Origin of the sequence: Sphingomonas sp. R86520 (genome assembly GCF_042466285.1) — a bacterium.
Lineage (GTDB): Bacteria > Pseudomonadota > Alphaproteobacteria > Sphingomonadales > Sphingomonadaceae > Sphingomonas.
In genome coordinates, this window is the sequence record NZ_JAXHBZ010000001.1 from 1,546,156 (window position 1) to 1,642,500 (window position 96,345).

Below are 96,345 nucleotides of genomic sequence, written 5' to 3' on the forward strand. Positions count from 1 at the left end.
GCACCCCAATTTCTTTCCTCGCCCTGCCGATCTGCGCGAGACGCTGGACGGGTGGCTCTTTAACGCGAATGCCTCACGTCCTCTCGCGATCACCCGCGATCAGGTCGAGGCGCTCTGGAACCGCAGCGGGTCCGACCTCCACCGGGCATCGGCGAAGCGCTACGTCGCGCGGACGAACGCGGTCGACTTCGACGCGGTCAGGAGGGCCACCGATAGCTTCTGGTGGCTGCTCGCGAACCATGCGGTCGAACTGACCGCGTCACCGGGCGACAGCGTAGTCACCGTACTGCACGTCCTCATTGACACGGCGACCGACGCGATGGCGCTCCACTTCATCCACGCAAACTGTGATAGCAAGACCGTCACGATCGAGGAGTTCTTCGTGGACGCGCCCCCCAGCGTCTTGACCGCGGTCAATCACCACCCGGGAATTAAACGTGTAATGCCGGCTGTCTCGGTACGGTGCGCAGAGCTGCAGCAACTTGTTGAATTAACGATGAACAATCGAACTTCGTCGAGGCCTGAAGCGGACTAGCGGGTTCCTCCCGGAAGGCTTCTGCTATCGAGGAGGACCGACCCACATCCGGTCATTCAGAGTGTCCTGTCCGCCTCCCAGCATCTGCCATTCGTTAATCTCGAAAATGGCGATTCAACCCCGCCCAGACTGCGGCAGATAATCGGCGAGGGGCGGAGTACGGGTGAGCGGCAGCGTTCGTGAAGGCGGGTGGCTGCCGATCGAGATCATCCTGACCGCGGCGTATTTCACGCGCGAGAGCGTTCATCTCGCCGAACCTGCCGAATTTTACTCAAACCCGATGTACCACGGCGAAATTGTAGAGGCCATGCAGCGGCTGATAGAGCGCCAAGACGCTGGATTGACCTTAAGGCTTGCCTCTCCCAATCGAACTGAAAAGCGATACGAAATGCGGATGTGCGCTAAGCGCTCAACCTCGTGTGGCTGCCGCTGTCATGCGCCTTTGAAAAGCGGTAGAAAGTTGTGTCGCTGAGTAGGGCTTGCGGATCAGCTCCAGACCTTCGACGCCCTGCTCTGCGAGGACATGGCTATAGCCGCTTGCCAACACCACCGGGAGAGCCGGCAGGTCACGCGCAAGCCGCTTAGCCAGCTCGATTCCACCCATTCCTGGCATGACCACGTCCGAGAACACGATGTCGTAGCCGTCTCCGTCGTCCCCCAGTTGCTCCAGCGCCTCTTCGGCACTCGTCACCCACCGGGTACGATAGCCAAGATCTTCGAGGAGTTGGGTGGCGAATTGTCCGACACTGATATTGTCCTCGACCACCAGAACGCACCGGCCTGCGCCATCAACTGGTTCCGCCTCTGTCGTAGGCCGGGGCTCGCCCGTCCAAACCGCATGGGCTTGAGGCAGGTAGAGCGTAAACGTCGCCCCCTCGCCGGGAACGCTATGGACATCCACGTCGCCGCCCGACTGCTTGGCGAAGCCGAACACCTGGCTCAGGCCGAGCCCCGTGCCCTTACCCACCTCCTTGGTCGTGAAGAAGGGTTCGAAGATTCGCTCCAAAACGTCTGCTGGAATGCCGATGCCGGTGTCGGATAGCGACACCGCAACGAATTCACCGGCGCCGGGGCCATGCCCCCGGATCGCCGGCATCCTGGAGCCGCAACGCAGCCTTATCGTCAGCGTTCCTTTGCCATCCATCGCGTCACGGGCGTTGACCGCCAAGTTGACTAGTGCCGTCTCGAACTGACTGACATCGGCCCGGATCCGGCATTCTTCTTCAGGCATCTCATACTGGATAGCGACCTGCGCGCCGGTGATGCTGTCGAGCATGTCGCTGATCGCGTCGAGGCGCTGTTCCACCTCGATCACTTCCGGCTCCAGCGTTTGCCGGCGTGCAAAGGCCAGAAGCTGACCGGTAAGCTTAGACGCCCGATCGGCGGTGTCGCCGATCGCATCGAGATAGCGCTGCCGCTTGTCGGGCGCGATATTGTCGCGCCGAAGCAGGTCGACGGAGCCGCGGATCACGGTCAGGAGATTGTTAAAGTCGTGCGCCACACCGCCGGTCAGCTGGCCTATGGCTTCAAGCTTCTGGCTCTGACGCAGCGCGTCTTCCACCGCATATTGCTCCGTCATGTCACGGCCGACAATGTGAAACAGGTCAGATCCAATTTCGGGAACGGCCGTCCACATGATCGTTCGCTTGCTGCCGTCCTTGGCGAGAACGCGATCAACGAAGTCCGTAACCAGACCGCCTGCTGCCAGTCGTGCAACGACGTTGGCCGTCTCCGCGTGATCGGCTGAATCAACGATAGTGATGAAAGGCCGCGTCAGCAGTTCTTCCTCGCTCCATCCGAGTAGCCGCGTCCAGGCAGGGTTGACGTGGGTGAGATATCCGTCGAGCCGCGCCGTCGCCATCAGGTCATTCGTAAGTTGCCACACCCGATCACGCTCGGCGGTGCGCGCTTGGACGCGCTGTTCCAACGTTTCATTCAGGGCGCCCAGTTCAGCTTGGCTACGTTTGAGTGCAGCATCGGCCTGAACGCGGGCGGTCGTCTCGTTCGTAAAGATAAACAGACCGGCAATCTCTCCCTCCGCGTCGAGAATGCGGGAATAGGAGAAAGTGAACCATGTGTCCGCCTGACCGCGATCCGTGCTCAGCTTCCACGGGAGATCCGTAAAGCGCTGACTTCGACCGGCGAATGCTTCTTGGATGATCGGCTCGGCCTGCTCCCAGGCGTCGGCCCACACCTCGCGGAACGGTGCCCCCATGGCCCAAACCAGCCGAGGCCCGAGCAAGGGAAAATAGGTCTCGTTGAAGAAGAAGGTCAGCTCGTCGCGGCCCCACGCGAGGATCATCGACTCGGGCGAGTTCAGGACTGTGCTGAGCGTCGCCTTAAGCGCTTCCGACCAACCCGCAGGCTCCCCTAAAGGATGATCCGACCAATCCCGCTTAAGGATCAACCGCGTCGCCTGCCCGCCGCCCGCAAGAAAGCGAAGGTGGCGCGGCAGGGCGGACTGTTCGGTAAAAGGATCATCGGTCATATCGCGGGCGCTACTACCCTCCCGAGCGACGCTTTCCAAATCACCAAATTCCTTGGCAAAACCGATTGTTAAAGACACCTAGCCTCTTCCGCGCAACCTTCGCGTTCACGCCAGCGCCGCCCATCGGGCGAGCGAATTAGATGGCGTACGAGACGCAGCTTCTGGCGTTAGTTCAGATCGTCGCCGGGGCGACTAAACGTCCACCCGGCCATAGCGGTGCACCGCTGCCTGCCGCTCACTTTGTAAGCTCTGGTAAATCAAGGATGCCGTACTTTTAGAAGGTCGTCCTTTTCCACTATGCGGACTTCGCTCGTTACGTAGGTAAAGATGAGACGGACGACGTCCGCGGAATCAACGCTGCTTCAGACCCACAGCGCCGGATCTGAGGTACGCGCTTTGGGCTCGATCGGCGGGATGACTCGGTTTGGATGGACGTCAGTACCTGCGTCGCGAAACGGCGCCATCGGAGAAACCGTTGGAACGCTCTTCGTTCAATCTCAAGCATTTACCCGGTGGAACGCTGGTAGCGAACCGGGGTTTAGTCGGGCGTGGGTGCGACACTTGGGCCCATGAACTCGATACCAATCTCGCAAGGAGCCATACCTTGAGCATTCACGCCGTCCGCGTTCACCGTTTTACCGATCCCGAGACGCTGGTCGTCGACCGGATCGACGCCCCCGCGCCTGCCGACATGACTGCGGTCGTCCGCGTGCAGGTCGCCAGCGTCAATCCGGTCGACTGGAAGACCGCCGAAGGCCAATACCCGCCGGTAGGTGAAGACAAACTGCCGATCGTGCTCGGTCGCGATCTGGCGGGTGTGATCGCGTCCATCGGATCTGGTCTGGACGGATGGGCAGCCGGCGACCGGGTCTGCGCCTTCATCGGTCAGGATCGCGGCGCGCAGACCGAGCAGGTGCTGGTCGCCGCCGAGGAACTGGTGCGCATTCCCGATGGCATCTCGACCGACGTCGCAGGCGCGCTGCCGCTAGCCGCGATGACCGCGTGGCAGGGGCTGTTCGACCATGGCGGGTTGCAGGAAGGGCAGCGCGTGCTGATCCACGGTGCGGCGGGCGGAGTCGGGCATCTCGCCGTGCAATTCGCACGCTGGAAGAACTGCACAATCTTCGCAACCGCATCTGCGGACGATCTGGCGTTCGTCCGTGGCCTCGGCGCCGATACCGTCATCGATTACGAGAACGAACGCTTCGACGATATCGCCACCGACCTCGATCTGGTTTTCGATACGCAGGGCGGCGAGACGCAGGCGCGATCATTCGCGACATTGAAGCGCGGCGGCATGCTGGTATCGACACTGGAACCGGACGAAGCGCGCGCCGCCGAGTTGGGCATCCGCACCGTCCCGCGCTGGCATGCCGAGGCCGACGCGGCGGCGCTTGGTCGCGTGCTCGACCTAATCGTCTCGGGGGACGTGAGGGTCGAGATCGCGCGATGCTTCACGCTCGACCAGATTGCCGACGCGCACCGCTTCGCTCGCAACGACCACCCACGTGGGAAAGTGATCCTCACCGTCTAGGCAGCATGACGTTCCTCTCGCCACCTTTTGCTGGCGAGAGGGACGCTCGAGATGACATATTTTTCAGCAAAGGCGCCTGACTATTCTTAGGGTATGGGCTTGAAACACCGTCACTAATCGTCGAACGGTCATGTCTCAGAGGACGTCATGCAGCTGTTTCGACCGGGGCTAGATACGATCGCACGACAGACTTTGTCCGGTCTTGTTTTCGTATCCGCGCTGCTGCCGTTCCATGGCGCAAGGGTCGCACGGTCGAGCACGACGGTGGGCGACGGCCGCATCGGCGAACAGGATGTCCCCCACGAGTACCGCATGACCACAGGCCGCGCTGCCGGCAATGGGCTCACGGTCTGGATCTTGGGTAGCGGACGTAATTCGACGGATTGCTGCCAAGGGCTGGCTATGGGCTCCCCTGCCCCATGAACAACCTGACCCGCTGAGATGGAGCTACGCCCCGCCATCGGCCTGTTCGGCATCGTCCTTGCCGCGATCGCAGCGCAGCTCAACGATGCGGTGTTGAACGCCGCGCTGTCCGATGTCGCGGGCAATATCGGCCTGTCGAGCGACACCGCAACTTGGCTGCAGACGCTGTTCATCACCGGACAGGTGATCGGCATGTGCACGTCGCCGTCACTCGGCATCGGTTTCGGCTTCCGCCGGTTCGCGCTGTTCGCGATCTTCCTGAACTGTTTCCCCCCGCTGTTGATGACGCTTGGTGGTCATCACGGTGCGTCGGTGCTGATCCTGCGATTCATCGAAGGGCTCGGCTCCGGCTTTACCATTCCGCTGATCCTGACCATCGCGCTACGCTCGGTCCCGCCCGCGATCCGGCTCTACGCGCTGTCGGTCTATGCGATGACCGCCACCCTGACGCCGTTTCTCGCGACCAGCTTCGCCGGGCTCTGGATCGACGTGGTGCAGGACTGGCGTTTCGTATTCCTCCAGCCGTTTCCCTGGTGCGCGATGGCCGCAGCCTGCGTCTGGTGGGGCCTGCCGGCCGACAAGCCCGACTGGAAGCGGCTGAAACAGTTCGACTGGCTTGGCCTGACGTTCGTCGCGACCGGCTGGGGCAGCCTGACAATCGTGTTCGAACAGGGCGACCGGCTCGACTGGTACAATTCCGCGTTGATCGTCATCCTGACCGCCCTCGCGCTGGTCTCGCTGCCCGCATTGGTCATTTCGGAACGGTTCGCGCGCGTGCCGCTGATGAAGTTCAGCCTGCTCGCCGAGCGCAACCTGCTCTATCCGGTGATGACGCTGCTGCTGTTCCTGGTGCTGTCGCTCACCGCGAGCCAGGTGCCGCTCAACTTCCTGATGCAGGTGCAGGGCTACAAGCCATTGCAGGCGCATCTCGTGACGCTCGCGGTGGCCGTGCCACAGATCGTACTGCTGCCGCTGACCGCGTGGATCCTCGACCATCGGCATGTCGATGCGCGCTGGATCAACGCGCTTGGCTATGGGCTCATCCTGATCGCGTGTTACGGCGGGGCGCACGTGACGCCGAGCTGGAACCGGGACCAATTCTTCGGGTGGCAGCTGATCCAGTCGGTTGGCTTCGCGTTCGTGGTCATGCCGCTGCTGCTGATCGCGACCAATTCGATCAAGCCCGACGAAGGGCCGTACGGCTCGGCACTGGTCAACACGCCGCGCGCGGTGGCGGAGGGCGTCGGGGTGTGGGCGCTCGAGCTGATCACGCGGCTGCGCGGCGGGCTTCACCGCGAGCGGATCGTCGACCTGATCGGCCAGAACCGGCTCCAGCTCGAGCAGTTCGGCATCCTGCCGCAGGGTAGCCCACGAGTGTCCGACCCCGCGCTCGCCGCAGCGAACACCGAGGTGATGCGAGCGACGGCGACGCTCACGACAATCGACAGCTACGTGATCCTGGGATCGATAGCGGTAGTGCTGATGATCGCGCTCGCGTTCATCCCGAAGCGCACTTATCCGCCGCGCATCGCGCTTGCCGGGCAATAAAGGGAGAACGACCGGTGACGGCCGAAACGGACGACGACAAACCTCAGGACGAGGCGGGAACCGGCGATGGCCAGTCCGGCGGCCAGTCCGGCGGCCGGTCCGGTGGAGGGGCCGCCGGAGGGTCCGATGATGGCCAGTCCGACAAGCAGGACAGGGACGGCGACAACAAGAAGGACGGCGACGACGACGATAGAGACGAGGACAAGCCCAAGTCGAAATGGCCATGGATCGTCGCCGGGCTCGTCGTCACCGTGTTCGTTGTGGTCATCCTGATCATCATACTCGTGCCGCACGAGAACGTGACGACCGAGGATGCCTATGTCACCGTCCACTATACGATGGTCGCGCCGCGTGTGTCGGGCCAAATCGCCGAACTGCCGGTACAGGACAACCAGCCGGTCCGCGCCGGTCAGCTGCTCGCGGCGCTCGATCCGCGCGACTATCGCACCCAGCTGCAACAGGCGGAGGCCAACCGCCAGGCGAGCCGCGCACGCGTGCTTCAGGCGGATGCGCAGATCGCCCGCCAACCCTCGATGATCCGTCAGGCCGAGGCGCAGGTGATGACCGCGCAGGCCCGCCTCGCGCTCGCCGTTGCCGACCAGCGCCGCTACGCCGCACTCGCGCAGACGGGCGCCGGCACCTTTCAACAGCATCAACAGGCCGACGCGCAGCTGCGCGAGGCGCAGGCAACGCTCGCTCAGGGCCAGGCCGAAGTGTCGAGCCAGCGCCACCAGCTCGACAGCCTGATCGCCGACCGGGCGGCGGCGGTCGCGCAGGTCAGTCGCGACGATGCCGCGATCGCGCAGGCGAAGCTCAACCTCGGCTACACGCGGATCTATGCGCCGATCTCGGGCACGGTCGCGCAGAAGACGGTGCAGATCGGCAACCAGGTGGCGACGGGTGCGCCCATTCTGATGCTCGTCCCGCTCGCAACCGCATTCGTGACCGCCAATTACCGCGAACTGGAGCTGCGCCACATGCGGCCGGGTCAGGCGGCGACCGTCCATATCGACGCATACGACATCGATCTCGCGGGCTATGTCGAAAGCCTGCCGCCGGCGTCGGGGGCGACCTTCTCGCCGATCCCGCCGAACAACGCGACGGGCAACTTCACCAAGATCGTCCAGCGCCTGCCGGTGAAGATCGCGGTGCGCCCGAACCAGCCCCTCGCCCGCCTGCTGCGCGCCGGCCTGTCGGTGGTGGTGACGGTCGACACCAATCTTGACGACGTGGTCGGACAAGCCCGCTGCGACCGTGTGCGCGACGCGAACTGCGACCGCCGGATCGACCAGCCGTGAAGCGCGCCGCGGTCCTCTCTTTGCTGCTCGCCGGTTGCACGGTCGGCCCGAACTTCGAGCGTCCCCGTGCCGACGTCGCGCCGGCGTTCGGGCCGACCCGGACCGACGTCGCGAGCCGGACCACCACGGGCACCGTCGATACGCGCTGGTGGGAGAGCTTCGGCGATCCCGAACTGACCAGTCTGATCGGTCGTCTCGCCAGCCGGAACCTTGACCTTCAACAGGCGGCCGAGCGGATCGAACAGGCCCGCGCGGTGCGCAGCATCGTATCGGCGCAAGGGCTGCCCTCGGTCCAGGGCGATGCGAATGCGGTCCGCCAGCGCCAGAGCATGAACGGCATCAGCTCGCTGACCGAGCCGGCGCCGGGTGCCAAGCCCGAATTCAACCTGTTTTCGACGATGCTCAGCGCCGCCTGGGAGCTGGACCTGTTCGGTCGCGTCCGACGCATGGCCGAGGCCGCCGACGCGTCGGCCGACGCGCAGGTCGAGGCGCGCAATGGCTTGGCTCTATCCGCCACGGCCGATCTCGCGCAGAGTTATTTCCAGCTGCGGCTCGTTCAGGCACAGTTCGCAGTTCTCCGCCGTAATCTGGCGATCGCCGAACGCCGCCGCGCATTGGTCCGCAATCGCTTCGCCAACGGCATCGCGACGACCCTGGAGGTGGCGCAGTCGGATGCGCTGGCGCTGGCGATCGCGCAGGACCTGCCGACCCTGACCACGCAACAGACCCGGCTGATCAACGCGATCGGGCTGCTGCTCGCCGAGCCACCGCGCGCGCTGGCCTCCGAATTGGTCAAGGACGCGGTGCAGCCGCCGGTGCCGCCGACCGTGCCCGTCGGCCTGCCCGCCGACCTCGCCCGGCGCCGACCCGATGTCCGCGAGGCAGAGGCGCGGCTCCACGCCGCTACCGCGCAGACAGGGGTAGCGGTCGCCGATTTCTATCCGCGCGTTACCCTCAGCGGTGATTTCGGTTTCGAGAGCCTGCAACTCGGCAGCCTGTTCGACTGGAGTTCGCGCCAGTTCATGGCCGGCCCCGGGATCAGCCTGCCGTTCTTCCAGGGCGGCCGCCTGTCGGGCACGCTGAAACTGCGCGAGTCACAGCAGCGCGAGGCCGCGCTGCAGTTCCGCAAGGTCGTGCTTCAGGCGTGGCACGACGTCGACAATGCGCTGGTCGCCTACACCGAAAGCCAGAAACGCCGGGTCGACGCCGCCGCCACCCGTGCGGCCAATACGCGCGCCCTCGCGGCCGCCGACGAACAATATCGGCAGGGCGTCACAACGCTTCTCGACGTGATTGTCGCACAGGAGAGCGTGTTACGTGCCGAAAGTACAGTTGCTCAAGCACAAGCCGATCTCGAACAGCGCCTGGTCGATCTCTACCGTGCGCTTGGCGGCGGTTGGGAGGCCATGACGACAAATCCTGTGGGAGAACCGGGCAAGGCTGCGACGCGATGACGCTTGGCTTCCCTAACGCAAACAGGGCTATCGGTCTTTCGTATCAGGCAGGCTTGCCATGCGGTTCGGGCGGCCCGTCGTCCAACGAACGGATCTGAGCCTCTCGCGCCGGATCGCCGTCGCCCGCGCCCTGCGGCACCGGAACGTCGATCGGGCTGTTCGGCGTTGCACCGCCGCTGGTCCGTCCGGAGCCGCCCAGCGGGTCCGCGGCGTCCGCACCGCCAAGACCGCCGCCGCCCGGCGTCCGGTCCATCTGCGCATCGTCCAGCACGGTCGAAGCCGTGTCTGCGTCATTCGACGCAGGTTTGATGTCGTCGGGTACAAGGTTCGGCTGTTCGGTCGCCATGTCGATCTCCTTATGCTCGTCCTAGAACCCTTCACGCGGAGATAGTCTCCCCCAAAAAGGTCCGGCTCCGTGACCGACATGAGGCGATGGCTATTGATACGGAAAGGTCGGATTTTGGTGTCGAGTCAGTAGGTTGCTCTAAGGATCGGTGGTAAAACGGGCTCCGTTCCGAATGTCGGCGACTCCAACCGGCCACGCCGCATGTCGGTGTCGCCCACGCGGCGAAGTCCTATGTCGCCAAGCTGAAGGAACCGCTCACCACGTTCTGCTCGTTGCGACCGGTCGAATTTCACGCCTGCTGGTCGGTCGCAAGAGCGCGCTGCAACAACTGGATCTGCCCGGTTAGCGCGCTTATCTCGGGCATGTTGAACCCTGTGCGGGCGAACACCTCTTCTGCACGCACTCGCTTTTCACCTGCAGCGCACGGCCTTCGGCGGTCGGCCGGACACGCACATAGCGTTCATCGTCAGGGTCCCGCTCACGAACGACCAGACCCGTCGCTGCCAGAGGCACTTTAAAGCGAGTAGTTGCTTGTCCAAAGAAAGGTACGGGATGCTGAAGTCAATCTTCCATCGACCCACCCTAGCCTCTGCGCTTCCGATCACCAAAGACGCGTCATCCGGAGCTCAGCCCCGCGGCTCGAACTCGCTTCGCCGAGCAGGCACAGTTGCGATCGCAATATCGATTATCGCGTGAAACCCTCCGCCATCCCGTCCGTTAAACCCCGCAAGTCGATGAAACTGGACCGAAATATTTCCCAATCAGCGAGCGTACGACGGCAGGTCGTCGGCATCCGAGATCAAATTCAAAGGAGCAGGCAATGAAGCTGGACGGTAAGAAGATCGCGATCCTGATTGCTCCCCGTGGTACGGAAGAGCCGGAATTCTCGCAGCCCAAGGCGGCAGTCGAACAAGCAGGTGGCACAGTTACCGTCATCAGCCTGGAAGCCGGCGAAGCGCAGTCGGTCAACAACGATCTTGATCCCGGCAAGACCTTCAAGGTCGACAAGGCGATCGACGCGGTGTCGGCGTCGGAGTTTGACGGCCTCATCATTCCGGGAGGCAGCGTCGGCGCGGACAAACTGCGTGGGTCGAAGGCGGTCGTTGCCTTCGTCCGCGACTTCTTCGCAGCGGGCAAGCCGGTCGCGGCGATCTGTCACGCACCTTGGACGCTCGTCGAGGCGGATGTCGTGAAGGGCCGCACGCTCACCTCCTTTCCGACCCTGCAGACCGATATCCGCAACGCCGGTGGGACCTGGGTCGACCAAGAGGTCGTCGTCGATCAGGGCCTCGTCACCAGCCGTGATCCCGGTGATCTGCCCGCTTTCTGTGCGAAGCTGATCGAGGAATTCTGCGAAGGCAAGCACGCCGAGCAGGCCGCAAGCGTTTGAAACCGTCCGCGTGATCGTGAGTGCGACCGGTAGGTCGCCATCAGCTCGAAAACTTGTCCACTGCGCAGTTTGTACGCTCGGATCGGAGCCCTTCATGTTGAAATCACCCATTCGCTTCACCCCCGACGTCGAGACGATTGGTCCGGACGAACAGGACACGATCGACGGTCTCAATGAGACGTTTCGCTACATCGTCGAGAAGACACATGAAGACCTCGGCCACGCCCAGCGCGGCGTCCATGCCAAGAGCCATGCGCTGCTCGAAGGCGAGATGGTGGTTCATAACGACCTCGCCGACGAACAGGCGCAGGGCATTTTCGAGCGCGGGCGGCGCTATCCGGCTGTGATCCGGATGTCGGCGATCCCCGGCGATCCGATCCGCGACAGCGTTTCGTTGCCGCGCGGTTTCTCGATCAAAGTGATCGGCGTCGATGGCGAGCGGCTGCCGGGCGCCGAGGACGAAGTGACGCAGGATTTCCTCATGGCCTCCGGAGTCGCCTTCTCGAACCCGACGCCTGAGGGGTTCCTGCGTAACACCAAGCTGCTCGCGGCGACGACCAACCGCGCCGAATGGGCGAAAGAGGCATTATCCAAGGTGCTGCGCCCGATCGAGAAGGCGCTGGAAGCGATCGGCGGCGAGAGTGCACTGCTGAAGGGCTTCGGGGGTTATCCCGATACCAACCCGATTGGCGATCGCTATGGCACGCAGGCGCCGCTCCGTTTCGGCGACTACATCGCCAAGTTCGACGTCGTGCCGGAATCGCCAAACTTCCGTGCGCTGACCGACCAGAAGCTCGATGAGAGCAAGAGCCCCGACGCGATCCGTGAGGAGCTGACGGCGATCTTTGCCAACGAGGGTGGCGCCTGGACGCTGCGCGCGCAGCTTTGCCGCGACCTCGAAGAAAACCCCATAGAGGACGCCGCGACGCCGTGGCCGGAGCAGGGTAATCCGTACATCCCGGTCGCGACCATCACGGTTAAGCCGCAGAAGAGCTGGTCGCAGGAGCGCGTCACCGTGCTCAACGAACAGACCGCGTTCCGCCCCTGGCACGGCGTCGAGGCGCATCGCCCGCTCGGCTCGGTCATGCGCGCGCGTCGTGCGGTGTATCCTGTCATCCAGGATCTGCGCAGTGAGCTGAACGGTTGCCCGATGCACGAGCCTCGTTCGCTTCCCGCCCTCGATTGATTGGAAAGGCTTCACGCATGACCGCGCACCGGTATCGCCCACCCCACGACTTCGGCCTAGGCGGCGTCGCCATCGGCAACGAGTTCGAATTCGCCACCGACGAACAGGCGGAGGCGACGCTCGCTGCCGCCTGGGATGCGGGCGTGCGCTATTTCGACGTATCTCCCTGGTACGGCCTCGGCCTCGCCGAACGGCGCTTCGGCCGGTTCCTTGCACGCAAACCCCGGAGCGAGTTCGTCATCTCGTCCAAGGTAGGCAAGCTGTTGCGCGCCAGCCGCGATAATGATGCGAAGACCTATTACCCCTTCACCACCTCGCCCAACACGCCGCATTTCGACTATACCGCCGACGGCGTACTGCGTTCGATCGAGGACAGCCTTCAACGGCTCGGGCTGGACCGACTCGACATCGTGTTCGTCCACGATCTCTCGCCCGACAACCACTATCTGCCGGATGACTGGAACGCCCTGTGGCCGATAGCGGAAAAGGGCGCGTTCCCGGCCCTTACCCGCCTGCGGGACGAGGGCGTGATCGACGGCTGGGGCATGGGCGTGAACTGCCCACAGCCGATCCTGCGTTGCCTGGAGACTGCAAACAGCGACGTGCATCTGCTCGCCAGCCAATATTCGCTGATCGACCATGCCAACGCGGTCGAGCAGGTGTTTCCGAAGGCTCGCGAGAAAGGGGTCAGCTTCGTCGTCGGCTCCTCCCTCAATGCCGGGTTCCTCGGTGGCGAGCCACGCTACAATTATGGTCCAGAGAACAGCATCATCCCGCCTGACAAGCGCGATAAGCTAAAGCAACTTCGCGAGATCGCAGGCCATCACGGCGTCGATCTGGTTGCCGCTGCACTCCAGTTCAGCCTTGCGCCGGATGTGTCTGCGGCGATCGTCGTCGGCACCGCCAAGCCGCTCCATATGCTCGCCGATCATGCCGCCCTTCAGGCAAAGATACCGGGCGCATTTTGGGAGGAACTGCGATCGCAGGGCATCCTCCATCCCGACGCCGCTGCACCGCCCGGCGCCGCGTGACCTGCCAAGCGGAAAAGTGAAAATACGCATCCGAGATGTACTGAATTTCGAACGATAGAGAGAGGAAACGACGATGATCAAGTCACTGGGCTATGCAGCGAAGCACTCGTTCAGCCGGATGAAGCCCCTCGAATTCGAACGCGCCGAGGCCGGCCCCGACGAAGTCCAGATCGACGTTCTGTACTGCGGCGTCTGCCACTCCGACATCCATCAGGTGGAGAACGACTGGAGCAACACGGTCTATCCGTGCATGCCCGGCCATGAGGTCGTCGGCCGGGTCGTGGCGGTCGGCAACGGCGTGACCCGGCACGCGGTCGGCGATCTGGTCGGCGTCGGTTGCATGATCGACAGCTGCCGTGCCTGCGAGCCATGCCACGAAGGCGACGAGCATCACTGCGAAGGCCATAACAGCTGGCTCGCCACGTATAACGGGCCGATGAAGCCCGCGGCGATGACCGACGACGGCGTCAACACCTATGGCGCGGACAATACCTATGGCGGTTATTCGAACAGCCTGGTGGTGAACGAGGATTTCGTCCTCAAGATCCCGTCGAACATTCCGATCGAAGCCGCCGCACCGATCCTGTGTGCAGGAGTCACCACCTTCTCGCCGTTGCGCCACTGGGGCGTGAAGAGCGGCGACAAAGTCGGTATCGTCGGTCTGGGCGGTCTTGGCCACATGGCGGTCAAGCTCGCCGTTGCGATGGGCGCGGACGTCACCGTGTTCACGACCGACAAGGACAAGATCGAACCCGCCAAAGCGCTTGGCGCGAGCGAGGTCGTGATCGAAGGTGACAAGGATGCCTTCAGGAAACTCGAGCTCAGCTTCGACTTCATCCTCTCGACGATCCCCGAGAAGCACAAGGTCGATCCGTTCATCACGCTGCTCAAGCGCAACGCGACCTATTGCGCGTGCGGCGCGCTCGATCAGATCCCGGGCTACAATAACCAGGAACTCATCATGCACCGCCGCAGCCTCGCGGGGTCGCTGATCGGCTCGATCAAGGAGACGCAGGACGTCCTCGATTTCTGCGCCGAGCACCACGTCGCGCCCGACGTGCAGGTGATCGACATTCAGGACATCAACGACGCGTACAAGAAGGTGAAGAACGAGGATGTCCGTTTTCGCTACGTCATCGACATGGCGTCGCTGAAGCGCGAGATGGAGGACGCCTGATGCGCGCAGCCCCCTTCCCGCCTGCGGACATGCCCGCCGATCTGCGCCCACTCCATGAGGAGATGGACGGCTATATCGCCGAACATCTGAAGGGCTTCGTCTCGCACCGCGAGGACGGGGCGCTGGTCGGCCCGTTCGCGCCGATGCTGCGCTTCCCGGCCTTCGGTCGTGCTGCCTGGACCTATACCAAGGCGCTGATCGACAATGCCAAGTTGCCCAAGCCCGCGCACGAGGTGGCGATCCTTGCCACCGGCGCGGTGTTCAATTCGCGCTATGAACTTTACGCGCATGAGCGGGTCGCAGACGGCGTCGGCCTCTCGGACGAGAAGATCGCGACGATCGCTGCGGGCCAGCGTCCGGCTGACCTGACCGAAGAAGAACAGGCCGCCTACGACGTGGCGGTAGCACTCGCTGGCGGGCGGCAGTTGCCCGCCTCGACCTACGACCGCGCGGTCCGTGCGTTCGGTGAGGATCTGACCGCTGAGCTGATCTACCTCGTCGGCGGCTATGCGCTCGTCTCGATGCTGCTCAATGCCTACGACATGTCGGTCCCGGGCCGCGAAGAAGGCCTGCCGCGTGGATGATCTCGATACGCAGCCCGCGAGCAATGCCGGTGTCGAACACCGTTCGGCCGAGCCGGCCGGCAATGACGACCTGACCCCGACGACCGGTGGTGGTGCAGACCCAAAGCACCAGCATCTGTTCCACCTCGCCGGGACTGCTGCCAGCGAATATGATGGCGGTAATTTACGCGGTGCATCGGCAGACAACTGGAAGGCGCTGGCGGGGCAGCAAGGCTCGGTCTATCTCGCCCGCCTGAAGCCCGGTGGCGTGCGCGAGCCGCACTGGCACCCGAGCGGTTGGGAGATGAACTTCGTCGTGTCCGGCCGGGTCCGCTGGAGCGTGGTCGGGCCGGGCGGCACGAGCGATGCGTTCGAAGGCCAGGCAGGCGACCTGGTCTTCGCACCGCAAGGTCATTTCCATTATTTCGAGAATGCCAGCGAGCACGACGATCTGGTCGTACTGATCGTGTTCAATACCAGCGCGGGCGAACCGGACGACGATATCGGCTTGGTCGAATCGCTGTCGGCAATCCCGCCCGACGCGCTGGCGGCAGTGTTCGGCGTTCCCGCGGATGTGTTCAAGGCGATGCCTGTTAAACGGGACCGCGTCGTGATCGCGTCCAAACGGGAGAAAACCGGTGGCTGATCTTACGGGAAAGGTCGCCGTCGTGACCGGTGCGGCGCGCGGTATAGGCCGGGCAGCGGCAGTTGCGCTGGCCCGTGCCGGCGCGGATGTCGTCGGCATTGATATCGCCGGCCCGGTCAGTGCGATCCTCGACTTCGCACCGGCGACCATGGATGATCTGGCGACGACGGGCCGGGAGGTCGAGGCGACCGGGCAGTGCTGGCACGCGATCACGCTCGACCAACGCGACCTGCCGGCGCTCCGCGACGCCGCCAAGGAAATCGTCGAGACGATGGGCGGCGTCGACATCCTGTTCGCCAACGCCGGTATCCAGGCGTTTAAGCCGATCCTGGAGATGGAAGATGCCGGCTGGCACGACCAGATCGACGTCAATCTCTCCGGTACGATGAACGCGGTGCGTGCCTTCGCCCCGGCGATCAGATCGCGCGCGGCGGAGACGGGACAAGGCCGGATCATCGTCACAAGCTCGACTCAAGGTCAGCACGGCACCAAGCACGGTGCCGCCTATTCCGCGTCCAAATGGGGCATCATCGGGTTGATGAAGTCGGCTGCGCTGGAATTTGGCGACTATGGCATCACCGTCAACGCGCTGATCCCGGGGCTGATCGATACCGTGCTTACCCGGCATGAAGATCGCTACGCGCAGGCGATCGAGGACGGCGGCAAGCAGCCGACCGGTGACGAGGCAAAAGACGAGGCGATGGCCGCCAAGGCCATGCTCGCCAAGACGCCGCTCGGTGTGCCGTGGCTCGATCCAGACGACGTCGCGCCGATGGTCGTGTTCCTGGCTTCGGACGCGGCGCGGATGGCGAGCGGCGGCACCTACGCGATCACCGGCGGCGACAGCGCGCACGGTGCCGCATGACGGCTCATTCGAGGAGACACGATATGGACGAGAAACGCATGGCCGGCGCGATCGCGGGCGGATTGGTGGCCGGGCTCGGCATCACGGCGATGCTGATGGTGAGCGAGAAGAAGAGCGGGAAACCTTCCGAACTCACGCTGCTGGAACGGACGAGCGCGCACAAACTCGGCGTCCATGTGCCGCCCGACAGCCGCCTCCCCGACGCTACCGAACAGGCCGTGATCCAGGGCGGTCATCTATTATTGTCCGCAGCAGCCGGCGCGGTGTTTGCGGCAACCGTCGACGAGGAGGCAGGCGTGATACCAGCGGGCGTCGGGTTCGGTCTCGCTTTCTATGCAGCGATGCACTGGATCACCGGTCCGTTGCTCGGCGTGAAGAAGCCCGAATGGCAATCGGACAAGGCTTCGATCGGGATGCATACGTTCAACCACGTCGCGTTCGGGCTGGTGACAGCACTCGGTGCGACGGCCGCGACGCGTATGTGACTTGGCCGACGTCGCGCAAGGATCGGACCGGTTGATCCGATTTGGCCGTTCAATGGCGACCGCGACGCGATCGTTGCGACAAAACACTTGAAGGAAGTTCCATGCGCTTTGCCCTGCCCTTGATCGCCGCCACGTTGGTCGCGATGACTCCCGCCGGCCTTTCTGCCCAGACCTCTGTCGCGACCGCCGCGGATCTTAAGAAATTCAACGTCACGATCGTCCGTTTCGATCCGGCGCGCGGTCCGCAGACGGGCGTGACGTTCGTCCTTCCCGTCGACAGCCCGGATGAGGAGCATGCGATCGCATCGACGCTCGCGAACGCCGCTTCGTTCAGCCACAAGGCAGACGCAGGCCGCGCGCTCCCGGTCGCATTCATGGCCGTCCGCGTGGCCCGCCGATAAGTGCGGCGATTCCATTTCCGGGGACTGGCCAGCGTCCTGCTAGCCGCCTCCTTACCAGCCTGCGCGACGATTGATCGGGCCCCGTTTACCGCGCATGATAGTCAGGCAGCAGTTATCGCCGGTGGGCCCGAAGTTCGTTTCTGGGCAGACGCACCCGATGCCGCGCGCCGAATGGCACCTGGACCGACCTCGGATGGTCGCGTGACGATGCTCGCCTTGTCTGGCGGCGCCGACGAGGGCGCTTACGGTGCCGGCCTGCTCACCGGCTGGTCGCAATCTGGCAAGCGGCCCGATTTCACCATCGTCACTGGAGTGAGCACCGGCGCGTTGATTGCGCCGTTCGCATTTCTCGGCACGTCCGAGGACGCGACGATCTCTCACCTGTATACCAGCATCTCCGCGAAGGACGTGTATCACGCGCGGTTTCCGCTCGCCATTCCCGGCTCGACCAGTGCTGCCAGCACCAAGCCGCTTGCGCGCTTGATCGCAAATGCGGTGACCCCGGCGATAGTTGATCGGATCGCCGCAGAGCATCGGCGCGGGCGTCGCCTGTTCGTCGGCACCGCCAATCTCGATGCGCAACGCATGGTGATCTGGGACATGGGCGCGATCGCCGCGGGCATGCTGCCGAACCGTGTAGCGCTGTTCCGCCAGATCCTGCTTGCGTCGTCGTCGATCCCTGCGATCTTCCCGCCGGTGGTGATCGATGCGGTCGCCGACGGTCGGCCGGTGCGCGAGTTGCACGTTGATGGCGGAACGAGCGCGCAGTTCCTTAGCGTCCCGCGCCAGCTTGTCATCGACGATGCGCCCGCACCCGACAGCACTCGCCTGACGCTGTACCTGCTCGTCAACAACCGGCTCGGTGGCGATTTCAAGCTAGTGAAGCCCAAGACGATTCCGATCCTGCGCCGCGCGTTTGCGCTCAATCAGCAGAGCGCGCTGCTGAGCCTGGTCGGAACCAGCTATCTTTACGCACACGAGCACAGCATCGGCTGGAACCTGTCGTTCATTGGCAACGAAGTCGAGGCAAGCGATACGCTGTTCGACACCGCCTATATGCGTCGGCTCTACGCCTACGGACTTGCGCGCGGACAGGCGGGCGGCAAATGGCGTAGCCGCCCGCCCGGTGGGCCCGAACAGGCGACGGACGCTACCGATACGTCCCGATGAAGGTCAAACGGCGTCGACCCGGGTGCGCAGGATTGCATAGGGCGGCTCCTGCCGATCCAGCCCGCGATTATACTCAGCACGCCGATTGACCTGCGAGGAAGAAATATAGACCCAGCCATCGTGGATCCACAGCGTGTCTGCCCAAATCAGTCGCGGATCAGTGGCGAGGATTTCGATGCCTCCATCCGCATTGCGCCGACCGATCGCATTGAATTCCTGCATCGCTAGATACACGCGATCGCGCCCGTCCGGCCCGGTCTCGGCAAGCAGCCCGCCCGTCAGTCCCTTCTCGCCGAGATCCTTGACCGTGGCCGCGACCGCCGCGTCCTCCGCCTGCGGATCGAGCAATGCGGCCGTCTCGACCGAATGGAGATGCCGCCCCATCAGCGGCGCGTAATACACCAGTTTACCGTCGGGTCCGAGCGCAATACCATTGGCGCCGCCCTGCACTTCGCTGGTCGAACCGTCGGCACCGCGCTTTAGCAACTGGCGGCCTTCGACGATCTTGACGACGCCCTTGTTAGACGCTGTACTGGAATGGCGTGCAAGCCGACGAACCGCACGGCCGGTGGCGAGATCGACCGCGATGATCGCCCCCTTCCCGTCCTGCCCCTGGTCGGTGATGTATGCCGCCTCGCGCCGCCCGTTGCCCGCATCGACGCGCAGGTCGTTCAGCGACGAAGTTGGTTCGACCGCCGCGCCGAGCGGGATGGTGCGCATCACGGTGTTCGTGGTCAGGTCGATGCAGAGCAGTTTTGCCGCGCCCGGCACCGGTACGCCCGAAGCGGCCATCAGTCCGGCATCGAGCATCCACAGCCGATCCTGACCGTCGATGACGCCGTTGGGAATGTGGAACAGCGTGTCCTGCGGATGCGTCGGATCGGGGCGGTTGATCGCTGCGTCGGGATAGGGCGTGACACCGCCATCCGCCGCCACCTCGCCGACGCTGTAGAGGGTCTTGTCGTCGAAACGCGGCATGAACACGAAGATCCGGCCCTTGGCCGACACCGTCATACCGGTCGGCGACGTCGGGCAGCGTGCCGCGACGACCAGTTCCATGTGGCCGACCTGCGAGGTAGAAGGCACCGCATCGGTACGGCCCGAGCGTTTCGCCGCCTGCGTACCTGACGCCATCATACCCGCGATCCCTACTGCGCCAGCCAGCACGCTGCGCCGGCCGAACCCATTCTGCTCCATGATCGTCTCCTCACGCCCGCCATCCCGCGCCCCGAACCTTCAGATCGACTGCGTGGATGCTTGAGCCGTTGCATAGAAACAACCGACGCCCATCCGTGCCGCCAAACGCCAGATTGCCGCAGGTCCCGGGCGTTGCGATCACGCCGAGCCGGTCGCCTGCCACGGTCCAGACCGTCGCGCCGCCATCGGTCGCGGCATAGACGCACCCTCCGGAATCGACCTTGAGACCGTCGGCAATACCGCTTGGCACGGTCGCGAAGACACGTTCGCCGGTCAGGCTTCGGCCGTCCCGCACGTCGAATGTACGAATCTCGCGCTTGCCTTCGGGGTGATCCGGTCCGCCGCTCGCGTCGCTGACGTAGAGGATGCGCTCGTCGGGCGAGAAGGCGAGGCCGTTCGGCTGCTCGAAGGTGTCGGCAACCTTGGCGATTCCGCCGGCCGGATCGATCCGGAAAACGAACCGTCCCCTCTGCTCGGACGCGGCCTGCCGCCCTTCCTCGGGCTGTTCGATGCCGAAGGTCGGATCTGTGAACCAGATCGCGCCGTCGCGCGCGACGATCAGGTCATTAGGCGAATTAAGGCGCCTGCCCTCGAAGCGATCGGCCAGCACGGTGAGACGCCCGTCTGCCTCCTGCCGAACGACCCGACGGTCGAGATGCTCGCACGTCAGGAGCCGCCCCGACGCGTCGAACGCGTTGCCGTTCGCGAAATTTGACGGATCGCGCACCGCCGCCGCAACGCCGCCGTCGCCCAGCCGCATGATCCGGTTTTTGCGAACGTCGCTGAATACCAGCGTTCCGCCCTGCCGATCCCATACCGGCCCCTCGCACCACCGCCCGTCGTCATACACCCGCTGCACGCGCGCACCGCGCATCAGCACGGCATCCAGAGTCTCGCGCGCTTCTGACCAGGCGGGCGCGAAGGTCAGTGGCGAAATCGCTGCACCGACGAGCACCGCGCGGCGATCGATCACGACGGGGTAACCACCGCGATCACCTCCTTCATCTTGGCGATCCCGAACTTCCACGCCTGACCGACGTCGACATGCGGCATCGCCGGGATTTCGTCGGGATCCACGACCGCATGCAGGATCGCTGGTCCTGGCACGGCCAGGAACGCCTGAACGGTCGCCACCAGCGCAGCTGGATCGCGTGCGGTGAACCCTTGCGCTCCGCACGCGCGCGCGAATGCCGCGAAATCCATATTGGGGAAGTTCGCGCCAGACGCCGGCGGATTTCCCGCGCCTTCCATCTCGAGATGGACCAGACCCCAGGCGGCGTTGTCGTACACCACCACCTTGATCGGCAACTTGTGCTCGACCGCCGTCATGAACTCACTGATCAGCATCGTGAATCCGCCGTCGCCGCTCTGCAGGATGACTTGCCGGCTGCGATCGAGCGCCTGCGCGCCGTTGGCGATGCCGAGCCCGGTGCCGACAGCGCCGTTGTTGAACGACCCGGTGATCCGCTGTCGACCGGTCTGCCGCAACCAGTTCGCCGCCCACAACGTCGCCTCGCCGGTATCGGTGACAAGGATCGCGTCGTCCTCGGCATGATCGCTGATCGCGCGCGCGACCGCCTGCGGATGGATTCTGTCCTCGCTACGCTGCGGATCGGCCTTCGCATCGAGCATTTCGTCCCATTCGGCACGCGTCTTGGTCGCGGTTGCGAAGAATGCTTCGTCCTCGCGGACCACCAGCCGGTCCAGCAGCATCTGCAGCGCCGGCTTCACCGACCCTACGACGCCCAGCGCGATCGGCGCGCGTCGGCCGAGCGCAAACGCGCGCTCGTCGATCTGGACGATGTTGCCGTGCTTGGGCAGGAAATCGACATAGGGATAGTCGGTCCCCAGCATCAGCAGCAGGTCCGCCTTCTGGATCGCATCGACACCGGCCCTGCTGCCGATCAACCCTACCCCGCCGATCCAGTGCGGATCGCGGTATGGCAGCAGTTCCTGCGCGCGATACGTATGCGTTAGCGGCGCCTTCAACCGGTCTGACAGTGCCTTCAGTTCGGCTTCCGCCCCGCGGCACCCCGCGCCGCAGAACACCGCGATCGTCTTTGCCTGATCGATCAGCGCAACCACCGCAGCGATATCGTCCGGCGCGGGCGCAACCTCGGGCCGGGGCCGCAATGTCGGGATGCTCGGCACGACCTTCGATATGGTCGCCGCGAACACGTCCTGCGGGATGCTGATATGCGCTACGCCGCGGGCGCCATAGGCTTCTGCGATCGCCTGATGGAACACCGCCGGCGCCTGCACCGCCGCACCCAGCGTCTGCGTGTAGACCGCAACGTCGCGGAACAGCAGGTCGGGCGCATCCTCTTGCAGATAATCGGTCCCGCGCAACGCCGACGGCACGCCACCCGAGATAGCCAGCACCGGCGCATGATCCTTGCGCGCCTCGTACAGCCCCGCGACCAGATGATTGCCGCCCGGTCCCGTCGTGCCGCAGCACACGCCGAGCCGGCCCGTCAGCTTGGCCTGCCCCGCCGCCGCCAGCGCCGCACCTTCCTCGTGCCGCACGCCGATCCACTCGACTCGGTCCTGCCGCCGGATCGCATCGGTGAAAGGGTTGAGCGCATCACCTACCACGCCGAAGACTTGGCGGACGCCGATCTCGGCGAGCGTTTCGACGAGCAGTTCGGCGACGGTCGAGGACATGGAAAGCTCCGAAGTAGTGAGATCGGCCTACCGACGCGCGAGTCCGTTTTTGGTTGCGGCGACGATTTGGTCGAAGGCATTGAAATTGAAGCCAACCCTGACGAATTCTGCTTCGACAAGACGGTGCGGTGGCCCATCGGCCCGAGCCGCGAACTTCGCTGGTCCTGGGCTCGCCCATTCACCTCGGTGACAAGACTAGCTTTCACGCCCGGCATTTGCCCGCGACGGTCGCGGCGAGGACGAGCTGGCTAACCTCCGTGAGCGCTGGATATCGCGAAGAGGCCACCCACGCCGAGAGCATACAGGATGAGCACGGTGAGGGAGTCGATCCCCATCCGCCAGACCTGCCGTTTGGGCCGGAAAATGAGGCCTGCGGCGTAAACACTCGTCAGCAGCACGCCAAGGCCTGCAAGGTAGATGTCGCTTGCCTGAGCATCAGGTAACACCGCCTTTCCAGAGATGACGACGGCAAGAAGGAAGAGCACCGGAAGGAAGGCGTTTCCCCCAAAGATGTCGCTGACGGCGAGCTGATAGTCCTTCATGCGTACCGAGGTGATGCCGGTCGAGAGTTCGGGGAGCGACGTGGCGGCTGCAAGCACCGTGGCCCCGAACAGGACCCCACTGAGCCCGATGTGCTGGGCAATTGCATCGCCACTCCGTTCCAGCAGCACACCGGCTGCCAGGGTCGCGAGTGCAGCCGCGCCGAAGACCAGTGCCAAACGGACCGTGCTCTCCCCTCGCTGCGCAGACGCGTCATTCTTCTTCGCTTGCGAATGACCCTTGGGTTCCTCCTGCCCACCCGGAGCGGTGCCACTCGTATCGTGCCATGGCAGCCCTTTGCTGGCCTGGCTGGAAAGCCACACGCCAACCACCCATAGAACCGCGATCAACATCGCCCCGGGGGTCAGGCGTGCAGCAATCAACGTGCCGGGCAGCTGCGTAGCCATGATCGCCACGGTCAGGACCGCCACGACGAGCACTGCCTCTACAACCAGCGTGAGGCTGGCGGCGCGGTAGGTCAGGGGCACCTTCTCTTTCATGGCGATGTCCATGGCCACGAGGACGACCGTCTGGATGGCGATACCGCCCAGGATATTGCCAACAGCCACTCCCAGGTTGCCCGCCAGTGCGGCGCTGACGGTGATCGCGACCTCAGGCAGGTTGGTGGCGACCGCAAGCACGATGATACCGCCAAGCGCCTTGCCCAGGTGAAGGCGCGAGGACAGGATATCCGTCGTGTCAGCGAGCTTGACCCCGGCGATCCAGATTACTCCCGCGCAGGCGGCAAAGATCGCGAGCAAGATCGGTAGGGCGAGTCCATTGAACATGCGGAGCTTTCAGTTTGTCGCTGAGCGACCAAGAGTCGATCTTAGCGAACCAGCTGACCAGGCGTTCCACAGCAGATCACGCTACAATATCGGCAATGCCAAACCCAAGCAGCGTAGTGTGCCCTCGCGGGGGCGCCCAATTCCAATTTCGGCGAATTTGAAGAGTGGAGCAGGTATCGGTCGGATCAATGGCTTCGTCGTGACGTTGAGCGATGTATATTGAGCAGCGGTACAGATTGGACACACGCCTATGTCGATCGAGAAGATGATCCGGCTTCACCCCGATGTCGGCAACGATTTCAGCGAAGCGATCGCCACTGCGGCGCGGCATGCCATGCTGTGCTCATTGTTCTGCACTTCTTGCGCCGATGCCTGCACTGCAGAACCGATGGATATGCGCCTGTGCATACGCATGTGTCATGACTGCGCGGACATCTGTACGGCCACAGCGCATGTTGCGGTCCGTCGAACCGGGCAGAATGTTGTCGTCCTGCGCGCACAGCTCGAAACCTGCATCCAGGCCTGTGAAGCCTGTGCGGCGGAGTGCGAGAAGCATGATCATGAGCATTGTCGTCTATGTGCGACGATGTGTCGCGAATGTGCGGATGATTGCCGCACAGCACTCGTGACAGTCGGCTGACGCGGAGACGCGCATGATGAGGTTTAGGGCGCAGGGGCATTTAACAACTTCGGTAGAACGTCCAAGTGGACGTTCAGCCCGCCCTTGTCGCTATACACCCTCCGACGCTTGTTCATCCTCACAAGTAGTGAACACATGAACCGTGTGAGATGGGCACCCCCCCCGGCGGTATGAACGGGACGTGCCCCAATGCGTTGACCCAGCACGAGAGGCGGCAGTGCCCCTCGGGCTGAGAGGATACAAGATGGCCAAGCCCTTTACGATTGCAGTGCCCGACGCACGGCTCGCCGCCATCAACGCCAAAGTCGCGTCGTTCGACTGGAACACTCTCCCAGACGCCGGGGGCTGGCAATCAGGTGTTGGCATCGCCGACCTCAAGCGGCTCGTGGATTATTGGCGCACTCGGTTCGACTGGCGTGCACAGGAACGCCGTCTTAATGCCCTGCCACAGTTCATGACGGAAGTGCTCGGCCAGAAGCTGCATTTCCTACACGCGCGAGGCGATGGTTCGCGCCGACCGCTCCTCCTGCTGCACGGATGGCCCGGCTCGTTCATCGAGTTCGAAGCTTTGATCGCGCCGTTGGTCGCCGATGGTCACGACGTCGTCGTGCCCTCGCTGCCAGGCTACGCCTTCTCCGGCCGCCCCGCTGCTCCGATCGGCCCACGCCGAACCGGCGAACTAATGCATGGCCTGATGACCGAACTCTTCGATGATGCCCGGTATTTGGTGCAAGGCGGCGACTGGGGAGCAGCGATCGGGAGCTGGATGGCGCATGATCACCCCGAAGCGGTCGCGGCGCTGCACCTCAACATGGTTTTGATCCAGGCTGCAGACGCAATTCCGAAGACGCCTCACGAACTTGCCTGGGCAACGCGACGGGCAAGGCTCGCCAAGGAGGAGACTGGGTACTCGCAAGAACAGGGCACCCGTCCGCAGACACTTGGCGTCGCCATGGCAGATAGCCCGGTCGGTGTCGCTGCCTGGATCCTGGAGAAGTTCGGCGCTTGGTCCGACGTGCCCCGCGACGAGCAGGGACGCCCCGATCTGTGGCAGGTCTTCGATGAGGACCTGCTCCTCACCAACATCATGCTGTACCTCGTCGAACATTCGTTCATCACCTCGACCTGGATGTACCGAGGTCGGGTGCTGGAGGGATCCGGCGAGTTTCCGGCTGGCACCCGCATCAAGGTGCCCACCGGTGTCGCCGCCTTCCCCGATCCCATCTTCCCACCACCGCCGCGTTCGCAGGTACAGAAGACCTACAGGATCGCCCACTGGACCGAGATGAATGCGGGCGGCCATTTCCCGGCACTGGAACAACCCCAACTTCTGTTGGCTGACATGCGACGGTTGTTTGCGGATCAGGCACCAACAAGGGGTAGCCGACGAGCTTGGGCCGTTGGTGCTGCCGGCGTCGCCGCAATTAGCCTGTGGGTATTGACCCAGCACAGGCGGCATTCGGACGATTCGGCTGCCCGCGCTCGGGCTACCTATCCGCCACTGGATGTCCCCAAGCCGTTTGCTGAGGACATCTGGATCGTCGATAGCGGGCCGATCAACGCGATGGGGCTGAAGCTGCCGCTTCGGATGACGGTCTTTCGCCTAAAGAACGGCGATCTACTGCTGCACTCGCCAACCCCCTTCTCCCCCGAGGTTGCCAAGGCAGTCGACGAGCTCGGCAAGGTCCGGCATCTCGTCGCTCCCAACATCGCCCACTGGACCTTTCTTGCCCACTGGCAGCGTGCCTATCCCGATGCGACGACCTGGGCTGCGCCGGGACTGCGGGACCGAGCGCAGGTTCGCGAATCGTCAGTGCGGTTCGATGCCGAACTTGGTGAGACACCCCCTTCGGAATGGGCCGACACGCTGGACCAAGGCATCGTGTCGGGGGGCGCGGGCTTCAATGAAGTCTGGTTCTTCCATCGGCCGACCCGTACCCTGATCTTGGTCGACCTCATCGAAAATCTCGAACCGGACAAATTGCCGCCAATCTCCCGCCTGTTGATGCAGGCTTCCGCCGCCACGGATGGCACGACGGCGCGCTACCTGCGTCTTCCGGTACGAATGGGCGGCGCGGCCGCGAAAGAAGCAGTGCGAGCGGTCGTTGCGCTTGCGCCGGAGCGGGTGATCTTCACGCATGGCCGCCCATTCGAGAGCGATGGCGCGGCCCGATTGAAGCGGGGCTTTGACTGGCTGGTATAGATGGGTTCGGTATACCCTCCACCCGCTCGCTTGTGACCCACAAGCAGACACTCGCGGGCTCACCCGGTCTTCCCAACTTCGGCCGTTTGTTCATGTACGGATATCGTCGCCGGCGGGACCGCTTTTCATTCTCCTTACATGAGTGGGGACGGCTGGATCGCTGACTATCGCGCGCAATTATCGACGGCTCGTGACCACAAGACCGGTTTTTCAAAACGCGCGGTCGCGACCCTTAGCGAGACCATGTAAGCCGATAGGTAACTTCAAAGCCGTCATGATCAGACAGCCGAGGACTACCCGGCGAGCCATCGAACATCGCGCGGACGCCAACGGGCGCGATTTTCACACGGGCTCCAGATGAGAAGAATTGTAGATCCTGCGTGTCCATCCACGGGGCGTCTCCGTCCCATGACATCTTCACAGCGCAGGTCGGCCTATCACGACAATATTCGTGAACGAGCTGCATCGGGTGGTGCGCGCGAAAAGAGGAGAAGCGATCCGCGGACCTGGCCATGTTGAAATCACCGGCAAGTATCAGGGCATTGCTAGGATTGTGATGATTTTGGAGGAATTGGGCTAGTTCCTGTGTCTGCGCCAAGTGCGAAGCCAGATGGCGTTCAGGCGATACCTTCGACGCGCCACGCGCGTTCATATGCGTATTGGCGATATCAATCGGCTCAGGGGCGCCGAGTATCTTTATACGCGCCAGTACGGCTCCCTTATTCGCAAGGCAGTCGAAGCCTGCGCAGCTTCGCCGGGAGTATGCATCCGAGATGATCTCGACGACGGGTAGACGGCTGGCGATGATGAGCCCGGCAGACATCAGTTTGACGCCCAACTCGCCTTTGGCCGGGCGGGCGCGATCGGGCAGTTTGGTGCCGATCGAGTAGACACTTCTCGCCTTTCGCGATGGACCGCGGACGATGACCGGATAGCCGGTGCGCGCTACGGCCCGTTTGGCAGCTGGTGAAAACGCTTCCTGGAACAGGACGATGTCAGGTGCCTCGCCCCGTTCCCGCAAGTTCCGCAAGATCTCACCAATTTCCCGAAGGTGTTTCGCCCGGCCTTTCCGTGCAGGCCACTGCAATCCCTCGATATTGTAGATTAGGACTTTGAGGTCGGTCCCATCCGGCGACGCATGGGCCGGGCTCGACGGCACCGGACCTGCTGCGATCTGTCGCAAGGCCCGACCTGGCGCATGATCGATGAGCACTAGCAGTCCGAGCGCACATGCCATTAACCGGGATGTCATCGCAGGGTCCGCCTAGAAAAAATCGACCTGGCCGGTACCCAGGCGATACAGACCACCCCGAACTGCTACCCTGCCCTGCGCGACTATGTCTGCGATGATCTGGCTGGATCGGGCGATCTTTTCAACGGTCAGTCGCACGTTCGCCTGCGTTGTTTGCGCCAGTATGTCCGGCGTGCTTTTCGATTCATCGACTGCAGGCCGCAGGGCTTCGACGATGCTCGGAAGATGGCCCGGCAGGACATCTCCCTGGGTAATGGATTTGATCGCGGCGCTGACGGCGCCGCACGCTTCATGACCCAGCACCAGTATCAGCGGGGTCGCGAGCACGGTCACGGCATATTCCAGGCTCGCAAGGCCATCCTCGGAGAGGAAGTTGCCGGCGACCCGGACGACGAACAGATCGCCTCGCGCGCTGTCGAACGCGTATTCGGGCGCAATACGCGAGTCCGCACAGCTCAGGATTGCGGCGAACGGGTTCTGACCCGATTGAAGCGCAGCCCGCTCATGCGCAAAGGCATGGCGCTTCGTCGTACCCTCGACGTATCGCCGGTTGCCGGCGCGAAGGATCTCGAGCGCCCCTGTCGGACTGACCACGTTCTGGGGCTTGGGTACGATCGATTGGGCCATGACAGACGTAGAAGCGGCAGCGCCGAGACCGGCTAGCGACGCGGCTAGAATGGACCGCCGAGAAACGGGTGATGCACCCCCGTGCGATGTCATGATCAACTCCATTGCCCTACGACTAGATACGCCCGAACGATTTCGGGTGATAGCCTTCCGTACGGTTAAGGGGCCTGCTTAATTCGAGCGAGCCCGGACGCTATTGTCTCGTCCGTCGCACGTATCCACAGCTCAACCTGCTCGGGCGAAACCGCATATCGATCAGCCAACTGTTCAATCGTCATCTCGAGGGCGTCGTTTTCGAACCCAATCGGTGGCTGGTCGCTGCCGCCTGGGTCGGGTGGCGCGGGATGGCTATCGGGAGCAGGCACCTCATGAGGCGTCGCGAAGGTATCTCTGAACCATTTCTGCGTCGCTGGCGGCGCAGTTGCCAGACCCGGCTCCGCAAGCGCTATCAGCGTGTCGAAGGCAATACGGGCGTCCCGCAGTTCATGCAGGATCGCCAGCAGCTCCTGCGACGTGATCAGGTAGCCGTGCTCGCTGCTGGAATGTTGCGCCGCTATCAGTCGGTGAAGTGCCGCCACGATGTCGAGCACCGGATCGATATCGGGCAGTCTGTCGGCCAGTGGCGCTGCGCGAGACCCGCCCAGCGCAAGGAACGGGTCCAGGGTGCCCGGCCCGAACCGGTGCTCCATACTGGCCAGCGTCACGGCATCCAGATTGGCGTGCTCATGCTTGGCGTTTCTCACCGTGCTGGCAGAGCAACCCAGACGATCCGCGAGTTCGACATCGTTGAGGTCGTGGCGCCGCTGTACCGCCGAGACGATCGCCTTGACCGCGGCCCGGTATGACCGTGTCGAGGGAGGGTGGCGTCGGCGGTTCATGGCGTGACCTTTCGCAACAGATCGCAGTACTTTGCGTCGGGCACCCGTTGGATGACAAGACGTTGGCGTTGAGGCTCTCGATATGACTGCCAGGCCACGGCGGGTGGCGCAGTAGATGGATGATTGTGATGCGCATCGATCGCAAGATGTTGGGTGATCAGCATGGTGCACTGGAGGAAAGCGCTCGCGCGCTCGGCGTTGTCGTTGATGCTTCAGCCCCGGACCTAGAGGCGCTCGCCAAAGCCAAATGGCAGCTGGGCTATCGCCTCGCCATTCATCTGGCGCATGAGGACCAGCATGTTTACCCTGCGCTGAAAGCCCATGCCAATGGCAGGGTTGTGCATCTGGCCAGCCTTTTCGAGCGCGAGATGGGCGATCTCGATCAGCGGTTTCGGGACTATCTCGCAATATGGTCCAGCAACCGCGTCGTCGCCGAATGGCCGGCGTTCGTGAAGGAAACCCGTCTGCTGCTGGCAGCGCTCGCCCAGCGCATCAAGCTCGAAGAGCAGGAACTATATCCACTCATCGGGCAGGACACCGGCCGCTAGGCTAGCGGTGTCGCACGCGCTGCAATTCCCCGACCAGGAAGGCAACGGACCAGCCCAGCAAGAGCACGCCGTTGATGCCCTCGATCGCGCCGACCAGGCGCCACGGTGCAGCCAGTGACGCGTCCGAAAAGCCGATCGCCGCGTAGGTGATGGTGGAGAAGTACACAGAGGCGGCCAACGTCGCCGTCGCGCCGATGGCGAGATAGACGATGGCGTAGAACCAGATCTCGATGCCGGCCAGCGCCAGCAGCCCGAGAACGACGAAACTGGTATAGGCGGCCCCGGTCTTCGACAGGGGATTGAGCTCCACGTCGACGGCACCACGATCGAGCGCACGCAGCGAGCGCCCGATCGTCAGCAGGCCAAGACCGTGGAACACGGCCGTCGTCACGACGAGTGCCGTCGACAGAACGAGTTCGATCAGCATCGTCTTGGTACCAGCCAGTCTGCCGCCTAGAACCTGCGGGGCTCATGACCGATCATGTCGCAGGTGCCGCGGAAACCATAGCTCGCAGTTCCCTGGACCGTGATCCTGCCGCTCCGCCGGTCGATCACGATGCGGGGTTTGTTGAGGCCGTTCAGGCGATAGGTCGCACGGATGACGTCAGGGCTTACGGACATGTCGTACAGGTCCCACCAACCGCTGTTACCACGCGAGTTGATCGGCGGGATCAGCGACCGCGGAAGGCGGATGCGACCGCCGCCATCCCACGTCTGGACCATTAGCGAAGCATCGAACACCTCGGTTCTCGTGGTGTTGTAGGTGCCATACTCATAGCGATCACGGTCACGGTTCCATGTCCATGTCGTCCCACTTGCGATGCCCGTCTTGGACCCATCGCCGAAGCAGACGAGGCCGAGATCGACGTTCCGGCCGTCGACCACTAGCCCGCCGCCCGGATACCCCGGTTGATTGCCCCCTGGACGGTAAGGCGGCTGGCCGTAGCCAGGATCGGGTTCATAGCCCGGGCGGGGACGGCTGGCGGGCTGCCCCTGATAGTTCGGGTTCGGACGCGTGCTGGCCGACTGACGACAATCGGGTGCCGTGGTCGGCTGGATCGAATTGTAGCGACCGTTCATGGTCGCGATCGTCACGCACTGGCGGCGAGCAGCGTTCCACCAGTTCGTGTAGCTGCGATCGTCACCTTGCTGCCCCCCTGTGTTGACGTAGCCGCGCCGCTGCAACTCAGCCTCCGCCTGACCTGCGCGTGCGCCGACCATGTCTTCGAGACCCGTCGACTGAGCGTTAGCGATCGTCGGGACAGAGGTTGCCGCCAACAGTAGGGCGGTAAGTGCAGTCGAGCTCTTCATGATTGGCATGATAGTCTCCCTGTTCGTGCTCCGCCGCTTTTTCGGCAGGATGCAGGATATTTACGGCTGCGGAATGATGGCGTCCATGATCGTTGTTGGTTCACCGCCACTGGTCCCAACGGGCGATTGCGTGATCAGGATGGTCGTTCCTGGACGCAGTGCAGCGCGGACGGGCTCATAGAATGCCCGCGGCAATCGGAGGCGGTTGATGACGGCCTCGTCGAGCGCACGGCCGGCTTCCTCTTCGTGACCCGGCAAGCCGATATACACCCAGCGCGCCGCGCCATCGGGTGCCGTCGTCAGGTTGATGACGTGGCTGCCCGGGTCCTTGTCGTTTACCTCGGCGACGCTACGACCGATTTCGACACCACCGCGCATCACAACGACCTGCGCATCGGACTTGGACACGATGATTGTCATCGGTCCGGACGGCGACCGTTCTGGCCGCCACGTGAACTGCTGCCCGCTCAACAGTGTCTTCTCGATCGGCCTTCCTTTGCCGTCGAAGGGGGCCAGCAAACTCGTACCCGACGTACGGACATGATCAGCTGCATTGCCGTCGATGACGACGGTCGCGCCGAGTGACGTGATGCCGAACAGGTCGCGTGAAAAGCCGTACGGTAGGTGCACGCAGCCATGGCTTTCAGGATAGCCCGGCAGGCCGCCTGCATGGAGCGCAACGCCGTCCCACGTCAGTCGCTGCTGGAACGGCATGGGCGCATCGTTATACTTGCTCGAGCGGTGCTTCGCGTCCTTCTGCAGGATCGTGAACACGCCGGTCGGCGTCTCATGACCGGCCTTGCCGGAGGACGCCGACGTCACCCCGATGCGCACGCCGTTACGGTAGACGGTCGCCAGTTGCCGCGAGAGATCGACATAGACCAGCACCTGACCTGCTGGAGCGATCCCTGGCGCCCACACCCACTCGCCCGGCTTGAGGCGTTCGGCCATGCGGACGAACTCGGTCGGTGAGCTCGCGGTCGCACCCTGCGCTTCCGCCGGAGACGTGGCCAGGGCCGCCAGTACGGAGATACCAAGCCCGACTATGAAACGTCGCATCCAAAGCTCCCCCCGGTTCGACCGCAATCAAATAGCCTCTTGCCGAGAATGGCAAGCCACCGTTGCGGCCACTACGCGGATCGCACATGATACCGCATGGACTTCATGAAGTGGCTCAATTCGCTGGACGAACTCCTCTATGAGGTGATGAGTTGGCTGCTCTTCTTTCCGATCACGCTCTGGCGCGCGGTGTTCCGGCCGATCGGTATCATGACGGAGATCGATAGCGAGGCGGCGTTACCCGAAGACGAGCAATATGCGTCGGTCGTAAGCCCGCCCCTGTTCCTCGCTCTGGCGTTGCTGCTGTCACACACGGTATCGACTGCGCTTGGCCAAACCGACGCGATCATTGCCAGCCACCATGGTCTGGCGGACCTCGTCAACGACAATGCCAGCGCGCTGGTCCTCCGGGTTGTGGTGTTCGCGGCCTTTCCCCTTTTCTTGGCCGCTCGGCTGGTGCGCCGCAGCAAGACCAAGCTCGACCGAGGCTCGTTACGACAGCCCTTCTACGAGCAGTGCTATCCCGCAGCAGTCTTTGCACTAGGCGTCAGCGTTGGCGTCAGCGTAGGCCTCGACCATCATCAAACCGCGTCCACCGTCGGTCATACGCTTGCCGTGCTGAGCATCGTGAACTTTTGGTTCGTCGAGACACGCTGGTTCGCAAAGACGTTGGGAGTCAGCTACTTGCGGGCCGCGGGCGACGTGATCGTCGGCCTATTGGAGGGGGCACTATTCCTGTTCTGCGTCGGATATTTCTTCACGCGGTAAAGGTGAATGGTGGCTTGGTACGGCGCCGGTCACCGGGTCAGTAGGACCTTTGGATCTGCCGGCATTCCTTTCCAGACCATCGGCGTATCCAACAACTCGATTTTCCTGATGGCCTGACCTGCCGGCACATTGATCGCCCAGTTCCGGAAACTATCGCCCAAATTAGGATCGGTCGCGGTCCCCGGTTCGGCCTGATCGCTTTTGAACCATGTTCTGAACGCGCTCTTCAGCACCTGATGAGCGACCGAGCCATCAGCATAGGTTACGCGCACCGTGTAGTCGCAACCGTTAGACTGGCAGTACCATTTGTACTTGCCGGATCCGATGTTGATGTCCGCCAAGTCCTGCGAATTGGTCGGGTCGAAGGTGCGGATCAGATTGCCGGTGAAGCGCAGCGGCGCGTAGATGTACGAGGCTCCCACTGTGCCTGCCCGGCTGAAACCGACGATGATCGCATAGACCGGCACATCGCGTTGCGTGGGCAGGTTATAGTTGATCCCGTACAGTCCGCTGCTGACGGTATTGTCACCATCCGGCAACGGCACGCGGGTCTGTGTGATGCTGTTCCAGCGCGAATAGCCGTTCGGTTCGACGAAGATGCGCCCGCCACTGTAGGTAAAGGCGCCATTCGCGTCCGTCGCGGTCACGCCCTCGAGCCAGAGCTGGATGCGCGCAGCGTTATAATCCGACAGATCGGCGAACAGGTAGGAAGGGTCCTGATCACCCGACCCGCTCTGCATCGGATCCTGCTTGTAGCACCGCCCAGACCCATCGAGCTGATGGTTCGTCGCACAATTCTTGTAACTCGATGCCGTCGTCGGGATCAGAGGGCTCAGAAACTGACGTGTTCCAAAGTCGTACCCCCAGGCGGATCCCTTCAGACTGCCGGCAACATAAGGATAAGCCCCATCGGCATAGCCGTCAGCGGCATGCGGCAGCCCAAAAGCATGGCCCTGCTCGTGGAAGAAGATGCCGGTATAAGTGTAGGTCCCCGTTCCGGTCCCTCCGCCAATCGTGCCAAGTCCACCGCCCGGGGACTTGTACTTGCCCGCCGCATCGAGCGGCAGCAGCGCAGCATAATACTGGTTGTCGGTGTTATCCTCACCATTCGCCGCACGCAGCTTGCCGATGATGCCCAGAACCGCACCCAGTTCCTCGAACCCCGCCTTCTCCTGGTCTGCATTCGTCATCAGATATGCAGGGCGGCTTCCATTGGGCGCGACGATCAACCGATCCCAGCTGACATACCCCACCCCGTGTGTCGCCACGTTGAGGCTCGCCAGCGGCCACTTCGCAAGCAGTTCGCGTTTCACCGCATCGCTTGGTCGCTGCGTAACCGATAGCGGCTGTGTATTGGTTTCGTTCGCGCCGAACAGATAGAAGGGGAGCACGCGTAGTGCCATCGAGCTGTTCGCGCCGATCACCGGCACGACCGGCTGGCTCGGACTGTAGTTCGCCGCAGTGATCCGGAAGCTCGTCCCTGGAGTGATCCAGCCGGAAGGTAGGTCGGCAGTCCAGGCATCGGAGGCATAGGTCGCACCGCCGCCCTCGCTTGTCGGCAGGGATGCTGGAGCGGCCAGTGCGACGGTGCCTATCGGCGCACCACCGCGGATCGCCTCGATCGTTGGCGATGTAACGGTTCCCGTGCCGAACCGCACGATCGCCAACGCAGTTCGACCACCGATCAAATGGAGATTCGTCGTACCGTTCTTCAGCGACCACGTCGTGCCTGCTGCAGGAATGACATGCGTCTGCGCAAAGTCGAGCGAGGCCGATATGGCGGCTGTGGGAGCTGGCGTGAGTGACGGCGTAGGCGTTGGCGCCGGAGCCGGAGCCGGAGCAGGGGTCGGCGTAGGGCTTGGCGCTGGGGTGGGTGTCGGCGCTGGCGTCGGAGATGGTGCAGGTACGACTACGATTGGTGCGCTCTCGGTAGAAGAACCACTACCATCACTTCCTCCGCAGGCGGACAGAAGACATGCACTGGCCACGCTGGCCGAAAGAAACCGCTTACTTACCAATGACCTGACTCCCCCGCCGCTCTTCGGCAACGCAGGAGTTTCGTCAAATCGATGAACAGCAGATTACCGTCGCCATAGTTACGTGCGCTGTTTGCGGTGAGCCGTACCAAAGATGGCACAGACCGCATCGTTGCGCCTGTTCCCCACTCGAGGCCAAGGCAACACCTCCCTACCAAAGCCTAACATCGATTTTACGCTGCTGCAGACAACATCAATATGTCCGCGTGGCTCACCGCCCAAGGTGCCCGGCAGGGTTCACCTCGTGTCTCTGTGGCTTGGCCGTGTTAGCCTTGCGACGCTGTAACCTGACAGCCACGCATAGACCTCCTCATGAAGCTCACGAGGCCATGGGCAATCTAACGGTGTATTGTCGACTTTTCGCCCTGCTTTGATGCCCTGCTTATGGGCTAGTTCGAGAATATGCCGTGGCGGTTGCATAATCGCAAAACGCCAATGTCGGAATGCCGTTCCATCACAGCTAGTTACCCAACTTTCTATCATCCCACGGGATCGCTAGCTGGCTCGGTGAGAGTCCAAGAACGAGCAACATCGGTACATCGAACGATATGCGATTACCGCATTTCCAGACCGGATCCGTGTGCCAACCTCAAATCCATATTCCCAACCGATCTGAGATTGCCAGCAACCAATCAAATACCTAGATGCGCCTCGAGAAATGGAGCCCGTACATGTCTGACACTACCCTCGATCTGAACCCCGTTGAGCTCGCCACGGAATTGACAATCGCGTGGTTAGCCAACCCCAACACGCGGACCAATGCTGACGACGTTCCGGCCTTCCTGAACAAAATGTACGAAACTGTTTCGGTGCTGGTCGGCGGAAACGCTGCGACTGCTGAGCCCGAGGCACCTGCTCAAGAATATACTCCGGCCGTGACGGCGCGTAAGTCGCTCGCCAGCCCCGTCCACATCATTAGCATGATCGATGGCAAGCCGTACAAGACGCTGCGTCGTCACCTTGCGACTAACGGCATGACGCCAGTGGAGTATCGCGAGCGTTATGGCCTGAAGGCTGATTACCCTATGGTCGCTCCTACTTATTCAGAAGCGCGCCGCACAATGGCCAAAAGCATTGGCTTGGGTCGTAAGCCTGGCCAGACTAATGCAGTCAAGGCGGACGCCAAGCCCACTCCGCCTCCGCGCAAGCGCAAGACCGAAGATACAGCGGCGGACTAACTCAGAGGCCTGGCTTCCCGGAAAGCGGGAAGCCAGGCTACTGCCAAGCGTTACTGATTTCGGTCTGTGTCGACCCACACCCGGACGTTCCTGGCAGTTTCTCCGATCTCCAACTACGGTCGTTCGTTCATCTCGCTGCCACAGCCAAATTCCGACTTTGATGGCAAATTGAAGACGGACGACGGGAAGGGATTGTGTTCGATCCTATGCTTGAAAGCGCTCTCTGCCGCCGACTATGGTACGCACGACCTTAGCCGTCTTAATTCGTTCAACGGGCGTTCTCAGAAGGTCGGAGTCAAGTACCGTCAGGTCCGCTAGATAACCGGGCGCGATGCGGCCGAGCTTGCCGTCCTGGAACCCGGCATAGGCATTGTTGACCGTGTAAGCCGTCAGCGCTTGGTCGACGGTCGTCTTCTGATCGGGAAGCCAGCCCGCAGGGTTCTTGCCGTCGATCGTCTCGCGCGTGACGGCAGCATAGATGCCCTCGACCGCGTCGAGTGGCCCCACGGGCCAGTCCGATCCGAAGGTCACTGTCGCGCCGCTGTCGATCAGCGAACGGAACGCGTACGTGCCCCGCAGTCGCGCCTGGCCGATCCGCTCGACTGCCCAGCGTCCATCGTCGATCGCATGGAAAGGCTGGACCGAGGCGATCACCTTCTGTTTGGCAAAGCGCGGGATCGCGGCCTGCGACAGGTGCTGCGCGTGTTCGATCCGGAAGCGGCGATCGCGCGCGCCGTTCTCGCGGACCACGTCTGCATACAGGTCGAGCACGTCGTCGTTGGCGAGGTCGCCGATCGCCTGCGTGGTCACGTGCAATCCGGCTTTGTCCGCCCCGCCGACATACGCCTTCAGGTCGGCCAGGCTCGTGACGCGGACGCCGTGCTGGTCGTGCGCGTCGGTATAGGCATCGCGGAACACCGCGGTACGCGAGCCTAGCGATCCATCCGCCAGCGCCTTGACCGCACCCCAGCGGACCCAGTCGTCCCCTCGCCCCTCGGCCTTGACGATCGCCGCCATCTTCTCCCAGTCGCGGATCGGCACGAAACAGTAGAAGCGCAGATCCGTCTCGCCCTTGGTGCGAAGCTGGCGGGCGGTCTCGTACGTGGTCCAGTCGAACGGTTCGGGCGTATGGACCTGGGTGAATCCGTGGCTGAGCGCGTGGGCGATACCGCCGCGCATGATCGCCTGCCGCTCGGCCGGGGTCGGTGCCGGGAACACGCGCTCGGCGAGCGTCTTCGCGTTGTCCTTGAGGATGCCGGTCGGCTCGCCCTTCGCATCGCGGACGATCACCCCACCCGCGATGTCCGGCGTATCGCGCGTGATGCCCGCCACCTTCAGTGCCGCCGTGTTGAGCAGGTACATGTGGAGGTCGGTCCGCGGGATCGCGACCGGCGTATCCCCGGTCGCCGAGTCGATCCACGCGCGCGTCGGCAATTGACCGCCCAGCCGCTGCTCGTCCCAACTTCCGCCGAGGATCCACTTGCCCGGCCGTGCCTTCGCTGCCGCTCCGAGCCTCCCCGCGAAGTCGGCGATCGACGTGGCGGACAGCAGGTCCGGCTGCGCCAACGTCGCCGAACCGATCAGGAAATGCGTGTGGTTGTCGATGAAGCCCGGCGTCACGAACGCGCCCTTCAGGTCGACGACCTTGGTGGTGCGACCGATCGCCGCCTTCACCGCCCCCGCCCCTATCGCGACGATCCGGTCGCCGACGAGGCCGATCGCATCGGTATGCGGATGTCGCGGGTCGCCGGTCCAAGCGTTCGCGTTGATATAGGCGACCTCCAGCACGCGCTCGATCGCGAGTGCCCGCCCCACGGACGCCCATGCAAGTCCCCCTGCCAACACCATCCGCCGGTCAATCATCGTCGTGCCCCCACCCATCGGACGATCGTGTCAGACGCTGGCCCAGCGCGGACCCGCCAATTTTCGGAACCCGGCGGAGCCAACACTGGCCCTCCCGGATTTTGCGTGTTGGCGCTTGCGGCGGCGACGGCGGTCGCGACAGTGGCGGCATAAGGGGAGATCATGACGAACCACCGCCCTGCTACCGCGTCGGCCATCGCATGAGCGCGGCGTTCGCGACGTTCGAACCCGGCGACGTGCGCGATCTGATCGCGGACTATCCCCTCGCGTGGGTCACGACACCGGAACATGCTCCGCCGAGCCTGCTCCCGCTGCTAGGCGAGTATGATGCGGACGGACGGCTCACGCATCTGCTCGGCCACATGGGACGGCGCAACCCCCTCCACGCGCGGCTAGTCCAGGCGCCGAGCGCGACGATCCTCGTCAACGGACCGCAAGGCTATGTTTCACCCGCGCATGCCGACCGCCGCGACTGGGGACCGACCTGGAATTACACGCAACTCGTCATCGATGCACAAATCGTCTTCCTGCCCGACGAGACCGATCACGCGCTGGATGCCCTGACGTTCGCGATGGAGGGAGATCGCTGGACGGCGCGCGAGCTCGGATCCCGCTATGACGGAATGGCATCGGCGATCATCGCCTTCCGCGCCACGGTCACCAGTCTTACCGGCCGCTTCAAGCTCGGCCAGGACGAAGCGCCCGAGACGTTCGCGGCCATAGTGGAACGGCACCCCAACCCCGCGCTCGTCTCCTGGATGCGTCGGTTCGCGCGGGATCGCGGATAGAACGCCGCTTGCCGGCACTGCTTGGCCCCGTATGATACCCGTTTGTCGATCGGGATGGCGGGCCAATGCTGAGACCCTGGAAAATCACGCTGGGTCGGATCGATCCGGCATTGCGCACCCCGCTCTACCTCCAGATCGTCCACGCGATCATCCACGAGATCGAGCGCGGTCGGTTGCCACCCGGCGCCTTCCTGCCGAGCAGCCGCGAACTTGCGACAATACTCGGCGTCAACCGCAAGACCGTCGTCCTCGCCTATGAAGACCTGATATCGCAGGGCTGGCTGATGTCGGAGGGCACGCGCGGCACCATCGTCGCGGCGCTATCGACGACCGTGCGGAAGCCGTCGCCGCAGCCGTCCATGCCGAGCGCGACCACCGCCCCCGAATACCGGTTTCGCGCACCACCCGAACGTTCGCTCGCGCTATCGCCCGGCAAGGGCATCAAGCTCGATGAGGGTACGCCGGACGGCCGCTTGTTTCCTGCCGATATCCTCTCGCGCGCCTACCGGACCGCGGTGCAGCGCGCGAGCCGCGACAACCGCATGCAATATCGCGACCCGCGCGGATCGCCCCGGCTGCGCGAAGCCGTTGCGGCGATGCTGCGCGGCGAACGCGGGCTGGCGGTGACGGCCGACGATATCTGCATCACGCGCGGCAGCCAGAACGGCATCTACCTCGCCGCGCGCACGCTGTTGCTGCCGGGCGACACGGTGCTGGTCGAGGTCCTCACCTACGAACCCGCGGTCGCCGCGTTCACCGATCTCGGCGCGAACATCGTCTCGGTCGGGCTCGACGAGAATGGTGCGGACGTAGACGCGATCGAGCGCGCCTGCCGCAAGCACCGTGTCCGGGCGATCTTCCTCACCCCGCATCACCAGTTCCCGACCACGGTCGCGCTACGCCCCGAACGTCGCCTGCGCGTGCTCGAACTCGCCCGGCAATTCGGCTTCGCGGTGATCGAGGACGATTACGATCACGAATTCCATTTCGAATCGCAGCCGCTGCTACCGATGGCGAGCTATGCCCCCGGCCGAGTCATCTATGTCGGTTCGCTGTCGAAGCTGCTGCTCCCGGCGTTGCGGGTCGGCTATATCGCTGCCCCCAGCACCTTCATCGAGGCGGTGGCGCACGGTGTCTCGCTGACCGACGGCATGGGCAACACGCTGACCGAGGACGCGGCCGCAGACCTGATCGTCGAAGGCGAACTACGCCGCCATGCCCGCCGCGCGACGCAGATCTATGCCAAACGTCGCCTCGCGTTCGACGAGGCGCTCACCACGACGTTCGGGACCGCGATCGACTACCGCGTTCCCGATGGGGGCCTCGCCTTCTGGCTGCGGTTCGCCGACCCCGCGCTGCTCGCCCGGATCGAGGCGGGAGCGCCCGCGCACGGCTTCAGCCTCGCCGCGTCCGCGTCGTTCGCGACTACCGACGACGCGCCACGCGGCCTCCGTCTCGGCTTTGCCAGCCTGACCGAAGGCGAAGCCGTTCGCGCACTGACCTCGCTGGCCGCAGCAGGCGGCATCTGTCCCTTGGTCCCGTCGGCATCATAGGACTGGATGTTTGTACGGTTCCAGTTTGGCCTGACCCTGTCCGCTCGAAATAAGAGCCGTGACGGTCGAAAAGACTGCAGATGGCCGCAGGACGGTTCGGGCAATTTGATGCGAGCGGTGCGGGACGTGCCGGTCGCCGAGCATTGGGGGCGAGCTAATGACATATCGGTTTCTGACTACGACGGCGTTGGTGAGCGCGGCAGCGCTAGGGCTGATCGCGACACCGGCCTTCGCACAGGTCGCGGGCGTCACGGCGCCCGGTAACGCATCGCCGGACGCCCCCGTCGCGTCCGAGCCGCTCACGAACAGTTCCGACGACATCATCGTGACCGCGACCAAGCGCAAAGAGTCCCTGCGCGACGTCGCGATGCCGATCAGCGCAGTGACCGGCGACCAGCTCGCCAAGGCCAACGCCAACAGCCTGTCGGATTACATCGCGCGGCTGCCGGGCGTCGTCTTCAACGATTACCAACCCGGCATCTCGGAAGTCGTGATCCGCGGGATCGCCGCGACCACCTATCATGAGCAGGGCCAGACCACGGTCGGCTATTATCTCAACGAAATCCCGCTGGTCGAGCCCGGCTTTCCGATCGGCATCCCCGACGTCGATACCTTCGATCTCGACCGGGTCGAAGTGTTGCGCGGACCGCAGGGTACGCTGTTCGGCTCGTCGACGCTCGGCGGCCTCGTCAACTACGTCGTCAAGACCGCCGATCCGAGCAAGATCGACGCCGCCGCGCAAGGCCTGATCGGCTCGACCAAGAATGCGAGCGGCGACCTGAACTATGCCGCCAAGGCGATGTTCAACCTGCCGATCATCAAGGACAAACTGGCGGTCCGCGTGATGGCACTGCAACGCTATGATGCGGGCTATCTCGACAACACCGGCACCAGCAACCAGGGCAGCAACGATTTTCGCACCCGCGGCGCACGCGGATCGATCGTCTTCACGCCTGCCGAGGGGACCAAGATCACGTATCTGGCGACCTATCAGCAGAGTAAGCTGTCCGATCAGACCTATCTGACCTCGCTGGATTCGCTGACGCGGGTGTCGGCGCGCGAGGAGCCGCAGAAGACCAGCTTCTTCCTCAATTCGCTGCGGCTCGACCAGGATCTCGGATTTGCGAACTTTACGGTGTTCGGCTCGGTCGACAAAAAGAAGAACAAGACCGTCTTCTCCTACCCCTATGCCTATGTCACTGGGGTCACGACCGGCGACGCGGCGGCCTATTCGCTGGGCGACGCGAACGCGAACATCAAACAGGTCGAGGCACGCCTCGCATCCGCGGGCAATGGCCCGGTCCGCTGGCTCATCGGTGCAAGCTATCTGCGCGCGAAGAAGTTCAGCTATGACCAGATCTACCAGCAGGGCGCGGGCGCCTTCATCAACGCCAACCCGGCCCTGTTCGGCGGCTTTGGCGGGACGCAACTGACGCCCAACGATCGCCTCTATGGCTATGTCTCGGATACGCTCAATACCGATCTGGGCGTCTTCGGCGAGCTGGCATGGCGCCCGGTCGAGCAGTTCGAGATCTCGGTCGGCGGCCGTTACTACGACACGCGGGCCAAGGCGACCGTCACCAACCAGGCTGGCGCGCTCGGTGGCTATCCCGGCGGATATACGCCGGTCGGTTCGACCGGCAGCGTCGACCAGAAGGAGGATGGCTTCACGCCAAAGGCGACGATCTCGTTCCGCCCGGTACCCGGCTTCCTGGCTTACGCGACCTATTCGAAGGGCTTCCGCGTCGGTGGGATCAATCCGAACGCAGGGCTGCTCGCGACGATACCCACGGCATATGACAGCGACAAGGTCGACAATTACGAGGCGGGCGTGAAGTTCGGCCTGTTCGACAACCGCATCCTGCTCGACGCGACGGTCTTCACGATCGACTGGAAGAATATTCAGGCGCGGCTGTTCGGCCCCGGGCCTACCTATTATTCCTACGTCACCAATGCCGGTAGCGCGAACATCGGCGGCGTCGAGTTCTCGGGCACGGTCAAGCTGACCAGGGCGCTAACGTTCAGCTCCAACGTCACCTATCAGGACGCGCAACTCACCAGCCTGTTGCCGGACAGCTTTGCGGTCGGTGGCGGCTATGCCTCGGGAACGACGTTGCCGGGTTCGTCGAAATGGGCGGTCGCGAACAACCTCGTCCTCGACCTGCCGGACGTCAAATTGGCGCCGACGTTCGAGGTCGCGCATCGCTACGTCTCGTCCGCCCCAGTGGCGTTCGGCAACACCAACACGCGCGGGAACTTCAACCAGTTCGATGCGCGCGCCTCGGTCACGGTCATGGAGCGCGTCCGGCTGCTCGGGTTCGTCAACAACGTGCTCGACAAGCGCGGCGTTCTCAACGCGCCGTTCACCGACCAGGTCGCCCCGGCCTATTCGATCATCCGGCCGCGTACCTACGGCCTGCGCGTCGACATCGGGTTTTGACGATGCGCCGTCGCTTGAACTGGATGCTTCCGCTGCTTGCACTGTCGCTGGCCGCCACGGCACCACTTCCCCTAACGACGGCGCCCGTTGCCGCGGACAAGGGCGGGCCGATCGCGCCCGACGACATCATGCGGCTCCACGACATGCGCGATGTCGAGATGTCGCCCGACGGCAGGACGATCCTGTTCACCGTCCAGCCGCAGATGGCGACCTTTGGCCCGGAGCAGCGGACGATCTGGTCTGTGCCCAGCGACGGCAGCACGCCTGCCCGGCGGTTCATCACCAGTGCGGGCGCGGACGATACGCCGCGCTGGTCGCCGGACGGCCGGTCGATCGCGTTCCTGTCTAACCGGAAAAACCCGTTGTCGGGTGGCGCTGACACCGGGTTCGAGTTCAAACCGGATATCTCCGCGGGTCCTGGTGCACCGGTCGACGCGACCCCGCCGACCGCGCCTGCGGCATCCGGCGAACCGTCCCGCCAGCTTTGGATGATCGCGCGCGACGGCGGCGAAGCGATCCCGCTCACCGCACTGCCGGGCGACATCGCCGATTTCGTCTGGTCGCCGGACGGCACCAGGATCGCCTTCTTCAGCGCGGATCCCGATACCCCTGCGGAAAAGGCCGATCGCGCGGCCAAGCGCGACTGGGTCGAGATGGACACGACGCGCCACGTGACGCGGCTCTGGATCCTCGACCTAGCCAGTCACGCAGCGCGCCGGATCTCGCCGGCAGACGTCAGCATCAGCAACATGGCCTGGTCGCCGGACGGCAAGCGGATGGCCGTGCGGGTGACCGACACGACCGCGATCAACGAGTATTTCTACCATTCCCGCATCGCGCTCTTCGATCCGATCAGCGGCACAGTCGGCAAGACGCTGATCGAGCACGCCGCGGAAGGTCCGCTCTGGTCACCCGACGGCACCGCGGTCCTCGGCTCGGAAATCTGCACGCCGGGTTTCATCGGCGTCGGCGCGCGCGTGTACGACCTCGCGACCGGCATGCTATCGGCGCTGGCGGACGATCACCCCGGGCTGCTGACGCAGGTCCGCTGGGCGGCGGACAGCCGCTCGATCGTCGCGCTGTCGTTCGAACAAACCCGGTCTAAGCTTGTCAGGATCGCGCGGGCGAATGGAAGCGTCACGCCAATGGCGCAGTTGGACGGCGAGGCCTCCGACGTCACTGCCAGCCGCGACGGGCGCCATCTCGCGGTCTCGCTGTCGAGCCCCGACCGACCCGCCGACGTCTGGACCATTGATGGCCCCCGCGTCCGTCCGATCACGACGATCAACCCGCAGGTCGCGAACTGGAAGCTAGGCCAGGTCCGTCAGATATCCTGGACCAACACTCGCGACGGAAAGGCGATCTACGGCGTCCTCGTGACGCCGCCCGGCTACGTCCCGGGCATGCCGATCAAGACCGTCGTCCAGGCTCATGGCGGCCCCGAATGGGCGTGGTGGTCGGGCTGGCTGGGCAGCTGGCATGAATGGGCACAGATGCTGGCGACCCACGGCTATGCAGTCCTGCTGCCCAACCCGCGCGGCTCGGACGGTCAGGGTACCGCGTTCGCGCGCGCGGTCGGAAACGATTGGGGCGGCATGGATTACCAAGACGTGCTCGACGGCGTCGATATGCTCGTTGCCCGGAAGATCGCCGACCCCGCGCGTCTCGGCATCGGCGGCTGGAGCTATGGCGGGTTCCTGTCGGCATGGGCAGTCACCCACGGCGACCGCTTCAAGGCGGCGGTCGTCGGCGCCGGTCCCACGGACATGACCGCGATGGCGCGGATCACCGACACGCCAGACTTCACCACCGGCTATTTCGGCGAACCGTCCGCGCACCTTGCCGATCTCGATCGGGTGTCGTCGATCCGCTTGCTCGACAAGGTCCACACGCCCGTGCTCGTCCTTCACGGCGAACAGGACACACGCGTCCCCGTCACGCTCGGGCTCGAATTCTACCGCGGCCTGAAGCTGTTGGGGAAGCCCGCCGAGATGGTCCGCTATCCGCGCGAACCGCATTGGTTCCATGAACCCGAACATCAGGCCGACATCCAGCGCCGCGTCATGGCCTGGTTCGACGCGCACCTGTAGGACACGCTCATGGACACCCGGCTCGATCCCGATATCCGCATCTTTACGGACATCCTGCGCGGTGACTGGCGCCAGCATCCGCCGCTCGACGATCTGACGACCGTAGAGGCACGTCTGGTTGCCGAACGCATGCGCGAGCGCTGGACGGCGGGTGGTCCCACGATGAGCCAGACCCGCAATGTCGAGATCGAAACCGGCGTGGGCGCGCTTCGCCTGCGGATCCACCGTCCGGTCGGGGTTACCGCGGAGGGTGCGCCCGCCTTGATCTACATCCACGGGGGCGGTTTCGTGTTCTTCAGCCTGGATACGCACGACCGGCTGATGCGCGAATATGCGGATGCCGGTCAGTTCGTCGTGGTAGGCGTCGATTACCCCCTGTCGCCGGAAGCAAAATATCCCGTCGCGCTCGACCACATCGTCGCACTGGTCGGCTGGCTGGGCGAGCACGGCACCCAGTTCGGTATCGACGCAACGCGACTGGTGATCGGCGGTGACTCGGTAGGCGCGAACCTCGCTCTGGCAACCTGTCTGAGACTTCGGGACACTGGCAGCGCAATCACGCTGCGCGGGATACTATCGAATTACGGTGCATTTTCCGGGCATGTGTCCGATGCGGCCGAGGCGGCGTACGGCGGACCACAAGCGATCCTGACCCAGGCCGACATGATCTACTTCTTCGATCAGTATCTCGTATCGGCAGACCAATGCGATGACCCCTACGCCTGCCCGCTCTCAGCAAGGGACGTGTCGGGATTGCCACCGGTGTTGCTCCTTATCCCGGAACTCGACGTGCTGGCCGAACAAAGCTTCAAGCTCGAAGATCGACTCAAGGCTGCCGGTTGTGCCGTCATGCACGAGTTCTATCCCGGCGCGACCCACAGCTTTCTCGAAGCGATGTCTATCGCCCCTCTCGCCTTGAAGGCAATCCGCGACGGCGCGTTATGGATACGCACTCGTTTGATCTAACGGCTACCAAGAAGCGGTGACCCATAAGTCGCCATCCATCGCCCTCCCCGGCTTTCCCAACTTCAGACGCTCGTTAATCTTACCCACACCGTCGCTCGATCGGCCCACCAAAGCTGGCCTCGGAGGGCAATAAGTGGGACGAAGCCGTCATCTAGGCATGCGCCGCTGAAGGACAGCTACCGCCAGATCCGGCCGGTCGCGGGTATATCTCGAGCCTCACCGCCTACGCGCAAGTCCAGTGATTTGGCGCTCCGACGGCTATAGCGGAATTGAGGCGGGATAGCGTCGTCAGCTACGTTATGCGGGTACTGCTCGTCGCGCGACCCTATCGATCTCTCCTGCAATCTGCTGCCACACACCAACCGGGAGGTCATGTCCCATGCCATTGATCAGCAGGAGTTCGGCCTCCTGAATATAAGTGGCTGTGTCCCGCCCGCAGTCCGGCAAGAATAACGGATCGTCATTTCCATGAATGACCAGCGTGGGTGCAGTAATGGCCGACAGCCGGGCGCGCCGATCTCCGGTCACGCCAATGGCTGCGATCTGGCGGACCGTTCCGGCGGGATCATAGGCGCGGCTGAGCTCTTCCGAAACCAGCGCACGGTGGGCTTCCTCATCGAAAGGGTATCCCGTGCCCGCGATGCGTCTGGCGAAGGCTGAACTTCGAGACAGGAAGCCGGCTCGATCGGAGGAGGGGTCGGGCATCGGCTGCATCATCATCGCCATGGCATCCGGCGCAGCCTGAGGGAGCGCTGGATTGCCCGTGCTCGACATGATCGAGGTGAGCGATAGGACGCGACTACCGTGCTCGCTGGCCATGATCTGAGCGATCATGCCTCCCATAGACCGGCCAACGATGTGAGCTTGCCCGATCCCCAGCGCGTTCATCAGCCCGATCGCGTCCGCCGCCATGTCGTAGAGTGTGTACAGCACCTCCAGTCGTTCTCCCGCTTGAAGCGCTGCCGCTAGCGCGCCGAAATCCACGACCGGGTACGCGTCGAGGTGCGTCGAATAGCCAGCGTCCCGGTTGTCGAAGCGCACCACGCGATAGCCCAAGGCTACGAGGTCAGCGCAGAATGGGGTGGTCCAGCGGATCATCTGGGTGCCGAGTCCGGCGATCAGGAGGACCACCTCACCGTTTGTATTCCCGAAGCTCTCCCAAGCCAGTTCGATCCCGTTTGCTTTGGCAATGTCCATGGCGGGACGTTCTCTTTCGTTCGGTGGTTCGCCGAGAACTTTCGCGACGGGCTGCGCTTACTAGAGGGAATTGCCTGCAGATGCGAAGGTCCGGTATCAGGAACGACATCGGCCGGCCTATGTCCATTATTGGGCGTCTGCCGACCGTCCGCTACACCAATCACGGATGACCGCTCTTTCTAGCTTGAGACGTTCGCGCCGGAACCAGCGAAGGTCTTGTTCTGGTTGATACCCGCCGCTGCAGCGAGGACCCACTTTCAGACATTCAGGCGCCCTTTTTCGCTTCCCAACTTCGGACGCTCGTTCATTTTCGGAAGATGACCGCTTCGACATCCAGCTACCCGCTCGCGGATTGGGAAACTCAGTTGCGCTGCTCCTTCCCCGGTGCTCGCGACGTCGCGAAGACACCTCAGGCTTCAAGAAACGCGATCGCGCGGTCGGCGAAGAGTTCGTGATACTGGAAGATGCCGCCATGGCCGGCGTCGGGGTAAAGGACGAGTTCGGCACCCGGAATGCGGCGCGCGAGATCTCGTGAGTTCTCGCTGAGCACCATGATATCGTGGTCGCCATTGGCGATGAGTACCGGCTGGCGGATGACGCCCAGATCCTGCGGGGGCTGCGTTCCCCAAGCCGTGATCGCCTTCAGTTGGCGCAGGAAGACTTTCGGCGTGACTGCAGCATCACGGTCGGCCTTGCGGGCTTTGAGGCGTGCGAGAAATCCCTTTGCCGCATGACGGCTGGGCTTGCTCGCTGTGAAGAACAGGAACATCTTCGGATCGCGAAACGTCAGCATGCCCTTGACGATCAGCGGCCAGGATACCGAGCCGACTTTCTCGATGCCAGTACCACCCGCCGGCCCGGTACCGGTTAGGATCAGCCGGCGAACAAGCTCTGGACGCTTTAGGATCATGTCCTGCGCGACAAAACCGCCCAGCGAAAAGCCCATCAGGTCGATCGTATCGAGCCCGAGCGCGTGGATCGCCGCAAGCATGTCGTCCGCCATGGTCGAGACCGTAAGCGGCGCATCGCCGCCTGATAAGCCGACACCGCGGTAGTCGAACGTGAATACCGGTCGCCCTTCGGCCAGCCCCTCGACGATCGACGGATCGAAATTGTCGAGATTGGCGCCCCAATGGTTGAGCAGCACGAGGGGTACGCCGCGTCCCCTCCCGAGCTGTCGATAGGCGAAGCGGGTACCCGCAGCCGCCACCGTGCGGGTGGCGACGGTCGCCCACGCCCCCCGGGCCGATTGCGTCGTGGTCATCATAAAGTCCTCGGTTTCCGGATCGAAAGCATAGGCTGGATGCAGGTCAACGTCCCGTTACGGACGCAACGCCACGGCCGTCCCGTCACGGGCGGACCGTCACGACGACCTTGCCCTTGGCGCGGCCGGAATCGACATAGTCCATCGCCTCATTCAGGCCTTCGAACGGGAAAGTCCGATCGACGACGGCCTGGATCGAACCCTGGTCGATCAGCGCGCCGATCTTGCCCAGTTGCCCGCCATCGGCGTGCATGAACAGGAACGAATAGACGACGCCCTCGCGCTTCGCCTTGCGCCGGATGCCCGCACTCATCAGGCGCAGGACAAGCCGTATGACCGGGTTCAGGCCCTGCGCCTTGGCAAATGCCGGGTCGGGCGGTCCCGATATCGAGATCAGCTTGCCGCCCGGCTTCAAGACCTTAAGCGACTGTTCGAGTGTCTTCCCGTCGAGGCTGTTGAGGACGACATCGTACCCGGACAGCAGTTCGGAGAAATCCTGCGTTTTGTAGTCGATGACGACGTCTGCGCCGAGGCGCCTGACCATATCAGTATTGGCGGCGCTTGCTGTGGTCGCGACGGTTGCGCCGAGATCCTTGGCGAGCTGGATCGCAATCGTGCCAACGCCGCCCGAGCCCGCATGAATCAGGATCTTCTGGCCGCGCTTCAGATCCGCGCGCTCGACCAGTACCTGCCATGCGGTCAGACCGACGAGCGGGATGGATGCGGCTTCCGCCATCGACAGGCTGGCAGGCTTCGCAGCGAGATCGGCTTCGCTGACCACGATGCGCTCGGCAAAGGTCCCGATGCGCCCGTCGCGCGGGCGGCCATAGACCGCATCGCCGACCTTGAAGCGGCGCACGTCTGCACCGACCGCAGTGACGATGCCGGCAAGATCATGCCCCAGGACGAAGGGCGGCTTGTAGGGCAGGATCGGCTTGAAGGCGCCGTCGCGAATTTTGCCATCGAGCTGGTTGATCGCGGTCGCACGGATTTCGACCAGCACCTCGCCGGACCCGGCCACTGGATCGGGCTGTTCGGCGAGCGCCAGCCGTTGCCCCTTGCCATACCGCTCAAGCTGATATGCCTTCACGATGCGGTCTCCTGGGTGACCGTTGCGACGGGATAATCGGTATAGCCCTTGGCGCCGCCACCGTAGAGCGTCTGCGGATCGACCTGCGCGAGCGGCACACCCGCCTTCATCCGTTCGACCAGATCGGGATTGGCGATGAAGGGACGGCCGAACGCGATCAGGTCGGCCTTGCCGTCCGCCAGATGCGTCTCTGCAAGCTTTTGGTCGAAGCCATTATTGGCAATGTACGCACCGCGGAAACGGGTGCGTAGCGCGTCATAGTCGAACGGCGCTGCGTCGCGCGGCCCGCCGGTCGCGCCCTCGACGACGTGAATATAGGCGATGCCCAGTGCGTCGAGCTTGTCGACGACATGCTCGAACAGCGGCTGCGGGTCGCTGGTCGCGATACCGTTCGCCGGGGACACCGGCGACAGGCGGATACCGGTACGCTCCGGCCCGACCTCGTTGGCGACCGCTTCAGTCACCTCGATCATCAGGCGCGCGCGGTTCTCGATTGTGCCGCCATAGGCGTCGGTGCGGTGGTTCGCGCCATCCTTGGCGAACTGGTCGAGCAAATAGCCATTAGCGCCGTGCACCTCGACCCCGTCGAAGCCCGCCGCAATCGCGTTGGCCGCGCCCCGACGGAAGTCGTTGAAGATGCCCGGAAGCTCGTGGAGATCGAGCGCGCGTGGCTCCGACACGTCGACGAAGCCGTTATTGACCACGGTTTTCGTTTCGGCACGAATGGCCGACGGCGCGACTGGCGCGGCGCCGTTCTCCTGCAGGTCGACGTGACTGACGCGGCCGACATGCCAGAGCTGCAAATAGATCTTGCCGCCCTTGGCGTGGACCGCATCAGTCACCTTGCGCCAGCCCGCGACCTGCGCGTCGGTGTAGATTCCCGGCGTATCCTGATACCCCTGGCCCTGCCGCGAGACCTGCGACGCCTCGGTGATGATCAAGCCGGCGGACGCGCGCTGACCATAATACTCCGCCATCAGGTCGGTTGGTACCAGGCCGGCACCGGCGCGATTGCGCGTCAGCGGGGCCATGACAAGACGATTGGCGAGCGTCACGGGTCCCAGATCATAGGACGAGAAGAGGCTGGATGCGGACATGGCGTGGATCTTTCGTTTCGAGATTAGGATTGATTCAGGCGGCGTAACGCGGCGCGGGATGGATCTCGCCGAAGCCCGGCAGCATCGACCGCCGCGCAGTCTGGAACGTGTCCCACAGTTCGCCATCGTGCAGCGGTGGGATCGTCACGCCTTCGCGGGAGTCGTAGCCGGCAAGGGCTGCGTCCACCATTTCACCCACCTCCATCATCGGGGGCAGCGATGCCTCGTCGGCACCGGCGCGGCCCCAGAGTTCGGTGCGGGTCGCCGCTGGCAACACAGCCTGCACGTAAACGCCCTTGGGCCCCAGTTCGAGCGCCAGACCCTGCGACAGGAACAAGACGAACGCCTTGGTCGCTCCATAGACGGTCATGCCATATTCGGGCACCAGCCCCACCGCCGAACTGATATTGATGATCGCGCCGTCCCCGCGTGCGGCAAGGCGTGGTGCCACCGCACTGGCGAGCCGCGCAACAGAGGTGATGTTGAGCGCGATCAGGCGATCGACGGCTTCGGTCGGCTGATCGACGAAGCTGCCCCCGAGCCCTGCGCCTGCGTTGTTAATGAGGATGCCGATGCGGTCGTCATCGCGCAGCCGTGCCTCGACGACGGTCATCTGGTCGAGGTTCGTCAGGTCGGCCGGTAGTACGTCCACCGCTACGCCGGTCTCTCCTCTGAGCTTCGACGCCAGCGCATCGAGACGCGCAGCATCGCGGGCCACCAGAACGAGGTCATGGCCGCGGCGGGCGAAGCGGTCCGCATAGGTGGCACCGATGCCGGTGGAAGCGCCGGTAATAAGAACTGCAGGTTTGGTCATCGGATTGCCCTTTCGAAACGCATCGCTATATTGATGACGTGCATCATGAATGGCTAAATGTGATAGTCGTCATGAAACGTCAACGGGCAGACGGAGATTATTTCGATGAAGGTCAGTCGCGAGCAGATGGTCGAGAACCGTCGTCGCATTCTGCAGGAGGCAAGCCGGCTTTTCCGGGATCGCGGATTCGCGGCGGTAACGGTTGCCGATGTGATGAAGGCGTCCGGGCAGACGCACGGCGGCTTCTATGGCCACTTTGCTTCAAAGGACGACCTGATAGCCGCGACGATTGCCGATACGTTGGCTGGCGAGAGCGCCGCCATGACCGACATCGATGCGTGGACGACCGCCTATCTGTCGCCACTGCACCGTGAGAATCCGGACCAGGGATGTCCGATGGCCAGTCTCGCCGGCTTGATGCGTCACCAGACGCCTGAAGCGCGCGGAGCCATGACGCAGGGCTTGAACGCGCATATCGACCGCTTTGCGAGAGGTTTGCCGGGTGATGACGATGCCGAGCGGCGCCAGGCCGCGATCGGCCGGTGGGCGGCAATGGTCGGTGCCGTCGTGCTGTCCCGCGCCGTCGATGACACCGCATTATCAGACGAGTTGTTGCTGGAAACCCGGGCATGGATCGCGGCGACGCAACCTGCTGTCCATGCCGATCAGGACGAGGATGCCCGGATATGAACGTCTTGACCGATCATGCGGACCTCGATGGCCATGACCAGTTGGCGGCATTGATGGCGACCAACCGCAATCCGCCGATTGGCGATACGCTGGAGTTCGCGCTCGTCGAACTGGAGCGCGGCCGCGTGGTCTTCGAAGGTTCGCCATCCCGCAAGGTCTTCAATCCGATCGGATCGGTGCATGGCGGCTATGCGGCAACCCTGCTCGACAGCGCCTGCGGGTGTGCTGTCCACTCAAGTTTGCCCGCAGGGCAGGGCTATACGACGCTGGAACTCAAGGTTTCGTATCACCGGGCATTGACCGACACGAGTGGCCCCGTACGTGCCGAGGGCAAGATCATTTCTATCGGACGGCGTGTCGGCTTCTCGGAAGGTCGGCTGATCGATGCACAGGGGCGGCTTTGCGCCTCGGCGACGTCGACGTTGCTGATCTTTCCGCTTAACGCCACCGCTAGCTGACGCTGGCGGATGGAAGGGACGACCGCACTTCAAAACAGAGCGGCTCCAAAGACCCAGTTTTGGACGTTCACGGGATGAATTCCGCTCCCCAACTTCGGCCCTTCGTTCATCTAAAGACGGGCCCATGCCGCATGCATTTCCCACTGCCTGACGACACACCAGATTTGTCGAAAAGGATGGTCGACCGGGAATACAGCCGGCTTCCCAAAACTCGTCGCAAACGAGGAGACGGAAGTGATCGATGGTGATCTTGAACGGATATCGCGCACGTATGGCCGAAGCACTTATCTTGCAGACCAACGAATACTACCGGCCATAAGAGGGCGATGCCCAAGCTTATGCCATACCCCCACAATAGCCACGCAGCACCCAGGCGGACGATAGTCTCGCTTTGCCCAAAAATGGCAGGCCACCAATGCAGGACTGCCCCGTCGACCATAGTCGCCAGCGCTCCTACAGCGCTGACCCCGGCAACCAGTTGGTCGGTGTTCAGCACGGCGACTGACCGGATGATGACGATACCGGCGGCGACACAGCTCGGAACCAGTGATCGTATGCTTCTGTACTATTTCGGCACCAAGACGGCGCTGACCGCCGATACGCTGGCGGGCATATCGCAGCGATTGGTGTTCAGCCTGTCATCTATATCATCATCAAAATCGACCCCTCCGAAATGATCGGCATCGACATCGATCTTCTTGCCGGGCCCGAGGCAAAACCCTTCATAGCGCTATGGGCGGAGATTGTCGCTCGCGCCGTGCGCGGCGATGCCGTTTCTCAAGATGTAGTCGATCGCACGATGGGGGCATGGTCGGAATGGATTGTAGCTCGGACGGAATTTCCGATCGGAGTCGACCCGGCGCGCTCGGCACTGGCGATCCTTGCCGTCGATGAGAGCATGTCCCACGTTCAGCTTGCTGGGCGTGAATGTCGGCGAAGTAAGATCCGCCTTGCTGGATGTGCTGGCTCTCTCAGGAAGGTCTGCTCGCAGCGGTAACAACGACCTCTCCAGCAGTTAAGTGCGGGCGCTCCCTGCTTGTGTGGCTTCCCGAAAAGGAAGGTTGAATGGGAAAGCCGTATCGGAGGAAATTACTATCGTTGACGGCTCGCTCACGCGTTCCAACCGCGATCGAAATTGTAAGTTGCGCAAGTCATAAACCCTGCTTCGGAGGACGTGAGGTAAGCCACGAGGCTTGCAACTTCGTCAGGTGTGCCGTGCCTGGGAATAGCAAGCGGGCTTCGATTAGCGGCAGCGTTCGGTCCATCCGCTGGATTACGCTCGGTATCAATTGGCCCCGGCTGCACCAAGTTTGCCGTAATTTCTCGCTTCCCTAAATTGCGTGCGAGCATTGCGGTCATCATCACAAGCCAATGCCCCGTGTCCTCTGCTCAGGTCACGCATAACTCCATATCAGGGTGAACGGTCCGCGGGACCGCTTGCTGGCGTTAAGCGGCGCTGCGTAACTGCCCCGGTGTCATCCCATGCGCGGTACGCACCCGGCGCGCGAAATGCGAGCGTGAAGCATAGCCCGCGGCCTGGGCCGCCTGGGTCACCGAATAGCCCGGCGCGCTGAGCATTGCCCCCGCCGTGGCCATGCGCGCGGACAAGCAGATCTCGCGAAACGACGTGCCTGCCTGTTTCAGCTGACGGCGCAGCGTAGAGTCGCCAACGCCGAGGATGCGCGCGACGTCTTCCACCCGCCAGGTGTAGGATGGGTCGGCGTAGACGATGGCCTCAACCTCTTCGGTGCGATCTACAGCGACGAGCATCCGCCCGACATCCGTACCGCTGAGTAACAATAGAATTTCCACGATACGATGCCGCGCCACGGCTTGGGCGGTGGCCGCGTCTGAGTCCGCCAGCGCGCTCGCGGCATGGCCATAGGCCTCCACGAGATCGGCGGACAGCGCAACGCTAAAGCTGCCAGGGATGCTTGGCCCATCGGGCAGGCGGTTCAGAGTGGCGCGCAGCGACTGACGCAGCGGCGCATCGACCGTGATGCAGATCGATTCGTACCGCCCGCTCTGCGGATCGGGAATGTTGACCAGATCAATTTCCAGACCCGCGGGGATCGCGAAAGGCACACCGCACGGAAAACGCTGTGCGACATCTCCGCGCCATACCTCCTTAGTTCCGCTCAGCACCACGACCACCCTCGGATGCGGAAACCGCGACCGCGCGAACTGTTCGCGCGCGTTCACACAATAGCCGAATACGTTTAGCCCACTGTCGATGCCATGTGGCACGGTGCCGCTCGAACTCGACGGCGCGCTGAGGGTGGCCAACCGCTGCAGCAACTCGCCGCGCAGCGCTTCCTGGGTCCTATCGTACATCATCATGGCAGGATCATTCACCTCCGCCGCGACGCGAACAAGGGCCGGTAGAGCGTTTCGGGCCCATCGGCGAGCGGTTCCGGTCCACGCCCGGTGTCGGCGGCGTCATTCCGGACACCTATCAATCGAGGATCACGAAATGAAATTTACCTTGTGGCGGCATGTAGTCAGCTGCGTCTCGCTCTTGGCGAGCGGTCCCATTCAAGCCGCTCCGGCCGTGCCTGATGTCGCGCTTTGGCGGCTCGACTGCGGGGAACTTCAGATGAACGATGCATCGCCGCTATCCGACGCCGGCAGCTATTCGGGAAAATCGCGGCGGCTTAGCGACGGTTGCTATCTGATCCGCCACGGTAAAGAGCTGTTATTATGGGACGCGGGTTTGCCTGCGACGCTGCTCGGCACGCCGATCGATGCACAACCGATCAGCCCAACGCTCGCAGTCGATTTGCCGACCCAACTCGCGCGGATCGGCATTCGCCCGAACGACATCGGACGGCTGGCGATCAGCCATTATCATTTCGACCACGTCGGGCAGGCGGCGACTTTTCCGCACGCGATGCTGCTGATCGGCGCAAAGGATTGGGCTGCACTGCATTCCGGAACGATCCCGTTCGCCGACCCACATCTGCTCGCGCCCTGGTTTTCCGGTGGGGGCAAGGTCGATCTGATCGAAGGCGACCGGGACGTGTTTGGGGACGGCTCGGTGGTAATGCTTGCCACTCCTGGTCACACCCCCGGTGAATCCTCGCTTTTGGTGCGCCTGCCCAAGACAGGCGCAGTGATCCTCACTGGCGACGTGGTTCACCTCGCGGCGCAATGGCCGCTCTCGGCGGTACCGATCTGGAACACCGAGCGCGCCGATAGCTTGGCGTCGATGGACCGATTGCAAAAACTGGCCGCGAATTTCGGCGCGACGATCATCGTCCAACACGATCCGGCGGACATTGGGAAACTTGCGCGCTTTCCCGCGGCGTCGCGCTGACATGTCGCCCGAATAGATATGCGAACACGCAGGCCGGCGGCTTGTTAAGATTCGTCTGTTTCCGTGTGAAACACGCCAGTTTGCTTCGCCAATGATCTGTTGCGAACGGCACGATCGGCCGCTTCCGTCAGAGCCGGACGTTAATCGGAGCAGATTTGTATGACTGACTTTTGTCGACGCCCGCTGCGCCGTGCCTGACGTGAGGCACACGATAGTCGCCAATCAAGGTTGGCGACGGCGTTTTGCAACGATCAATAAGCTGGCGTCCTAAAAACACCTGTTTGTCCGACAATGGTAATTACGACCGGGTCTTCCACACGTCGGGCCGCTGAATGCCGACAATGGACAGGAAAGCTGCCCGTCTGCTTATTGGAAAGGTACATGGCGTAAGCAAATGTCGCTTGATGCTGCGGCTTTCTCAAACGGGATCGACTTTCGGGAATCGCTGGCAACGGAGCTCGTATGCTATCGAGGTGGTAAGCTGCGCCGGTCCCATGGACGCTAGGTTAGGCTACATGAGCTTGCTTCTCGAAAGCTATGGGGTGCGCGAAGCATCCCCAAGGTACAATGGCGGCAATGATTGAACATCGAATCTGAAATTCATTTTAAGTAGATCGTCTATATACCCCTTGAGGGGGCCGCAAATCAGCGATGACGCCCGAGAAGATCGACACCGCACGCAAGTTGCTCGCAGCAGGAGACAAACCGGCTAAGATCACTAGATTGCTGCAAGTAGGGTCGTCGACCTTCTACCGCCATTGTCGGCGAGCGAGCCATCCGACGACTGATTTAGCTAGAGGCCATTGATCGCGATCTTTGCCGTTTGGGATGGTGAAAAGATAAATTTCCGCGTGAGCCGGAAAATTGCCCCGGTCTGGCAATTTTCATTCGACGAACTATGCCGGCCGTGGGGCATAAGCGACGGATACGACCGTAAGTGCTCGTCCACACAGGGGAACGATAGATGAAGCACCTCGGCGTTTGGATTGCATGCCGTCTCATGATCGCGTCGATGACGGTTGCGGCAATTCCTGCCCGCGCGGAGCCGGCCCCTGCCTGCGCAGTATCGGGGCATTCCGTCGATGAAGCCGGCTTGGTTCGGATCGGCGGAATCGGGCAATGGGTTACGGCTGAGGGACGGAATTGCAGTAATCCGGTCGTCCTGATCGTCCATGGCGGTCCGGAAAATCCGAATACCCCCTTCGCACGCAATTTGTTCGGTTCGTGGACGAAGAACTTCACCGTGGTCCAGTGGGACCAGCGAGGTTCGGGCAAAACCTATGCGGCCAGTAAGCCGGGAGAAGACGAAGCCCTCACCCTGGAAGGCCTGACGCGCGATGGTATCGAGGTGGCCCGCTACGCCGCCGCCCGCTTCGGCAAGCGCCGGGTGATCATTATGGGTGGGTCATGGGGATCGGCGCTGGCGACGAGCATGGCCCTTGCCGCGCCCGACCTGTTCGACGCCTATGTCGGCACGGCTCAACTCGTCAACTATCAGGCCGACCTAAGTGCCAGCTACCGGCATGCGCTTGCGTTGGCTCGAAGGGATGCCGACACGAATATCCTCGCCGGATTGGAAAAAATAGGGCCACCGCCCTGGACCGACCCGCGTGCCTTTGGAGTATTAAGACGTATCACGCGCAAGTTTGAGGCGAAGATGACCGAGCCGGCCCCGGAGGGCTGGTTTTCCTTCGCACCCGGCTACGACACACCCGCTTATCGTCAGGCTAACGAGGCAGGCGAGGATTATTCGTTCCTGCAGTTCGTCGGCATGAAGGGCGACGGCATGGGGCCGAAGATCGATCTGCCCAAGCTCGGCACGCGCTTCGCAATGCCGGTCTATATGCTCCAGGGCGAACAGGATCTGGTTACGCCGATCGCCGTGAGCCGCGCCTATTTCGACACGATCTCGGCACCACGGAAGCAATTCATCCGACTTCCCCGTACAGGGCACGACCCCAATCCGACCATGATTACGGCACAGCTCGAAGTGCTGAACTGGATCAGAGTCAACACGCTGAAGGCCGACAGGCGGTAGCACTGTTCAGGCAACGTCGGCGTGTGCAGGCCGAGGGGTGCCATGAATGTCGCTCCTTTCCCGAAAACGAACCCGTATTGCGAATGCGTCCGCGGCAATTACATCGATGGAGACCTTGAGACCTGCTTTCTCAAAATCCGTTCCCGATTGCGCTTTCCGAAATTACGTGAAGAGGACGGAGTTATGGGAATGTTCAGCGTTCCCAAGAAGCGTGGTTTGGGGGGGGGGCGCACGGGACCCAGAACCGGACGTTCACGCCCCTTCCCTCGCTTCCCAACTTCGGACGCGGGTTCATCTTTGCGAGTCAACGATTTTCAAGCCCGGCTATCCGCTCGTGAATGTCGTCATGGAGAGAGTTAGCGGCACGGTGGCTTTCTAGCGTTGACCCGACGATCAAGCCATTCCTACACAAGTCGCGCAACCCCGGCCTGACGCCTTGCGCTTCCGGTCAAGCACCGTAAGGCGCCCGTCCGGACGCAAGTGCCTGCAACGCGGCGACATGGCCCTTGAAGGCCTTTCGCCCCGCTGCGGTGGCGACGATCCAGGTTCGTTGCCGGGTGTTCACCGTCGCCTTTCGCAACTCGATGTACCCGGCATCGCCGAGTTGGGCGAGGTGCTTGGACAGCACCGAGTCGCTGACACCAAGGACGTCGCGGGCAATTCCGAACTCCATCTCGGTCACATCGGCCAACAGCGCCATGAGTTGCAGCCGCGCCGGGGGGTGGATCAGCGGATCAAGCAGCTCAACGCCCATGCGGCGCTCCATCCAGCTCCTGCCGGTACACCCGCTCCCACACGATGCTACTGATTGTAGCGAATACCACTATGCCGCTCCCGATCGCGACCGGCGCCCACGTTAGGCCATAGCGTTTCTTCAGGACGATTGCGCCCACCAGCGCAGCCATCCCGACCAGCAGCATCGCAAACGTCACCCACCGCGTGCGCCCGGACCGATACCCGCTGACGAAGAATCCGTCCCGCCGCCGATCGCGAGCGACGACCATCGTGGTGGCTGCCATGCAAGCGGTCGCCACGATCACCGGCAATGGACCGGGCAGTGCATAGCCGGCAATCAGCCCGCCCAGCAGCAGCCCGACTGCGGCGTGACGGGCAAAGGACCATTTCGCCCGCTCGGCCAACGCCTCGCGCGCCGTCCGCATCATCTCTAGCGATCGCGCGGCCTCCACTTGGTCCATGTACCATTCTCCTGCGAGTCGTCCGGTCGTTTTCTTCATCAGCAACTTACGATTTGACAATCTGGAAAGCAACAGTCATTTTCCAATATGGAAACTGACATGGCAGGAACGAACATGGTGCTTACATCGGCTTGGATCGCGGTCACGCTCGTCGGGGGGACGTGGTGGGTGTGGCGCGATATTACGGCGTACGCACGGTTCCAGACGCAATCCGACACGATGGTGCGACAGAGTCTATATCGCCGATGGCTGATCGAGAGCTTCGTGGTTCTCGTAGGTGCAAGCTTAGTCAGCCTTTGGCTGGCGCACGCGCTATGGCCCTTTGACGGATTCCCCTCGGCGTTCGCACCGGCGAGCCGGTTGCTAGCTTCCGGTAAGAAGATCTCCAGCGATAAATGGCTGTCGATCGCGATCGGCCTTTTCTTCGGTATCGTCCTATCGGTCGCCATCCAGTGGCGGCGGCTTAAGAGAAGCCTTTCGCCGCAAGCGGGCCCGGACCAGGCACTCATTCCTCGCAACCGTCGCGAAGCCATGCTAGCGCTGTTGCTCAGCCTCAATGCCGGTTTCAGCGAGGAGCTGTTCTTCCGGCTGGCGCTTCCGCTGCTGCTCTTTCAAGTCACGGGCTCGCTCGCTGTCTCGTTTGCGTTCTCGATTTTGGCCTTCGGACTGGCGCATGCGCATTATGGCTGGAAGGGAGTGCTCGCCACCACGGCCGCAGGCGCACTGTTGACGGTTTACTACCTCCATCACGGATCGCTGCTGCGAGTCATGATCGCGCACGCGGTTATCGATATAGTTGCCTTCTTCATTCGCCCTGCGATCGCGGACTGGTTAATTTCGCGTAAGGCGCCGCGTTGGGCCGTCGCAGCCACGTGAGAAGATCGGCGTCTCCTTAACCCCGCAAGCAGGGCGAATTGTACCTCCCCTTCTTCAGGTCAGGCTGCCTGAACGAATGACAAGTTTTGGGCTTTACCCCAGCGTTCTCACGTCCGAAAGTTGGCGGAACTGCCCGGCAGCGCGGGGCTGGCAAAGACCCAGTCTCGGCCGTTCAACAGCCCTAAGCCCTCTCCCGGTTTCAGCCGTCCGTTCATCTGACCTCCCGAGACGAAAACATGGCCCGGGTACGAACGTGGCAATGTAATGTAGCCAGCCTTCAAAAAACACAGCAAATAGCGGCACAACAGCCAACATTGGCGTAAATTATCGAAATTTCAGACGAAGATCGGCTCGATCGTCACTTCAACAACATGGTCGCCAGAGCGACTCTTCCGTCTGGTTATAGAGAGGATCGCCAGCGGCGAGGGAGACATGGTGGCAGAGTCGCGGTCGGCGCCGGAGCGTTCCTGAAACTGGAGCGCGGGGTACATCGCGCGAAGCCAGCCGTGAAAGCGCCGATAAGCGGCCACTGACTCCGCCACTGAACTTCCTCGATAGATTGTCAACTCGACACGGGAGGAGCCGTTGCCTTCAACGATCACATCCCCTGACGTCACTCCAACCGGCAACTCGCGAAGCTTGCACCAGCGATCATGCTCAAGCGTTTCGCAATCTTGCGACACTAGGCCAAAGCGACCGCGAGCAGCATTGTAGATCGTCTGTAGTTGCCCTTTCAGCCGCGCCGGCTCGCTCGTCAACGCCATCGCGGACTGGTCGTTGGCGGCGGCGCGCGGCGCCCGAGTGAGCCGGACTGCATTGTAGAGGCTGTCTAGCTTGGTGGGATAGACGAGCTTCGGATAAAGGGTGTCCGTTGCCACCCATCGCAGCGTTCCGGTGAGATCGTATTGGCCCCGAGGCGCAAGGGTGACCGTATAGTTTCGAACGTCCGCGAGCGCCCAGGTACTCCTGTCGTCCGGGCTGATCCGCGGGACGGATACGCTGCGGACCTGAAGCGTCGCATGGATCGGCACGTCGGCGGTGTTGCGAAACGGTATCCTGAACGTCACGATCGCCGGGTTGCCGTCCCTGTTCCAGTTTATGGTCGGGCGATCGCTTGCCAAGTCGCTCACGCCGTCGCCGTCATGCAGTAGGAGAGAGCAGGTGCGATCCGCCCAAGTGGCGACCGGCTCGTCGGTTCGGATGTCGTGCAAGCTCGCGAGCTGATCCCGGATGACTCTACCCTCGGAGTCGGGGGAAAGCGTCGCTATCTTACCTTGGAGGGCACGGGCGAACCCGATCCGAAGTGCAGCCCGCCGCTCGGCGGGAGCCGGATGATCATTGGCGCCGGTCTGCCCGGCCTCGATTTCGGCCGACAGGTCTGCGACCCTGGCAAGAGTAGTGCCGAGCGCTCGGGTCGCCTCCGGCGTAGGTGCGGACGTCACGTCCGCGAGATCATCGTCCAGCACGGCATAGGCGCCCATGGTGTCGGCGACACATTCCTTTCTACGTCGCTCGACTGGCTGTGCGGTGGCAGGGTTCCAGCCATCGCGGAACTGCAGCTGATGCCAGACCTCATGCGCGAGGAGCCAGCCGACGATGGCCCGCGCTTGCCCCTCAGATGCCGTACGCAGTAGCCGCCGAACCGAACCCAGCGGCACGGTGATGCTGCCATCCGGCCGTGAGGCCACGTCCCCGCCACCAGCTGGAGCTCTGATGATCGGGGCTAAACCCCAGCGCGCAGCGGCGGCGCGAGCGCGTTCGCCCACCAGCGCGATCAGCTGGTCGTCGGTCTGCTGCTGAGGTTGCGACGCCGCTCCCAACAGCAGCATTGCGCCTAGCGTAACCGCCGTCCGCCTCACAGCTCCCTGGCCCGCCTCAGCGTCTCGCCCGCGAATACGGCCGAAAGTGCGAACAATACCACGGTCGCTATGAAAGCGCCCACCAGCAGCAGGTGATTGGCGACCAGCTCGGATCGTGGCCAGATGGCGTCCGTCCTGCCGGCCGCGTCCTGGATCAACGTTTTACAGTCGCTGCCGGGGACGGCCGCGGCGTAGCGCGCAGCTTCCGTGGTGAACGTTTGTCCGATCACCACCGGACCGCGTCCATCATAACCGCAGGTGCGCTCGCCCAGGAGCCAGAGATAGGCGAACAGCGTGGCCGTGCCGGCGACGAGGCAGGAGGCCGCGGCCGACCATATCGTGCGCAGCCGCGGTCGCCCCCGCCGGACCGCGACGATCGCCAGCGCCAGGAGCACCGCCACCAAAAACTGTGCGGTCCGCACGGATTGGATTGCGTCATCAGCGGGCATGAGCCGAGGAGGCGCTGCCACGAACAGGACGATCACCGCGACCAGCCACGCGCCAGCCTGCAAGAGTGCGTCTATCGAAGCCTTGACGCTCCCCGTCTCGGATACCGGCTCCGTCATGGCACTGGCAGATCAATGTCGACGCGATCGTCACCGAACAGACCGATCGGAACCACGTCGCGCGCAACACAAGCACCGGCAAGGAGTGCGAGGACTTCGTACCTCCCGGGTGGGACCAACGCGTCCGCCGGGCTGAGCCGCGGCAAACGATACATCGGCGTCGCTCCGCTCCAGCGGACGGGGTTTAAAGCAATCACATAACCGGGCACCGCGATAGTACCCCGCCGCGTCACTACACGGACCGCGATGCGCCCCTTGAAAGTGGTACCAGACCCCATGCCAGCGCCGGCTTGGCGCTTAATTGAAAGATCTTGCGCCACGTCGGCGACAATCGCCGCTCGCTCGCGAGCGGGCGCCCGCGCGGCCGTTTCTAACAGCTCTGCATCGTAGTCGAGAGCACGGCCATAGGCTGGGACATCGGCCGGCGTGATGCGGCTCGCCGCCTCTCGCAGGGCCGACGTGTCGATCTGGACGGCGTTGAGACTCTCGTCGTCTTCGGGCAAAGTCGCGATCACCTGCCCGATTGCCTCGCCCAATTTATCGAACGACGGCTCCAGCGATTGCGCCCTCGCGGGCACCGCGACGATGCAGAGCACGACGGCTGCCAGAGGCGCAACCCGCCGGCGGGTCACTGCTGCGGTGCCGCAACAGTGTTGAAGCCCATGACTTTCCAGTTTCCGTCCACCTTTTGAACGGTGACGTCCTCGTACACGAGCCCGTTGGGATGTCGCGTGCGGTACCGCACCCAGTAGAACGATCCCGTCTGTCCGGTCGGCGTTTGCGTGAAATGCTGCGCGCCGACAAACTCACGCCCCACGGCTTTTCCACCGCTCTGCAATCGCAGGCTATTCCCCTGCTGGACGAAGTAATCTCGCGCCATGAGGGCCTTGAAGACGGGAGCCAGTTCCTCGTCGTAGAGCCCGCCAAGATCACTCTCATCGAAACGGCCCACGAAGCCTAGCGCCGCGTCCTTCGCGGCGGTCTCGGCTTCGGCATCTGAAGCCGTTTGAGTGGCTCTGGCGGAAGGAGGCGCCGCCATCGGCAGCAGCAGCGCTGTAGTAAAAAGGACAATTGCATGCCCTCGAAAAAACGTTTTACGTTCCCACGTCATCATGAAAGCTCCTCAAGACTAGAGGTTCTCGGAATATGCTCGGCCAGGCCGCCCAACATGTCAACGACTGATCAATCAAAGAACTTTGCGCGTTTATGCCTCTTCAAAATCACCGGCCTCTAAATGCTAGCGACGGTGGCCCGCACGAACTTGTGCGAGGTTGTCTCAAGGTGCGATACGCGGACTCCGACACCATCCGAATCGCGCCTGACGTCGTCACTGCGTTACGTACCGCAAAGCCATCCCGTTGCTCTAAGGTCGCCGAACCTCGATATACTACTTGGTTCGAAATACCAGGAGCGGTTCGGCTGGATGCCGGCGACACAAAACAGCCGACCGGCGTTCCGAACGTCAGATCAATCCTGCCCAGTTCTTGGTCTTAATCATGCAATCGCAAACGGCATGACCTCCAAAGCCCCCCGAGACGGTAGGGACCCAAAAGTGGACGCTCAGTCCGCCCTGCCCGCTTCCCAGCTTCGGTCGTTCATTCATGTATACTGATCCGCACGCCGTAAGCGACGTGTCGGGGACGCGGAACGGCGAAAAGTGGGAAATTTCTGCCATTCACCAGTGACGTGTCGAATGGCAGGTGTTGCCAAGAGCCGACATCCGGCGTCTGCCCGACCGGCACCGCAACACGATAGAGATCGGCCGCCAACGGCCAGTCCGCTTTTGGGACGTCGGCACGCAGTAGCTGCCGTTCTTGCCAGGGGTACTAGAAAGTTGGCTCGCCCCATAAACCCAGCATGCGCATACCTAGTCGGTGCGCGCTACTAATTGGGTATGCCGTACTTGGCTTGTCGTGGAGAGTTTTTTTCCAGGCCAAGTTTCAGTATTGAGTACGACTTACTGTAGACAAGCCGATGTAGAGTAATTTTTCGAGACCTGTCGCCTAACCGAACGAGATCAGCCTCTATCCGCTCGAACCGTTCTGGCCCTTTCGAGTCCGTTCACGCTGACGGACCCCCTTGACGAAATCGGCGCCGACGCCGTCGTCGGGACCAAGATCGAGCGAACAATTGATCAGGGTACCGAAGCTCGCGTCGCTCAGCGTGAAATCGAGTGGGATCAGGATCGGAAGACCTTCGCGCCGGGTTTCGATGCCAGCGAAGATCGCCTTGGCATAATCGGCAAGGCCCCTGCGCGTTGCGCTCGTCGCCGCCTCGGTGATCTCGTCACTTGCCTCGATCTCAGCCTCCTCGGCGTCGCGCGCCAGGACGGCGATGCAGTCGGCGATCCCGGGCCAATATTTGAGGTCGTAGGTGCGCGTGGCTCTCAAGGGCTCTCGAACATAGGATTTGTAGAGATAGATGTCCTCTCCGGCGCGGTCGATCAGGTTCAGCGGGTGATGTTCTGTGTTCGACCAAAACCCGGACTCATTGTGCAGTGCCTCGCGCTCCCGGATGAGTGAGACCAATGCCCCGGCCTTCTCGGCTATCTCCGCATTGACCGCCTCCAGGCGCGCGCGCCCGGCGCGCGCCTCGGCAATCGCCTCGGGATCCCAGAATGTCGCCGAGAGGATCACGCCGAGGAACACGCGGATAGCGCGTTCGTCGGGTGCGAGCTTCTTCTGCAATTCGGAATAGACGGGCTTCATCTCCAGGCGGCGGGCGAGCAGCCGTTCGGCGACCGCGTTCTCGCTCGGCAGGATATTGTTCTCGGTATTGTATGCGATCTCGCTGCGGAGGAAGGCCTCGCAGAACTGGACGGGGTCGGGTGTCGTCATCGTGGCGCCTTCTTGGCAGTCGGGGTTGCGAAACCTGTCCTAGAGATTCTCCACCAATCTGTAGGGCTCTGACGAACGAATATCTGGCCGCCTAAAACTACCTGCCGATCCGGATCGGCAGGCGCCTATCGCTTGGATCGTTTCGCGATGCGGATGTTCTTCGAAATGCACCCGCAGGTGAGCGGGCGCGCAGACTCGATGTGGAAGTAGGCGACGTTGAAAGCCGACCGCTTGAAGTTGCCGCGCCCGAGCGAGGGGTAGTCCCGAAACCGTTCGATGTCGGTCTCCTCGAACGGGTGCAGGGAGAAGTCGAATAGGACCAGCAGGGCCGGCCCCTCATACATCAGGAGCTTGATCATCTCGGTCTGATTGACCTTGGCCGACAACGGGCCCTTGCGGTCGCCCGGCCGGCGCACGGCGAACTCAACGGCCACATCGCCAAGCTGAAAGTCGATCCGTCCCCATTCGCTCGGCGCGCTCGGCAGGCGCACCCATTCCTCTGGATAGCAATGGCCGAAGTAGCCCAGCAGAAAGGTCCGAACGAGCGGCAACAGCTCGCTCTCGCTCCACTTGTTGAGGTCGAGCGTCTTGCGGAAGTTCCGATCCAGGATCGACTCGTACAAGAGCCCGAAGGCCTTCCGGACGGCCTTGACTGTCACCGCCATGACAGCGCCTCCATCATAGCATCGGGGCTCCTTGGTGGAGCAGCTGACCCATGACGACCTCGCGCGGCTGCGCGGGCTGCGCCGCGACATCGATCAGGGCCCGCGCGATCCGCCGCGCGAGGCTGCGCGCGCGGACCCGGTCGGTCGTCCCGACCTTGGCTAGCACCCGGCGGCCGTGGACATAGGCGCTGCGCATCTCGAACAGGTCTTTGTAGTCCGCCGCAGACTGTACGTCGCCAAGCAGTGCGGCGATCCGCGCCATGATGCGCTTGGTCGCCCCCAGGTTCTTATAAGGGTCCGTCTTGGGCTTGTTGCGATGATCGGCCTCGAGTCCCAGAGCCGCCTCGATCGCGGTCATATGCGCCATCACCTCGTCCATGCCGTCCGCAAGGTAGGCGCGGACGAGGAAGTGGACGATCGGCGTTTCGAACAGCGCCGAGGCGCGGCCGCGTTCGAATTGCTGCCAGGCGGCGGCGTCGAACTTGAGAAGCTCGGGCGTCGCCTCGTCTTCGAGCGGGATCGTCGTTGGCCGCTCTAGCTCGACATCCTCGCCCCAATGGTCGGTCACGATATGCGGTTCGAGCGATAACGTGTCGGGGCTCGGCGGCGGGCTCGGCCGGATGAAGAGATCGTCGCTAACCGTGTGGATCCAGGGGACGCGGAATCCTCGCCAACTGACCTCCTGCATGGTCGACCATTGCTCCCATGGCGCCAGCAGCAGGAAAGCCAGCGCCCCTTCGACGGCGGGCGGAAGCTTTCCAAGGTGAGGATCGATCTCGCCAAAGTCCCGGTCGAGTGTCTCATAGAGCAAGGGAAAGGCGCGCCGCTCGGGCGGATGATCGAGCTGGACTAGCTCTTCGACGACGAGCCATTGGAACTGCGCGAGCCGATCCGCCTCCAGCGGCCGGGTCGGGAAGTTGCGGGCAAGGCGTGTCGCGTCGAACAGACCGGCCAGCTCCTCGGTCGAATACTGACGCACCTGCGCGCTGCCGAAGGCGAGCGCCGGCAGCTCGTCGGCGATATCGAGCGGACAAAGATGCAGCTGCCGCGCTGTCTTGCGCTGATAGGCGTCGGCGAGCGCTTCCGCGGCTTGAGCGGGGGGCAAGGCGAGATGCGACTGCGCCGTCGGCAGATCGCACGGCAGGCCAAGCGAACGCAGCGCGGCGGAGAGTGCGAACGCCGGCTTGTCCCCGCCATATTCAGCGTTGCAGATCTCGGCCAACGCGGTGAAGCGCGGCGCCGACAGGAGATTGTCGGGGCCGGGACGCGGAATGTGCCATAGGGTCTCGACCGCCTCGATCAGGGCCTGACTCGCCGACATCAATCGGGCGCCTGCGGGAGCCAACTCCGCTCCGCGCGATCGCGGATCAGCTTGGCCTCCAGGTGCGGGTCTTTGCGCTCGATGCTCTCATTGTAGATATACTCGGCGTCGCTCCAGAAAGCGGCGATCGCTTTGGCGAAGTCCCGCAGCCAATCCATTGAGACCTCCATGCGGCTGACCGATGGCGGCAACGGCGGGGAGACGCCGAAGCCCTCCGGCAAAGGCGGAATCACCGGCCAAAGCTCAGGATGGCGAAGGGCCAGTTCGTTCGCGGACTTGCCGTCGCCATGCCGGCAGGCGTTACCGAGAAGCTGAAGTGTGTCGAGCATCGGAAAGCTGGGAAAGACTTCCAGATCAATACCGCGCAGCTTGCAGAACCATTTGCACAACTCCGGCCAGTCGGCCTTTTCAAGTTTGGCGGCGACCGGCTCGCCGGGACGCAACTCGCTCGCGCAGCCGATCAGGTAGGTGCGAAGCTGGCGCTCCCAGATCGATTGAATCGACAGGCCGAACGCCAGCATCGTCTCGCGCAGCATGTTCTTCAGGTCGGCTTTGGCGAAGGGCGCCGGCCCCCAATCGCTCAGTCCAAGCTCCTCGATCTTGGCTTCAAGCGTCGCGGCGGCGGGAGCGACCACGCCCTTGAAATAGGCCTGGACGGTATAGTCGTGGCGATAGGCCTGGACGTCGGCCATGCAATTGCGCCACCGAAACGGAGTCACGACGCGATGCCCTGGGCCTGCGCCTCGGAGATGTAGCCGCGATAGGCATAGTTGATCAGGTCGCGGACGAGTTCGAGCAAGCCACCGGCCGGGAGACCGTCGAAGGGATCGCCGTGGGCGAGCAGGTTCCGACGCTCCGCCAGCGTCGGCCGGGTCTCACCGGTAAGTTGGCCGACAGCGGCGCCGTTGCACCGCACGACCATCGGGATATCGGCGTCGGTCAGGTCGTCGGCCGTGACCACATGCTGCAGCAGGGCGGCGAAGCTGCGCTTCGGCTTCGGAATGGCGCCGCCATAGCGGTCCATTAGCGCCAGCTCAAGCGCGATCAAGGCCATCAACTCGCCAGCCTTGATCAGGCCGAAGTCGAGCCAGCCAAGCAGGTACAGCGTTTGCGCGCGCGCGAACTTGGCGGTCACGTTCCGTGGGATCGCCGGATGAATAGCCAGGCCATCGACAAAGGACCGCCATGCTGTGGGATCGTCGAAGTATAAGGACCCGTCGGCTCTGCCGTCCTGCGGCCAGGCCAGCACCAGCGGTTCGCCGCGCCGCGGCAGTTGAAACTTTTCCAGCGACATTGACGAATCCCGACCCCGACCCGCCGGACGACCGGCTGGCTTTTCCCTGTTCTCGGCATCGGCTCGCCTTGATGCAAGCTGGACTTGCTCGGCGGCACCTGTTCGCGCACGGTCGTCGTCTATTATAGGAGGAGACCGCCCCATCGAGTCGATGCGCGGGGCTCGGGGGTGGAATGGCGACGACGAAGGGCAAGAAGCCGATCATCATGGTGTCCTCGACCGTCTACGGGATCGAGGAGCTGCTAGATCGCATCTACGCGGTGTTGACCCAGTTCGGCTATGAGGTGTGGAGTTCGCACGCCGGCACAATGCCGACCAACTCGGCGATCAGCGCCTTCGACAACTGCATCCAAGCGGTGAAGGACTGCGATCTCTTCCTCGGCTTGATTACGCCCTATTACGGTTCGGGCGTCGTCGGCACCGACATCTCCATCACCCAAAAGGAGCTCAACACCGCGATCGAGCTCAACAAGCCGCGCTGGCTCCTCGCGCACGACCATGTCGTGTTCGCGCGTAAACTGCTGGAGAAGCTCGGCCACGATGATGCCGAGAAGCGCGCGGCCGTGCCGTTCGAGTCTTCGGTGGTCCTTGACGACCTGCGCGTGATCGACATGTACGACACGGCCATTCGGAACGAGGTGCGGTTTCGCGATCGCACGGGCAACTGGGTCCAGAAGTTTGTGAGCGGCGAAGATGCGTTGCGCTATGCTACGGCCCAATTCTATCGGTTCCAGGAGGTCGAGCGCTTCCTTGAAGAGCAACTTGCCAATCCCCGGCAGGTCATGGAGCGCGTCGAAGAGGATAAATCATGATCTCCGAAGAGATCCGCGCACAGATCAAAGGGGGTGAGAGCAACTCGACCGCGTTCGTCCGCTCGGCCGGGCATCCCGGCGTCGTCGCCGCCACGGTCTGCGCCTTCCTAAACACACGCGGCGGGGTGGTGTTCGTTGGCGTCGATCCTTCGGGCGAGATCGTCGGCGTCGGCGCCGACCCAGAAGCCACCCGGCGCAGGCTGGAATCCCATTTGCAGGGCGCGATCACACCCAAGGCGCTGTTCACCGTCAGCGTCGACAGCGAAGATGATCGTCCGATCATTTCGATCGAGGCGCCGGAAGGCCGCGATGTGCCCTATGTCATTGACGGCCAGATCTTCACGCGCCGCGGCAAGCGGACGGCGGCGGCCGATCCGGAAACCATTCGCGACATCGTCCAGGGCCGATCGGTCGAGGCCAACCGCTGGGAACGGCGGCCGTCGGTCACGCTGTCCGAGGATGACCTCGTGCGGCACGATATTGCCGAGATGGTCTCGTCGGCGACCGAAACCGGCCGCTTCGTGTTCGAGGACGGCAATGACGTCCGGCGCGTGCTGCGAGAGCTGGGCCTCATCGCATCGAATGGCCTGACCAACGCCTGCGATATCCTCTTCGCCAAGCGGCCCGCGCAGAGGCATCCGCAGGCGCGGGTGCGCTTCATCCAGTTCGAGAGCGACAAGACCGCCGCCGCCTATCTCGACGACCGTTGGGTCGAGGGTCCGCTGCACCAGGTCTATACGCAGCTCATGGAGAAGATCGGCGCGTACGTTCGCGTCCAGTCCTTCTTCGTTCCCGGCGATCGCGGCCGCGAGGACCGTCCCAACTACTCGCTTGAAGCGCTGCGCGAAGGGCTCGTTAATGCGCTGGCTCATCGCGACTATGCCGGTTTCTCCGGTGGCGTGACCGTATCGGTGTATCCGGACCGGATTGAAATTTGGAACTCTGGCCGCCTCCCCCGCGGCATCAGGGTCATCGATCTGAAGCGCCTCCATCCTTCCATTCCGCCCAACCCCGACATCACCCATGTCCTATATCTGCGGCGGCTGATGGAGCGCGTCGGCCGCGGCACGCAGAAGATCATAGCCGCATGCGACGAACTCGGCGCGCGACCGCCGGTCTGGAAGGACGCGCCGAGCGGCGTCACCCTGACCATCTATGCGGCGGATGGCGTCGTCGACTTCGCGCTGTCGCCCCGCCAGGCCCAACTCATGGAGCAATTGCGGCCGGGTGACTCGATCCGCCTTTCAGACTATATGCAGCAAACCGGGATGTCGGAGCGGCAGGCTCGCCGGGATCTCAGCGAGCTGGAAAGCGCTGGCTTCCTGACACGGTTCGGCCAGGCGCGCGCGACGGCGTATCAGCGGACCGAACGCACCGTTTGAGTATCCGGCCAAATCCGGCCATGGAAGCGGGCGGTCCGGCGACATCATCGCCGCCCCCGGTTTTCGCGATTTCCCAGCATTTCTCAGGCTTTCGCGCGAGGCCCGGAACGCGGCAGCTTGAGTATCCGGCCAAATCCGGCCAAATCCGGCCACGCCATCATCGCGCCAGGAAGACGATGCACCTGCTAAAAACCATGTCGTACTGTCCGGCCGCTCGGGCGGCGGGAAATCCTCGCTGCTCGCCGAACTGGCAAGGCGGGACACGCGGTCGTACCGGAGCCAGGGCGCCGGATCGTCGAGGAGGAGCTTTGCGGAACGGGCAGACGTTGCCTTGGTCAATCTGGCTCGCTTTGCGGGGAGCGCGATCGTGCTGGCTTGTTCCGACCGGACCGCGGCGCCGGTGGCTGGTTGGGTATCCTTCGATCGCGGCCTGGTCGATGTGGCTGCGGCGCTCCAGCACGCCACCAGCGAAGCCGCGCTCGTCGCGCTGGGGAGCCGGACCGCTACCACCGCCGTGTCTTCCTCACCCCGCCTTGGCCGAAAAATCTACGGCGTCGATAACGAACGTCGCCACGCTTTCGCGGACGCGATTGCGGAATATGAGCGCCTTTGCCCTGCCTACACGGAGCTCGACTATGACGTGGTGACGCTGCCAAGGCCTCGGTCGCGGAGCGCGCTGATTTCGCCCTGGAGACGCTGCAGCAGACGAGCGCCCGCGTTCGCTTCGAATGTCCCCGATGGCTGTCGTTCTCACGGCCGTCTCGACCATTATGAACGAACGGCAGGTTCTCGGCACAGACGAAGGCAGTCTCTGCGTTCGATTTTGGGCGCATTGCTGCCGAACGGCTTCGCGCTGAGCGATGGCCGGTTTTGGCGGAAGCTGCCGTTCAATACTTGATCGGCGAATGACGCATTTTGGTCGCCGACGGTCGCTGGGATAAGGCGTGCAGTACGCGAGGCGCAAACTGCATTCATGATTGACCGGGTCGCAGGCTTTCGCAAAATCGAATGATGGCTTCACCGAAGACGCTGAACGCGACGAACCTCTCGGCACTGGGAGCCGCCAGACTGGCCGAGTTGCTTCTGGAACTGGCGCAGGGCGATGCCGCCATGAAGCGGCGCCTGCGGCTCGAACTGGCGAGCTAGGCGGGCGGCGACGGTGTTGCCGCGGAAATCCGCAAGCGCCTCGTGTCCATGCCCCGGTCGAAATCCTTCCTCGACTGGAACAAGGTTCGTCCGTTGGCGCAGGATCTCGATACACAGCGATCGGCGATCATTACCCATGTCGCACCAGCGCATCCGGGAGAGGCGTTCGAACTTCTCTGGCGCCTGATCGACAAGGCGGCCGCCATCTACGACCGATGCGACGACAGCAATGGAACGGTCGGTAGCGTCTTCAGCCAGGCCCTGGAGGATATCAGCGACATCGCCCCACAGGCCCGGCTCGACCCGGTTCGCTTGGCCGACCGCATTCACGAAGCGCTCTGCGCCAATGATTATGGCCAGTTCGATGGTCTGATCCCGCTGATGGCGGAGGCCCTCGGGACCGATGGCCTGACCATGCTGAAGGCGAAATTCGAAGAGCTTGCGGCAAGACCGCGAGCCATTTCCGACAACGATAGTCGCAAGGTCGTTGCCATCGGCACGCGCGGCGCGATGTTCAAGGACGACTATGCTGCGCGGCATCAGGCTCGCCTTGTCCAGAGCGCGCTTGCGGACATTGCCGACGCCATGGGAGACGTCGATTGCTATGCCGCTCTCCACTCGGACGAGGACCAAGCCAATCCAGCGATCGCGGCAAGAATTGCCGAACGGCTTCTGGCGTCCGGCCGACCTGAGGATGCGCTGGCAGCGTTGACGCGCGCCGAGGTCGGGATAGGTGTGGGTGGTCACTGGCCCGAATGGCAGAGGGTGAGGATCGATGCACTGGAAGCGTCGGGCAGGATCGGCGATGCGCAGCACGAACGGTGGCAGACGTTCGAGCGGAACCTCAACAAGGAATATCTGAAAGCCTTCATCAAGCGGCTGCCGGACTTCGACGACATCGAGGCGGAGTCGAAAGCCCTTGCCTATGCATCCCGGTTTCCCGATTTCCATCAGGCGCTGTCGTTCCTGGTGGAATGGCCCGCGATCGATGACGCGGCCCGGATGATCCTAGCCCGCCGCGCCGAACTGAACGGCAACCATTACTGGCTTCTTGGCCCGGCCGCAGAAGCGCTGGAACAACGCCATCCGCTGGCCGCGACGCTGCTTCTACGCGCGATGGTCGATTTCTCGCTCGATAAGGCCCGATACAAGCGATACCCCCACGCCGCCCGCCATTTGCAGACGTGCGGCCATCTTGATGGCAAGATCGATGCCTATGGCGAGCACGCCGACCATCAAACCTATATGGTCGGTCTCAAGGCTCGCCACGGACGGAAGATCGGCTTCTGGAATGCATAAAGAGTCTATTGGGACAAACCCGTCATTCCCACTACACAGGTCGAACGTCTGCTCTTTTCACAAGCCGACATTCGGCAGCTGTCCGCGCGGCGTGGCGTTGCGACTGACGCTGGGCCGGTTGCGGTCTGGAAGGTTTTGGGCAGCCGGCGCAGGATAGCTGCCATTCCCAAACGCCTTTTGGCGGTGACAGTTCGGTTGCGATTCGCATTCACGCCCCAACCTTTCAGATCAAAGCGCGAACATCTATGGAGTGGGAATGTCCGATGTCCTGTCGCGTGCCCTCCCCGCCCCGAAACGATGGCAAGAACTCGAGAGCCTGGCCTTCGACGTCTATCGTCGGCTTTGGCAGACGACGGATGCGGACCTCCACGGACGGACCGGCCAACCGCAGGCTGGGGTCGATGTCTTTGGTACGAACCGGCTCGAGAAGCAGTTCACCGGCGTCCAGTGCAAGGGCAAGGACGCCGATTACGGCGGTGCCCTGACCGAGGCAGAGCTACGTGACGAGGTCGCAAAAGCGCTCATGTTCCAGCCGCCTCTGGACGTCTATATCGTTCTGACGACGGCACCCAATGACGTCGCAATCCAAAGGATCGCTAGAGAGGTTACCGCCGAGCATACCAGAAAAGGCTTGTTCGAGGTTCGGGTTACGGGCTGGGATACGTTTCGTCATTACGTCGCCGACCATCAGGATCTGCTGCTCAAATATTTCCGGGATTTCGCGCCGGTTGATGTGGTGGGAGCGTTTGAGTCCTCGAAGGTCGAGCAGCGCCAGGACATCGCGCAATTGACCCGGATGCTTCAGTCGACCCAGCGGATGGTGACCGGCCTGCGGGACGACAAGGCGGGGACCGACGAGCTCGCCACGCGCGTCAACGAGGTCAGCAAGCTGATCGCCGATGGCTCGCCCAAGGCGGCGCTGAAACGGCTCGACGCCCTGGTAGCGGAAGAAGGCGATTCGGCGAGCCCGCTCGCCCGGTATCGGCTGCGCGCAAGCAAGGGCAACGCCTATTACGCGCTGGGCGACGAGACCACCGCGATCTCGTTTTTTCGCGAAGCCTATGACGCCTATCCCGAGTTCCCCAACGCGCGCGCGACGATGGCGGTGGTTCATTTGTTCGAGGGCGATCGCGAGAAGGCGTTCGGGTTGGCCAGTGCCGCGCTCGCGGAGGATCCGACATCGGCCCGGACCGCCGGCATCGTGCTCGATACCGCGCCAAAGGACATGTCGCTCGGCGCGCTGACTGCGCTTCTTCAGCCGGATCTGCTCGACGATCTCGAGATCAAATTGCACCTTGCGATCAGGGCGCACGAGCTCGGTGACGAAATGTCTCACCGCCGATTCGCGGAAGAGGCGCTCGCGCTTGCACCGGAAGACTGGCGGGCCTTGTCCGCGGTCGCGGAGGCTCTCTCGCAACCCCTTGTCGCGATGGATGGGCTCGCGCTCACGCACGTCATACCGGTCGATATTCGGGCAGATGTCGAGAAGGCGGCGGAGCTGAACGGCAAGGCCTGGGAGATCCTCGCGCAGCGGGATTCCAGCTTCCAGGGCCGGCACGTTGCCGCGAACCTCGTCAGCCTGCTCTCCCTGTTGGGGCGAGACGAGGAGGCGATGGTCGTTCTTGATCAGGCACTCGCGACCAACGCGACTTACGACCCGCTGGTGTTCCGCGCGGCGCAGCGCTTCGCCTCGAACGGGGATTGGAAGAGCGCGGCGCATGCGCTCGACCAGATCCCAGAGACGGAGATGTCGTTCGATGCCTTGCTCATGCGGACGCAGGCGGCCCTGATCCTGAAAGACGCGGTATCCGCTGCGGCGTTTTGCGAACGGTTGGCGGCAAAGGCCGTCACAGAGCCGCTGATTCCGGAACGCGACCAGTTGATCGAGGCGCTACGCGTCAGAGCGGCGATCCTCGCCGGCGCCGACCAAAGCACGGCCTTTGAGGCAGCGATCAAGGCCAGTCCCAACGCGATCGTGCTGCGATCGGTGTTGTTCGACGATCTGGGCGAAGAGGATCCCCTGCGGCTCCGGATGGTCGATGAGATCCGCGCGCTCGCCGTCGCCGATCTGTCGCTTCGCGAGCGCGTCCACGCGGCGGAAACCCTGTACGAGGCCGGCCATTTCTCGCTGGCGGCGGACCTGTTCGAACCACTGCACGACACGTCCGACAGTCATGCGCTGCGCCGGCGGCTCAACGCGCTCCTCCACGCGGACCGGCGCGCGGATGCGCGTCGGCTCTTCGAATCGCTCGCGCCCGCGCTGCGGTCGGCACCGGGCTACGTCGCTGCCGGTGTGAATATTTACGAGCGTGTCGGGCTTCTCAAGCCCGCGATCGAGCTTCTCGAGCGCGCCCTGAAGCGCGACGACAATCTCACGAACCGCCTGGGCTGGATGCAGCTGCTGGCCCGTTCGGGGCGCCACGACGCCTTCCACACCTGGCTCAAGGCGGTGCCGGAAGACATCGCGGGCGAGCCGCGTGAGCTGATGAGCCTCGCCAGGGTCATCGATCGGTATCTCGGTAATGATCCCAAGGCGCTCGCGATCGGCTACCGGGCGCTTCGTGCCGGCTACAAGGATCCGCAGATCCATCTGGGGTATGCGCTCGGACTGATCATCAACGGCACGCCGAATCAGGCTGCGCTGGCGGCACCTGCCGAGATCGGACCCGGCGCGGGTGTTACGCTGCGCAACGAGGCGACCGGCGAGCTCATCTATCGGGTCATCGAGACGGCGCCGGACCCGGTCGTCGAGCGGGGCGAACTGGCGCCTTCGGATACTTTTGCCAAGCGGCTCCTCGGGCTCAAGCTGGGCGACACGATCGAGATCGCCAAAGTCGGCATCGGTCCCCAGCCGCATAAGGTGACAGAGCTGCAGAGCCGATATCTGTTCGCGCATCACCGCACGCTTCGCGATTTTCCCGGGCTTTTTCCCGGGCATCCGGCATTCGGATCGTTCGAGATCGACGAGAGCAAGGGCGACGAGAAATTCGAACAGATGTTCGCGCTCGCCAGGGACCGGGCGGCACAGGGCAACGAGATCGAGACCCTCTATCGGGAGAACATCCTGCCGTTGCCGATGGCGGCTAAATTCGGCGGCGCAACGGTGTTCGATGTCTGGGAAGCGTTTTCGGCGAACCCGTCGCTCGGCCTCAAATGCGCACTCGGGGTAGCCGGCGAGTTCGATGCGGGACGCACCGCGTCGATGGCAGGCATAACGCTGGTCGATCCCCTGACGCTCTATGGCTGGACCCGCATGGGGGTCACAGCGATCCTCGCCAAATCGCCCTATCGCCTTGCTGTGGTTCAGGCGACGATCGACATGCTTCGCGAGCTCGTCGAGGAGCGTGAAGCGCAGCGTGGCAAGAGGCTGGGTACGTTCGGCTGGGACGGCGAGCGCTATCACCTCATCGAACTGTCCGAGGAGGCGATTCAGCAGCAGATCGCAGATGCCACCGCTGCCCTGCACTTTGCAGAGTCGCTGATGCTTGTGCCGGCGGAATCCGACCAGACCCTGTCCGACGAGATCCTCGACATGCTCAAGGGCATGGACCCGGCCTATCACGACACTTTGCTCGCGTCGCTCCAGCCCAAGCGTGCGTTTCTCACCGACGATCTCGGCATCCGGGCCATCGCGCAAGAGGCGGGCGCGGCAGGCACCTGGACGCAGGCGTTCGTGCAGGCCGGGCATCGTCCGGGCGGGATCTCCCATCCGGAATACCGGCAGGTCTTGGCAGCGCTGCTGGAACGGCATCACCGCTTCACCCAGATCGGAAATGTGGAGGTGCTCGCCGAGCTTCTCGAGTCCGGCTGGGTCATCAACGATCGCCTGAAGAGCTTTGCGCGCGTGATGGCCGGCCCCGAGATCGATCGTGCCAGCGTAGGGAACCTTCTCGCCCGCCTGCTGGTCAACTGCAGCCGGCACGCCCCGAACGATTCCGCCTTTGCAGCGTTTCACCGCGAGTATGTCGCTGCCTGCCACGCGGCGGGGCGCCCCGACGATGTGGAAGAGGTTTACGGTCTGGTCGCCGCCGCGGCACAGGAGCTCCTCGCCGGCAGCATCAATCGCGTGACCTTGCCGCTGCAGCTTATGGCGACCACCAATATGCACTCGCCTGTCAGTCTTACGCTGGCCGCCAGGAAAATTGCGCGGGGTGAGGCAGGGCAGCTGTTCAAGCGGTTGGGAAACGGTGGTCTGACCCTGGACGCATGAAATACCATCCGCGCCCGGCAGGGCGCAAAGACCCTGGAGACGATGAATGGCGAAAGCCGTCCCCCTGCCCGTCCTCACGCTCAACGAGCAGGAGCTGATGGGCACCTATTCCGAGTTCATGCCGATCGTGATGGACATGCTGCAAAGCTTCCACCCCGAGACGCCGATCACGGGCGATGATCTCAACAGCTTTTTCGGCCTGTGCGTCGGCGCGCTCATCGACAATGACAGCCACCTGACCACGCCGCGCGACATCCGGCTCGGCGGCGAGACCTCGGCGGTCCATGCGATCGGATGGGCCAAGCGCTTCCGCGAGATGCGCGGCGACGATCGTCCGTCCTTTTTCGCGTATGTCATGGAGGATCGGAAGAAGGGCGCGCCGCACGTGCATGGACCCGAGTGCAAGCACGATCATTGAGGCGGCCCCGGTGAGCGATTGGCAGAACGCCATCGACGATGCGTGGGAGTATCTCGACTTCGGCAATCAGGATGCCGCTTCAAGGCTGGTCCGGCAGGTTCTGAAGGAACAGCCCGACGCCATCGACGCCTACGTCGTCCTCGCGCGGACATGTCCCGTACCGGCAGAAGAGATTGCACTCCTGTCTCAGGCGGTTCGGGTCGGTGACAGGACCAGCAAGCGGCTCGACGACGGAACGATCGACCCTGATGGCGTCTACGACCGCGACGCTCACGTCCCTGCCTTGAACAATCTCGCGCGTTCGCTCTGGGCCGATGGCCGCACTCATCAGCGCGCCGATGCGCTTCGTCATGCCCGTCGTGCGCTGCGCCTTGATCCCTATGACCGGGCGGGGACGCGCCTGCTGCTGATGGCGTGGGAAGCTGCTTCCGGAAACTGGCTGGCGGCGCGGTGCCTGACGCTACGATACCGCCGCGAACCTCGCACCGAGATACGCTATTGGCTTGCGCTGCATGCGTTTCGCGATGGCTCGAGCGATGCCGATGCGCTCCTGGCCACCGCAATCGTCACAAATCCGCATGTCGTGCCGGCACTGCAAGGACGACTGCGTGCGCTTCACCAGGCGGAGCGCTCCTACGCTTTCGGCTCCCCGGAAGAGGCGACACATTATGCCGCCGACGCAAGGGATGGATGGAAGGCGGCGCGCGGTGCCCTTGCCTGGCTCGCCAAGGCCAAGCGCTGATCATCGCTCTCGTAGCACGCCCCTCTGCCGTTCGAACATCTCGACCAGTTGTTCGACCAGACGCAGGCTGTCGCCATCCTCAAAGCGGATCCGCACCAGCAACCGCGCCTCGACCGGCTTTAAGAGGTTACCCGCACTCACCCGCGCGGTGACGACACCGGAGATGTCTTCGGCATCGTCACCCCAGATTCGGAACCGGAAAGGCTTCTCGTTACGCCCGTGCCGCCAAGTCTTGCACTCCAGTGACAGGGTGTCGACCGGCGACCTTTTGCCCTCGCGCCAGTAGAAGGCGTCGTCCTGTCGGCGGTTGCTCAGATCCCCGATCGACCGGAACGGTCTGATCGCCGGCACGTCCCGACCGGCGACGGTTTTCAGGAACTCGGCCATGCGATGCTTGGCGCGCGGCGGCTCCGGCAACGACAGGTTGAGCCTCGGCCTAGAGCTGCCGTCGCCGTCGTCCTCGTCCTTGGGATAGCCGCTCACCTGAAAGGCCCCCGAGGCAGCAAGCTCGACCAGCATATTCTCGGCAGGACAGGTCCCGGCGTTGAGCGCAAACAGCTTCGCGCGTGGCCAATCCCGCCGACGGCTCCACTCATCTCCGAAGCCGACGAGCTTTGCCCGAACGTCGCTACGCCACGCCTTATAGGCTTTCGCATAAGTGTCGATGTCGGCCTTCGTGACTGGTTGCATATGGTCCTTCATCACCTCGCGCATGGCGCTGGCGATAAGTGATGGCCCGGTTGCCGGTTCGAGATAATCGGGATCGCGCGCGGCAGCTGCGGTAAGGCTGAGATCAGCCATGGGTGCGGCTGCCAGCACGTGCCCCATCAGGCGTTCGATCTCCCGATTGGCGACTGGCGGATAGCGCTTCATCACCAAGTCGAGCCGGTCGATGGGCGCGTCATGCTCGTCGACGAAGCGCAGCTTCGGCACCGGCTGGGTAGCTTTCAGCAGTGCGTTCTCCGCCTGGAGACGGGTGACCTCCTTAGCGGTCTCGTCACCCTCGGGGGGCTTGAGCCAGTGCACCGGCAGCATCCTGACCGGCAGGCTGAAATCCTCCGCGGTCATCGCCGCGAAGGTGTCGTCGGTAAGGAGGATGACATCCTCCCCGGCATCGAGTCGCGCCAGAGCTTGGTTGATGATCGCCTGATCGTCATGGGTGAGGTCGAGCCCCGACCGAACCGCCGCGCCGGCCGTCGTATCTCTCGACAACCGACGCCGAACAACGGGATCGGCGGCGCGCAGCACATCGCTCCGGTCGGGCGCTGCCATTAGCTTCCGGACGGTAGCGCTTATGGCGCGGGCGACCTTGCCGACCCGGCCGGGCTTGTTCTTGAGCCGGTCGACCTCGCGGATCACCGGCCCACAGATGACGACCTCGATCTCGTCGCGCCCGAGCTCGCTCCAGGGGACATCCTTGAGGGGGATCCCCTGAATCAGCACATTGGTGTCGGGATAGACGAAGAGACACGACGCAGAACCGCTCAAACCGGAATTCTCCTCGTCACTGCTTGCCTGGATCAGGCCAGTTCTAGCTGCTCGGAAACGCGCTTGCGCTCCAACATGGTCGCCAGCGTATCCTCATCGGCATGTTGGTGCGAGCTGAGGTCATCCAGCATCTGGCGAAGCCGCACAATAGCCCCCCCGCGCTTACGTGATGTTTTTAATAGACCGAACAGACCCATAGCTTAAAGGCTCTGAGCACTACTTTTAGACATTCAGGACCGGTGTTACGCGCCCTAACTTCGGCTGGTCATTTATGTAAGTTGATTGCGCCTGATACGGGCCGCAGCTCAAGCTAGCGGATTTGTGACGAATCATTTTTACAATGATCGAGCATAAGCCAAATCGATGTTGCGCTTCGCTGTCCGGCCGATAGCGTCAATCTAGGGGGAACGGTCTTGGAAATGAAGCTCGAAGCGGCGCTGGCTGTACTAATCGGGATTCGCGCGACGTCGACCGGCTGCCCGACATCCGGCGGAGTGAACGCTCAGGAGTGCCACAATGACCGTAAAGGCGAAACAGCCGCTCGCTAATACACGAGGCATCGCAGGAAGTACTGGCAAATTTGGCTAGGTCGCCAGCAGTTTGAGGTCGATCGGCATCGAAACGATTCCCCAATTATCTCCGGTGCGTCGGGTTTGGATGCGATGTCGCTGGACGAGCTAGTGCCTGAACGACAATGCGAGTGCGTGGGTACGTGGGAGGGTTTCCAGAGAGCCGAGATTCTCGGGATCTCAAGAATGTTGGCGCACAGCAAACCTCTCCGGTCGGTGCTCGAGCGCGTCGATTAAAAACTGCTATAAGACGTGCCGTTCAGAAGAGGGAAGACGTGAAGCTCATTCATTCGGCTGATTGGCAACTTGGCAAAACCTTCGGTAGATTTGAGGCGGAGGTGCGTTCCGCGCTCGGTGATGCTCGGTTCGATGCGATCGACGCGCTGGGCACTGCGGCGGCGCAACATGGTGCCCGGCACGTGCTTGTTGCGGGCGATGTCTTCGATACGGAGGGACCCGATGACCGGACTATCGTTCAGGCTTTATCGAGAATGGACCGTCATGCCTGCAACTGGTGGCTGCTACCAGGCAACCACGATTCTGCTCGCAATGGCGGCCTTTGGGATCGGATACGGCGACGCGCGGGGGGGCGTATCTCGGTTCTGACCGCGCCGGAGCCGAAGGAAATCGAGTCAGGTGTGTGGATTTTACCGGCACCGCTCGAGCATCGGCATCACGTAGAAGATCCTACAGAAAACTTTGACGTGATGGAGACGCCCGACGGCGCACTTCGCATCGGTCTGGCCCACGGTTCGATACGGGACTTTGGCTCACAGGGTGATACAAAGAATAAGATCGCGCCCGACCGAGCGCGCCTATCCCGCCTGGATTATTTAGCCTTGGGCGACTGGCACGGGGCTCTGCGTGTCGATGGACGGACCTGGTACTCCGGTACGCCCGAGACTGACGGTTTCCAACGTGACGAACCTGGACGTGCGCTCGTCGTTGAACTTTTACCAGGAAGCGAACCGGTCGTTACCCAAATTCGCACGGGTCGCTTTCAATGGCTCATTCGGGACTGGGTGGTCAGTGATGAAGCTGCTTTCAATGCCGAATGCGAGCAACTGCTGAATGATGTCCACGCATCCACGACGCTCCTGCGCTTGACACTATCGGGTATTGTAAGCCTGACCGATCGCATCGCCATCTTGGCACGTATCGAAAACGATCTTGGTCACCAATTACGGTATCTGGAAGTTCGCGAAAACGATCTCGTGGGTCGACCCAGCGAGCAGGACATTGCAAACCTGGCGGTCGAGGGGATGCTTGGCGAAGCTGCCAGAATGCTAAATGCGCAGATTGAGGCCGGCGGGGATGATACCGTCCTAGCCAGGCGAGCGCTCGAGCGCTTGTTCGTTGAGTACAGCCGGGTTGGGACCGCATGAGCCTCGTCATCCGCCGCATCGCGATCGAAAATTTTCGGAAGTTTCGCGCGCAAGTCTCAATCGAGGGACTCACGGACGGGCTCAACGTCATCATAGAACCAAATGAAGCCGGCAAATCCACTTTGCTTGAAGCCCTACGTGCCGCGTTCTTTGTCCGCTTCAACACGCGCAATCAGCTCGCTCAGTCTTTTGCTCCATACAACGATCTCGTCGCGCCCCACGTCGAGGTGGGGTTCGACATCGATGGTGCGGAATGGTCGGTGGCCAAACGCTTCCTGCGCAGCGCGTCTGTCAACCTGATCGGCCCTCAGGTTCGGGCTGAGGGCGAAGACGCTGAGGCTCGACTGAACGCATTGTTGGGCTCAGTGCGCGACACCAGTCGGAGTGGGGATGTCGCCAGCTACGGCGCGCTTGGTTTGCTATGGGTCGCTCAGACCGAAGCGCTCACTGTGTCTGCACCGGGGCAAATCGTGCGCGATACTGTCGTATCTACGCTCGAGGCAGAAGTTGGGTCGATCATGGGCAGCGAAGCGTATCGTCGTGTCTTGGCACGGCTGGAGACGCAATACGAGGTCTACTGGACCCCAACCGGCCAGAAGCGAGGCCGACAGGTAGATGCAAAGAGCCGCCTTGATGTTGCGGAAACTGCGGCGCGCGATGCCAGCGAACGGCTTGCCGCTCTCGAAAACAGTTTCGCCGAGGTCGAGTCCGCCCGGTCGCGGCTAAAGGTCATTCGACGCGAGATTGCCGACGACACCGACGCGCAGTCGCGACTTGATTTAGTCGCTTCGCTCGATATTGCGCGCGCGGCGTCACAGATTCTCAATACGCGCCGTGCCGAAAAGGAAGCGATAAGCGGTAAGGTCAGGGCCCTTTCTGACATCCGGCGGCGCCATGACGACGCGTCTGCGACGCGAGTGAACGCCGTTGCGGCGCTTGCTACTGCGCGCGAGCGGCTCCTTGGTACAGCCGACGACCTTGCAGCGGCGCATCAGGCATTAGCCGATGCCCGCACGACGCTGGAAGCCGCGCGTGCCAGCCGACAGGCCGCGCGACTGGCTCGATCGCAAGGCGAGGAGCTTTTGTCTAAGACCCGACGTCGAACGGCGATCAATAGTGCGCGCTCCCGGCACGCCGAACTGCTGAAGCTCGAGGAGCATCAAAAAGACGCGAAAGCGCTCGCGGCTACTGCGATCGACCCATCAGTTATCGCCTCACTGGAGGCTCATGATCGTTCCGTTGCGGAGGCGCAGGCGATCCTGAATGCAGGAGCCACGCGCGTCGCTCTACAAGGCAACGCAGACGGCATATTGCTCGATGGCGAGCCGATGCCGGTCGGATTTCAGACGGTAACCCGCGAGGTATGCATCAGCTTAGGCGAAGCTGAAATTATTGTCAGGCCGCCCGCCGCTGCGGCCAGCGCCGGGGAACGACTAACCATTGCATCTGAGAACCGCCGGTTAGCGCTCATCGACGTCGGCGTGGCCGATCTCGCCGCGGCGCGCGCGCGCGACGAGGCGGCGCGAGCGGCTGTAGCGGAATTGCGCACGCTCGACGCACGGATCGAAGCGGTGACGCCCGGGGACGAGCTTCTTCAAATCGCGCCGGGCCGCGAGGCGCTGAAGCTCTTTGTCTCGGAACTGAATGAGGAAGAGCAGGCCGTGCTGCAAGGTGATCTCCCGGATATCCGGGAACTGGGTCAGGCCCTCGAGGAAGCGGACAAGGCAACTGCTCATGCGGAGGGCGCACAGGACAGCTCGATCGAGGAACTTCGCCGCGTTGAGCAGGAAGAGGCGCCGCTGGCGGGTGCGCTAGTTGGTGCCGAAAGCGATGTCGCCAATGCGAACGCAGTTATCGCTCTCATCGAAAACCTTCCTGAATGGGCCAGCCTCTCCGAGGACTTGGCAGACGCGCATGAAGCGGCTGCCGAAGCTTCGGTAAAACTCGAAGAAGCGTTGCAAGATGCTGCCGCCTATGATGTAGCGGCAATAACGCGCAAGATAGAGATCATTGACGCGCGGACCCGCGCAGTTGGCGAAACGCGCGTCCGGCTCGAGACCGCGATTGCCCGGCTAGAAGGAATAATCCAGAGCGAAGGGGGCCTAGGTCTTGCTGATCGAACGGCCGCCGCGAGTGAAGAGGTCGAGGCAGCGCGCATGGCGCTGGCGAGGGTGACCGAAGAAGCGGAGACGTTAAAGCTCCTACGCCGTACGCTGGAAACGGCTCGCAACAAAACATCGGCGAAATTCGTCGGACCGGTAGCGATGCGGGCGAAACGCTATATTGAGCGACTTCTACCCGGGTGTGAACTGACCTTTTCCGAGGGCCTAGGCTTAGAGAGCATCATTCGCGGCGGTATGGATGAAAATTGCGTGACGCTATCGAAGGGTACGCAGGAACAGCTAGCCGTACTCACGCGCATCGCGTTTGCCGACATGCTCATTGCGCAGGGGGCGCCCGTATCACTTATTCTTGACGACCCGCTTGTCTATTCTGACGATGCTCGTCTTGATACGATGATCGATATTCTGCTGGAGACGGCAACCCGAATGCAGGTCATTCTCCTCACATGTCGCGATCGTGCATTCCGTCACATTCCCGGCAACCGGATCGCGCTTTGATGACGCGCAGTGGATCTACCGCCATGAAGCCCCGAAGCAACCTGCTGGCTTTTCGGATGGTACTGTTCGTCCGATGCTCGTTTCCCGATCTTCCAGCAGCTCATCACAGGAGGTAGGGTGGCAGACCGTAGCGCTGTATCCACGATCCTAGGATACTTTTACCAGTTCGATCGCTCGATTCTCAGCATCCTCGGTCTCGTCTTGGATACCGACGAGATCGCAATCGAATGTATCGAGGATATCGATATACGGACGGCGACCGAAACCACAGCTGTGCAGTGCAAGTATTATGAAAGGTCGGAGTATAACCACTCCGTCATAAAGCCGGCGATTATGTTCATGCTCGCCCACTTCAAGGAGGGACTCGAGGCCGGGCGTACGCCGATACAATACCAGCTAAGCGGTCATTTTTCAGGCGGACAGGACAAACTAGACCTTCCGCTAGATATCGAGTTTCTCAAGACTAACTTCCTGACTGCTACATCGAAAAAAGACGGAACGACCGCCAAGCACGAGGAACTTGATGTAAACGACGCGGAGCTTGAGCTGTTCCGGCAGGCTCTATCTATTGATATTAATGCCGAAAAATTCGAAGATCAGTTCAAAAATATAAAGGTTATGCTAGCTAGTCACTTTCGATGCTCGCCTTTTATGGCGGAGTTCTTCTATTACAATAGTGCCCTCCGTGTGATCAAGGAGTTGTCGATAGACAACGATCCAAACCGGCGGGTGATATCGAAGGGCAATTTTTTGGCGAGGATAGATACCTCGTCGGTCATATTTGACGAGTGGTTCGTCGAGAAGCGGGGCAAGGCAAGATACTTTGCTGAGCTCCGTTCGACCTATTTCAGCTCGAGCTTGAACGTGTCTCAAGCGGAAAGACTCTTTTTAATCCATATTGCCGCTGGAACGTACAATAGCACTGCCACCAAAGCGCTACTGAAAGTGATTTCGCAAAAATACTCGAAGTTATAGAAGCGGGAGTCAAAACCTTTTTCACCCTATGTTCTCATTCTAGGTCAAAGCGAGAACGAGCTCACCGTGCTAAAGCAGGAACTGCACGAGGAAGGCTTCGACTTCCGCGATGGTTACGATTTCAAAGGCGCACAATTCGACACACGGTCGATTTCTCGGCCGGCTATTGCAGGAATCGGTCCGGCGCTGCGGATTTTCGGCTGTTTGTCAGAGGCGCAGGATACGCTCCTGTCCTTCAAACGCGCCCGCGAAATATACGAATTCTATGCAATTGAACCGATCAAAGGCTTCCCTGACAAAGCGATCCGTCATGAGGCGTTTCAGATACCAGATTATAAAGACATAGAAAACATAATTTAGGAGACTTTTGTGGGTAATGTAAAAGCCGAGGTCGTTGCGGTATTCCCTAATAAGGTTAAGATTGTTGTTGATGACCTAGAGAACTTCCGGATAGCTGAAGAGTCCCTACGCGTTGGCTCTTATCTAAAGATATCAGACAATGAGAATGCTGTACTAGTTGCAATAATTGAGAACTTCCAGATCCAAGCTAGGGATGACGGTTCACAAGACTATGTGATTGAAGCATTCCCACTTGGTGTATTACGTAACCAGAAGTTTGAGCGGGGTGGTGATGCGCTAGCCATTCCGCCAAAGAAGGTGGAGCCAGCAACTATCGATGATATTAGACTTATCTATGGCAGCTCGCTGCCTCTTTCTGATAGATTTTGCTTCTCTTCGCTGGCGACTAACAAAGAAGTTCAAGTGCCCGTCGATGGAAACAAGTTTTTAACAAACATATAGCTGTGGTCGGCTCAACCGGTTCCGGGAAGTCTCATACCGTCGCCAAGATAATTCAAAGAGCGGTCGAATCGAAGGGTGACTTCGCGCTCAACAATTCCCATGTAATTATCTTCGACATCCATTCCGAATATAGACCGGCCTTTCCTACGGCGAATTTTATCGACAGCGCTAATCTGGTCCTTCCCTACTGGCTCTTGAACGGCGAAGAACTGGAAGAGTTTTTCCTCGATACCGAGGCGAATGATCATAATCAGCGCAACGTTTTCAAGGATGCAGTTATCGCGAGCCGACGGGCTAATTTCACTGGCAGCGACGATGATAAGGCTAAAATCCATCTTGATACGCCGCTGCTCTTCGACATCCGCGACGTCCTCGATCACGCGATCGCACGAAACATCGAGATGGTCGATAACGGTGAGGTTTATGCGGCGAGCAACAAAGAGAAGGCTGGCCAACCCAAGCTCACGCAAGGCGGTCTTTTTGGGCGCCTGACCAACTTCGTGAACCGCCTCGAAAGCAAGATTAATGACCGCCGGCTCGACTTCTTCCTCGGCGAAAAGTCTAGAACGATCACCTTCGAGGAAACGCTTCGCTCGATCCTAGGCTATGGTATAAGCAAGCAGCACAACGTGACGGTCATCGACTTGAGTGGCGTTCCGTTCGAGGTACTGAGCATCACAGTCTCGCTTATTTCAAGACTAATTTTTGAGCACGGATATTTCTACAAAAGGCTGCGCTGCGCAGCTAATGCAGAAGAGAAAATCAACAACGATGCACCGATTCTTCTGGTGTACGAGGAAGCACACAAATACGTTCCGAACAGCGAGTTATCGAAGTTCCGTGCATCCAAAATCTCAATCGAACGCATTGCGAAGGAAGGCCGCAAATACGGTGTGACACTGCTGCTCGCAAGCCAGCGCCCTTCCGAAATCTCCGAGACGATCTTCTCGCAGTGCAATAACTTCATCGCCATGCGGCTGACCAATCCGGTCGATCAGGGCTATGTCCGCAAGCTTCTACCTGACTCACTGGGGACGTTGATCGACAAGATGCCCGCGTTCAAGCAAGGTGAGGCGCTGCTCGTCGGAGAGTCGATTGCTCTTCCATCAGTGGTCCAGATCGACGTCTGCCTGCCGGGTCCGGCATCGAATGATATTCCCTACTGGAATCTTTGGAGGGAGGAATGGAGAGATCTTGATATCGCCAAGATTCGTGAAGAGTGGGTCGGCCGCTAGACGCAGCGATGTTGGTCAAAGACACCCGATAGGTATGGGCGTTTGGCAAAAATCTGCGTAATGCAGAGCCAGATTGACGGCACATCATGTCCAAGCCTGCAATACCGGTAAAGCTCCGATCCAAACTAACGATCGCGTCGAGGAGCACTGAAAAAGCGGACGAACGACCTACGGTGGGACGGGAAAATATCCCGAGTTGAGCCTGAACCACCGACTGCTTACCGTGATTACGCTAAACCGGACAGGCCGCACTCCTTCGGAGGGCGCTTCGGCCCCCTGCCCGCCAACTGAACGAACGGCAGTTTACCGCATTAGCTGCCCGAAACCGGACGGGCCGCTTTCCACCAAAATCCGGCCGGTTAGCCCCCTGCCCCATCAAATGAACAAACGGCTGCTTACCGGCGATTGCCGCCCGAACGCGGCCAGTCCGCTAACCACCAAACAAAACGCCCTCGTATAATCGTACTGCAAATTAGCTCTTGACGAAAACGGCGTTCTCGCACCACTCTTGATGTCTATCAATCGCGCCTATGACTCAAGTCAAACGGCGGATTGAGCGATCCGGTATGTTTAGATATCGCGGAGGGTTGACGGGGCGCAGCTAGCCCCCTCTTTCTCACGGGTCTCCCTCGGCAAGTGGAGACATGTTCCCCGCCTGGGACGACAGAGGTCGCGCTAAGCCGTGATCTTCTCATTTGTCTCAAGAGGTCGCCATGGTTTACACCGCAATTCGCTCGTTGGTTATGAATGTTTCATCGTCAAACATTCCCGCAGGCCCGCTGCCCTGTTTCACAGGGGCGGACAGATTCAGCGGCATATCAAGAGAAGAAGCAGCGGAAGGCGCAACGCGCAATGTTACCGACAGCCAATACGACGTAGATATACCTAGCCTAGCCGATGAGTTAATTCGGTCAAAAGGCCGCACTTCAGCTAAAGCTTTAAAGATTCTAAAAAGGTTTTGTAAAGATAGTTTGCCGAAGTTCGAAATAATACCTTACCGGCCACCAGCCTTTATAGATCCTGAAAATCTAAACCACGAGTCTCATGTAAATGAAATGCTCTCGACTTCACCGAGTGCGATAACCTTGGAGCCTATAATTGAAGAGGTGATGAAAGGTCATCTCTGTCAACATAGTGAAGACTTAGACTGGCTGCGTGAGCATTATTTCAACGCACATTATTCCCTCGTTCTTGGACGAACAAAGAAGATGGTCGCCTATGTAATTGCCCATCCAATCTCTACCAAGGATATTTCAAAGATCAGCCGAGTTATCTCAGATCATCTCAAGTTCTTTGCTATCCGAACAGCTCAGGATTTAGCCGCCATGGTAGGCAGCATGTACACAAAACCTTATCATCATTGCTTCTCAGGTTTCAATCCATGGAAGTCGACATCGCATGTCGTTCTCAGCACTCTTGCTGCGCCAGCAACTGTGCTTCAGCGTCTGATAAAAGGCATCCCTAAGGAGATCGATCCGGAGCACGATGATGACAAGGCAGTTGCGAAAGCAATTGAAAACGGGACAATCCCGAAGGCCTACGCCTTAGAGATAATTGCCCTCGCGAAGGCCACATCGTTTTGGAAGCGACAACAATCGAACGGAAATCAGAATGTTATTATTAGGAACACGCTGCAGAAAATATCGGAACGTGCCCAACCCGCCGCGTCTTTAAAGATTGGTGATATGCGTGCTGAGAATTTTATAGAGCAGCAGTATGTGGAACACCATCTACTCCTGACCGCAGCTGAATCGGTGACGTACGTTGCAGTCTAATTGCTCAAAGCATGCTCTAAAATCGATCGAGCCATTCCCGCGATGTTAAGCGGCGACCTCGTGCCCCCAAACGATCCTGAGCCATCCATAAAGGCCTCGGGGAACGTTGGTTTTCTTCTGAGAGCTGGCGGCAGATCTGACCCAAGCGCCGCGGCCCATATGGATCGTCGAAAGCTTGAACCTAAGGACTTCGACCGGTGCAATTTTCCAGGCCGCGATCATTTTGCGTCCATGAACAGAAAACTTTCTGATCCTTCGATTGCGGAGTCGGCATCCCGCCATCTCAGCATCGACGCGAATGAATGGCTGCTACGCTGATCTGGCGCTGAAAGTGCATTTTGGCATACCCCTTAGGGTCTAACGCTCCGCGCTATTCGAGACGGGATGCAACCCGCTCCGCCTTCCCCTGCAAGCAAAGACGTCCCGCCGGACGACCTGGTCGTGTGGAATCTGACGGGTTTGGTGCGCCTGCTGGCGCGGCAGGCGGCGGCGGAACAGCATCACTCAAACCGAGAGGATATGAAGCCATGAACGACCCTGCAGTATCGGACGTAACCAGAACCCTGGCTGCCATCGCCGCCCTTCCCAGCACCTTCACGTTACAGCCTGCTCGCAACGGCTTCTCCGGGAAGCTGGCTAACGCCGGCAGACTCGACATGATCCTCTCGCCCCGCGGCCCAGTCATGACCTTTCGTGATCAATATGGTGAGGTGCAGCAGAACCTGGTTTTGAATGTCTCGGGCGATACGCATAGCCCTGCATACTGGTCGCCGACGGGGGATATCGACCCGTGGCACCGGCGCGAAGACTGGACGAACCTCCCGAACCTCAAACTGGCCTCACTCATCGAGCGCCTACGCACGCTGCTTCAAGTGGTGACCTTCGTAAGCAGAGACAGTGCCATCCTCCTCGCCGGCAAGCCCGAGACCGCGATGCGCTACATCAGGTCCATGAGCGGCTTTCCTCATCCATGGCTGGTCTCATGCGCCTCGCCGTTCGAAGTGTTTGCAGAAGACGACCCAAGCGGCGAAAGCACGTTCGAGATGGAGGCACTGCCGCCAGGCTTGCGCAAGATCGGTGAGTGCGCGGTCGTACGTGTTGACGAGGACGGCGAACACACAATCGTCACCGTCCGACCGGCCATGCTCGAATTCAAAAGCATGGTGGTCGGTACGGCGACGGAGCAGGCTCGCGCTCGAAAGGCGCTTGGCGAGATCGGTTTCACGAACCAGGAAATCGGTGAGCTCGATGTCGCCTGCGCTAGGGCCAAGGGGCACCTTCCAACTCGCTACTGAGACGAAACCCCTGTCACGGAGTTGTGTTGGCTCAGCCGGCACAACCCTGTCACTTTCGCACATTGTGGAGATCAGCGTGAAAGCGAACCCGCAGCCCAGGATCATAGTATATGGGCGCCACTCCACGAGCATGCAAACCGCGACGTCCAGCGTCGACCAGGTCGCATCCTGCACCTCGCTGGTAAACCTTCTCGGCGGCGTCGTCATCGACACCTTTGTGGATCCTGAGCTCTCGGGCTACAGGCGAAATCGCCCTGGCCTGACGAAGATCATTCAGGCCGCAAAGGCCGGTGTCGTCGACATCATCGTCTGCGAAAGCCTCGATCGCCTCGCACGCGATGCCGAGGATGTCGCGTGGATTGGCAAGATACTCGCGTACCACCGCGTCCAGCTGCATACGGTATCCGAGGGTCATGTCGACGAGATCAAGTTCGCAGTCGCAGGCCTGCTCGGTACGATCTTTCTCAAACATCTGGTCGACAAGACTATCCGCGGCATGGAGGCAGCCGTGCTTGCTGGTCGGTTCGCCGGAGGGCGTGCCTACGGATACAAACGTGCCGCCAAACTCGATGCCAAGGGCGAGGTGATCCCGGGCATACTGGAAATCGATGAGGAACCGGCGGGGGTCGTACGCCGGATTTTTGTCTGGTTTGCCGCCGGCTTGTCTTCTATCCAGATCGCGACACGCCTCAATGAAGAAGGCGTGCCCGGACCTCGTGGTGGCCAGTGGAATGCATCCACGATCCGCGGCGACCCGAAAAAGCTCGTCGGCATTCTCAACAACCCGCTTTATGAAGGCAGACTGGTCTGGGGACGTCGGCAATGGCGCAAGAACCCGGACAGCGACCAGCGCGAACGACGCTATCGGTTACGTGATCCGTCGGAATGGGTTGAAGTCGACGTTCCCGATCTCCGCATGGTGGACGAGGCCGATTGGGAGGCTGCTCGTTTGGAAATGACGCGACGCCGACGCCAGCTGAGTTCAGCGTCTCAGGCGGGCAAGCCGCGCGCAAAGCATCTGCTATCGAGCCTCATCCGATGTTCGATCTGCGGGTCGAGTTACACGATAAGTGGCAAGGACTACTATCGGTGCGCCGGCCAAAAGGAACGTGGCACCTGCACGAACACGATTTCTGTTCGCAAGGAACCCATCGAGACGGCGACCCTCGCCATCCTGCAAAGTCACCTCCTTTCGGAGGGACACGCGCGAATCTTCGTCGAGGAGTTCCAGCGAGAGGCAGCGCGGCTGGTTAGGCTCGACGGCCACGCGGACGAAGCTGGGCAGGTCCGGCGTCAACAGCTCGAGCTGGAGCTTTCCAACCTCACGCAAAATCTTCTGGGCGGCCTTGTCAGTCCCATCCTTATGGACATGATCTCGCACCGCGAAGCGGAACTCGCGCGGCTGTCGGCTCAGACTGTCGCCGCGACGGCGCGCAAACCCGCGGATATCCTGCCGCATCCGGTTCTGCTGGAGCGTTTCAGCCAGAAGGTCACCGCGCTCCGGACGTCCTTGGACGATGTGACTATCCGTTCCGAGGCCGCGTCTGTGCTCGCGACGCTCATCGAGAGCGTGACGATCTACCCGCACGGCGAGCATGGTCCGGAGGCAGAGGTGGTGGCGAAGGTGTCGGATTTGCTGGCGTTTGCCACAAACGACAACACCGCCCGTGAGGGCGGCGGTTGTAGTTCTAAGGCGTTGGTTGCGGGGACAGGATTTGAACCTGTGACCTTCAGGTTATGAGCCTGACGAGCTACCGGGCTGCTCCACCCCGCGACAGGGCACCATCTGGGGTGATGGCCCTTGAGTTCCCGTTTGGGAAAGGGTGTATGAGACATTGTGATGGGTTTTGGATATGTTGCGTTTTGCATGTCGCACGGGCTTCAATGCCTGGCGACGACCTACTCTTCCATCGCTTGAGCGATAGTACCATTGGCGCAGTCGGGTTTCACGGCCGAGTTCGGAATGGGATCGGGTGGGACACCGACGCTATAGCCACCAGGCAATGGAGCCGGTGCGACATGCGTTTGCGTTCATATCTGGGTCCCTCGGGTTTCGCGTTTCGGCGAAGCCTGAGGGTTTTAAAATCGATACCGTGCATGGTTTGTAGCCAGCCTCTCGGAACACCGAGTGCTGGTGTAGTGGTATTCGACCAATCCCTCGACGGCGAGGGGATTGGCAATCTGGCGTCGTCTTAATCATCCGCACTATCGTTGGCTAACTGGGTTACCCCAGTGTTGTCATTGATGGTGTGAGACTCTCAAGCGCGAATAGAGCAATTAGTATCGGTTAGCTCCATGCGTTACCGCACTTCTACATCCGATCTATCAACGTCGTGGTCTCCGACGGCTCTATGAAATCTTATCTCGAGGGAGGCTTCCCGCTTAGATGCTTTCAGCGGTTATCCCGTCCATACATAGCTACCCTGCTGCGCTCCTGGCGGAACGACAGGTACACCAGAGGTATGTTCAACCCGGTCCTCTCGTACTAGGGTCAACTCCTCTCAAATTTCGACGCCCACGGCAGATAGGGACCAAACTGTCTCGCGACGTTCTGAACCCAGCTCACGTACCACTTTAATTGGCGAACAGCCAAACCCTTGGGACCTGCTCCAGCCCCAGGATGTGATGAGCCGACATCGAGGTGCCAAACAACCCCGTCGATATGAGCTCTTGGGGGTTATCAGCCTGTTATCCCCGGCGTACCTTTTATCCGTTGAGCGATGGCCCTTCCACGAGGGACCACCGGATCACTATGACCGACTTTCGTCTCTGCTCGACTTGTCAGTCTCGCAGTCAGGCGGGCTTATGCCATTGCACTCTAACAGACGGTTTCCGACCGTCCTGAGCCCACCATTGCGCGCCTCCGTTACTCTTTAGGAGGCGACCGCCCCAGTCAAACTACCCGCCACAGAGGGTCCCTGTTCCGGCTTACGGAACGAGGTTAGACATCAGAAACAAACAGGGTGGTATTTCACCTATGGCTCCACATCAGCTGGCGCCGATGCTTCAAAGCCTCCCACCTATGCTACACAGTTTCTTCCTAATGCCACTCTGAAGCTGCAGTAAAGGTGCACGGGGTCTTTCCGTCTAACCGCGGGTACTCCGCATCTTCACGGAGAATTCAATTTCGCTGAGCATGTCCTGGAGACAGTGGGGAAGTCGTTACGCCATTCGTGCAGGTCGGAACTTACCCGACAAGGAATTTCGCTACCTTAGGACCGTTATAGTTACGGCCGCCGTTTACCTGGGCTTCATTTCAGAGCTTGCACCCCTCCACTTAACCTTCAGGCACCGGGCAGGCGTCAGGCCCTATACGTCGTCTTGAAGCCGACTTAGCAGAGCCCTGTGTTTTTGCTAAACAGTCGCTACCCCCTGGCCTGTGCCCCCTCAAAGTGCTTGCGCATAGTGAGGGCCTCCTTCTTCCGAAGGTACGGAGGCAATTTGCCGAGTTCCTTCAGGACACTTCTCTCAAGCGCCTTGGTATACTCTACCTGACCACCTGTGTCGGTTTCGGGTACGGTCTATACGGTGGGGCTATTTCCTGGAACCATTTCGAAGCCATCCCAATCCGATAAGGGATGACAACACACATGATCCGTCACACACCACCAGGCCCACGAATATTAACGTGGTTCCCATCGACTACCCCCTTCGGGCTCGTCTTAGGGGCCGGCTCACCCTGCGCGGATTAGCCTTGCGCAGGAACCCTTGGTCTTTCGGCGAGAGGGCATCTCACCCTCTTTATCGCTACTCATGTCTGCATTCGCACTTCCGATACCTCCACGACCCATTACCAGATCGCTTCACAGGCTTACGGAACGCTCCGCTACCGCGTACCACATAAGTGGCACACCCTAAGCTTCGGCACGTATCTTGAGCCCCGTTACATCTTCGCCGCAGGACCTCTTGTTTAGACCAGTGAGCTGTTACGCTTTCTTTAAAGGATGGCTGCTTCTAAGCCAACCTCCTGGTTGTTTTGGAAGTCCCACATGCTTTCCCACTTAGATACGATTTGGGGGCCTTAGCTGTAGGTCAGGGCTGTTTCCCTTTTGACGACGGACCTTAGCACCCGCCGTCTGTCTCCCGCATATCACTCTTAGGTATTCGGAGTTTGGTTAGGTTTGGTAGATCTCGCGACCCCCTAGCCCATCCAGTGCTCTACCCCCTAAGGTGTTCGTGCGAGGCACTACCTCAATAGTTTTCGCGGAGAACCAGCTATTTCCCGGCTTGATTGGCCTTTCACCCCTAAACACAACTCATCCGGTAACTTTTCAACGTTAATCGGTTCGGACCTCCAGTGCATGTTACTGCACCTTCATCCTGGTCATGCCTAGATCGCCGGGTTTCGGGTCTAATACATCAAACTCTGGCGCCCTATTCAGACTCGCTTTCGCTGCGCCTACACCTATCGGCTTAAGCTTGCTTGATACATTAAGTCACAGACCCATTATGCAAGAGGTACGCTGTCAGGCCATAAAAGCCCTCCAACTGCTTGTAGGCAATCCGTTTCAGGTACTGTTTCACTCCCCTCATCGGGGTGCTTTTCACCTTTCCCTCACGGTACTAGTTCGCTATCGGTCACATACGAGTATTTAGGCTTGGAGGGTGGTCCCCCCATGTTCAGACAGAATTTCACGTGTTCCGCCCTACTCGAGTCCTGATGTTTCATTTTCGCATACGGGGCTGTCACCCGCTATGGCGCTACTTTCCAGAAGCTTCTGCTAATTCACCATCAGGCACTGGCCTGGTCCGCGTTCGCTCGCCACTACTAACGGAATCTCGGTTGATGTCTTTTCCTCCAGCTACTGAGATGTTTCAGTTCGCCGGGTTCGCTTCACGAAGCCTATGTATTCAGCTAAGTGATACCTAACCTAACTAACCCAATACCCTGCGTTACCGCACAGCTTGGATTAATCGGGATAGGTGGGTTTCCCCATTCGGAAATCGTCGGGTCAAAGCTTGCTCACAGCTCACCGACGCTTATCGCAGCGTGCCACGTCCTTCATCGCCTGTATGTGCCAAGGCATCCACGAATTGCCCTTACCTCACGCTTGAGAGTCCACACCACCAACGACATCACTGGGTGTCCTTTCGGATCACCAACTCGGCAGAGCAGTGCGCGTTGGCCTTTGTCAGGTGCGGATGATTATAATCTCAGCCAGATTATTTTATATGATGATGTCGATATCTGGAGCCTCGAACCACTCGTCCAGATCGCTCACGCCGAAGCGCTCACGAACTGCGTAAAGCAATCCTCGTCCCCAAAATCGAGCACCTCACGGCATCGATTTTAAAAAACCCATTCACAATGTCAAATACGGGTCGTCTCGACCCAATCACCGTGCTCTCGCACGGCGAACCGTTTCTCTTCATCACCTGGATATGTGGTTAGCGTGTCGCACCCGCGAGCCCGTCAGTCGCAGCTAAGCTGCGCCTTGTGGGCGCGCTTTGCAGCGCTGGCCGGTCTTGTAGTCGTGCGCGGCAGCTTCGCTGCCTCGTCTCGTCTACTGCGACTTGGTGGAGCCTATCGGGATCGAACCGATGACCTGATGCTTGCAAAGCAACCGCTCTCCCAGCTGAGCTAAGGCCCCATTAAGCTGCGAGATGGTGGGCCGAGTAAGAGTTGAACTTACGACCTCACGCTTATCAGGCGTGCGCTCTAACCACCTGAGCTACCGGCCCCGA

The 96,345-nt window shown here is 61.9% G+C and carries 80 protein-coding genes, 3 tRNA genes, 2 rRNA genes and 2 pseudogenes (1 of these 87 only partly in view); 48 read left to right on the forward strand and 39 right to left on the reverse strand.

Annotation, left to right across the window (positions count from 1 at the left end; translation table 11 throughout):
- On the forward strand, nucleotides 1-535 hold the 3' portion of the coding sequence (locus SJY41_RS07065) for a hypothetical protein (protein ID WP_380780315.1). It extends 269 nt beyond the left edge of the window; the window shows 535 of its 804 coding nt (coding positions 270-804); its start codon lies beyond the left edge, outside the window; its stop codon occupies nucleotides 533-535.
- Nucleotides 536-944: 409 nt separating this feature from the next.
- On the opposite strand, the gene SJY41_RS07070 is transcribed toward SJY41_RS07065, so the two are convergent.
- Nucleotides 945-3,101 carry an ATP-binding protein gene (locus SJY41_RS07070; protein ID WP_380780317.1) on the reverse strand — a complete coding sequence of 719 codons (2,157 nt, stop codon included), beginning with the start codon at nucleotides 3,099-3,101 and terminating at the stop codon, nucleotides 945-947.
- Between the two features lie 526 nt (nucleotides 3,102-3,627).
- Here SJY41_RS07070 and SJY41_RS07075 point away from each other — a divergent pair.
- The 4 genes from SJY41_RS07075 (at nucleotide 3,628) to SJY41_RS07090 (ending at nucleotide 9,280) form a co-directional block, all read left to right on the forward strand.
- Nucleotides 3,628-4,557, forward strand: a complete 930-nt coding sequence (locus tag SJY41_RS07075; RefSeq protein ID WP_380780319.1) for an NADP-dependent oxidoreductase — start codon at nucleotides 3,628-3,630, stop codon at nucleotides 4,555-4,557.
- Between the two features lie 441 nt (nucleotides 4,558-4,998).
- Nucleotides 4,999-6,528: an MFS transporter gene (locus SJY41_RS07080; RefSeq protein WP_380780321.1), complete on the forward strand. Its 1,530-nt coding sequence runs from the start codon at nucleotides 4,999-5,001 to the stop codon at nucleotides 6,526-6,528.
- Nucleotides 6,529-6,542: 14 nt separating this feature from the next.
- Nucleotides 6,543-7,826, forward strand: coding sequence for an HlyD family secretion protein (locus SJY41_RS07085; protein ID WP_380780323.1), 1,284 nt, complete (start codon nucleotides 6,543-6,545; stop codon nucleotides 7,824-7,826).
- A complete protein-coding gene (locus SJY41_RS07090; protein ID WP_380780325.1) occupies nucleotides 7,823-9,280 on the forward strand; it encodes an efflux transporter outer membrane subunit in 1,458 nt (485 codons plus the stop codon). Before SJY41_RS07085 ends, SJY41_RS07090 begins: the two co-directional genes overlap by 4 nt.
- 43 nt (nucleotides 9,281-9,323) lie before the next feature.
- On the opposite strand, the gene SJY41_RS07095 is transcribed toward SJY41_RS07090, so the two are convergent.
- Nucleotides 9,324-9,626 (reverse strand): hypothetical protein, encoded by a 303-nt coding sequence (locus SJY41_RS07095; protein ID WP_380780327.1) that lies wholly within the window; start codon nucleotides 9,624-9,626, stop codon nucleotides 9,324-9,326.
- An 820-nt stretch (nucleotides 9,627-10,446) separates the two neighbouring features.
- On the opposite strand from SJY41_RS07095, the gene SJY41_RS07100 reads away from it, so the two are divergent.
- The 10 genes from SJY41_RS07100 (at nucleotide 10,447) to SJY41_RS07145 (ending at nucleotide 18,540) form a co-directional block, all read left to right on the forward strand.
- Nucleotides 10,447-11,016: a type 1 glutamine amidotransferase domain-containing protein gene (locus SJY41_RS07100; RefSeq protein WP_380780328.1), complete on the forward strand. Its 570-nt coding sequence runs from the start codon at nucleotides 10,447-10,449 to the stop codon at nucleotides 11,014-11,016.
- A 94-nt stretch (nucleotides 11,017-11,110) separates the two neighbouring features.
- Entirely contained in the window at nucleotides 11,111-12,202 is a 1,092-nt protein-coding gene (locus tag SJY41_RS07105; protein WP_380780330.1) for a catalase family protein, read from the forward strand.
- 17 nt (nucleotides 12,203-12,219) lie between these two features.
- Nucleotides 12,220-13,233, forward strand: coding sequence for an aldo/keto reductase (locus SJY41_RS07110; RefSeq protein ID WP_380780332.1), 1,014 nt, complete (start codon nucleotides 12,220-12,222; stop codon nucleotides 13,231-13,233).
- Between the two features lie 73 nt (nucleotides 13,234-13,306).
- Complete coding sequence (locus tag SJY41_RS07115) at nucleotides 13,307-14,410, forward strand: NAD(P)-dependent alcohol dehydrogenase (protein ID WP_380780334.1); 1,104 nt, start codon at nucleotides 13,307-13,309, stop codon at nucleotides 14,408-14,410.
- Nucleotides 14,410-14,994 (forward strand): carboxymuconolactone decarboxylase family protein, encoded by a 585-nt coding sequence (locus tag SJY41_RS07120; RefSeq protein ID WP_380780336.1) that lies wholly within the window; start codon nucleotides 14,410-14,412, stop codon nucleotides 14,992-14,994. The genes SJY41_RS07115 and SJY41_RS07120 overlap by 1 nt, the downstream gene beginning before the upstream one ends.
- On the forward strand, nucleotides 14,987-15,619 hold the full coding sequence (locus tag SJY41_RS07125) for a cupin domain-containing protein (RefSeq protein WP_380780337.1): 633 nt from the start codon (nucleotides 14,987-14,989) through the stop codon (nucleotides 15,617-15,619). Before SJY41_RS07120 ends, SJY41_RS07125 begins: the two co-directional genes overlap by 8 nt.
- Nucleotides 15,612-16,484, forward strand: a complete 873-nt coding sequence (locus SJY41_RS07130; protein ID WP_380780339.1) for an SDR family NAD(P)-dependent oxidoreductase — start codon at nucleotides 15,612-15,614, stop codon at nucleotides 16,482-16,484. Before SJY41_RS07125 ends, SJY41_RS07130 begins: the two co-directional genes overlap by 8 nt.
- Nucleotides 16,485-16,507: 23 nt before the next feature.
- On the forward strand, nucleotides 16,508-16,969 hold the full coding sequence (locus SJY41_RS07135) for a hypothetical protein (protein WP_380780341.1): 462 nt from the start codon (nucleotides 16,508-16,510) through the stop codon (nucleotides 16,967-16,969).
- A 101-nt stretch (nucleotides 16,970-17,070) separates the two neighbouring features.
- A complete protein-coding gene (locus SJY41_RS07140; RefSeq protein WP_380780343.1) occupies nucleotides 17,071-17,370 on the forward strand; it encodes a hypothetical protein in 300 nt (99 codons plus the stop codon).
- Nucleotides 17,371-17,577: 207 nt separating this feature from the next.
- Entirely contained in the window at nucleotides 17,578-18,540 is a 963-nt protein-coding gene (locus tag SJY41_RS07145; RefSeq protein WP_380784080.1) for a patatin-like phospholipase family protein, read from the forward strand.
- A gap of 3 nt (nucleotides 18,541-18,543) precedes the next feature.
- Here the strand turns inward: SJY41_RS07145 and SJY41_RS07150 are convergent, their stop codons facing one another.
- From SJY41_RS07150 to SJY41_RS07165, 4 genes are all read right to left on the reverse strand, one after another.
- Nucleotides 18,544-19,737 carry an L-dopachrome tautomerase-related protein gene (locus SJY41_RS07150; RefSeq protein ID WP_380780344.1) on the reverse strand — a complete coding sequence of 398 codons (1,194 nt, stop codon included), beginning with the start codon at nucleotides 19,735-19,737 and terminating at the stop codon, nucleotides 18,544-18,546.
- A 10-nt stretch (nucleotides 19,738-19,747) separates the two neighbouring features.
- Nucleotides 19,748-20,710 carry an SMP-30/gluconolactonase/LRE family protein gene (locus SJY41_RS07155; protein ID WP_380780346.1) on the reverse strand — a complete coding sequence of 321 codons (963 nt, stop codon included), beginning with the start codon at nucleotides 20,708-20,710 and terminating at the stop codon, nucleotides 19,748-19,750.
- Nucleotides 20,707-22,401: a thiamine pyrophosphate-dependent enzyme gene (locus SJY41_RS07160; RefSeq protein WP_380780348.1), complete on the reverse strand. Its 1,695-nt coding sequence runs from the start codon at nucleotides 22,399-22,401 to the stop codon at nucleotides 20,707-20,709. The genes SJY41_RS07155 and SJY41_RS07160 overlap by 4 nt, the downstream gene beginning before the upstream one ends.
- A gap of 248 nt (nucleotides 22,402-22,649) precedes the next feature.
- Nucleotides 22,650-23,729, reverse strand: a complete 1,080-nt coding sequence (locus SJY41_RS07165) for a sodium:calcium antiporter (protein WP_380780349.1) — start codon at nucleotides 23,727-23,729, stop codon at nucleotides 22,650-22,652.
- A 250-nt stretch (nucleotides 23,730-23,979) separates the two neighbouring features.
- Here SJY41_RS07165 and SJY41_RS07170 point away from each other — a divergent pair, with 250 nt between their 5' ends.
- Both SJY41_RS07170 and SJY41_RS07175 read left to right on the forward strand, forming a co-directional pair.
- Nucleotides 23,980-24,369, forward strand: coding sequence for a four-helix bundle copper-binding protein (locus SJY41_RS07170; protein WP_380780351.1), 390 nt, complete (start codon nucleotides 23,980-23,982; stop codon nucleotides 24,367-24,369).
- Between the two features lie 244 nt (nucleotides 24,370-24,613).
- On the forward strand, nucleotides 24,614-26,572 hold the full coding sequence (locus tag SJY41_RS07175) for an alpha/beta fold hydrolase (protein WP_380780353.1): 1,959 nt from the start codon (nucleotides 24,614-24,616) through the stop codon (nucleotides 26,570-26,572).
- A gap of 232 nt (nucleotides 26,573-26,804) precedes the next feature.
- On the opposite strand, the gene SJY41_RS07180 is transcribed toward SJY41_RS07175, so the two are convergent.
- The 3 genes from SJY41_RS07180 to SJY41_RS07190 form a co-directional block, all read right to left on the reverse strand.
- Nucleotides 26,805-27,785, reverse strand: coding sequence for an endonuclease/exonuclease/phosphatase family protein (locus tag SJY41_RS07180; RefSeq protein ID WP_380780354.1), 981 nt, complete (start codon nucleotides 27,783-27,785; stop codon nucleotides 26,805-26,807).
- A gap of 51 nt (nucleotides 27,786-27,836) precedes the next feature.
- Nucleotides 27,837-28,451: a carbonic anhydrase gene (locus tag SJY41_RS07185; protein ID WP_380780356.1), complete on the reverse strand. Its 615-nt coding sequence runs from the start codon at nucleotides 28,449-28,451 to the stop codon at nucleotides 27,837-27,839.
- A gap of 158 nt (nucleotides 28,452-28,609) precedes the next feature.
- Complete coding sequence (locus tag SJY41_RS07190; protein ID WP_380780358.1) at nucleotides 28,610-29,329, reverse strand: hypothetical protein; 720 nt, start codon at nucleotides 29,327-29,329, stop codon at nucleotides 28,610-28,612.
- A 128-nt stretch (nucleotides 29,330-29,457) separates the two neighbouring features.
- Here SJY41_RS07190 and SJY41_RS07195 point away from each other — a divergent pair, with 128 nt between their 5' ends.
- Entirely contained in the window at nucleotides 29,458-29,877 is a 420-nt protein-coding gene (locus SJY41_RS07195) for a hemerythrin domain-containing protein (RefSeq protein WP_380780359.1), read from the forward strand.
- 1 nt (nucleotide 29,878) lies between these two features.
- Here the strand turns inward: SJY41_RS07195 and SJY41_RS07200 are convergent, their stop codons facing one another.
- From SJY41_RS07200 to SJY41_RS07210, 3 genes are read right to left on the reverse strand one after another with little or no spacing between them, the layout of a single operon-like run.
- Nucleotides 29,879-30,304 carry an ion channel gene (locus SJY41_RS07200; protein WP_277983229.1) on the reverse strand — a complete coding sequence of 142 codons (426 nt, stop codon included), beginning with the start codon at nucleotides 30,302-30,304 and terminating at the stop codon, nucleotides 29,879-29,881.
- Nucleotides 30,305-30,330: 26 nt separating this feature from the next.
- Nucleotides 30,331-31,197, reverse strand: a complete 867-nt coding sequence (locus SJY41_RS07205; RefSeq protein WP_380780361.1) for a hypothetical protein — start codon at nucleotides 31,195-31,197, stop codon at nucleotides 30,331-30,333.
- Nucleotides 31,198-31,248: 51 nt separating this feature from the next.
- Nucleotides 31,249-32,247, reverse strand: coding sequence for a L,D-transpeptidase family protein (locus SJY41_RS07210; protein ID WP_380780363.1), 999 nt, complete (start codon nucleotides 32,245-32,247; stop codon nucleotides 31,249-31,251).
- A gap of 96 nt (nucleotides 32,248-32,343) precedes the next feature.
- On the opposite strand from SJY41_RS07210, the gene SJY41_RS07215 reads away from it, so the two are divergent.
- Nucleotides 32,344-33,015 (forward strand): hypothetical protein, encoded by a 672-nt coding sequence (locus SJY41_RS07215; RefSeq protein WP_380780365.1) that lies wholly within the window; start codon nucleotides 32,344-32,346, stop codon nucleotides 33,013-33,015.
- Between the two features lie 29 nt (nucleotides 33,016-33,044).
- Here SJY41_RS07215 and SJY41_RS07220 read toward each other — a convergent pair whose 3' ends face one another.
- Entirely contained in the window at nucleotides 33,045-34,703 is a 1,659-nt protein-coding gene (locus SJY41_RS07220) for a M66 family metalloprotease (RefSeq protein ID WP_380780366.1), read from the reverse strand.
- Nucleotides 34,704-35,722: 1,019 nt separating this feature from the next.
- Between SJY41_RS07220 and SJY41_RS07225 the strand changes: the two genes are divergently transcribed.
- Complete coding sequence (locus SJY41_RS07225; RefSeq protein ID WP_380780368.1) at nucleotides 35,723-36,229, forward strand: MucR family transcriptional regulator; 507 nt, start codon at nucleotides 35,723-35,725, stop codon at nucleotides 36,227-36,229.
- 204 nt (nucleotides 36,230-36,433) lie between these two features.
- Here SJY41_RS07225 and SJY41_RS07230 read toward each other — a convergent pair whose 3' ends face one another.
- On the reverse strand, nucleotides 36,434-38,092 hold the full coding sequence (locus SJY41_RS07230) for an amidohydrolase (protein ID WP_380780369.1): 1,659 nt from the start codon (nucleotides 38,090-38,092) through the stop codon (nucleotides 36,434-36,436).
- Between the two features lie 200 nt (nucleotides 38,093-38,292).
- Between SJY41_RS07230 and SJY41_RS07235 the strand changes: the two genes are divergently transcribed.
- From SJY41_RS07235 to SJY41_RS07255, 5 genes are all read left to right on the forward strand, one after another.
- Nucleotides 38,293-38,880, forward strand: coding sequence for an FMN-binding negative transcriptional regulator (locus tag SJY41_RS07235; protein ID WP_380780372.1), 588 nt, complete (start codon nucleotides 38,293-38,295; stop codon nucleotides 38,878-38,880).
- A gap of 65 nt (nucleotides 38,881-38,945) precedes the next feature.
- A complete protein-coding gene (locus SJY41_RS07240) occupies nucleotides 38,946-40,433 on the forward strand; it encodes a PLP-dependent aminotransferase family protein (protein ID WP_380780374.1) in 1,488 nt (495 codons plus the stop codon).
- A 157-nt stretch (nucleotides 40,434-40,590) separates the two neighbouring features.
- Entirely contained in the window at nucleotides 40,591-42,873 is a 2,283-nt protein-coding gene (locus SJY41_RS07245; protein WP_380780376.1) for a TonB-dependent receptor, read from the forward strand.
- Nucleotides 42,874-42,875: 2 nt separating this feature from the next.
- Nucleotides 42,876-44,963 carry an alpha/beta fold hydrolase gene (locus tag SJY41_RS07250; RefSeq protein WP_380780378.1) on the forward strand — a complete coding sequence of 696 codons (2,088 nt, stop codon included), beginning with the start codon at nucleotides 42,876-42,878 and terminating at the stop codon, nucleotides 44,961-44,963.
- A 9-nt stretch (nucleotides 44,964-44,972) separates the two neighbouring features.
- The gene (locus SJY41_RS07255) at nucleotides 44,973-45,929 is read left to right on the forward strand and encodes an alpha/beta hydrolase fold domain-containing protein (protein ID WP_380780379.1); all 957 of its coding nucleotides are present in this window, start codon (nucleotides 44,973-44,975) and stop codon (nucleotides 45,927-45,929) included.
- 297 nt (nucleotides 45,930-46,226) lie between these two features.
- On the opposite strand, the gene SJY41_RS07260 is transcribed toward SJY41_RS07255, so the two are convergent.
- From SJY41_RS07260 to SJY41_RS07280, 5 genes are all read right to left on the reverse strand, one after another.
- Nucleotides 46,227-47,126: an alpha/beta fold hydrolase gene (locus SJY41_RS07260; RefSeq protein ID WP_380780381.1), complete on the reverse strand. Its 900-nt coding sequence runs from the start codon at nucleotides 47,124-47,126 to the stop codon at nucleotides 46,227-46,229.
- Nucleotides 47,127-47,535: 409 nt separating this feature from the next.
- Nucleotides 47,536-48,390 carry an alpha/beta fold hydrolase gene (locus tag SJY41_RS07265; protein ID WP_380780383.1) on the reverse strand — a complete coding sequence of 285 codons (855 nt, stop codon included), beginning with the start codon at nucleotides 48,388-48,390 and terminating at the stop codon, nucleotides 47,536-47,538.
- Nucleotides 48,391-48,475: 85 nt separating this feature from the next.
- Nucleotides 48,476-49,480, reverse strand: coding sequence for an NADP-dependent oxidoreductase (locus SJY41_RS07270; RefSeq protein WP_380780385.1), 1,005 nt, complete (start codon nucleotides 49,478-49,480; stop codon nucleotides 48,476-48,478).
- Nucleotides 49,477-50,577 carry an alkene reductase gene (locus SJY41_RS07275; RefSeq protein WP_380780386.1) on the reverse strand — a complete coding sequence of 367 codons (1,101 nt, stop codon included), beginning with the start codon at nucleotides 50,575-50,577 and terminating at the stop codon, nucleotides 49,477-49,479. The genes SJY41_RS07270 and SJY41_RS07275 overlap by 4 nt, the downstream gene beginning before the upstream one ends.
- 34 nt (nucleotides 50,578-50,611) lie before the next feature.
- Nucleotides 50,612-51,391, reverse strand: a complete 780-nt coding sequence (locus SJY41_RS07280; RefSeq protein WP_380780388.1) for an SDR family NAD(P)-dependent oxidoreductase — start codon at nucleotides 51,389-51,391, stop codon at nucleotides 50,612-50,614.
- 126 nt (nucleotides 51,392-51,517) lie between these two features.
- Between SJY41_RS07280 and SJY41_RS07285 the strand changes: the two genes are divergently transcribed.
- The 3 genes from SJY41_RS07285 to SJY41_RS07295 all read left to right on the forward strand — a co-directional run bounded on the left by SJY41_RS07285 (nucleotide 51,518) and on the right by SJY41_RS07295 (nucleotide 53,536).
- Nucleotides 51,518-52,081, forward strand: coding sequence for a TetR/AcrR family transcriptional regulator (locus SJY41_RS07285; RefSeq protein ID WP_380780390.1), 564 nt, complete (start codon nucleotides 51,518-51,520; stop codon nucleotides 52,079-52,081).
- Complete coding sequence (locus tag SJY41_RS07290; protein ID WP_380780391.1) at nucleotides 52,078-52,539, forward strand: PaaI family thioesterase; 462 nt, start codon at nucleotides 52,078-52,080, stop codon at nucleotides 52,537-52,539. The genes SJY41_RS07285 and SJY41_RS07290 overlap by 4 nt, the downstream gene beginning before the upstream one ends.
- Before the next feature lie 673 nt (nucleotides 52,540-53,212).
- Nucleotides 53,213-53,536 (forward strand): hypothetical protein, encoded by a 324-nt coding sequence (locus SJY41_RS07295; RefSeq protein WP_380780393.1) that lies wholly within the window; start codon nucleotides 53,213-53,215, stop codon nucleotides 53,534-53,536.
- A gap of 113 nt (nucleotides 53,537-53,649) precedes the next feature.
- Here the strand turns inward: SJY41_RS07295 and SJY41_RS07300 are convergent, their stop codons facing one another.
- Nucleotides 53,650-53,901, reverse strand: coding sequence for an SDR family oxidoreductase (locus SJY41_RS07300; protein ID WP_380780395.1), 252 nt, complete (start codon nucleotides 53,899-53,901; stop codon nucleotides 53,650-53,652).
- A gap of 84 nt (nucleotides 53,902-53,985) precedes the next feature.
- Entirely contained in the window at nucleotides 53,986-54,879 is an 894-nt protein-coding gene (locus SJY41_RS07305) for a helix-turn-helix transcriptional regulator (RefSeq protein ID WP_380780397.1), read from the reverse strand.
- On the opposite strand from SJY41_RS07305, the gene SJY41_RS07310 reads away from it, so the two are divergent.
- From SJY41_RS07310 to SJY41_RS07320, 3 genes and pseudogenes are all read left to right on the forward strand, one after another.
- Nucleotides 54,878-55,855 carry an N-acyl homoserine lactonase family protein gene (locus SJY41_RS07310; protein WP_380780399.1) on the forward strand — a complete coding sequence of 326 codons (978 nt, stop codon included), beginning with the start codon at nucleotides 54,878-54,880 and terminating at the stop codon, nucleotides 55,853-55,855. The two genes, SJY41_RS07305 and SJY41_RS07310, sit on opposite strands and share 2 nt — an antisense overlap.
- Nucleotides 55,856-56,503: 648 nt before the next feature.
- Nucleotides 56,504-56,662 (forward strand): annotated as a pseudogene (locus SJY41_RS07315) (helix-turn-helix domain-containing protein); the annotation flags it as partial.
- A gap of 157 nt (nucleotides 56,663-56,819) precedes the next feature.
- Nucleotides 56,820-57,893: an alpha/beta fold hydrolase gene (locus SJY41_RS07320; RefSeq protein WP_380780401.1), complete on the forward strand. Its 1,074-nt coding sequence runs from the start codon at nucleotides 56,820-56,822 to the stop codon at nucleotides 57,891-57,893.
- Nucleotides 57,894-58,341: 448 nt separating this feature from the next.
- On the opposite strand, the gene SJY41_RS07325 is transcribed toward SJY41_RS07320, so the two are convergent.
- Together SJY41_RS07325 and SJY41_RS07330 are read right to left on the reverse strand one after the other, a co-directional pair.
- Entirely contained in the window at nucleotides 58,342-58,647 is a 306-nt protein-coding gene (locus SJY41_RS07325) for a transcriptional regulator (protein ID WP_120300431.1), read from the reverse strand.
- Complete coding sequence (locus tag SJY41_RS07330) at nucleotides 58,637-59,089, reverse strand: hypothetical protein (protein WP_380780403.1); 453 nt, start codon at nucleotides 59,087-59,089, stop codon at nucleotides 58,637-58,639. Before SJY41_RS07330 ends, SJY41_RS07325 begins: the two co-directional genes overlap by 11 nt.
- Before the next feature lie 168 nt (nucleotides 59,090-59,257).
- Here SJY41_RS07330 and SJY41_RS07335 point away from each other — a divergent pair, with 168 nt between their 5' ends.
- Nucleotides 59,258-59,965: a CPBP family intramembrane glutamic endopeptidase gene (locus SJY41_RS07335; protein ID WP_380780405.1), complete on the forward strand. Its 708-nt coding sequence runs from the start codon at nucleotides 59,258-59,260 to the stop codon at nucleotides 59,963-59,965.
- A gap of 335 nt (nucleotides 59,966-60,300) precedes the next feature.
- On the opposite strand, the gene SJY41_RS07340 is transcribed toward SJY41_RS07335, so the two are convergent.
- The 9 genes from SJY41_RS07340 to SJY41_RS07380 form a co-directional block, all read right to left on the reverse strand.
- Nucleotides 60,301-61,794, reverse strand: a complete 1,494-nt coding sequence (locus SJY41_RS07340) for a hypothetical protein (RefSeq protein WP_380780407.1) — start codon at nucleotides 61,792-61,794, stop codon at nucleotides 60,301-60,303.
- Nucleotides 61,795-61,820: 26 nt separating this feature from the next.
- On the reverse strand, nucleotides 61,821-62,390 hold the full coding sequence (locus tag SJY41_RS07345) for a hypothetical protein (RefSeq protein ID WP_380780409.1): 570 nt from the start codon (nucleotides 62,388-62,390) through the stop codon (nucleotides 61,821-61,823).
- The gene (locus SJY41_RS07350; protein ID WP_380780411.1) at nucleotides 62,387-62,986 is read right to left on the reverse strand and encodes a hypothetical protein; all 600 of its coding nucleotides are present in this window, start codon (nucleotides 62,984-62,986) and stop codon (nucleotides 62,387-62,389) included. Before SJY41_RS07350 ends, SJY41_RS07345 begins: the two co-directional genes overlap by 4 nt.
- A 32-nt stretch (nucleotides 62,987-63,018) precedes the next feature.
- Nucleotides 63,019-63,504: a DUF4019 domain-containing protein gene (locus tag SJY41_RS07355; RefSeq protein WP_380780413.1), complete on the reverse strand. Its 486-nt coding sequence runs from the start codon at nucleotides 63,502-63,504 to the stop codon at nucleotides 63,019-63,021.
- A gap of 910 nt (nucleotides 63,505-64,414) precedes the next feature.
- Entirely contained in the window at nucleotides 64,415-65,227 is an 813-nt protein-coding gene (locus SJY41_RS07360) for a hypothetical protein (RefSeq protein ID WP_380780415.1), read from the reverse strand.
- Between the two features lie 125 nt (nucleotides 65,228-65,352).
- Complete coding sequence (locus SJY41_RS07365; RefSeq protein ID WP_380780417.1) at nucleotides 65,353-65,892, reverse strand: hypothetical protein; 540 nt, start codon at nucleotides 65,890-65,892, stop codon at nucleotides 65,353-65,355.
- A 13-nt stretch (nucleotides 65,893-65,905) separates the two neighbouring features.
- Nucleotides 65,906-67,213 (reverse strand): hypothetical protein, encoded by a 1,308-nt coding sequence (locus SJY41_RS07370; protein ID WP_380780418.1) that lies wholly within the window; start codon nucleotides 67,211-67,213, stop codon nucleotides 65,906-65,908.
- The gene (locus SJY41_RS07375) at nucleotides 67,213-67,905 is read right to left on the reverse strand and encodes a hypothetical protein (protein ID WP_380780420.1); all 693 of its coding nucleotides are present in this window, start codon (nucleotides 67,903-67,905) and stop codon (nucleotides 67,213-67,215) included. The genes SJY41_RS07370 and SJY41_RS07375 overlap by 1 nt, the downstream gene beginning before the upstream one ends.
- A 23-nt stretch (nucleotides 67,906-67,928) precedes the next feature.
- Nucleotides 67,929-68,507: a hypothetical protein gene (locus SJY41_RS07380; protein ID WP_380780422.1), complete on the reverse strand. Its 579-nt coding sequence runs from the start codon at nucleotides 68,505-68,507 to the stop codon at nucleotides 67,929-67,931.
- 206 nt (nucleotides 68,508-68,713) lie between these two features.
- Here SJY41_RS07380 and SJY41_RS07385 point away from each other — a divergent pair, with 206 nt between their 5' ends.
- The 7 genes and pseudogenes from SJY41_RS07385 to SJY41_RS07415 all read left to right on the forward strand — a co-directional run bounded on the left by SJY41_RS07385 (nucleotide 68,714) and on the right by SJY41_RS07415 (nucleotide 78,516).
- Nucleotides 68,714-69,319 carry a DUF4062 domain-containing protein gene (locus SJY41_RS07385; protein ID WP_380780424.1) on the forward strand — a complete coding sequence of 202 codons (606 nt, stop codon included), beginning with the start codon at nucleotides 68,714-68,716 and terminating at the stop codon, nucleotides 69,317-69,319.
- Nucleotides 69,316-70,701, forward strand: a complete 1,386-nt coding sequence (locus tag SJY41_RS07390; RefSeq protein WP_380780426.1) for an RNA-binding domain-containing protein — start codon at nucleotides 69,316-69,318, stop codon at nucleotides 70,699-70,701. The genes SJY41_RS07385 and SJY41_RS07390 overlap by 4 nt, the downstream gene beginning before the upstream one ends.
- A gap of 247 nt (nucleotides 70,702-70,948) precedes the next feature.
- Nucleotides 70,949-71,599, forward strand: a complete 651-nt coding sequence (locus SJY41_RS07395) for an AAA family ATPase (RefSeq protein WP_380784081.1) — start codon at nucleotides 70,949-70,951, stop codon at nucleotides 71,597-71,599.
- A gap of 113 nt (nucleotides 71,600-71,712) precedes the next feature.
- Nucleotides 71,713-73,146 (forward strand): annotated as a pseudogene (locus SJY41_RS07400) (DUF6880 family protein).
- A gap of 256 nt (nucleotides 73,147-73,402) precedes the next feature.
- Complete coding sequence (locus tag SJY41_RS07405) at nucleotides 73,403-77,356, forward strand: tetratricopeptide repeat protein (protein WP_380780428.1); 3,954 nt, start codon at nucleotides 73,403-73,405, stop codon at nucleotides 77,354-77,356.
- A 46-nt stretch (nucleotides 77,357-77,402) separates the two neighbouring features.
- Nucleotides 77,403-77,774 carry a hypothetical protein gene (locus SJY41_RS07410; protein WP_380780430.1) on the forward strand — a complete coding sequence of 124 codons (372 nt, stop codon included), beginning with the start codon at nucleotides 77,403-77,405 and terminating at the stop codon, nucleotides 77,772-77,774.
- A 10-nt stretch (nucleotides 77,775-77,784) separates the two neighbouring features.
- Entirely contained in the window at nucleotides 77,785-78,516 is a 732-nt protein-coding gene (locus SJY41_RS07415) for a hypothetical protein (protein WP_380780431.1), read from the forward strand.
- Here SJY41_RS07415 and SJY41_RS07420 read toward each other — a convergent pair whose 3' ends face one another.
- Nucleotides 78,517-80,004 (reverse strand): PIN domain-containing protein, encoded by a 1,488-nt coding sequence (locus tag SJY41_RS07420; protein WP_380780433.1) that lies wholly within the window; start codon nucleotides 80,002-80,004, stop codon nucleotides 78,517-78,519.
- A 32-nt stretch (nucleotides 80,005-80,036) separates the two neighbouring features.
- Nucleotides 80,037-80,201, reverse strand: a complete 165-nt coding sequence (locus SJY41_RS07425) for a hypothetical protein (RefSeq protein WP_380780435.1) — start codon at nucleotides 80,199-80,201, stop codon at nucleotides 80,037-80,039.
- Between the two features lie 647 nt (nucleotides 80,202-80,848).
- Between SJY41_RS07425 and SJY41_RS07430 the strand changes: the two genes are divergently transcribed.
- The 9 genes from SJY41_RS07430 (at nucleotide 80,849) to SJY41_RS07470 (ending at nucleotide 92,401) form a co-directional block, all read left to right on the forward strand.
- Nucleotides 80,849-81,958 carry an exonuclease SbcCD subunit D gene (locus SJY41_RS07430; protein ID WP_380780437.1) on the forward strand — a complete coding sequence of 370 codons (1,110 nt, stop codon included), beginning with the start codon at nucleotides 80,849-80,851 and terminating at the stop codon, nucleotides 81,956-81,958.
- Entirely contained in the window at nucleotides 81,955-84,579 is a 2,625-nt protein-coding gene (locus SJY41_RS07435; protein WP_380780439.1) for an AAA family ATPase, read from the forward strand. Before SJY41_RS07430 ends, SJY41_RS07435 begins: the two co-directional genes overlap by 4 nt.
- A 117-nt stretch (nucleotides 84,580-84,696) precedes the next feature.
- Entirely contained in the window at nucleotides 84,697-85,554 is an 858-nt protein-coding gene (locus SJY41_RS07440) for a DUF4297 family anti-phage-associated protein (RefSeq protein WP_380780441.1), read from the forward strand.
- 66 nt (nucleotides 85,555-85,620) lie between these two features.
- Nucleotides 85,621-85,914 (forward strand): hypothetical protein, encoded by a 294-nt coding sequence (locus SJY41_RS07445; RefSeq protein WP_380780443.1) that lies wholly within the window; start codon nucleotides 85,621-85,623, stop codon nucleotides 85,912-85,914.
- A gap of 9 nt (nucleotides 85,915-85,923) precedes the next feature.
- Nucleotides 85,924-86,355 (forward strand): hypothetical protein, encoded by a 432-nt coding sequence (locus SJY41_RS07450; protein ID WP_380780444.1) that lies wholly within the window; start codon nucleotides 85,924-85,926, stop codon nucleotides 86,353-86,355.
- Nucleotides 86,356-86,357: 2 nt separating this feature from the next.
- The gene (locus SJY41_RS07455) at nucleotides 86,358-87,590 is read left to right on the forward strand and encodes an ATP-binding protein (protein WP_380780446.1); all 1,233 of its coding nucleotides are present in this window, start codon (nucleotides 86,358-86,360) and stop codon (nucleotides 87,588-87,590) included.
- Between the two features lie 713 nt (nucleotides 87,591-88,303).
- Nucleotides 88,304-89,365 carry a hypothetical protein gene (locus tag SJY41_RS07460; protein WP_380780448.1) on the forward strand — a complete coding sequence of 354 codons (1,062 nt, stop codon included), beginning with the start codon at nucleotides 88,304-88,306 and terminating at the stop codon, nucleotides 89,363-89,365.
- Between the two features lie 527 nt (nucleotides 89,366-89,892).
- Nucleotides 89,893-90,660, forward strand: coding sequence for a hypothetical protein (locus tag SJY41_RS07465; RefSeq protein WP_380780450.1), 768 nt, complete (start codon nucleotides 89,893-89,895; stop codon nucleotides 90,658-90,660).
- Between the two features lie 130 nt (nucleotides 90,661-90,790).
- A complete protein-coding gene (locus tag SJY41_RS07470) occupies nucleotides 90,791-92,401 on the forward strand; it encodes a recombinase family protein (protein ID WP_380784082.1) in 1,611 nt (536 codons plus the stop codon).
- Here SJY41_RS07470 and SJY41_RS07475 read toward each other — a convergent pair.
- From SJY41_RS07475 to SJY41_RS07495, 5 genes are all read right to left on the reverse strand, one after another.
- Nucleotides 92,358-92,434 (reverse strand) — tRNA-Met (locus SJY41_RS07475). The two genes, SJY41_RS07470 and SJY41_RS07475, sit on opposite strands and share 44 nt — an antisense overlap.
- A gap of 112 nt (nucleotides 92,435-92,546) precedes the next feature.
- Nucleotides 92,547-92,661: ribosomal RNA gene (rrf, locus tag SJY41_RS07480) — 5S ribosomal RNA — on the reverse strand.
- A gap of 256 nt (nucleotides 92,662-92,917) precedes the next feature.
- Nucleotides 92,918-95,714: ribosomal RNA gene (locus SJY41_RS07485) — 23S ribosomal RNA — on the reverse strand.
- Between the two features lie 461 nt (nucleotides 95,715-96,175).
- Nucleotides 96,176-96,251, reverse strand: a tRNA-Ala gene (locus tag SJY41_RS07490).
- Between the two features lie 14 nt (nucleotides 96,252-96,265).
- A tRNA-Ile gene (locus SJY41_RS07495) sits at nucleotides 96,266-96,342 on the reverse strand.
- Nucleotides 96,343-96,345: the final 3 nt, after the last annotated feature.

Coding starts and splice junctions, on each gene's coding strand:
- SJY41_RS07340 (WP_380780407.1), bottom strand. CDS start 61,794: ATGCTGCTGTTGGGAGCGGCGTCGCAACCTCAGCAGCAGACCGACGAC.
- SJY41_RS07210 (WP_380780363.1), bottom strand. CDS start 32,247: ATGCGACGTTTCATAGTCGGGCTTGGTATCTCCGTACTGGCGGCCCTG.
- SJY41_RS07375 (WP_380780420.1), bottom strand. CDS start 67,905: ATGGCCGACGTCCAGGCCTATCGCCACGACTATACCGTCCAGGCCTAT.
- SJY41_RS07410 (WP_380780430.1), top strand. CDS start 77,403: ATGGCGAAAGCCGTCCCCCTGCCCGTCCTCACGCTCAACGAGCAGGAG.
- SJY41_RS07370 (WP_380780418.1), bottom strand. CDS start 67,213: ATGTCGGCGAGTCAGGCCCTGATCGAGGCGGTCGAGACCCTATGGCAC.
- SJY41_RS07200 (WP_277983229.1), bottom strand. CDS start 30,304: ATGCTGATCGAACTCGTTCTGTCGACGGCACTCGTCGTGACGACGGCC.
- SJY41_RS07405 (WP_380780428.1), top strand. CDS start 73,403: ATGTCCGATGTCCTGTCGCGTGCCCTCCCCGCCCCGAAACGATGGCAA.
- SJY41_RS07205 (WP_380780361.1), bottom strand. CDS start 31,197: ATGCCAATCATGAAGAGCTCGACTGCACTTACCGCCCTACTGTTGGCG.
- SJY41_RS07080 (WP_380780321.1), top strand. CDS start 4,999: ATGGAGCTACGCCCCGCCATCGGCCTGTTCGGCATCGTCCTTGCCGCG.
- SJY41_RS07300 (WP_380780395.1), bottom strand. CDS start 53,901: ATGATGACCGCAATGCTCGCACGCAATTTAGGGAAGCGAGAAATTACG.
- SJY41_RS07145 (WP_380784080.1), top strand. CDS start 17,578: ATGCTCGCCTTGTCTGGCGGCGCCGACGAGGGCGCTTACGGTGCCGGC.
- SJY41_RS07095 (WP_380780327.1), bottom strand. CDS start 9,626: ATGGCGACCGAACAGCCGAACCTTGTACCCGACGACATCAAACCTGCG.
- SJY41_RS07225 (WP_380780368.1), top strand. CDS start 35,723: ATGTCTGACACTACCCTCGATCTGAACCCCGTTGAGCTCGCCACGGAA.
- SJY41_RS07135 (WP_380780341.1), top strand. CDS start 16,508: ATGGACGAGAAACGCATGGCCGGCGCGATCGCGGGCGGATTGGTGGCC.
- SJY41_RS07390 (WP_380780426.1), top strand. CDS start 69,316: ATGATCTCCGAAGAGATCCGCGCACAGATCAAAGGGGGTGAGAGCAAC.
- SJY41_RS07345 (WP_380780409.1), bottom strand. CDS start 62,390: ATGACGGAGCCGGTATCCGAGACGGGGAGCGTCAAGGCTTCGATAGAC.
- SJY41_RS07100 (WP_380780328.1), top strand. CDS start 10,447: ATGAAGCTGGACGGTAAGAAGATCGCGATCCTGATTGCTCCCCGTGGT.
- SJY41_RS07240 (WP_380780374.1), top strand. CDS start 38,946: ATGCTGAGACCCTGGAAAATCACGCTGGGTCGGATCGATCCGGCATTG.
- SJY41_RS07245 (WP_380780376.1), top strand. CDS start 40,591: ATGACATATCGGTTTCTGACTACGACGGCGTTGGTGAGCGCGGCAGCG.
- SJY41_RS07120 (WP_380780336.1), top strand. CDS start 14,410: ATGCGCGCAGCCCCCTTCCCGCCTGCGGACATGCCCGCCGATCTGCGC.
- SJY41_RS07290 (WP_380780391.1), top strand. CDS start 52,078: ATGAACGTCTTGACCGATCATGCGGACCTCGATGGCCATGACCAGTTG.
- SJY41_RS07425 (WP_380780435.1), bottom strand. CDS start 80,201: ATGGGTCTGTTCGGTCTATTAAAAACATCACGTAAGCGCGGGGGGGCT.
- SJY41_RS07320 (WP_380780401.1), top strand. CDS start 56,820: ATGAAGCACCTCGGCGTTTGGATTGCATGCCGTCTCATGATCGCGTCG.
- SJY41_RS07170 (WP_380780351.1), top strand. CDS start 23,980: ATGTCGATCGAGAAGATGATCCGGCTTCACCCCGATGTCGGCAACGAT.
- SJY41_RS07185 (WP_380780356.1), bottom strand. CDS start 28,451: ATGGCCCAATCGATCGTACCCAAGCCCCAGAACGTGGTCAGTCCGACA.
- SJY41_RS07385 (WP_380780424.1), top strand. CDS start 68,714: ATGGTGTCCTCGACCGTCTACGGGATCGAGGAGCTGCTAGATCGCATC.
- SJY41_RS07325 (WP_120300431.1), bottom strand. CDS start 58,647: ATGGGCGTTGAGCTGCTTGATCCGCTGATCCACCCCCCGGCGCGGCTG.
- SJY41_RS07310 (WP_380780399.1), top strand. CDS start 54,878: ATGGCAGGATCATTCACCTCCGCCGCGACGCGAACAAGGGCCGGTAGA.
- SJY41_RS07285 (WP_380780390.1), top strand. CDS start 51,518: ATGGTCGAGAACCGTCGTCGCATTCTGCAGGAGGCAAGCCGGCTTTTC.
- SJY41_RS07380 (WP_380780422.1), bottom strand. CDS start 68,507: ATGTCGCTGGAAAAGTTTCAACTGCCGCGGCGCGGCGAACCGCTGGTG.
- SJY41_RS07115 (WP_380780334.1), top strand. CDS start 13,307: ATGATCAAGTCACTGGGCTATGCAGCGAAGCACTCGTTCAGCCGGATG.
- SJY41_RS07190 (WP_380780358.1), bottom strand. CDS start 29,329: ATGAACCGCCGACGCCACCCTCCCTCGACACGGTCATACCGGGCCGCG.
- SJY41_RS07165 (WP_380780349.1), bottom strand. CDS start 23,729: ATGTTCAATGGACTCGCCCTACCGATCTTGCTCGCGATCTTTGCCGCC.
- SJY41_RS07175 (WP_380780353.1), top strand. CDS start 24,614: ATGGCCAAGCCCTTTACGATTGCAGTGCCCGACGCACGGCTCGCCGCC.
- SJY41_RS07260 (WP_380780381.1), bottom strand. CDS start 47,126: ATGGACATTGCCAAAGCAAACGGGATCGAACTGGCTTGGGAGAGCTTC.
- SJY41_RS07360 (WP_380780415.1), bottom strand. CDS start 65,227: ATGACGACACCCGACCCCGTCCAGTTCTGCGAGGCCTTCCTCCGCAGC.
- SJY41_RS07365 (WP_380780417.1), bottom strand. CDS start 65,892: ATGGCGGTGACAGTCAAGGCCGTCCGGAAGGCCTTCGGGCTCTTGTAC.
- SJY41_RS07105 (WP_380780330.1), top strand. CDS start 11,111: ATGTTGAAATCACCCATTCGCTTCACCCCCGACGTCGAGACGATTGGT.
- SJY41_RS07275 (WP_380780386.1), bottom strand. CDS start 50,577: ATGTCCGCATCCAGCCTCTTCTCGTCCTATGATCTGGGACCCGTGACG.
- SJY41_RS07195 (WP_380780359.1), top strand. CDS start 29,458: ATGCGCATCGATCGCAAGATGTTGGGTGATCAGCATGGTGCACTGGAG.
- SJY41_RS07460 (WP_380780448.1), top strand. CDS start 88,304: ATGGTTTACACCGCAATTCGCTCGTTGGTTATGAATGTTTCATCGTCA.
- SJY41_RS07255 (WP_380780379.1), top strand. CDS start 44,973: ATGGACACCCGGCTCGATCCCGATATCCGCATCTTTACGGACATCCTG.
- SJY41_RS07140 (WP_380780343.1), top strand. CDS start 17,071: ATGCGCTTTGCCCTGCCCTTGATCGCCGCCACGTTGGTCGCGATGACT.
- SJY41_RS07295 (WP_380780393.1), top strand. CDS start 53,213: ATGATCGGCATCGACATCGATCTTCTTGCCGGGCCCGAGGCAAAACCC.
- SJY41_RS07265 (WP_380780383.1), bottom strand. CDS start 48,390: ATGACCACGACGCAATCGGCCCGGGGGGCGTGGGCGACCGTCGCCACC.
- SJY41_RS07230 (WP_380780369.1), bottom strand. CDS start 38,092: ATGATTGACCGGCGGATGGTGTTGGCAGGGGGACTTGCATGGGCGTCC.
- SJY41_RS07435 (WP_380780439.1), top strand. CDS start 81,955: ATGAGCCTCGTCATCCGCCGCATCGCGATCGAAAATTTTCGGAAGTTT.
- SJY41_RS07235 (WP_380780372.1), top strand. CDS start 38,293: ATGAGCGCGGCGTTCGCGACGTTCGAACCCGGCGACGTGCGCGATCTG.
- SJY41_RS07215 (WP_380780365.1), top strand. CDS start 32,344: ATGGACTTCATGAAGTGGCTCAATTCGCTGGACGAACTCCTCTATGAG.
- SJY41_RS07280 (WP_380780388.1), bottom strand. CDS start 51,391: ATGACCAAACCTGCAGTTCTTATTACCGGCGCTTCCACCGGCATCGGT.
- SJY41_RS07150 (WP_380780344.1), bottom strand. CDS start 19,737: ATGGAGCAGAATGGGTTCGGCCGGCGCAGCGTGCTGGCTGGCGCAGTA.
- SJY41_RS07160 (WP_380780348.1), bottom strand. CDS start 22,401: ATGTCCTCGACCGTCGCCGAACTGCTCGTCGAAACGCTCGCCGAGATC.
- SJY41_RS07250 (WP_380780378.1), top strand. CDS start 42,876: ATGCGCCGTCGCTTGAACTGGATGCTTCCGCTGCTTGCACTGTCGCTG.
- SJY41_RS07355 (WP_380780413.1), bottom strand. CDS start 63,504: ATGATGACGTGGGAACGTAAAACGTTTTTTCGAGGGCATGCAATTGTC.
- SJY41_RS07470 (WP_380784082.1), top strand. CDS start 90,791: ATGCAAACCGCGACGTCCAGCGTCGACCAGGTCGCATCCTGCACCTCG.
- SJY41_RS07330 (WP_380780403.1), bottom strand. CDS start 59,089: ATGGACCAAGTGGAGGCCGCGCGATCGCTAGAGATGATGCGGACGGCG.
- SJY41_RS07305 (WP_380780397.1), bottom strand. CDS start 54,879: ATGATGATGTACGATAGGACCCAGGAAGCGCTGCGCGGCGAGTTGCTG.
- SJY41_RS07110 (WP_380780332.1), top strand. CDS start 12,220: ATGACCGCGCACCGGTATCGCCCACCCCACGACTTCGGCCTAGGCGGC.
- SJY41_RS07465 (WP_380780450.1), top strand. CDS start 89,893: ATGAACGACCCTGCAGTATCGGACGTAACCAGAACCCTGGCTGCCATC.